The 110,650-nt window shown below is 73.2% G+C and carries 110 protein-coding genes, 1 pseudogene and 1 riboswitch (1 of these 112 running past the window's edge); of the genes and pseudogenes, 60 read left to right on the top strand and 51 right to left on the bottom strand.

What is annotated here, in order from left to right:
* Nucleotides 1-46 precede the first annotated feature (46 nt).
* Nucleotides 47-715 (top strand): annotated as a pseudogene (npdG, locus tag ACGF0J_RS25705) (NADPH-dependent F420 reductase); the annotation flags it as partial.
* A gap of 155 nt (nt 716-870) precedes the next feature.
* On the opposite strand, the gene ACGF0J_RS25700 reads toward npdG, so the two are convergent.
* The 6 genes from ACGF0J_RS25700 to ACGF0J_RS25675 all read right to left on the bottom strand — a co-directional run bounded on the left by ACGF0J_RS25700 (nt 871) and on the right by ACGF0J_RS25675 (nt 6,771).
* Complete coding sequence (locus ACGF0J_RS25700; protein ID WP_393149536.1) at nt 871-1,476, bottom strand: DNA-binding response regulator; 606 nt, start codon at nt 1,474-1,476, stop codon at nt 871-873.
* Nucleotides 1,473-2,753 (bottom strand): histidine kinase, encoded by a 1,281-nt coding sequence (locus ACGF0J_RS25695; RefSeq protein WP_393149535.1) that lies wholly within the window; start codon nt 2,751-2,753, stop codon nt 1,473-1,475. Before ACGF0J_RS25695 ends, ACGF0J_RS25700 begins: the two co-directional genes overlap by 4 nt.
* A 39-nt stretch (nt 2,754-2,792) precedes the next feature.
* On the bottom strand, nt 2,793-3,518 hold the full coding sequence (locus tag ACGF0J_RS25690) for an ABC transporter permease (protein WP_393149534.1): 726 nt from the start codon (nt 3,516-3,518) through the stop codon (nt 2,793-2,795).
* Entirely contained in the window at nt 3,515-4,402 is an 888-nt protein-coding gene (locus ACGF0J_RS25685; RefSeq protein ID WP_393149533.1) for an ABC transporter ATP-binding protein, read from the bottom strand. The genes ACGF0J_RS25690 and ACGF0J_RS25685 overlap by 4 nt, the downstream gene beginning before the upstream one ends.
* A gap of 45 nt (nt 4,403-4,447) precedes the next feature.
* Entirely contained in the window at nt 4,448-5,179 is a 732-nt protein-coding gene (locus ACGF0J_RS25680; RefSeq protein WP_393149531.1) for an alpha/beta hydrolase, read from the bottom strand.
* 143 nt (nt 5,180-5,322) lie between these two features.
* Nucleotides 5,323-6,771, bottom strand: a complete 1,449-nt coding sequence (locus tag ACGF0J_RS25675; protein WP_393149529.1) for a PLP-dependent aminotransferase family protein — start codon at nt 6,769-6,771, stop codon at nt 5,323-5,325.
* Between the two features lie 59 nt (nt 6,772-6,830).
* On the opposite strand from ACGF0J_RS25675, the gene ACGF0J_RS25670 reads away from it, so the two are divergent.
* Together ACGF0J_RS25670 and ACGF0J_RS25665 are read left to right on the top strand one after the other, a co-directional pair.
* Nucleotides 6,831-8,003, top strand: a complete 1,173-nt coding sequence (locus tag ACGF0J_RS25670; RefSeq protein WP_393149527.1) for a trans-sulfuration enzyme family protein — start codon at nt 6,831-6,833, stop codon at nt 8,001-8,003.
* Between the two features lie 67 nt (nt 8,004-8,070).
* Nucleotides 8,071-9,069, top strand: coding sequence for a threonine/serine dehydratase (locus tag ACGF0J_RS25665; RefSeq protein ID WP_393149525.1), 999 nt, complete (start codon nt 8,071-8,073; stop codon nt 9,067-9,069).
* An 84-nt stretch (nt 9,070-9,153) separates the two neighbouring features.
* Here ACGF0J_RS25665 and panB read toward each other — a convergent pair whose 3' ends face one another.
* Entirely contained in the window at nt 9,154-10,002 is an 849-nt protein-coding gene (gene panB, locus ACGF0J_RS25660; protein WP_393149523.1) for a 3-methyl-2-oxobutanoate hydroxymethyltransferase, read from the bottom strand.
* 135 nt (nt 10,003-10,137) lie between these two features.
* Here panB and ACGF0J_RS25655 point away from each other — a divergent pair, with 135 nt between their 5' ends.
* The 3 genes from ACGF0J_RS25655 to ACGF0J_RS25645 all read left to right on the top strand — a co-directional run bounded on the left by ACGF0J_RS25655 (nt 10,138) and on the right by ACGF0J_RS25645 (nt 13,640).
* Nucleotides 10,138-11,355, top strand: a complete 1,218-nt coding sequence (locus ACGF0J_RS25655) for an MFS transporter (RefSeq protein ID WP_393149521.1) — start codon at nt 10,138-10,140, stop codon at nt 11,353-11,355.
* A gap of 124 nt (nt 11,356-11,479) precedes the next feature.
* Nucleotides 11,480-13,030, top strand: a complete 1,551-nt coding sequence (locus ACGF0J_RS25650) for an MFS transporter (RefSeq protein WP_393149519.1) — start codon at nt 11,480-11,482, stop codon at nt 13,028-13,030.
* 7 nt (nt 13,031-13,037) lie between these two features.
* Nucleotides 13,038-13,640, top strand: a complete 603-nt coding sequence (locus tag ACGF0J_RS25645; protein WP_393149517.1) for a TetR/AcrR family transcriptional regulator — start codon at nt 13,038-13,040, stop codon at nt 13,638-13,640.
* Nucleotides 13,641-13,675: 35 nt separating this feature from the next.
* Here ACGF0J_RS25645 and ACGF0J_RS25640 read toward each other — a convergent pair whose 3' ends face one another.
* Genes ACGF0J_RS25640 through ACGF0J_RS25630 form a run of 3 tightly spaced genes read right to left on the bottom strand, consistent with a single transcriptional unit; the run spans nt 13,676 to nt 18,198 of the window.
* Nucleotides 13,676-15,445, bottom strand: coding sequence for an NAD+ synthase (locus ACGF0J_RS25640; protein ID WP_393149515.1), 1,770 nt, complete (start codon nt 15,443-15,445; stop codon nt 13,676-13,678).
* A gap of 56 nt (nt 15,446-15,501) precedes the next feature.
* A complete protein-coding gene (locus tag ACGF0J_RS25635; RefSeq protein ID WP_393149513.1) occupies nt 15,502-16,941 on the bottom strand; it encodes a BTAD domain-containing putative transcriptional regulator in 1,440 nt (479 codons plus the stop codon).
* A gap of 21 nt (nt 16,942-16,962) precedes the next feature.
* A complete protein-coding gene (locus tag ACGF0J_RS25630) occupies nt 16,963-18,198 on the bottom strand; it encodes an MDR family MFS transporter (RefSeq protein ID WP_393149512.1) in 1,236 nt (411 codons plus the stop codon).
* Between the two features lie 59 nt (nt 18,199-18,257).
* Between ACGF0J_RS25630 and ACGF0J_RS25625 the strand changes: the two genes are divergently transcribed.
* Nucleotides 18,258-19,226, top strand: coding sequence for a DUF5937 family protein (locus tag ACGF0J_RS25625; protein ID WP_393149511.1), 969 nt, complete (start codon nt 18,258-18,260; stop codon nt 19,224-19,226).
* Nucleotides 19,227-19,264: 38 nt separating this feature from the next.
* On the opposite strand, the gene ACGF0J_RS25620 is transcribed toward ACGF0J_RS25625, so the two are convergent.
* Nucleotides 19,265-20,269, bottom strand: coding sequence for a terpene synthase family protein (locus tag ACGF0J_RS25620; RefSeq protein ID WP_393149510.1), 1,005 nt, complete (start codon nt 20,267-20,269; stop codon nt 19,265-19,267).
* Between the two features lie 7 nt (nt 20,270-20,276).
* Nucleotides 20,277-20,822: an EF-hand domain-containing protein gene (locus tag ACGF0J_RS25615; RefSeq protein ID WP_393149509.1), complete on the bottom strand. Its 546-nt coding sequence runs from the start codon at nt 20,820-20,822 to the stop codon at nt 20,277-20,279.
* A gap of 153 nt (nt 20,823-20,975) precedes the next feature.
* Between ACGF0J_RS25615 and ACGF0J_RS25610 the strand changes: the two genes are divergently transcribed.
* The 3 genes from ACGF0J_RS25610 to ACGF0J_RS25600 all read left to right on the top strand — a co-directional run bounded on the left by ACGF0J_RS25610 (nt 20,976) and on the right by ACGF0J_RS25600 (nt 24,516).
* Nucleotides 20,976-22,337 (top strand): glutamine synthetase family protein, encoded by a 1,362-nt coding sequence (locus ACGF0J_RS25610; protein WP_393149507.1) that lies wholly within the window; start codon nt 20,976-20,978, stop codon nt 22,335-22,337.
* A gap of 675 nt (nt 22,338-23,012) precedes the next feature.
* Entirely contained in the window at nt 23,013-23,726 is a 714-nt protein-coding gene (locus ACGF0J_RS25605; protein WP_393149506.1) for a PaaI family thioesterase, read from the top strand.
* Nucleotides 23,727-23,838: 112 nt separating this feature from the next.
* Nucleotides 23,839-24,516, top strand: coding sequence for a type 1 glutamine amidotransferase (locus ACGF0J_RS25600; protein ID WP_393149505.1), 678 nt, complete (start codon nt 23,839-23,841; stop codon nt 24,514-24,516).
* A gap of 31 nt (nt 24,517-24,547) precedes the next feature.
* On the opposite strand, the gene ACGF0J_RS25595 is transcribed toward ACGF0J_RS25600, so the two are convergent.
* Nucleotides 24,548-25,084: an HXXEE domain-containing protein gene (locus tag ACGF0J_RS25595; protein WP_393149504.1), complete on the bottom strand. Its 537-nt coding sequence runs from the start codon at nt 25,082-25,084 to the stop codon at nt 24,548-24,550.
* A 78-nt stretch (nt 25,085-25,162) separates the two neighbouring features.
* Here ACGF0J_RS25595 and ACGF0J_RS25590 point away from each other — a divergent pair, with 78 nt between their 5' ends.
* The 3 genes from ACGF0J_RS25590 (at nt 25,163) to ACGF0J_RS25580 (ending at nt 30,018) form a co-directional block, all read left to right on the top strand.
* Nucleotides 25,163-28,135: a bifunctional [glutamine synthetase] adenylyltransferase/[glutamine synthetase]-adenylyl-L-tyrosine phosphorylase gene (locus tag ACGF0J_RS25590; protein WP_393149503.1), complete on the top strand. Its 2,973-nt coding sequence runs from the start codon at nt 25,163-25,165 to the stop codon at nt 28,133-28,135.
* Nucleotides 28,136-28,210: 75 nt separating this feature from the next.
* Nucleotides 28,211-29,236 carry a hypothetical protein gene (locus ACGF0J_RS25585; RefSeq protein WP_393149502.1) on the top strand — a complete coding sequence of 342 codons (1,026 nt, stop codon included), beginning with the start codon at nt 28,211-28,213 and terminating at the stop codon, nt 29,234-29,236.
* Nucleotides 29,237-29,241: 5 nt separating this feature from the next.
* Nucleotides 29,242-30,018 carry a phosphotransferase gene (locus ACGF0J_RS25580; RefSeq protein ID WP_393149501.1) on the top strand — a complete coding sequence of 259 codons (777 nt, stop codon included), beginning with the start codon at nt 29,242-29,244 and terminating at the stop codon, nt 30,016-30,018.
* Here the strand turns inward: ACGF0J_RS25580 and ACGF0J_RS25575 are convergent.
* Complete coding sequence (locus ACGF0J_RS25575) at nt 30,002-31,000, bottom strand: zinc-dependent alcohol dehydrogenase family protein (protein WP_393149500.1); 999 nt, start codon at nt 30,998-31,000, stop codon at nt 30,002-30,004. The two genes, ACGF0J_RS25580 and ACGF0J_RS25575, sit on opposite strands and share 17 nt — an antisense overlap.
* Nucleotides 31,001-31,093: 93 nt before the next feature.
* On the opposite strand from ACGF0J_RS25575, the gene ACGF0J_RS25570 reads away from it, so the two are divergent.
* On the top strand, nt 31,094-31,411 hold the full coding sequence (locus ACGF0J_RS25570) for an ArsR/SmtB family transcription factor (RefSeq protein WP_393149499.1): 318 nt from the start codon (nt 31,094-31,096) through the stop codon (nt 31,409-31,411).
* A 124-nt stretch (nt 31,412-31,535) separates the two neighbouring features.
* Here ACGF0J_RS25570 and ACGF0J_RS25565 read toward each other — a convergent pair whose 3' ends face one another.
* Nucleotides 31,536-32,906 carry a hypothetical protein gene (locus ACGF0J_RS25565; RefSeq protein ID WP_393149498.1) on the bottom strand — a complete coding sequence of 457 codons (1,371 nt, stop codon included), beginning with the start codon at nt 32,904-32,906 and terminating at the stop codon, nt 31,536-31,538.
* A 226-nt stretch (nt 32,907-33,132) separates the two neighbouring features.
* On the opposite strand from ACGF0J_RS25565, the gene ACGF0J_RS25560 reads away from it, so the two are divergent.
* Together ACGF0J_RS25560 and ACGF0J_RS25555 are read left to right on the top strand one after the other, a co-directional pair.
* Nucleotides 33,133-34,014, top strand: a complete 882-nt coding sequence (locus tag ACGF0J_RS25560) for a hypothetical protein (protein WP_393149497.1) — start codon at nt 33,133-33,135, stop codon at nt 34,012-34,014.
* A 244-nt stretch (nt 34,015-34,258) separates the two neighbouring features.
* A complete protein-coding gene (locus tag ACGF0J_RS25555; protein ID WP_393149495.1) occupies nt 34,259-35,197 on the top strand; it encodes a hypothetical protein in 939 nt (312 codons plus the stop codon).
* A gap of 29 nt (nt 35,198-35,226) precedes the next feature.
* On the opposite strand, the gene ACGF0J_RS25550 is transcribed toward ACGF0J_RS25555, so the two are convergent.
* The 3 genes from ACGF0J_RS25550 to ACGF0J_RS25540 form a co-directional block, all read right to left on the bottom strand.
* Nucleotides 35,227-35,532: a hypothetical protein gene (locus tag ACGF0J_RS25550; RefSeq protein WP_393149494.1), complete on the bottom strand. Its 306-nt coding sequence runs from the start codon at nt 35,530-35,532 to the stop codon at nt 35,227-35,229.
* 342 nt (nt 35,533-35,874) lie between these two features.
* Nucleotides 35,875-37,299 carry a type I glutamate--ammonia ligase gene (gene glnA / locus ACGF0J_RS25545; protein ID WP_393149493.1) on the bottom strand — a complete coding sequence of 475 codons (1,425 nt, stop codon included), beginning with the start codon at nt 37,297-37,299 and terminating at the stop codon, nt 35,875-35,877.
* A 162-nt stretch (nt 37,300-37,461) separates the two neighbouring features.
* Nucleotides 37,462-37,671 carry a hypothetical protein gene (locus ACGF0J_RS25540; RefSeq protein WP_393149492.1) on the bottom strand — a complete coding sequence of 70 codons (210 nt, stop codon included), beginning with the start codon at nt 37,669-37,671 and terminating at the stop codon, nt 37,462-37,464.
* A gap of 130 nt (nt 37,672-37,801) precedes the next feature.
* On the opposite strand from ACGF0J_RS25540, the gene ACGF0J_RS25535 reads away from it, so the two are divergent.
* Both ACGF0J_RS25535 and ACGF0J_RS25530 read left to right on the top strand, forming a co-directional pair.
* A complete protein-coding gene (locus tag ACGF0J_RS25535) occupies nt 37,802-38,263 on the top strand; it encodes an RDD family protein (RefSeq protein WP_393149491.1) in 462 nt (153 codons plus the stop codon).
* A gap of 123 nt (nt 38,264-38,386) precedes the next feature.
* Nucleotides 38,387-39,304 carry an NADP-dependent oxidoreductase gene (locus ACGF0J_RS25530; RefSeq protein WP_393149490.1) on the top strand — a complete coding sequence of 306 codons (918 nt, stop codon included), beginning with the start codon at nt 38,387-38,389 and terminating at the stop codon, nt 39,302-39,304.
* 39 nt (nt 39,305-39,343) lie between these two features.
* Here the strand turns inward: ACGF0J_RS25530 and ACGF0J_RS25525 are convergent, their stop codons facing one another.
* From ACGF0J_RS25525 to ACGF0J_RS25480, 10 genes are all read right to left on the bottom strand, one after another.
* A complete protein-coding gene (locus ACGF0J_RS25525) occupies nt 39,344-40,129 on the bottom strand; it encodes a class I SAM-dependent methyltransferase (RefSeq protein WP_393149489.1) in 786 nt (261 codons plus the stop codon).
* Complete coding sequence (locus tag ACGF0J_RS25520; protein ID WP_393149488.1) at nt 40,129-40,809, bottom strand: DUF4191 domain-containing protein; 681 nt, start codon at nt 40,807-40,809, stop codon at nt 40,129-40,131. Before ACGF0J_RS25520 ends, ACGF0J_RS25525 begins: the two co-directional genes overlap by 1 nt.
* A gap of 87 nt (nt 40,810-40,896) precedes the next feature.
* Nucleotides 40,897-41,826, bottom strand: a complete 930-nt coding sequence (gene lipA, locus ACGF0J_RS25515) for a lipoyl synthase (protein WP_393149487.1) — start codon at nt 41,824-41,826, stop codon at nt 40,897-40,899.
* Nucleotides 41,827-41,877: 51 nt separating this feature from the next.
* Nucleotides 41,878-42,858 (bottom strand): M48 family metallopeptidase, encoded by a 981-nt coding sequence (locus ACGF0J_RS25510; protein WP_393149486.1) that lies wholly within the window; start codon nt 42,856-42,858, stop codon nt 41,878-41,880.
* 78 nt (nt 42,859-42,936) lie between these two features.
* On the bottom strand, nt 42,937-43,632 hold the full coding sequence (gene lipB, locus ACGF0J_RS25505; RefSeq protein WP_393149485.1) for a lipoyl(octanoyl) transferase LipB: 696 nt from the start codon (nt 43,630-43,632) through the stop codon (nt 42,937-42,939).
* Between the two features lie 38 nt (nt 43,633-43,670).
* Nucleotides 43,671-44,408 carry a Type 1 glutamine amidotransferase-like domain-containing protein gene (locus ACGF0J_RS25500; RefSeq protein WP_393149484.1) on the bottom strand — a complete coding sequence of 246 codons (738 nt, stop codon included), beginning with the start codon at nt 44,406-44,408 and terminating at the stop codon, nt 43,671-43,673.
* 40 nt (nt 44,409-44,448) lie between these two features.
* Nucleotides 44,449-45,336, bottom strand: coding sequence for a TIGR01777 family oxidoreductase (locus ACGF0J_RS25495; RefSeq protein ID WP_393149483.1), 888 nt, complete (start codon nt 45,334-45,336; stop codon nt 44,449-44,451).
* Between the two features lie 176 nt (nt 45,337-45,512).
* Entirely contained in the window at nt 45,513-46,997 is a 1,485-nt protein-coding gene (gene sucB / locus ACGF0J_RS25490) for a 2-oxoglutarate dehydrogenase, E2 component, dihydrolipoamide succinyltransferase (protein ID WP_393149482.1), read from the bottom strand.
* Between the two features lie 35 nt (nt 46,998-47,032).
* Nucleotides 47,033-48,397: a dihydrolipoyl dehydrogenase gene (lpdA, locus tag ACGF0J_RS25485; protein WP_393149480.1), complete on the bottom strand. Its 1,365-nt coding sequence runs from the start codon at nt 48,395-48,397 to the stop codon at nt 47,033-47,035.
* Between the two features lie 51 nt (nt 48,398-48,448).
* The gene (locus tag ACGF0J_RS25480; RefSeq protein ID WP_393149479.1) at nt 48,449-49,930 is read right to left on the bottom strand and encodes a leucyl aminopeptidase; all 1,482 of its coding nucleotides are present in this window, start codon (nt 49,928-49,930) and stop codon (nt 48,449-48,451) included.
* Between the two features lie 95 nt (nt 49,931-50,025).
* Here ACGF0J_RS25480 and ACGF0J_RS25475 point away from each other — a divergent pair, with 95 nt between their 5' ends.
* Both ACGF0J_RS25475 and ACGF0J_RS25470 read left to right on the top strand, forming a co-directional pair.
* Entirely contained in the window at nt 50,026-50,373 is a 348-nt protein-coding gene (locus tag ACGF0J_RS25475; protein WP_393149478.1) for a GntR family transcriptional regulator, read from the top strand.
* Nucleotides 50,370-51,341 (top strand): hypothetical protein, encoded by a 972-nt coding sequence (locus ACGF0J_RS25470; RefSeq protein WP_393149476.1) that lies wholly within the window; start codon nt 50,370-50,372, stop codon nt 51,339-51,341. Before ACGF0J_RS25475 ends, ACGF0J_RS25470 begins: the two co-directional genes overlap by 4 nt.
* 40 nt (nt 51,342-51,381) lie before the next feature.
* On the opposite strand, the gene ACGF0J_RS25465 is transcribed toward ACGF0J_RS25470, so the two are convergent.
* Nucleotides 51,382-51,963 (bottom strand): TetR/AcrR family transcriptional regulator, encoded by a 582-nt coding sequence (locus ACGF0J_RS25465; protein ID WP_393149475.1) that lies wholly within the window; start codon nt 51,961-51,963, stop codon nt 51,382-51,384.
* An 82-nt stretch (nt 51,964-52,045) separates the two neighbouring features.
* Between ACGF0J_RS25465 and ACGF0J_RS25460 the strand changes: the two genes are divergently transcribed.
* Nucleotides 52,046-52,507: a DoxX family membrane protein gene (locus ACGF0J_RS25460; RefSeq protein WP_393149474.1), complete on the top strand. Its 462-nt coding sequence runs from the start codon at nt 52,046-52,048 to the stop codon at nt 52,505-52,507.
* A 38-nt stretch (nt 52,508-52,545) separates the two neighbouring features.
* On the opposite strand, the gene ACGF0J_RS25455 is transcribed toward ACGF0J_RS25460, so the two are convergent.
* Both ACGF0J_RS25455 and ACGF0J_RS25450 read right to left on the bottom strand, forming a co-directional pair.
* Nucleotides 52,546-53,370, bottom strand: a complete 825-nt coding sequence (locus ACGF0J_RS25455) for an adenosylcobinamide-GDP ribazoletransferase (RefSeq protein ID WP_393149547.1) — start codon at nt 53,368-53,370, stop codon at nt 52,546-52,548.
* Nucleotides 53,371-53,399: 29 nt separating this feature from the next.
* Nucleotides 53,400-54,143: an aminoglycoside 3'-phosphotransferase gene (locus tag ACGF0J_RS25450; protein ID WP_393149473.1), complete on the bottom strand. Its 744-nt coding sequence runs from the start codon at nt 54,141-54,143 to the stop codon at nt 53,400-53,402.
* Between the two features lie 33 nt (nt 54,144-54,176).
* Between ACGF0J_RS25450 and ACGF0J_RS25445 the strand changes: the two genes are divergently transcribed.
* A complete protein-coding gene (locus ACGF0J_RS25445; protein WP_393149472.1) occupies nt 54,177-54,977 on the top strand; it encodes an ABC transporter ATP-binding protein in 801 nt (266 codons plus the stop codon).
* A 12-nt stretch (nt 54,978-54,989) separates the two neighbouring features.
* Here ACGF0J_RS25445 and ACGF0J_RS25440 read toward each other — a convergent pair whose 3' ends face one another.
* The gene (locus ACGF0J_RS25440) at nt 54,990-56,000 is read right to left on the bottom strand and encodes a bifunctional adenosylcobinamide kinase/adenosylcobinamide-phosphate guanylyltransferase (protein WP_393149471.1); all 1,011 of its coding nucleotides are present in this window, start codon (nt 55,998-56,000) and stop codon (nt 54,990-54,992) included.
* Nucleotides 56,001-56,137: 137 nt separating this feature from the next.
* On the opposite strand from ACGF0J_RS25440, the gene ACGF0J_RS25435 reads away from it, so the two are divergent.
* Nucleotides 56,138-56,344, top strand: a complete 207-nt coding sequence (locus ACGF0J_RS25435; RefSeq protein WP_393149470.1) for a hypothetical protein — start codon at nt 56,138-56,140, stop codon at nt 56,342-56,344.
* Between the two features lie 54 nt (nt 56,345-56,398).
* Here the strand turns inward: ACGF0J_RS25435 and ACGF0J_RS25430 are convergent, their stop codons facing one another.
* Entirely contained in the window at nt 56,399-57,397 is a 999-nt protein-coding gene (locus ACGF0J_RS25430) for an aldo/keto reductase family protein (RefSeq protein ID WP_393149469.1), read from the bottom strand.
* 67 nt (nt 57,398-57,464) lie between these two features.
* On the opposite strand from ACGF0J_RS25430, the gene ACGF0J_RS25425 reads away from it, so the two are divergent.
* Nucleotides 57,465-58,559 carry an SMI1/KNR4 family protein gene (locus ACGF0J_RS25425; protein WP_393149468.1) on the top strand — a complete coding sequence of 365 codons (1,095 nt, stop codon included), beginning with the start codon at nt 57,465-57,467 and terminating at the stop codon, nt 58,557-58,559.
* A 55-nt stretch (nt 58,560-58,614) separates the two neighbouring features.
* Here ACGF0J_RS25425 and ACGF0J_RS25420 read toward each other — a convergent pair whose 3' ends face one another.
* Complete coding sequence (locus ACGF0J_RS25420; protein WP_393149467.1) at nt 58,615-59,199, bottom strand: DUF3043 domain-containing protein; 585 nt, start codon at nt 59,197-59,199, stop codon at nt 58,615-58,617.
* Nucleotides 59,200-59,351: 152 nt separating this feature from the next.
* Between ACGF0J_RS25420 and ACGF0J_RS25415 the strand changes: the two genes are divergently transcribed.
* The 6 genes from ACGF0J_RS25415 (at nt 59,352) to ACGF0J_RS25390 (ending at nt 64,604) form a co-directional block, all read left to right on the top strand.
* Nucleotides 59,352-60,176 (top strand): PspA/IM30 family protein, encoded by an 825-nt coding sequence (locus ACGF0J_RS25415; RefSeq protein WP_393149465.1) that lies wholly within the window; start codon nt 59,352-59,354, stop codon nt 60,174-60,176.
* Nucleotides 60,173-60,451: a hypothetical protein gene (locus ACGF0J_RS25410; protein ID WP_393149464.1), complete on the top strand. Its 279-nt coding sequence runs from the start codon at nt 60,173-60,175 to the stop codon at nt 60,449-60,451. The genes ACGF0J_RS25415 and ACGF0J_RS25410 overlap by 4 nt, the downstream gene beginning before the upstream one ends.
* Nucleotides 60,452-60,454: 3 nt before the next feature.
* Nucleotides 60,455-61,354: a zinc metalloprotease HtpX gene (htpX, locus tag ACGF0J_RS25405; protein WP_393149462.1), complete on the top strand. Its 900-nt coding sequence runs from the start codon at nt 60,455-60,457 to the stop codon at nt 61,352-61,354.
* A gap of 2 nt (nt 61,355-61,356) precedes the next feature.
* Nucleotides 61,357-61,917, top strand: coding sequence for a hypothetical protein (locus ACGF0J_RS25400; protein WP_393149461.1), 561 nt, complete (start codon nt 61,357-61,359; stop codon nt 61,915-61,917).
* 25 nt (nt 61,918-61,942) lie between these two features.
* Complete coding sequence (locus ACGF0J_RS25395; protein ID WP_393149460.1) at nt 61,943-63,715, top strand: alpha/beta fold hydrolase; 1,773 nt, start codon at nt 61,943-61,945, stop codon at nt 63,713-63,715.
* A gap of 271 nt (nt 63,716-63,986) precedes the next feature.
* Nucleotides 63,987-64,604 (top strand): SIMPL domain-containing protein, encoded by a 618-nt coding sequence (locus tag ACGF0J_RS25390; protein WP_393149459.1) that lies wholly within the window; start codon nt 63,987-63,989, stop codon nt 64,602-64,604.
* Between the two features lie 27 nt (nt 64,605-64,631).
* On the opposite strand, the gene nadA is transcribed toward ACGF0J_RS25390, so the two are convergent.
* Nucleotides 64,632-65,783, bottom strand: coding sequence for a quinolinate synthase NadA (gene nadA / locus ACGF0J_RS25385; RefSeq protein ID WP_393149458.1), 1,152 nt, complete (start codon nt 65,781-65,783; stop codon nt 64,632-64,634).
* 163 nt (nt 65,784-65,946) lie between these two features.
* Here nadA and erpA point away from each other — a divergent pair, with 163 nt between their 5' ends.
* Both erpA and ACGF0J_RS25375 read left to right on the top strand, forming a co-directional pair.
* Entirely contained in the window at nt 65,947-66,300 is a 354-nt protein-coding gene (erpA, locus tag ACGF0J_RS25380) for an iron-sulfur cluster insertion protein ErpA (protein WP_043638338.1), read from the top strand.
* Between the two features lie 122 nt (nt 66,301-66,422).
* Complete coding sequence (locus ACGF0J_RS25375) at nt 66,423-67,409, top strand: carbohydrate kinase family protein (RefSeq protein ID WP_393149457.1); 987 nt, start codon at nt 66,423-66,425, stop codon at nt 67,407-67,409.
* Nucleotides 67,410-67,517: 108 nt separating this feature from the next.
* Here ACGF0J_RS25375 and ACGF0J_RS25370 read toward each other — a convergent pair whose 3' ends face one another.
* From ACGF0J_RS25370 to ACGF0J_RS25360, 3 genes are all read right to left on the bottom strand, one after another.
* On the bottom strand, nt 67,518-67,952 hold the full coding sequence (locus ACGF0J_RS25370; protein WP_393149456.1) for a CBS domain-containing protein: 435 nt from the start codon (nt 67,950-67,952) through the stop codon (nt 67,518-67,520).
* A gap of 85 nt (nt 67,953-68,037) precedes the next feature.
* On the bottom strand, nt 68,038-68,283 hold the full coding sequence (locus tag ACGF0J_RS25365) for a sulfurtransferase TusA family protein (RefSeq protein WP_393149455.1): 246 nt from the start codon (nt 68,281-68,283) through the stop codon (nt 68,038-68,040).
* The gene (locus ACGF0J_RS25360; protein WP_393149454.1) at nt 68,280-69,422 is read right to left on the bottom strand and encodes a cysteine desulfurase family protein; all 1,143 of its coding nucleotides are present in this window, start codon (nt 69,420-69,422) and stop codon (nt 68,280-68,282) included. Before ACGF0J_RS25360 ends, ACGF0J_RS25365 begins: the two co-directional genes overlap by 4 nt.
* Before the next feature lie 201 nt (nt 69,423-69,623).
* Here ACGF0J_RS25360 and ACGF0J_RS25355 point away from each other — a divergent pair, with 201 nt between their 5' ends.
* From ACGF0J_RS25355 to ACGF0J_RS25340, 4 genes are all read left to right on the top strand, one after another.
* Nucleotides 69,624-70,418, top strand: a complete 795-nt coding sequence (locus ACGF0J_RS25355) for a cytochrome c oxidase subunit II (RefSeq protein WP_393149453.1) — start codon at nt 69,624-69,626, stop codon at nt 70,416-70,418.
* Nucleotides 70,415-72,079, top strand: a complete 1,665-nt coding sequence (ctaD, locus tag ACGF0J_RS25350; RefSeq protein WP_393149452.1) for a cytochrome c oxidase subunit I — start codon at nt 70,415-70,417, stop codon at nt 72,077-72,079. Before ACGF0J_RS25355 ends, ctaD begins: the two co-directional genes overlap by 4 nt.
* Nucleotides 72,076-72,489, top strand: a complete 414-nt coding sequence (locus tag ACGF0J_RS25345; protein WP_101783147.1) for a cytochrome c oxidase subunit 4 — start codon at nt 72,076-72,078, stop codon at nt 72,487-72,489. Before ctaD ends, ACGF0J_RS25345 begins: the two co-directional genes overlap by 4 nt.
* Before the next feature lie 137 nt (nt 72,490-72,626).
* On the top strand, nt 72,627-73,826 hold the full coding sequence (locus tag ACGF0J_RS25340) for an Ig-like domain-containing protein (RefSeq protein WP_393149451.1): 1,200 nt from the start codon (nt 72,627-72,629) through the stop codon (nt 73,824-73,826).
* A gap of 141 nt (nt 73,827-73,967) precedes the next feature.
* Here ACGF0J_RS25340 and trpD read toward each other — a convergent pair whose 3' ends face one another.
* Together trpD and ACGF0J_RS25330 are read right to left on the bottom strand one after the other, a co-directional pair.
* Nucleotides 73,968-75,008, bottom strand: coding sequence for an anthranilate phosphoribosyltransferase (gene trpD / locus ACGF0J_RS25335; protein ID WP_393149450.1), 1,041 nt, complete (start codon nt 75,006-75,008; stop codon nt 73,968-73,970).
* A gap of 9 nt (nt 75,009-75,017) precedes the next feature.
* Nucleotides 75,018-75,416, bottom strand: a complete 399-nt coding sequence (locus ACGF0J_RS25330) for a response regulator transcription factor (RefSeq protein ID WP_101783492.1) — start codon at nt 75,414-75,416, stop codon at nt 75,018-75,020.
* A gap of 196 nt (nt 75,417-75,612) precedes the next feature.
* On the opposite strand from ACGF0J_RS25330, the gene ACGF0J_RS25325 reads away from it, so the two are divergent.
* Genes ACGF0J_RS25325 through ACGF0J_RS25310 form a run of 4 tightly spaced genes read left to right on the top strand, consistent with a single transcriptional unit; the run spans nt 75,613 to nt 79,884 of the window.
* A complete protein-coding gene (locus ACGF0J_RS25325) occupies nt 75,613-76,266 on the top strand; it encodes a heme-copper oxidase subunit III (protein ID WP_393149449.1) in 654 nt (217 codons plus the stop codon).
* A gap of 14 nt (nt 76,267-76,280) precedes the next feature.
* On the top strand, nt 76,281-77,090 hold the full coding sequence (locus ACGF0J_RS25320) for a c-type cytochrome (protein WP_393149448.1): 810 nt from the start codon (nt 76,281-76,283) through the stop codon (nt 77,088-77,090).
* Complete coding sequence (locus tag ACGF0J_RS25315; RefSeq protein WP_393149447.1) at nt 77,087-78,211, top strand: Rieske 2Fe-2S domain-containing protein; 1,125 nt, start codon at nt 77,087-77,089, stop codon at nt 78,209-78,211. Before ACGF0J_RS25320 ends, ACGF0J_RS25315 begins: the two co-directional genes overlap by 4 nt.
* A complete protein-coding gene (locus tag ACGF0J_RS25310; RefSeq protein ID WP_393149446.1) occupies nt 78,208-79,884 on the top strand; it encodes a cytochrome bc complex cytochrome b subunit in 1,677 nt (558 codons plus the stop codon). The genes ACGF0J_RS25315 and ACGF0J_RS25310 overlap by 4 nt, the downstream gene beginning before the upstream one ends.
* Nucleotides 79,885-79,985: 101 nt before the next feature.
* On the opposite strand, the gene ACGF0J_RS25305 is transcribed toward ACGF0J_RS25310, so the two are convergent.
* Entirely contained in the window at nt 79,986-80,273 is a 288-nt protein-coding gene (locus tag ACGF0J_RS25305) for an Lrp/AsnC family transcriptional regulator (protein ID WP_393149445.1), read from the bottom strand.
* Nucleotides 80,274-80,359: 86 nt separating this feature from the next.
* On the bottom strand, nt 80,360-82,096 hold the full coding sequence (locus ACGF0J_RS25300; RefSeq protein ID WP_393149444.1) for a DEDD exonuclease domain-containing protein: 1,737 nt from the start codon (nt 82,094-82,096) through the stop codon (nt 80,360-80,362).
* 73 nt (nt 82,097-82,169) lie between these two features.
* Here ACGF0J_RS25300 and ACGF0J_RS25295 point away from each other — a divergent pair, with 73 nt between their 5' ends.
* The 3 genes from ACGF0J_RS25295 (at nt 82,170) to ACGF0J_RS25285 (ending at nt 87,108) form a co-directional block, all read left to right on the top strand.
* Nucleotides 82,170-83,684 carry a serine/threonine-protein kinase gene (locus ACGF0J_RS25295; protein WP_393149443.1) on the top strand — a complete coding sequence of 505 codons (1,515 nt, stop codon included), beginning with the start codon at nt 82,170-82,172 and terminating at the stop codon, nt 83,682-83,684.
* Complete coding sequence (locus ACGF0J_RS25290) at nt 83,674-85,104, top strand: serine/threonine-protein kinase (protein WP_393149442.1); 1,431 nt, start codon at nt 83,674-83,676, stop codon at nt 85,102-85,104. Before ACGF0J_RS25295 ends, ACGF0J_RS25290 begins: the two co-directional genes overlap by 11 nt.
* Nucleotides 85,105-85,602: 498 nt before the next feature.
* Entirely contained in the window at nt 85,603-87,108 is a 1,506-nt protein-coding gene (locus ACGF0J_RS25285; RefSeq protein WP_393149441.1) for a hypothetical protein, read from the top strand.
* A gap of 53 nt (nt 87,109-87,161) precedes the next feature.
* Here the strand turns inward: ACGF0J_RS25285 and ACGF0J_RS25280 are convergent, their stop codons facing one another.
* The gene (locus ACGF0J_RS25280) at nt 87,162-88,724 is read right to left on the bottom strand and encodes a PH domain-containing protein (RefSeq protein WP_393149440.1); all 1,563 of its coding nucleotides are present in this window, start codon (nt 88,722-88,724) and stop codon (nt 87,162-87,164) included.
* Nucleotides 88,721-89,251 (bottom strand): PH domain-containing protein, encoded by a 531-nt coding sequence (locus ACGF0J_RS25275; RefSeq protein WP_393149439.1) that lies wholly within the window; start codon nt 89,249-89,251, stop codon nt 88,721-88,723. Before ACGF0J_RS25275 ends, ACGF0J_RS25280 begins: the two co-directional genes overlap by 4 nt.
* A gap of 110 nt (nt 89,252-89,361) precedes the next feature.
* On the opposite strand from ACGF0J_RS25275, the gene ACGF0J_RS25270 reads away from it, so the two are divergent.
* The 8 genes from ACGF0J_RS25270 (at nt 89,362) to ACGF0J_RS25235 (ending at nt 98,275) form a co-directional block, all read left to right on the top strand.
* Entirely contained in the window at nt 89,362-90,594 is a 1,233-nt protein-coding gene (locus ACGF0J_RS25270; RefSeq protein ID WP_393149438.1) for a sensor histidine kinase, read from the top strand.
* Nucleotides 90,591-91,238, top strand: a complete 648-nt coding sequence (locus ACGF0J_RS25265; protein WP_393149437.1) for a response regulator — start codon at nt 90,591-90,593, stop codon at nt 91,236-91,238. The genes ACGF0J_RS25270 and ACGF0J_RS25265 overlap by 4 nt, the downstream gene beginning before the upstream one ends.
* A 141-nt stretch (nt 91,239-91,379) precedes the next feature.
* Nucleotides 91,380-92,702, top strand: a complete 1,323-nt coding sequence (locus tag ACGF0J_RS25260; RefSeq protein ID WP_393149436.1) for an NYN domain-containing protein — start codon at nt 91,380-91,382, stop codon at nt 92,700-92,702.
* Nucleotides 92,703-92,806: 104 nt separating this feature from the next.
* Nucleotides 92,807-93,763, top strand: coding sequence for an NlpC/P60 family protein (locus tag ACGF0J_RS25255; protein ID WP_393149435.1), 957 nt, complete (start codon nt 92,807-92,809; stop codon nt 93,761-93,763).
* 247 nt (nt 93,764-94,010) lie between these two features.
* Nucleotides 94,011-94,170, top strand: a riboswitch (cyclic di-AMP (ydaO/yuaA leader).
* A 73-nt stretch (nt 94,171-94,243) separates the two neighbouring features.
* Complete coding sequence (locus ACGF0J_RS25250; RefSeq protein ID WP_393149434.1) at nt 94,244-94,870, top strand: C40 family peptidase; 627 nt, start codon at nt 94,244-94,246, stop codon at nt 94,868-94,870.
* 85 nt (nt 94,871-94,955) lie between these two features.
* Nucleotides 94,956-95,765 carry a hypothetical protein gene (locus ACGF0J_RS25245; RefSeq protein ID WP_393149433.1) on the top strand — a complete coding sequence of 270 codons (810 nt, stop codon included), beginning with the start codon at nt 94,956-94,958 and terminating at the stop codon, nt 95,763-95,765.
* A 9-nt stretch (nt 95,766-95,774) separates the two neighbouring features.
* A complete protein-coding gene (locus ACGF0J_RS25240) occupies nt 95,775-97,148 on the top strand; it encodes a M48 family metallopeptidase (RefSeq protein ID WP_393149432.1) in 1,374 nt (457 codons plus the stop codon).
* A complete protein-coding gene (locus ACGF0J_RS25235; RefSeq protein ID WP_393149431.1) occupies nt 97,145-98,275 on the top strand; it encodes a glycosyltransferase family 4 protein in 1,131 nt (376 codons plus the stop codon). Before ACGF0J_RS25240 ends, ACGF0J_RS25235 begins: the two co-directional genes overlap by 4 nt.
* Before the next feature lie 21 nt (nt 98,276-98,296).
* Here the strand turns inward: ACGF0J_RS25235 and ACGF0J_RS25230 are convergent, their stop codons facing one another.
* Nucleotides 98,297-100,075 carry an AMP-dependent synthetase/ligase gene (locus ACGF0J_RS25230; RefSeq protein ID WP_393149430.1) on the bottom strand — a complete coding sequence of 593 codons (1,779 nt, stop codon included), beginning with the start codon at nt 100,073-100,075 and terminating at the stop codon, nt 98,297-98,299.
* A 137-nt stretch (nt 100,076-100,212) separates the two neighbouring features.
* On the opposite strand from ACGF0J_RS25230, the gene ACGF0J_RS25225 reads away from it, so the two are divergent.
* The 7 genes from ACGF0J_RS25225 to ACGF0J_RS25195 all read left to right on the top strand — a co-directional run bounded on the left by ACGF0J_RS25225 (nt 100,213) and on the right by ACGF0J_RS25195 (nt 106,283).
* Nucleotides 100,213-100,980: a metallophosphoesterase gene (locus ACGF0J_RS25225; RefSeq protein ID WP_393149429.1), complete on the top strand. Its 768-nt coding sequence runs from the start codon at nt 100,213-100,215 to the stop codon at nt 100,978-100,980.
* 132 nt (nt 100,981-101,112) lie between these two features.
* Nucleotides 101,113-101,550 (top strand): SRPBCC family protein, encoded by a 438-nt coding sequence (locus ACGF0J_RS25220; RefSeq protein ID WP_393149428.1) that lies wholly within the window; start codon nt 101,113-101,115, stop codon nt 101,548-101,550.
* 1 nt (nt 101,551) lies between these two features.
* A complete protein-coding gene (locus tag ACGF0J_RS25215) occupies nt 101,552-102,754 on the top strand; it encodes an ArsA family ATPase (RefSeq protein WP_393149427.1) in 1,203 nt (400 codons plus the stop codon).
* A 34-nt stretch (nt 102,755-102,788) separates the two neighbouring features.
* Nucleotides 102,789-103,394, top strand: a complete 606-nt coding sequence (locus ACGF0J_RS25210) for a hypothetical protein (protein WP_393149426.1) — start codon at nt 102,789-102,791, stop codon at nt 103,392-103,394.
* Between the two features lie 12 nt (nt 103,395-103,406).
* Nucleotides 103,407-104,339, top strand: coding sequence for an ROK family glucokinase (locus tag ACGF0J_RS25205; protein WP_393149425.1), 933 nt, complete (start codon nt 103,407-103,409; stop codon nt 104,337-104,339).
* A gap of 16 nt (nt 104,340-104,355) precedes the next feature.
* On the top strand, nt 104,356-105,108 hold the full coding sequence (locus ACGF0J_RS25200; RefSeq protein WP_393149424.1) for an endonuclease/exonuclease/phosphatase family protein: 753 nt from the start codon (nt 104,356-104,358) through the stop codon (nt 105,106-105,108).
* A gap of 38 nt (nt 105,109-105,146) precedes the next feature.
* Nucleotides 105,147-106,283, top strand: a complete 1,137-nt coding sequence (locus ACGF0J_RS25195; RefSeq protein WP_393149423.1) for a hypothetical protein — start codon at nt 105,147-105,149, stop codon at nt 106,281-106,283.
* Nucleotides 106,284-106,313: 30 nt separating this feature from the next.
* Here ACGF0J_RS25195 and ACGF0J_RS25190 read toward each other — a convergent pair whose 3' ends face one another.
* Together ACGF0J_RS25190 and ACGF0J_RS25185 are read right to left on the bottom strand one after the other, a co-directional pair.
* Complete coding sequence (locus ACGF0J_RS25190; protein ID WP_393149422.1) at nt 106,314-106,769, bottom strand: hypothetical protein; 456 nt, start codon at nt 106,767-106,769, stop codon at nt 106,314-106,316.
* 46 nt (nt 106,770-106,815) lie between these two features.
* On the bottom strand, nt 106,816-107,574 hold the full coding sequence (locus tag ACGF0J_RS25185; protein WP_393149421.1) for an alpha/beta hydrolase: 759 nt from the start codon (nt 107,572-107,574) through the stop codon (nt 106,816-106,818).
* Nucleotides 107,575-107,721: 147 nt separating this feature from the next.
* Here ACGF0J_RS25185 and ACGF0J_RS25180 point away from each other — a divergent pair, with 147 nt between their 5' ends.
* Nucleotides 107,722-108,423, top strand: coding sequence for a lysophospholipid acyltransferase family protein (locus ACGF0J_RS25180; RefSeq protein ID WP_393149420.1), 702 nt, complete (start codon nt 107,722-107,724; stop codon nt 108,421-108,423).
* Nucleotides 108,424-108,469: 46 nt separating this feature from the next.
* On the opposite strand, the gene ACGF0J_RS25175 is transcribed toward ACGF0J_RS25180, so the two are convergent.
* The gene (locus ACGF0J_RS25175) at nt 108,470-108,925 is read right to left on the bottom strand and encodes a MarR family winged helix-turn-helix transcriptional regulator (RefSeq protein WP_393149419.1); all 456 of its coding nucleotides are present in this window, start codon (nt 108,923-108,925) and stop codon (nt 108,470-108,472) included.
* A gap of 84 nt (nt 108,926-109,009) precedes the next feature.
* Between ACGF0J_RS25175 and ACGF0J_RS25170 the strand changes: the two genes are divergently transcribed.
* On the top strand, nt 109,010-109,438 hold the full coding sequence (locus ACGF0J_RS25170) for a DoxX family protein (protein WP_393149418.1): 429 nt from the start codon (nt 109,010-109,012) through the stop codon (nt 109,436-109,438).
* Nucleotides 109,439-109,475: 37 nt separating this feature from the next.
* Here the strand turns inward: ACGF0J_RS25170 and ACGF0J_RS25165 are convergent, their stop codons facing one another.
* From ACGF0J_RS25165 to mmuM, 3 genes are all read right to left on the bottom strand, one after another.
* The gene (locus tag ACGF0J_RS25165) at nt 109,476-109,868 is read right to left on the bottom strand and encodes a type II toxin-antitoxin system VapC family toxin (RefSeq protein WP_393149417.1); all 393 of its coding nucleotides are present in this window, start codon (nt 109,866-109,868) and stop codon (nt 109,476-109,478) included.
* On the bottom strand, nt 109,868-110,101 hold the full coding sequence (locus ACGF0J_RS25160; protein ID WP_393149416.1) for a hypothetical protein: 234 nt from the start codon (nt 110,099-110,101) through the stop codon (nt 109,868-109,870). The genes ACGF0J_RS25165 and ACGF0J_RS25160 overlap by 1 nt, the downstream gene beginning before the upstream one ends.
* Before the next feature lie 81 nt (nt 110,102-110,182).
* Nucleotides 110,183-110,650, bottom strand: partial view of a homocysteine S-methyltransferase gene (gene mmuM / locus ACGF0J_RS25155; RefSeq protein ID WP_393149415.1) — the 3' portion only. Its footprint extends 399 nt past the window's final position; 468 of the gene's 867 nt are visible here — the last part of the coding sequence; the start codon falls outside the window, past its right edge — the gene reads right to left on this strand; it ends in the stop codon at nt 110,183-110,185.

Here is a 110,650-nt window from a genome sequence, read left to right as displayed (position 1 = left end):
GCGGCGGCCGTCCCGCCGTCCCGCGGCGGGCGGCCGGGCCGGCGGCTGGCATCATCGGGGTATGACTGACGTTAACGGGCTTTCCATCGGCATCCTCGGCGGCACCGGGGACCAGGGCAAAGGGCTGGCGAGGAGGTTCGCGCTGGCCGGCCACACCGTCCTCATCGGGTCGCGCAACGCCCAGCGCGCCCAGGAAGCGGCCGACTCCGTCGGATCCGGCGCGCGGGGGGCGGCCAACGCCCAGGTCGCGGCCGAAGCCGACATCGTGATCGTCGCGGTGCCGTACGAGGGGCACAAGGCGCTGCTGGAGTCGCTGCGCGCCGAACTGGCCGGGAAGATCGTCGTCGATTGCGTGAACCCGCTCGGCTTCGACAAGCAGGGCGCCTACGCGCTGCCCGTCGAGGAGGGCAGCGCCGCGCAGCAGGCCGCCGCCGTGCTGCCCGACAGCCGGGTGGTGGCGGCGTTCCACCACGTGTCGGCCGTGCTGCTCATGGACCCGTCGGTGGACAAGGTGGACCTGGACGTGCTCGTCCTCGGTGACGACCGGGAGGCGACCGACCTGGTGCAGGCCCTGGCGTCGGTCATCCCGGGCGTCCGGGGCGTCTACGGCGGGCGGCTGCGCAACGCCTTCCAGGTGGAGGCGCTGACGGCCAACATCATCTCGATCAACCGCCGCCACAAGGCGCACGCCGGCATCCGCGTCACCGACGTCTGACCTCCATCGCCCCTGCCGGCCACCCTTCCCCCTGCCGGTCGTCCGGCGGCCGCCGGCGGCTTCACCGTCCTGCACCGGTGTCCACCGTCCGGCACCGGTGTCGTGTCCACCGTCCTGCGCCGGTCGCCCCGGTGCCGGGAGGCGGCGCGGGGTGGTCAGAGCCAGCCGGCGTCCTCGGCGATGCGGACGGCGTCGAGCTTGTTGCGGGCGCCGGTCTTGGTGATCGCGCCCGTCAGGTAGTTGCGCACCGTACCGGCCGACAGGTGCAGGCGGGCGGCGATCTCCTCGGCCGACGCGCCGCGCGCCGCCTCCCGCAGGACCGTCGTCTCGCGCGGGGTCAGCGGGCTCTCCCCGTACTCCAGGGCGGCGGACACCAGCTTGCCGTCCAGCACCCGCAGTCCGGCGGCGGTCCGCCTGACCGCGTCGGCCAGCCGCTCGCCCGGCGCGTCCTTCACCAGGAACGCCTCGATGCCCGCCGCCAGCGCCCGCCGCACCTGGCCGGGCCGTCCCAGGGCGGTCAGCACGAGGACCCGGCACGACGGCAGCCGGGCACGCAGCTCGGCTGCTGCGGTGATGCCGTCCACCACCGGCAGGTCGATGTCCAGGATCGCGACGTCGGGCCGTGCGGAGAGCGCCGCCGGGACGATCTCGTCGCCGCGCGTGACCTCCGCGACCATCTCGAAGTCCGGCTCCAGCCGCAGCAGGGCCGACAGCGCGGCTCTGATCATGTGCATGTCCTCGGCCAGCAGCACTCTGATCATGCCGGAACCTCCACCGCCAGCCGGAATCCGCCGGTGCCCGTGGGCGCCGCCTCCAGCAGGCCACCGGCCTGCGCGGCGCGCTCGGCCAGTCCGGTCAGCCCGCCTCCGCGCCGCACCGCCTCCGCGGTGTCCCGCCCCTCCGGCACAGCCCCGGTCCCGTCCGTCGCGGCGCCGGACGGGTGCCGCGCGGGGTCGTGCGTGTCCGTGGTGGCGGGGGAGGGGTGAGCTGCGGGGTCGTCCGCGTCCGTCGGGGGGCCGGAGGGGCGAGGTGCGGGGTCGTGTGTGTCCGGTGCGGGGCGGCCGGGTCGCGGAACGGTGGCGGGGACGCCGTCGTTGACCACCAGGAGCCGGACGGTTCCGTCGCGCACGGACGTGCTGATCGCGCAGGTGGTGGCGGTGCTGTGGCGCAGCACGTTCGTGACGGCCTCGCGCACGGCCCAGGCTAGGGCCTCCTCCGACCGCCTGGGCAGCGGAACGTCGGCCAGATGCGCCTGGCACGCCACGCCCGCCGACTCCAGCAGCGCCACGGCCCGGTCCGCCTCGCCCGCCAGTGACAGCTCCCGGTAGCCGCGGGCCACGCGCCGCACGTCCTGAACCGCCTCCCTGGCGACCTCCACCAGCTCGCCCACCTCCGCGCCCGCGGCCGTGGGGTCACGGTCCATGAGGCGGCGGGCCAGGTCTCCCTTGAGCGCGATGGCGGTGAGGCTGCGGCCGAGCCCGTCGTGCAGGTCACGGGAGATGCGCAACCGCTCCTTCAGCACCGCCGCCTCCGCCAGCTCGGCCCGGGCCTGCTCCAGCTCGTACGTCACGCGCGCCAGCCGGACCAGGGCGTAGATCATGGCGCCGGTGACGGGCACGGTGAGGCCGTAGAACAGCGCGACCACGGCGTTCCCCGAGACGGCCAGGACCCCGCTCGTGCTGTAGAGCGTCATGAACGCGACCAGCGGCCCGGCGAGCCGCAACGGCAGCGCCACCAGCACGGCCCCGGCCAGCATGGGCGCGGCGACGCCCGACCAGCCGCCCGGCAGCAGCAGGTCGGGCAGATAGGTGGCGACGGCCTGCAGCACGAGCGTCAGCGGGAACAGCGGCGGCCGCGCATCGCGCAGGCCGGCCCGCATGTTGAGCGCGTGGGTCGCCACCACGCCGAGGATCGCGCCGGTCGCCAGCAGGCCGTTGCGGGGGGACACCGCGAAGTACAGCAGCCCGATGAGGGTGTACGCGACCGAGACGGCGATGATCAGCATGCGGGCGAGCCGCCGCGCGGAGGAGGAGGCCATGGCCTGGTCATTATGGCGGATATGACCGAATTGCGCCGCTCATGACCTGCGGGGTTCCCAGCGGAACCACAGCCGCAGCGCGACCAGTGCGACGACCGTCCACCCGGCGAGGTTCGCGGCGGGACCGGCCACCGCCCCGTCGCGCATGGCGTCCACCACCCCCGCTGTGGGCAGCAGGCCGAACAGCGAGCCCACCCACGAGGGCAGCACCTCCAGGATCGGCCCCATCGCGCCCGCCCCGACGCCGCACAGCAGGAACACCGGCATGCAGGCGGCGGCCGACAGCTCGGCCCGCGGCACCGCGGCCGTGTAGGCGGCCCCGAGCGTCGCCATCACGGCGGAGCCCACCACGGCGGCCCCGGCGAACAGCAGCGGGTTCGCGGGGAACGGCACGTCGGCGACGAACCGCACCGTCACCGTGCACAGAGCGATCACCACGACGGTCTGGGTGACCGTGCTGGCGATCTGGCCCACCAGGATCTGCCCGTCGGTCAGCGTGGTCGTCCGCAGGCGCTTGAGCACGAGCTGGTCGCGTCGGGTGGCCAGGGCGACGTTGATGTTCATGAACGCGGTGATCGCCAGCATGATCGCGATGGTGCCGGGGAAGAGCTGGGCGGCGGCTGCCGCCCCGTCGGCTCGTACGTGTCGCATGAGCAGCGGCAGCCCGATCCCGATCCCCATCGGGGTCACCACGGAGGCGACCAGCATGGCGCGGTCGCGCCAGAACAGCCGGGTGCCGAGGCGGTAGGTGGCGGCGAGGGTCATCGGGCGCTCCTGGGCAGGTCGAGAAAGAGGTCCTCCAGCGTGGCCGTGCGGACCTCCAGGCCCGCCAGCCGCAGGCCGCGTTCGGCGGCCCAGCCGAGCAGCGTCTGCGCCGCCAGGTCGGGATCCTCGGCCCGGCACACGGCCTGCCCGCCCTCCAGGGACACGGGCAGGGGCAGGTCGGCGGGGTCGACGCCGGCGGGCAGCCGGAAGGCGACCCGGCCGCTGCGCGCGGCCAGGGTCTCGGCCATCCCGCCGGAGGCGACGATCTCGCCCGCGTCCATGATCGCCATGGCGGAGGCCAGCCGCTGTGCCTCGTCGAGGTAGTGGGTGGTCAACAGGACCGCCGTGCCGCGCCCCGCCAGGCCGCGCACCACCTCCCAGGTGTCGCGCCTGGCCTGCGGGTCCATCCCGGAGGTCGGCTCGTCCAGGAACAGCACGTCGGGCCTGCCCAGCAGGGCCAGCGCCAGGTCGAGCCGCCGCTTCTCGCCCCCCGAGAGCTGACGAACCCTGGTGCCGGCCTTCGCCGTGAGGCCGGCCAGTTCCAGGGCCTCCTCGCGGGGCCGGGCGGCCGCGGTGAAGTCACGCCAGGTGTCGACGGTCTGCGCGACCGTCAGGTCGGGGAAGAACCCGGCCTCCTGCAGCATGACGCCGAGCTGCCGCCGCACCGCCGCGCGGTCGGTCACCGGGTCCAGGCCGAGGACCCGGACGGTGCCCGCGTCGGGCCGCTGGAAGCCCGCCAGCACCTCGACCGTCGTGGTCTTGCCCGCGCCGTTGCGGCCCAGCAGGGCGAAGATCTCTCCGGCGGCCACCTCGAACGAGATGCCGCGCACCGCCTCGAACCCGCCATGGCTCTTCCTGAGCCCGTCCACCTGGATCGCTGTCATGCCCACGACTCTGCCGGGACGCGGCGCAGGCGGACAGTGAAGAATTCACGACCTGCGCGACAGCATGAGCAGCGCCTCGGCGACCGCCTCCGGATCGACGACCTGGTGCAGGTGGGCGCCGGGCACCCGCCTCACGGGCCAGCCGCGCCGCCCCGCCTCCCGCGCCACCTCCTCGTACGGCGGGCCGTACCACAGGAACGAGCACCGCACGTCGTCCCAGCCCGCCGGCACCGGAACCGGCTGCGTGTAGTAGGCGAGCGGCAGCCGCGGCTGCTCGGCCACCACCGCGGCCCGCACGGCCGGGTCGGGCAGCAACACCGCGACGTCCGCCTCGCTCCACCAGTCGGTCCACCGGGGCAGCACCTCGCCCTCGCCCGCCAGGTCGCGCAGGAAGGGCAGGAAACCCTCCTCGGCCGCCGGCACCAGACCGGCCCGGGGCGGCAGGCGGGCCTCGGCGAAGACGCACGCCACCACCCGGTCGCCGAGACCCTCCTTGACCACCGGGGCGAAAAGGCCCGCGTTGCTGTGGACGACCAGCACGACCGGCCGCGCGGGCCGTGTCCCGTGCTGCGTGTCGTGCTGCGTGTCGTGGGGCGACTCCGCCGCCGCTCGTACGGCCTCCACCACGCGCGGCCAGTAGGGCGGGCCGCCGGACGTCACCCGCGTCAGGTCGGGCACCACGGCCGCGTGCCCCCGGCGTTCCAGCGCAGCCGCGACCGGCGCCCAGGTCGCGGGCCCCACGGCCGGGCTGTGCACGAGCAGGAAGGTCGTCGTCATGCCTCAAGGCTGGCGCAACCCCGCGAGCACCGGCGGCCGTGTCAGCTCAGGGCGGACCGCCCGAGCCGTGCTGGAGCCCCGGCATCCGAGGCAAAGCGCCCAAACCTGGAGGCAGCGCCGGACGACGAGGGTGTCAGGAGATGTCAGACGATGAGGGCGTGCCGTGACGCCGCCCGCCGGGTGCCGTCGTAGGCCTGCCAGGCGGCTGCGAGGTCGCGCACCGCCGCCGACAGCTCCTCCCGGCCGAACAGGAAGTGCAGCCGCGTGTGCTCGGCGTGCCCGCCGAGCGGGTCGAACGCCCGGCCGGGCGGCACCGCCACCCCGTGCCGCAGCGCCACCTGCGAGAAGGAGTCCACGTCGCCGCGCGGCACCCGTACCCAGAGCGTCTGGCCGCCGAGCGCGGGCTGGAACGACCACGACGGCAGGTGCTCGCGCAGCAGCGCGCACAGGTGGTCGTGCCCCTCGCGCAGCGCCCGCACCCGCGCCGGCCGGATCTCCTCCAGCCGCCGCAGCAGCGCCGCGGCGGCGAGCTGGCCCAGCGTCTCGCCGCCCAGGTCGTGCACGGCGCGCAGCCGCGCCAGGCGGGAGATCAGCGGGGCCGAGGCGCGGATCCAGCCGATCCGCAGCCCGCCCCACACCAGCTTGCTCAGCGACCCGACCGTGATCACCTGCTCGCCCGCGGCATAGCTGGCCACGGGCGGCGGGGTCTCGCCGGAGAAACACAGTTCGGCGCACACCTCGTCGTCGATCAGCGGGACGTCGTGCTCGGCGGCCAGCCGCGCCAGCCGCCTGCGGTCGCCGGCCGCCATGACGGAGCCGGCCGGGTTGCTCGCGGTCGGCACCGCGTAGACCAGCGCGGCCCGTTCCCGTGCCAGGTCCGCTCCCGCGAGCGCCCCGCCGGGCCCGGCCAGGGAGAGCGGCCGCACCACCGCGGCCGCGTGCCGGAACACCTCCAGTGCCCCCGGGTACGTGGGCGACTCGGTGAGCACGGTGTCGCCGGGCGACACCAGCAGCCCCGTCAGCAGCGTCAGCGCCTGCTGCGCCCCCGTGGTGACGAGGATCTCCGACGCGGTCGTGGGCAGCCCCCGACCGCGGTAGTAGGCGGCCAGCTCCTCGCGCAGCTCCGCGAGGCCCGCCGGGTGGTAGCCCAGGTCGGACCTGGACGAGAGCCGCCCGGCGGCCTCCTGGTAGGCCTCCAGCAGCTCGGCCGGGGGGCCGTAGGGGGCGGCGCAGGTGAGCAGCCGCACGCCGTCCGGCGGGTGCAGGATGTGCTGCAACAGCGGGTTGGCGACCACGCCGTCGGCCGTCCTCGTCGCCGGCAGCTCCATCGGGGCGACCCTGGTGCCGCTGCCCTGGCGCCGGGTGACCCGGCCCTCCTGCTGCAGCAGTTCGTACGCCGCCACCACGGTCCCCCGGGCCACGGCCAGCCGCCGCGCCAGCGCCCGGTCGGGCGGCAGCGTGGTGTCCGGTGCGAGCACCCCGTCGTCGATCAGGGCTCGCAGCCGGGCCGCCAGCAGCAGGTACAGCGGCCCGCGGCCGGACGCCCACCGCCCCAGCAGATCGACCAGGTCATCCATATTGGCCCCATTCATGAACCAATTGTGCGTCATTGGCTCTGACATCCAGCACATTTTCTGGCCATCCTGGTGACATGACCCCACTCCGTCCCGAAACCCGGACCGTCCACCTGCCCCAGCCGCCCGTCGAGCAGAGCCGCCCGATCACCATGCCGCTCTACCAGACCTCGGGGTTCGTCTTCGACGACCCCGCCGTGATGGCGGACGCGATGGGCCGGCCCGACGGTCCGTTCGTGTACGGCCGGTACAGCAACCCCACCGTGCGCTCCCTGGAACAGGCGGTGTCGGACCTGGAAGGCGGCGCCGGCGCGGTCGCCACGGGATCGGGCATGGGCGCCATCAACACGGTGCTGCTCGGCCTGCTCCAGCCCGGCGACCACCTCATCGCCCAGAGGTCCCTGTACGGCGGCACGGCGGCGGCGCTCAACGACCTGGTCGCCAGGTTCGGCGTCACCGTCACCCACGTCCCCGAGCACGATCCCGACGCGCTGCGCGCCGCCGTCCGGCCCGAGACGAAACTCGTCTACCTGGAGACCATCTCCAACCCGATGACCCTGGTGGCCGACCTGCCCGCCATGTGCGCGGCGGCGCGGGAGCTGGGCCTGGTGTCGGTGGTGGACAACACCTTCGCCACGCCCCTGCTCTGCCGGCCCGTCGAACACGGCGCCGACATCGTCGTCCACTCGACGACCAAGTACCTGTCGGGCCACACCGACGTGGTCGGCGGGATCGCCGTGTTCGCCACCGGCGAGCTGTACCGGAAGGTGTGGCACTACGCGATCGAGCTGGGCGCCTCGGCCGACCCGTTCGCCGCCTGGCTCACGCTGCGCGGCATGCAGACGCTCGCCCTGCGGATGGAGCGTCACTGCTCCAACGCCCGCCTGCTCGCCACCCGGCTCGCCGAGCACCCGGCGGTCACCGCCGTGCACTGGCCCGGGCTGCCGTCGCACCCGTCGTACGAGATCGCCGGCAAGTTGCTGCCGGACTTCGGCGGCGTGTTCTCGTTCGACCTGGCGGGCGGGCGCGCCGCGGGGGAGAGGTTCATGAGCTCGGTACGGCTGGCGCTGCTGGCCCCCTCGCTCGGCGGCGTCGAGACGCTCACCCTGCACCCGGCGACCACCTCGCACCGCTCGCTCAGCGCCGACGAACTGGCCCGGCACGGCATCGGCGAGGGCACCGTCCGGATCGCCGTGGGCATCGAGCACCCCGAGGACCTGTGGGCCGACATCGAACAGGCACTGGCATAGCATGCGTGCCCTGAGCCGGACTCCGACGGATTCCGGCGGATTCCGGCGGAGGACGCGGGGGGCGTGCGTGGAGACCGTGACGTACGAGGACGTGGCCGGCGCGGCCCGGAGGATCGCCGACCACGTGTTGCGCACACCGGTGCTGGAGACCTCGCCCGGCCTGTTCCTGAAGCTGGAGCAGTTGCAGCACTCGGGGTCGTTCAAGGTGCGCGGGGCGTTCAACCGGATCCTGTCGGCAGGGCGGCTGCCGGACGCCGGGGTGATCGCCGCCAGCGGCGGCAACCACGGGATGGCCGTCGCCTACGCGGCCCGCGCCCTCGGCGTCCGGGCCGAGATCTTCGTGCCCGAGGTGACGAGCCCGGTGAAGGTCGCCGGCATCCGCGCCCTCGGCGCCGAGATCCGCCGGACGGGCGCCGTCTACGCGGAGGCGGCACAGGCCGCGGCCGAGCGCGCCGCCTCGACGGGGGCGCTGCAGGTGCACGCCTACGACCAGCCCGAGGTGATCGCCGGTCAGGGCACCGCCGGCCTGGAGATCGTCGCCCAGACCGGCGGCGTCGACACGGTCCTGGTGGCGGTGGGCGGCGGCGGCCTCGTTGCCGGCATCACCGTCGGCACCGGCGCCCTGCCCTCCGCCACCCCACCCGCCGGCCCGCAGCCCGTGCCCACCGATCCGCAGCCCGTGCCCACCGGCCCGCGGCCCGTGCCGCGGATCGTCGCCGTCGAGCCGGAGCGCATCCCCACGCTGCACGCGGCCCTGCGGGCGGGCGGGCCGGTGCAGGTGGAGGTCGCCGGGGTCGCGGCCGACGCGCTCGGCGCCAGCCGGCTCGGCCGGGCGGCCTACGACATCTGCGCCGAAGCCGGGGTGCGCGGCCTTCTCGTGACGGATGACGCCATCGTCGCCGCCCGCCGCGCCCTCTGGCAGCGACACCGCGTGGTGGCCGAGCACGCGGGCGCCACCGCGTACGCGGCACTGCTGTCGGGCGCGTACGTTCCCGCGCGGGGGGAGCGCGTCGTGGTCGTGATCTGCGGCTCCAACACCGACCCGGCCACGCTCACCACCGGCTGACCGCCACCGGCTGACCGCCACCGGCTGACCGTCACCGGGACGCGGGCCGCCCCGGGAGCGGCGCGTCCCGGCGTGACGCCCGGGTCAGGTGTAGGTGTGCTCCGGAGCCGGGAAGACGCCGGTGGCCACGTCGGCGGCGAAGGCGCGGGCGGCGCGGTCCAGGTCGCCGCCGAGGTCGGCGTAGCGCTTGACGAACCTGGCCGGCCGCGGCGTGAGACCCATGAAGTCCTGCCAGACCAGGACCTGCGCGTCGGTGCCCGGCCCGGCGCCGATGCCGATCGTCGGGACGGACAGCGACGTGGTGACCCGTTCGGCCAGGTCGGCGGGCACGCATTCGAGCACCACCGCGAAGGCCCCGGCCCGCTCCAGGTCCTTGGCGTCCTTCATGAGCTCCTCGCCGGACTCGCCGCGTCCCTGGACGCGGTAGCCGCCGAGCACGTTCACCGACTGCGGCGTGAGACCCAGGTGGCCCATGACGGGGATGCCCGCCGACACCAGGGTCTCCACCTGGGGCAGGACCCGCCGTCCGCCCTCCAGCTTGACCGCGTGCGCGCCGGCCTCCTTCAGGAAGCGGACGGACGACGCCAGCGCCTGCTCCGGCGACGCCTGGTAGGACCCGAACGGCAGGTCGGCCACGACGAGGGCCCGCGAGGAGCCCCGGACGACCGCGGCGGTCAGCGGCAGCAGGTCCTCGACGGTGACGGGCACCGTGGAGTCGTAGCCGTACACGACCATGGCAGCGGAGTCGCCGACGAGCAGGACGGGGATGCCCGCCTCGTCGAACACCCGGGCCGTCATCGCGTCGTAGGCGGTGAGCACGGGCCACTTCTCGTGGCGCTCCTTGGCGGCCGCGATGTCGCGGACGGTCACCCTGCGACCCGCGATGCCGCCGTAGAGCGCGCCGGTGTTCGGGGGGATGGTGGAAGAGGACATGATCGACCCTCCGGGAAAAGGTCTCGAGGCGCCCCAGTGGCGTCCCCGGACTCCTCCGATGATGCCACCCGCGAAACTCGGTGGCGAAACTGTCGGTCCTCCTTGCCAGAATAGGCGGGGAGGTAATTAATCAACATGTCCATCGAACCTTACCGGCGCCTGCTCAGGCTTCCCGGTCTGCGGATGCTGTTGCTCGTGGGGCTGCTGGCCCGCATCCCGTCCACCGCGATGGGCATGGCGCTCACGCTGCACGTCGTCCAGAGTCTGGAGCTGGGTTTCGGCAAGGCCGGGCTCGTCACCGCGGCGAGCACCGTCGGCATGGCGGTGGGCTCGCCGCTGTCGGGGAGGTTCGTCGATCGCCACGGTCTGCGGCCCGTGCTCACCGTGACGACCGTCGCCCAGGCGGTCTTCTGGTCGTGCGCCTGGGCGCTGCCCTATCCGGTGCTGGTCGGCGCGGCGGCGGTCGCCGGGCTGCTGGCGCTGCCGGTGTTCAGCGTGATCAGGCAGTGCCTGGCGGCCATGGTGCCGCCGGAGCAGCGCCGCATGGGCTTCTCCCTCGACTCGATGCTCGTGGAGCTGTCCTACATGACCGGCCCGGCACTGGCCGTGGCCGGGATGACGATCCTGGGCAGCGGCCCGACGCTGGGTGTCATCGCGGCCGGCACGACCCTGGCGGGGCTCGCGCTCATCGTGCTCGACCCGCCGGTCCGCTCCGCCGAGGAGCGCGCCGAGCCCGCGGCGCGGGTGCCGAGGCGTCAGTGGCTGAGGCCCGGCTTCGTGCTCGTCCTGGGCATGGCGGCCTCGGCCACGTTCGTGCTCACCGCGACCGAGCTGGCGCTGGTCGGCACCATGGAGCGGAGCGGGCAGACCGCGTGGGTGGGGCTCGCCGTGGGCATCTGGTGCGTCTACTCCCTGATCGGCGGGTTCGTGTACGGCGGGCTGAGCCGGGGCGCCTCGCCGCTCGTCCTCGTCGCGGCGATGGGACTGCTGACCGTGCCGGTGGGCCTGGCCGGCGGTGACTGGCGGTGGCTGGTGCTGGCGCTGCTGCCCGCCGGGGTGCTGTGCGCGCCGGCGCTGTCGTCCACGGTCGACACGGTGAGCCGCTGGGTGCCCGCCGCGGCGCGGGGGGAGGCGATGGGGTTCCACGGCACGGCCCTGCTCATCGGCGGGGCGGCGTCCGCCCCCCTGGCCGGGCTGATCATCGACTCCCACGGGCCGGCCTGGGCGTTCGCCGGCGCGGGGGCGGTCAGCGTGGCCATGGCGGCGGTGGCGCTGCCGTTCTGGCGCCGGCGTCCAGCCGCCGAGCCGGTCCGCGTGGCCGAGGAGCCGCCGGTGAAGGTCGCGGCGGGCTGACGCGCCCGTCGGCGGCCTGACGCCACCGGGTGCCGGGATTCCGAAACGGTGCTGTTGCGTATCGGAATAGTATGCGATACGGTCCTGTTGCGAAACTTTGGCGTATCGATATTGAAGGGTCCCCATGAACACGGACACAGGCCACCCGCGCCGGTGGACGATCCTCGGCGTGCTGGTGTTCAGCCTGCTGGCGGTCGTCCTCGACAACACCATCCTCAACGTGGCGATGAAGACCATCGCCGACCCCGTGCAGGGCCTCGGGGCGACCCAGAGCGAGCTGGAGTGGGCGATCAACTCCTACACGCTGGTGTTCGCCGGCCTGTTGTTCACCTTCGGGGTGATCGGCGACCGCACGGGCCGCAAGCGCATGCTCTTCATCGGCATGGCGCTGTTCGGGCTGTCGTCGTTGGCCAGCGCCTACGCCCAGGACCCGACCCAGTTGATCCTCGCCAGGGCGGCGATGGGCATCGGCGGCGCGGCCATCATGCCGGCCACGCTGGCGATCATCTCCAACATCTTCCCGCCCGCCGAACGCGGCAAGGCGATCGGCATCTGGGCGGGCGGCGTCGGCCTGGCCGTGGCGATCGGCCCGGTCACCGGCGGCCTGCTCATCGAGAACTTCTGGTGGGGCTCGGTCTTCCTGATCAACGTGCCCATCGTGCTGATCAGCATGGCGCTCATCGCCACGATCGTGCCCGAGTCGCGCGACCCGAAGCCGTCCCGGCTCGACCCCGTCGGCGTGCTGCTGTCCATCGTCGGTCTGGTGGCCGTGGTCTACGGCATCATCCGCGGCGGCGAACTGGCCACCGTGACCAGCCCCGAGGTGTACGTCCCGTCGCTGATCGGCGTGGCGGTGCTGGCCGTCTTCGTCTGGTGGGAGCGGCGCATCGACCACCCCATCTTCGACGTGCGCAGCTTCGCCAACGTCCGCTTCTCCTCGGCCATCGGCATGATGGGCATCGTCTTCTTCGCGATGATGGGCGGGATGTTCTTCCTCACCTTCTACCTGCAGATCGTGCTGGGGTTCAGCCCGATCCAGGCGGGGGCCCTGATGATCCCGTTCGCCGCGGCGCAGCTCATCTTCGCGCCGCTCAGCCAGCGGGTGAACCAGCGCTTCGGCGCCAAGCTGGCCTCCACGGTCAGCATGACGGTGATCGCCCTGGTGCTGGCGAGCTACGCGCTCTTCGACGCGAACACCCCCATCGTGCTCATCGAGGTCGTCTTCTTCGTCCAGGGCGCCGCGATGGCCAACATCATGCCGCCCGCCACGACCGCGATCATGGAGTCGCTGCCGAGGGAGAAGGCCGGCGTCGGCTCGGCCATGAGCAACACCGTCCGCCAGGTCGCCGGCGCCCTCGGCGTCGCCGTGCTCGGCTCGGTGCTGTCCTCCACCTACCGGGGCGAGGTCGCCCCGGCGCTGTCCGCGCTGCCGGCCGACGCCCGGCACGCCGCCGGAGAGTCGATCATGGCGACGGTCGGCGCGGCCGAGAGCCTCGGCGCGCAGGGCCAGGCCCTCCTCCGGCCGGCGTTCGCCGCCTTCATCGACGGCATGCACGTCACGGCCCTGGTCTCCGCGGTGATCGCGCTGGCCGGCGTCGCCGTGGTCGCCAAGTGGATGCCGGGCAAGCCCAAGCCCGTCCAGCACGCTGAAGCCAAGGAACCGGCGGTAGTGTGAGGCCGCGATGACGATCCAGGAACCGGTCACGGCCCGCCCAGCGGGCCGTCCCCGCAGCGAGAAGGCCGAGAAGGCGATCATCGAGGCGACCCTCGACCTGATCGGCGACGGCATGGGCGTCGCCGAGCTGTCCATCGAGGCGATCGCGTCGAGGGCGGGCGTCGGCAAGACCACCATCTACCGGCGCTGGTCCAACAAGGAGGAACTGGTCGCCGACGCGCTCGCCACGCTCAGGGCGCCGCTCCCGCGGCTCGCCGGAGTGTCCGTGCGCGACGACCTGACCACCTTGCTCAACGCGATGCGCGAGGACAAGGGCCGGTCCCGGACGCGCTGCGTCATGAACGTCATGATGAGCGACGCCGACCGCTACCCCGCGCTGATGGAGCGCTTCCGGAAGGTGGCCATCGAGCCGCGCAAGGAGGCCATGCGCGAGGTGCTGCGGCGCGGCATCGGCACCGGCGAGCTGCGGACCGACCTGGACGTCGAGACGGGGATGGCCCTCCTGTCGGGCGCCATGATCTGGTACTCCAAGTGGGCGCCCGCGGGCGAACTCCCCGAGGACCTGCCCGGGCGCATCGTCGACCACGTCCTCCGGGGCCTCACGGCCTGACCCGCGCCGCCGGCGGGGGCCCGGGCGAGGCCGTCTCAGGTGCTCTCGCGCCAGCGGTTGGTGATGGGCAGCCGCCGGTCGCGCCCGAAGTTCTTCGGCGTGATCTTCGGGCCCGGCGGGTACTGCCTGCGCTTGTACTCGGCCACGTCCACCAGCCGGATGATCCGCGTCACCAGCTCCGGGTCGTGCCCCGCGGCGATCAGCTCCCGCGAGCCCATGTCCTTCTCGACGTAGTCGTCAAGCAGCCGGTCGAGCACCTCGTACGGTGGCAGCGAGTCGGTGTCGCGCTGGTCGGGCCGCAGCTCGGCGCTCGGCTCCTTGGTGATGGAGTTGTCCGGGATCGGCCGCTCGGCGCGCAGCAGGAACGACGGGTCGGTGTGCGCGTTGCGCCACCGGGACAGCTCCCACACCATCGTCTTCGGCACGTCCTTGATCGGGGCGAAGCCGCCCGCCGAGTCGCCGTACAGCGTGGAGTAGCCGGTGGCCAGCTCGCTCTTGTTGCCCGTGGTCAGCACGAGGTGGCCGTGCTCGTTCGACAGGCCCATGAGGATCATGCCGCGGACGCGCGCCTGGAGGTTCTCGGCCGCGAGGCCCGACAGGTCGATCTCCTTCTCGAACGCGTCGACGATGTCGGCGATCGGCACGGTCCGCGCGTTGAGGCCCTGGCGGCGGACGAGCTCCTCGGCGTCGCGGACGGAGTGGTCGGAGGAGTAGCGCGACGGCATCAGCACGACGTGCACCCGGTCGGGGCCGATCGCGTCGGCGGCGATGGTGGCGGTCAGCGCCGAGTCGATCCCGCCGGACAGGCCGAGGATCACCGACTGGAAGCCGTTCTTGGCCACGTAGTCGCGTACGGCCAGCACCAGCGCCGAGTAGACCTCGGCGGCCAGGTCGAGCCGGTCGGCGACGGTGGCGGGCACCGCCGGGTAGGGGGCGACGGGGTCGGACGACAGCACGATCCGGTCCACGGTGATGGTCGAGCCGTCGCCCGCGTCGTGGGGGAACCGGCCCGGCTCGGCCGCGGACTCCGGCAGGTCGAGGTCGACGGTCAGCAGCTCCTCGCGGAACTGGCCGGCCCGCGCCACCAGCTCGCCGGAGGCGTCCACCACGATCGAGTCGCCGTCGAACACCAGCTCGTCCTGCCCGCCGACCTGGTTGACGTACACCAGCGCGCAGCCGGCCTCGCGCGCCCGGCGCGCACACAGCTCCAGGCGGACGTCGTCCTTCTCCTTCTCGTACGGCGAGGCGTTCGGCGCGACGAGCAGCCCCGCGCCCGCCTGCCCGACGACGGCCACGGGACCGCCGTCCTGCCACAGGTCCTCGCAGACGGCGACGGCCACGTCCACCCCGTGCAGCCGGAAGATCGGCAGCCGGTCGCCGCGGACGAAGTAGCGGTACTCGTCGAACACGCCGTAGTTGGGCAGGTGGTGCTTGGCCGTGCGGGCGACCACCTCCCCGCGCCACAGCACGGCGGCCGCGTCGAGCGGGGCGCCCTTCGGCTGGCCCACGCGCGGCGCCAGGCCGGCCCGGTCGACGTAGCCGACCACCACCGGCAGCTCGCCGAGCCCCTCCTCGCGCAGCCGGACCGCGGTCTCCTCAAGAATCCTGACGCTGGCGTCCACGAACGAGGTGCGCAGCACGAGGTCCTCGACCGGGTAGCCGGTGAGGAACATCTCGGTGAAGACCACCAGGTGCGCGCCGCGCTCGGCGGCCTCGCGCGTCCAGGCGAGGAGCTTGTCGGCGTTGCCGGCGAGGTCGCCCACGGTCGGGTTGGTCTGGGCCAGGGCAATGCGGAGGTGTGCCACGCGACCAGCCTAGTACGGGGTGATTTTCGTCGTTCGAGCGGCGATGAGCGGGTCCTTCACATCGCGGACCCCGGGGTCACCAGGCCCGACTCGTAGGCGGTCACGACGAGCTGCGCCCGGTCGAGGAGCCCGAGGTGCGCCAGCAGCGCCCCCACCTCGTCGGCGACCGCCGGCTCGGGCAGGCAGAGGGTGCGCGCGATCTGCTGGTTCGTCAGGCCGCGGGCGACCAGCTTCAGCACGTCGATCCGGTCGTCGGACAGCCCGGCCAGGCCCGGGGGACCGGCCGGGTCGGGCGTGCCCGCGAAGCCCGCGATCAGCCGGGTCGTCACGGCCGGGTCGATCAGCGCGTCGCCCGCCGCGGCGGCCCGGATGGCGGCCACGAGCTGCTCGGGCGGGGAGGTCTTCAGCACGAACCCGCTCACCCCGGCGCGCAGCGCCGCGTACAGGTTCTCGTCGCTGCCGAACGTGGTCATCACGATGACCTTGGGCGGGCGGTCCTCGGCGAGGATGCGCCGGGCCGCGGCCAGCCCGTCCAGGCGGGGCATCTGGATGTCGAGCAGCACGACGTCGGGGCGGCTCGCGCGCACGGCCGCGATGGCCTCCTCGCCGTCGGCGGCCTCCCCGGCCGGCTCCAGGCCGTCCTCGTCGCCGAGGACGGTCCGCAGCCCGGCCCGCACCAGCGCCTGGTCGTCGGCCACCAGCACCCGCAAGGGGGCCACGCCGCGGCTGCCGGGCGTGGGCGGCGCCGCCGGCTCCTCCAGCCGCTGGGCGAGCATGTCGCCCTCCAGCCGGCGGAGCCCGCTCGTCAGGTCCAGCCCCAGCTCGTCCCGCCACACCTTCCGCGCCCGGCGCAGCGCGCCCAGCGCGTCGCCCTGCCGCCCGGTCCGGTAGAGCGCCAGCGCCAGCAGCCGCCACGCCTCCTCACGCAGCGGGTACGCCGAGGCGTGCGCCTCCAGGTCCGGCACCAGCGCGGTCGCCCGGCCGAGCGCCAGCCCCGCGTCCGCCCGCCGTTCCACGGCCACCAGCCGCAGCTCCTCCAGCCGCCCCGCCTCCGTGACCGCCCACGTCAGGTCGGCGAACTCGGCCAGCGCCGGCCCCCGCCACAGCCCCAGCGCGGCGTCCATGGCCGCCCACACCGCGGCCGGGTCGCCGTCGGAGCGGACCAGGCCCTCGAACCGCCAGGCGTCCACCTGCTCCACCGTGGCGCGCAGCGCGTAGCCGGGCGCGGCCGAGACCAGGACGGCCGCCTCCTCGCGGGGCGCCCGCCCCGGTTCGAGGGCGCGCCGCAGCCGGGAGACATATCCCTGGACGGTGGACAGCGCCTGCGCGGGCGGCCGGCCCGGCCAGAGCTCGTCGATGAGGGTGGTCACGGGCACGGCCCGGCCGCCCGCCACGAGCAGGCGCGCGAGCACCGCCCGCTGGCGCTGGCCGCCGAGGTCGAGGGAGGCGCCGCCGGCCCAGGCCTGGAACGGGCCTAATGCGGTGAATGTCAGCATGGCAGGGGTAAGCGTAGAGCGTCAGGCGGTGCTCAGCGTCGCCGGTTCCGCCAGGCCGGTGGCGGCCCGGCGGCGGATCGCCGGGCCGAGCGCGAGCATCCCCGCCGCCGAGGCGACGCCCACCCCGCCGACGGTGAACCACAGCGCCTCCGGCCCCGCCGCGAGCAGCGCGCCACCGGTCAGCGGCGCGAGGACGCTGGCGGCCGACCAGGCGAAGCCGTACACGCCCGAGTAGCGGCCCCGCAGGTGGGCGGGGGCCAGCGAGGCGACGATCGTGCCCGCCAGGCCGGCGGTGACGATCTCCCCGGCGGTCCACACCACGATCGTGGCCGCCAGCCCGGCGGCGGAGGTGACGAACGCCGTCAGCGCGAAGCCCGCCCCCATGACGGCCAGGCCCAGCGCCAGGGCCCTGGACGCGTCGAAGCGGCCCAGCCGGCTCGACACCAGCGGCTGGACGAGCACGATCAGCACCCCGTTCAACGCCATGACGAGCCCGAACTGGCCGGTGGGCAGCCCCACCACCTTGGTCATCGCGACCGGCAGCATCGTGACCGTCTGCGCGTACATGAAGGTGTTGCCGAGCACGGTCAGCGTGAAGCCCATCATCACCCGGTCCCTGAGCACCGGCCCGAACCCGCCCCGGGCCTCGCGGCCGGCCGGCCGGGTCTCCGGCACCGCCCGCCAGACCAGGACCGCGAACGCCACGCAACTGACCGCGTCGATCCAGAACAGCCAGAGGAACCCGACCCCGGCCAGCCAGCCGCCCGCGGTCATGCCGACCGCGTACCCGAGGTTGATCGCCCAGAACAGCAGCCCGTAGGCGCGCGGCCGCTCCGCCGGCGACACCAGGTCGGCGACCAGCGCGTTCGAGGCGGGCCGGTAGGCGTCGATCACCAGCCCGAGCACGAACATGGCCGCCGTGACGGCGAACAGCGACGTGCTGTAGCCCAGCGCCAGCATCGTCGCCGCCGTGGCCACCATGCTGCCCGCCAGGGTGACCCGTCGGCCGATCCGGTCGGCCAGCACCCCCGCCAGGAGCTGCGAGAGCAGCGACCCCGCCCCGAACACCGCCATCACCAGCCCGGCCGCGGCCACCGACATGCCGCGCGCCTGGGTCAGGTAGACGCCGGTGAACGGCATGACCATGGTGCCCAGCCGGTTGACCAGGGTGCCGCTCCACAGGGCCCAGAACGGGCGGGGCAGCCCGCCGACCGCCGAACGCAGGAGACCGGGAGTGTCATCGAGTGGCTTGCTCACCCGGCCAGCGTGCCGATCCCGCGGGCGGCGGGCGATCCTTTTAGGGCACACTAAAAGGTATGGCCGTGACCTGGGTGATGAAGCCGGAGGACGTGGCGCGGATCAGGTTCGCGTTCTCGCCGCTGTGGGAGCTGGTGGCCAGCCTGCGCACGCTGCGCGACCCGGCCAGGCAGTCGGTCCACCTGCCCTGGATCAAGGCCGTCCGCCCCCGCCTGGCCGGCCTCGACCTCACCGAGCTGCTCGCGCTCGTCCCGCCGGCCGGCTACCTGCCCGACTTCCTCACCCCGCCGCCCGAGACGCCGCTGCCCGACTTCGCCGAGGAGCTGGACCGGGTCCGGCACGCGCCGCCCGCCCTGGCCGCCGACGAGGCCGGGCGCGTGGTCAGCGAGGACCCGGCGGCCGTCGAACGGTTCAGGAGCGACCCGGCGGCCGGCGTCGCCCGCGTGGCAGCGGCGCTGCGGACGTACTGGGAGGAGTGCTTCGCCGAGTTCTGGCCGCGCGTGTACGCGCTGCTCGAACGCGACGTGCTGCGCAGGTCGCGGCAGCTCGCGCGCGGCGGGGCGCGTGAGCTGTTCGCCGAGCTGGACCCGTCGGTCGCCTGGACGGGGGAGCGGCTCGTCATCGAACGGCCCTGGATCTGCTCGGTCGACGGCTTGCACGGCGACGGGCTGCTGCTGGTGCCGAGCGCCTTCTACTGGCCGTCCACGGCCGTCCTGTCGGCCCCCTACCAGTCGACGCTCATCTACCCGGTGCGCGGGATCGGCACGCTGTGGGAGGAGGGGCCACCGCCCGCGCCGGGCGCGCTGGCCGCCCTCATCGGCCGCAGCCGGGCGCAGATCCTGCTCGCGCTGGCCGAGCCGAGCACCACCTCCGCGCTGGCCCGCCGGATGGCGCTCACGCCGGGCGCGGTCAGCCAGCACCTCGGCGTGCTCAGGGGCAGCGGCCTGGCCGTCGGGATGCGCGTCGGCAAGGACGTCGTCTACCGCCGCACCCCCACGGGCGACGCGCTGGCCTGCCCCGCGAGCTGACGAGGTCACCGCCGCACCTCAAGGTGTCCTGTACACCGTCAGGCGTACCGGGCCGACTCCACCAGCCAGTCGATGTGGGCGCGCGGCGCCGCCAGGTAGGCGCACGCCACCTTGCTGACGTCCCTGGCCGCGCGCGGCCCCAGCTCGTCCAGCGGCAGCCGCCCGGCCGCCCGGCGCATGTCCTCGCAGCGCTCGGCGATCCGGTCGAGCACCCACCCCACGGCCTGCCGCTCGTCCAGGCGCAGCTCGTGCATGGCGACCACGACCAGGTTGTGGCCGTCGCCGCGCTCCTTCGGCCGCGAGGCCACGTCGTTGCACCAGGCCGTCACGTCGCTGCAGGCGTCCACCAGCTCCCGCCACGGCTCGCACCCGTGCAGCCACGCCGGGGCCTCCACCCGCAGGCACGGCTCCACCAGGTCGTACAGGTACGGGCCGACGGTGCCCCTGCGCAGCGCCGGGTACTGCTCCAGCGACGGGATGCGGCCGGCGGCCCGGTTGGCCGCCTCGACCCGGCAGGCGTCGAGCTGGCGGCGCAGGTTCACCGCGAACCTGGCCCGCCACTGGTCGCTCATCCGCGCGCTCGTCACCCGCCACAGGTCGGCGAAGGCCGCCTCCAGCGGATGGGACGCGCCGCCCGCCAGCATGCCGTGGAAGATCTCCAGCCGGGCCGGGCCCTCGTCCATCTCGTCGTCCAGATGGAACAACCACGTCAGCCACTGCGCGAACAGCGCCGCCGCGGCTGCGTCGAAATCGGCGAACGCCCGCCCGGCCACCCGGTGGAACCCCACCCCGGGATCGGCGCGCAGCCCAGTGCGCCGCGCCCAGTCGATCACGGCGGCCTCGATCGCGTACACCGCGGGATGCATGCGGCACGGCGCGGCCAGCGCCGGCACCCGCTCGGTCAGCCGCAGCAGCGCGTGCGCCGCCGGTGCGCCCCGGCGCGGCGCGGGCGGCCGCCACTGCAGCACCGACCGCAACGCGGTCCGCACGGTCGTCAGCACGCCCGCGGAGTCGTCCACGGAACCCTTGATGAAGGTGCTCACGGCCGGCTCACAGGGGCCCGAAGAGCCAGTTGCCCGCCGCGTCCGGGTCGGCGCCCGTGTAGTACTGCCGCGCCGCCGCCACCAGCTCGGCCACGGTCAGCACGCCCCTGCCCGTCCGGTCCAGCCGGTCGAACGCCGCGTCCACGTCGTCGTAGGCGGTGCCGTACGCGCTGAGCAGCGTCCGGAACTCCCGCACCCCGACGAGGCCGTCGCCGTCGCCGTCGCAGATCTCCGCCGCGGCCGCCACGGCCGGCCGGAACACCGGCTCGTACGCGTCGCCGGTGACGAACGCCTTCGTCATCGCCGTACGGAACTCCTCCCGCGTCAACCGGCAGTCGCCGTCACGGCCGAGCGAGTCGGACAGGCTCGCCCAGATCGCGCCGAAGCCGCCGATCAGGCCGCTGCCGGCGAGCGAGGTCGGCGACTCACCGAACCCGACCAGGATGCGGGCCCCGAGGCCGAGCAGGTCCTCGCGGTCCACGACCTCCCGGCCGGCCGCGTCGATGTGGTCGAACGCTCGATCGAGCTTGTGATTGAGCAGGTCGATGGCCACCCGTGCCTCCCCCGAGACTGACTGCGAAGATCACAGTAGGTGGGGGCGGACTGTTTGTCAGCGAGGCTCGCACCGGCGGGTGCCGTAACCTGTGCGAAACAACGACACGGCATTCTGGTAGCAACGCCGTACCGCACTTCGCTAGGGGACGCCTTGGACCGCCAGCAGGAGTTCGTGCTCCGCACGCTCGAGGAACGCGACATCCGGTTCATCAGGCTGTGGTTCACCGACGTGCTGGGCTTCCTCAAGTCGGTGGCCATCGCACCCGCCGAGCTTGAGGGCGCCTTCGCCGAGGGGATCGGGTTCGACGGGTCGGCCATCGAGGGCTTCGCCCGCGTCTACGAGTCCGACATGCTGGCCAAGCCCGACCCGGCGACGTTCCAGATCCTGCCGTGGCGCAGCGAGACGCCGGGCGCCGGGCGCATCTTCTGCGACATCCTCATGCCCGACGGCTCCCCGTCGCACGCCGACCCGCGCTGGGTGCTCAAGCGCACGCTCGCCAAGTGCGCCGACATGGGGTTCACCTTCTACACCCACCCGGAGATCGAGTTCTTCCTGCTGAAGCAGCGGCCCGAGCCGGGGCAGCGGCCCGAGCCGATCGACTCCGGCGGCTACTTCGACCACACCCCGCACAGCTCCGGCCACGACTTCCGGCGCCAGGCGATCATGATGCTGGAGTCGATGGGCATCTCGGTGGAGTTCAGCCACCACGAGGGCGCCCCCGGCCAGCAGGAGATCGACCTGCGCTACGCCGACGCGCTCACCACGGCCGACAACATCATGACCTTCCGGCTGGTCATGAAGGAGGTCGCGCTGGAGCAGGGCATCTGGGCCTCGTTCATGCCCAAGCCGTTCACCGAGCACCCCGGCTCCGGCATGCACACCCACATGTCGCTGTTCGAGGGCGACCGCAACGCCTTCTACGAGGCCGGCGCCGACTACCAGCTCTCCAAGATCGGCCGGTCGTTCATCGCCGGGCTGCTCAAGCACGCCGCCGAGATCACCGCGATCACCAACCAGTGGGTCAACTCCTACAAGCGCCTGTGGGGCGGGGCCGAGGCCATCGCCGGCCAGGGCGGCGAGGCGCCCTCCTACATCTGCTGGGGCCACAACAACCGCTCGGCCCTGGTCCGGGTCCCCATGTACAAGCCGCACAAGGGCGGCTCGACCCGCATCGAGTTCCGCTCGCTCGACTCGGCCTGCAACCCCTACCTCGCCTTCGCGCTGGTCCTCGCCGCCGGGCTGCGCGGCATCGAGCAGGGCTACGAGCTCCCGCCCGCCGCCGAGGACAACGTCTGGACCCTCACCAGCGCCGAGCGCCGCGCCCTCGGCATCCGGCCGCTGCCGCAGTCCCTCGACGAGGCCATCGCCGTCATGGAGCAGAGTGAGCTGGTCGCCGAGACGCTGGGGGAGCACGTCTTCGACTTCTTCCTGCGCAACAAGCGGTCGGAGTGGCGCGAATACCGCCGTCACGTGACGGAGTTCGAGCTGGGCCGCTACCTGCCGGTGCTGTGACCGCGGGTCATGCCTGACCGCGCCCCCTGACGGCCGCTCGGCGCCTTGCGCCCCGCCGGCGAAGTGTCGTGCCGCGTGCCCAGGCCGACGCCCGCGAGCGAGGAAAACGGCGATATACGTACGTTTTGCCCGGTTTTCTGGTTAACGATGGTGGCTCCTCGCGATAGGGGGCAGGCCGAACCTGGGGAGGGAGACTCGCGAGGGGCACGTTGGGGGCACAGCGAGCGAGTTCCCTCCAGGAGCCGAAACCGCCGTGCCCGGTGTCCGGACGACACCGGGCACGGGGACCTGAGGCTCCGCCCGCCGATCGCGGCACCAGCACCGCGCCGGGGTCCGCCCTACTCGCCGCCAGGGCGCCCCGGCGCGGCCCCCTCGGGAGACGAGGGTGAGCAACATCACTTCTCGCCCCCGGGTCACCTGCGCGTCATGAACGGCCCGTATCGTACGGGTGCGGAACGCGGTTCCCGCCGGATTCGCGGCTGCCGAACGCGGGACGGCCGGTGTTTCAGGCCCGCCTCGATGGGAAGTTTTGGACGGCTCTGCGGTGTTATGGCCGGTGTAGGTAGATCGGGCCGGAGCACTTCGGGCTTCGGCTGACCGGATCTTCGGTAATATCGGCCTGCTTAATCTGGATTTTTGAAGTTTCGTCCACTGGGCGATATGGGAGGGTGAGGCATGACGACGGCTGCCCTGCAGACCGTGTTGACCGTTCCCGAGCGTTTCCGCGGGCCGGCGGGAGTCGCCAACGGCGGCTGGATAGCCGGCACCATGGCCGAGGCGCTCAGCGACAACCGATCAGCCGTCGAGGTCACCCTCCACGCTCCCACGCCGCTCGACACCGAGCTGCGCCTGGAGCACGTCGCCAACACCGCCACCCTCTCCCACGACGACCGGCTGCTGGTCGAGGCCATCCCCGTCGCCGAGGACCTGAACGCTCCGGAGTTCGTCCCGTTCACCGAGGCGGCGCGGGCCGAGGCCGGCTTCGCGGGCCGGCACGGGCACGCCTTCCCCGAGTGCTTCGCCTGTGGGCTGCGCGAGCCGGGTGACGGCCTGCGCGTCTTCCCCGGCCCGGTCGAGGGCACCGACCTGGTGGCCGCCGGCTGGCGGGTGCCGTTCACGGTGGCCGACGAGGACGGGGTGCCCCGCTCCGTCATGGGCGCCGTGCTCGACTGCGTCACCGGCTGGGCTCACTTCCAGCCCGGCGAGTCGGCGCTGCTCGGCCGGCTCGCCGTCCAGGTGCACCGGCGCGTCTACCCGGGCGGGGCCTACTCGGTCGTGGCGCGCGCCACCGGGCGTGAGGGCCGCAAGCTGTTCGGCGAAAGCGCCATCTATGAGGTGGACGGCACGCTGGTGGCCGCGGCCAGGGCGACCTGGATCGCTCCGCGCTGACCTGTCCCAGCCGCGACCGGCGTGATCGGCGAGCTCGCCGAGTCGCCAAGATCGGCACGACCCCCAGGACGACGTGTGCTTTTGGGTGATAGCTGCGGATAAATTACTGAATATGCAGATCACCGTTATCGAGCACGAGGCGGACGCCGGACCCGGTTTCCTGGACGGCTGGCTCGGCGTCCCGTGCGAGGTCGTCCGGCCGTACCGTGGCGAGCCGGTGCCGGACCGGGCCGCCGACGGGCTGATCGTGCTCGGCGGCGCGCCGGCCGCGTGGGACGACGACAGGTGCCCCTGGCTGCCCGCCACCCGCGATCTGCTGGCGCGCGCCGTGTCCGACGGCACGCCCACGCTGGGCATCTGCCTCGGCGCCCAGCTCATGACGCTGGCCTGCGGCGGTGCCGTGGAGCGTGGCGCCGACGGGATGGAGGTGGGGCTGTGCGAGGTGACGGCCCTGCCCGAGCCCGCCTGCGACCCGCTCCTGTCGGGAGTCGGCGCGGCGGTGGCCATCCAGTATCACCAGGACGTGATGTCACGGCTGCCCGACGGGGCGGTACCGCTCATGACCGGCCCCCTCTACCCGCACCAGGCGTACCGGCTGGGCGCCAGGGCGTGGGCCGTCCAGTTCCACCCGGAGGCGACGCCGGACATCTTCGCCGCCTGGGCGACGGACTCGGGGCTCCCGTCCGGCGAGGAGCACGTCGCCCGGGTCCGGGCCGCCGAGGACAAGCTGGTCGCCGTCTGGCGGCCCGTCGCCGAGGCGTTCGCCGCCGTCGTCCGCGCCACCGCCTGACGCGCCCCAGCCGAGGGCGTGGTGAGGCGCGTCAGGGCCGGGGAGCGGCGTCGCGGGGCGGGCGCGGGCGGGTGAGGGTGTGGGCCAGCGCGTGGACGCCGCCCAGGACGAGGGGCAGCGCCGCCAGGCCGGCCCAGGTGGCCGCCCCGCCGCGCACCGGCACCCCGGCGGCGCGCAGCCGTCGCCACGCCCACGCCGTGAACGGCAGCACGACCAGGGGCGCCGTCACCGCGCCCGGCGTGTAGCCACGCACGGCCGCGGCCTGCGCCAGGTGCACGACCCCGTGTGCCCCGAACCCCGCCAGCGCCGTCTGGAACGTCCGGCTCCGCCCGCCGGTGCGCGCGCCGAGCGCGGCGGCGCCCGCCACGACCCCGCCCATGAGCCCGATGGCCACGCTCGCGTGCCGCTGCGAGACCTCCAGCCGCTCCCACGGCACCTGCGGGTAGCGCTCCGCCAGCCAGGGGCGGGCCTCACGCGTCCATCTCGCCATCGTCGCCAACTCCTCGGCGTCGTGCACGGCCCACGCCGCGAGCAGCCCCCACGTCACCGCCGCCGGAACCTTCCCCATGCCGCCTCCTCCAAAAACACAACGCAACGTTGCGTTCTATTCAAGCCATGTCGCCCGGCGGGCTGTCAAGATGGAGGGGTGCCCAGGATCGAGTCCACCGCCGCGAGGCTCGCCAAGCTCGGCTTCGCCGACGGAGCCACCGCCGCCCGGCTGGTCCGGCAGGGCGGCGCCGCGTTCGACGACCTGCTCGACGGGCTGGTCGACGTGGCCGACCCCGACCTCGCGCTCGCCTCGCTGGCCCGCCTCGCCGAGCAGGCGCCCGCCGTCCTCGGCGCGCTGCGCGCCGACGACCGGCTCCGCGCCCGCGCCCTGGCCGTCCTCGGCGTGAGCGCCGCCCTCGGCGACCACCTGGCCCGCCACCCGGAGCAGCTCGCGCTGCTCGGCGAGCCCGGCCCAGGCGAGGCCCGTGACGAGCTGCTGCGGGCCGTCGGCGCCGACCCCGGCGACCCGAGCCCGCGCGCCGCGGACCCGAGCCCGCGCGCCGCGGACCCCGGCGCGCTGGCCGCGCTGCGCGTCGCCTACCGGGGCCGGCTGGCGCGGGTCGCCTCCCTCGACCTCACCGGCGAGGCCACGCTGGGCGAGGTCACCGCGGAGCTGTCCGACCTGGCCGGCGCCGCCCTGGAGGCCGCCCTCGCCATCGCCCGCGCCGAGCTGCCCGCCGAGGCCGGCGTCGACGACGTGCGCCTGGCGGTGATCGGCATGGGCAAGGCAGGCGCCCGCGAGCTCAACTACATCAGCGACGTCGACGTGATCTTCGTGGCCGAGCCGCGCGATGGCGCCGACGAGACCAAGGCGCTGCGGGCCGCGACCCGGCTCGCCCAGGCGATGATGCGCGCCTGCTCGGCCGTCACGCCCGAGGGCGCCCTGTGGGAGGTCGACGCCGGGCTGCGTCCCGAAGGCCGGTCGGGGCCGCTGGTGCGCACCCTGGCCAGCCACCTCGCCTACTACCGCCGCTGGGCCAAGACGTGGGAGTTCCAGGCGCTGCTGAAGGCCCGGCCGCTGGCGGGTGACCTGGAGCTCGGCGCCGCCTACGTCGAGGCGGTCAACGAGCTGGTGTGGTCGGCCGCCACCCGCGACAACTTCGTCGAGGACGTCCAGGCCATGCGCCGCAGGGTCGAGGCCCACGTGCGCGCTGAGGGCGACCGGCAGCTCAAGCTCGGGCCCGGCGGGCTGCGCGACATCGAGTTCGCCGTTCAGCTCCTGCAGCTCGTGCACGGGCGGCTCGACCCGCTGCTGCGCCGCCGTGCCACGCTGCCGGCGCTGGCCGCCCTGTCCCGCGGCGGCTACGTCGGCCGCGACGACTCCCGCGGCCTGGCCGAGGCGTACACGTTCCTGCGCCAGGTCGAGCACCTGCTCCAGCTGCACCGGCTGCGCCGTACCCACGTCCTGCCCGAGGACCCCGGCGACCTGCGCCGGCTGGGCCGCGCGCTCGGCATGCAGGCCGACCCGGTGGGGGAGTTCACCGCCCGCTGGCGGCGGCACGCCAGGGAGGCGCGGCGGCTGCACGAGAAGCTGTTCTACCGGCCGCTGCTGCAGGCCGTGGCCCGGCTGCCCGAGAGCGGGGCGCGGCTGTCGCCCGCGGCGGCGTCCGCGCGGCTGCGCGCCCTCGGCTACGTCGATCCCGACGGGGCGCTGCGCCACATCGCGGCGCTCACGGCGGGCGTGTCGCGGCGCGCCGCCATCCAGCGGACGCTGCTGCCGGTCATGCTCGGCTGGTTCGCCGACACCCCCGACCCCGACGCCGGGTTGCTCGGCTTCCGCCAGGTGAGCGACAAGCTCGGCGCCACGCCGTGGTATCTGCGGCTGCTGCGCGACGAGACCGCCGTCGCCGCACGCATGGCACACGTCCTCGGCACCAGCCGCTACGCCACCGGCCTGCTCATGCACGCGCCCGACGCCGTGGCGCTGCTCGGCTCCGACGACGACCTCGCCGTACGCCCGCCCGAGGCGCTGCGCGCCGAGGCCGCCGCGGCCGTCTCCCGCCACGCGGGCAACGCCGAGAGCGCGGTGACCGCCGTGCGGGCGCTGCGGCGCAGGGAGCTGTTCCGCACCGCGGTCGCCGACATCTTCCGGCTCGTCGACATCGAGCGGGTCGGCGTGGCGCTGTCGGCGCTGAACGACGTGACGATCCAGGCCGCCCTCGACGCCGCCACCGGCAAGGTGCGCGCCGACCGGGGGGCCGAGCCGCCCACCAGGTTCGCCGTCATCGCGATGGGCCGGCTCGGCGGTATGGAGTCCTCCTACGCCAGCGACGCGGACGTCATGTTCGTGCACTCTCCCGAGCCCGGCGCGGCCGACCGGGAGGCCACCGACGCGGCGTTCGCGATCGCCAACGAGCTGCGCCGCCTGCTCGGCCTGCCCGCCCCGGACCCGCCCCTGCTGATCGACACCGACCTGCGGCCCGAGGGCAGGCAGGGCCCCCTGGCGCGCACCCTCGCCTCCTACTCCGCCTACTACGCCCGCTGGTCGTCGCCCTGGGAGGCGCAGGCCCTGCTGCGAGCCCGCTTCTGCGCCGGCGACGACGCGCTCGGCGAGGCGTTCACCGCCATGATCGACCGGCTGCGCTACCCGCCGGACGGCCTGCCGGAGGACGCCGTCCGTGAGATCCGGCGGCTCAAGGCCCGCATGGAGGCCGAGCGGCTGCCCCGCGGCGCCGACCCCGCCCTGCACACCAAGCTGGGGCCCGGCGGGCTGTCCGACGTGGAGTGGGTGGCCCAGCTCCTTCAGCTCCGCCACGCCGGCGCCGTCCCCGTCCTGCGCACCACCCGCACCCTGCCGACGCTGCGCGCGGCGGTGGAGGCCGGGCTGCTCGCACCGGGCGACGAGGAGGTGCTGGAGGAGGCGTGGCGGTTCGCCTCGCGCATCCGCGACGCCGTCATGCTGGTACGTGGCCGGCCGGGCGACAGCGTCCCCGCCGACACGCGCGAACGCCTGCTGGTGGCCCGCGCACTCGGCTACCCGCCGGACGGCTCGGAGGACTTCCTCGACGACTACCGCCGCGTCACCCGCCGCGCCCGCCAGGTCGTGGAGCGCGTCTTCTACGGCTCCTGACGCCCGAAATCGCGTTGCGGGCGGGCGGCCACGGGTGTATCAAGGCGCGGGGTGATCTTTTTGCTGTCGGTTTACGTGGATCTCGCGCTAGGCATGGTGCTGGCGTTCTTGCTGCTGTCGCTACTGGTCAGCGGCGTGAACGAGGCGTTCGTGCGGCTGCTGGCCATTCGCAGCAAGTTCCTGTGGGCCTACCTGCGCGACACCCTCGACGGCAGCGACGCCGCGGGCCGCTCGTGGCTGCCCGCGGGGCTGCGTGACGTGTTCGCCGCGTTGCCGTTCTCCCGCGATGCGCGCCCCGTCCACAACGACCAGCCGGCCCCCGCCGAGGCGGCCCAGGTGCCCGCCCGGGAGTCCAAGGCGCAGGACGCCCTGACGAACCTGCTCTACCAGCGGGTCCGCGAGATCGACCATCCGACGCGGGGCCGCACCAGCATCGCGAACCTGCCCCCGGGCCGCTTCGCCGTGGCCGTGATGGAGATGGCCGCGGCCGAGGAGGGTGGAGTCGAAGGGCTGCTGGCCAAGCTCAAGGCGATGGGCAGCCCCCTGCACGGCCACCTCAGAGGCGTCTGGGAGACCGCGCAGCGCGACCTCGACCGGTTCCGGCAGGGCGTGGAGACGTGGTTCGACGGTGAGATGCGCCGCCTGTCGATGCTGTACAAGCGGTACGTCACGTGGGTGCTGGCCGTCCTCGGCCTGGCGGTGACGCTGCTGTTCACCATGGACGGGCTGGAGTACGGCAAGACGCTGCTGCGCGACAACGCCTTCCGGGTCTCCGTGACCGCCGTCGCCGAGGCCGGGCCCGACGCCTACGCCGAGCTGCGGGCCCGCTGCGAGCGGGCCGACCCGGTGCCGTGCGTCACCGAGACGCTCAGCCAGCCCGCCCTGGTCAAGGTGTTCGACCACGCGATCGTCAGCGTGTCCGTCCCGGCCGAGGGCGACCCGGCCGTGCACTGGAACGGCGGCGCCTGGTGGGACCGGCTCACCACCCCCAGCCACTGGCCCGGCTACCTGCTGACGTACGTGGCGCTGATGTTCGGCGCGCCGTTCTGGTGGGACGTGCTGCGCCGCATCACCGGCATCCGCTCCCGGCTGCACGGGTGAGGCCGGTGTCCCCGCTCGACAGCTACGCGCGGCTGATGGCGCGTCCGGCCGCCGCGCTGCGGCTGGTGAGCGGCGAGTCCGCCGACGTGGTGCTCGACGCCGCCGCCGGGCTGGCGTGGCGCTTCCCGCACAGGCCCGCCGACCAGGCCGCCCTCGCCCGGCGGATCACCCTCGTACGGGCGCACGGGCTGCCCGCCCCCGAGGTCGTCCGCGTCCGCGACGACTGCCTGGTCACCCGCCTCGTCACCGGCCGGCCGCTGTCGCCCGAGGTCGAGGCCGACCCGGCGGCGCTGGCCGGCCTGCTCGCGCGCGCGGCCACCGTCCCGGTCGAGCCCGAGGCGGGCGACTGGCGGGCGGAGTGGCGCGAACTGCTCGACGACGTGCGGCGGCGCGTCGCACCGCTGCTCGCCCCCGAGCAGGCGCGGCGCGCGGTGGCCGACGCGCAGCGGGCGCTGGCCGCGGCAGAGTCGGCGCCCACCGGGTTCGTCCACGGCGACCTCGGCGGCGCGAACGTGCTCATGGCCGGGGGAGCGGTGGCCGCCGTCCTCGACTGGGAGGCGTCCGGCCCCGGCGACCCGGCGGTCGACCTGGCCGCCCTGTCGGTGTCGGTCGCGCCGCCCGTCCGCGACCGGCTGGCGGCCGGTTTCCCCGCCCTCACCGCGCGTGCCGCCGCCTACGCGGCCACGTTCGCGCTGCAGGAGGCCGTCCACGGCCTGCGCCACGACGACCCGGACGCGGTGGCGGCCGGCCTGGCCCCCTACCGCCTCAGTGGTCCACGGTGACCACGATCTTGCCGACGTGGGTGTTGGACTCCATGTGCCGGTGCGCCGCCACGATCTCCTCCAGCGGGAACACCCGGTCCACGACCGGGCGGAACGCCCCGGTGCGCAGCCCCGCGGCGACGAACGCCGCCCCCCGGCGCAGCCGCTCGGGGTCCCTGGTGATCTCGTGCACCGTGTACGTGCGCATGTTGAGCGCGGGCATGCCCAGGTCGAACCCCGGATAGGGCGTCGGCTGCCCGCTCAGCATGCCCCACAGGAACAGCGTCCCGCCGGGGGCCACGGCCCGGGCCAGCTCGGTCACGCCCGGCCCGGCGACGGCGTCGAAGACGTGCTCGGCGCCTCGCCCGCCGGTCAGCGCCAGCACGCGGCCCGCCACGTCCTCCTCCTGCGACGCGATCACCTCGGCCGCGCCCTCCTCGATCAGCCGCTGTCGCTTGCCGCCGGTGCGGGTGACGGCGATCGGCAGGGCGCCCAGCCGGTTGGCCGTGTGGATCGCGGCCAGGCCGACGCTGCTGGAGGCCGCGTTCACCACCGCCACGTCGCCGGCCCGCAGGCGGCCCACCTCCACCATCGCCCCGTAGGCCGTGAGGTACGGCATCCACACCGCGGCGCCGGACACGGCGTCCACCCCGTCGGGACGGGGCAGCAGCACGCTCGCCGGGACGATTGCCCGCTCGGCGTACACGCCGTAGTCGTTCTGCGAGAAGGCGGGTACGACGCTGACCGCCTGCCCCACCGCGAGCTCCGTCACCCCCGGGCCGACCGCCTCGATCACCCCGGCCGCCTCGGTGCCGAGCCGCGCGGGGAACGCCTTGACCGGCTCGATGTACACGCCCATCCGGAACAGCGCCTCGGCCCGGTTGACGCCGATCGCGTCGACCCGGATCCTGGCCTCGCCCGGGCCCGGCTCGCCCGGCTCAAGGTCTTCGAGCCGCATGACCTCGGGTCCGCCGATCTCATGGAAGCGCACAGTCCTGGCCACGCCGCACTCCTTCGCTCGTCTGTGAACGCGGCCCACTGTGCCGCACAGGTACGATCGCTGTCAAACTTTGACCTGTGTCGTACTATGGGGCTCATGGAACGCACGCCGCCGTACCCCGAGGTGTCCCAGTTCGACCTGCAACAGGTGCTGGAAGCCCTCGTCGACCCGGTGCGCCGCAGCATCGTCACGCAGCTCGACGCCGCCGGCCAGGACCTCGCCTGCGGCACGTTCGACATGCCGGTCAGCAAGTCGACCGCCACCCACCACTTCAAGGTGCTGCGCGAGGCGGGCCTGATCCGCCAGTACTACGTGGGGACCTCCCGGATGAACGCGCTGCGCCGCGCCGACATGGACGAGGCGTTCCCCGGCCTCCTCGACGCCCTCACCACCCAGCGGGCCGCCGCCCGCTGACGCCTGAGTCCCGGCGGCCGGGCTGTGCGCCGCGGCAGGCGTCACCTCCCCGGCTCCGACCCCCTGATCGCCCTCGCCCGGCAGCAGGCGCACCATGACGGTCGCGGCGCACCACCGGATCCTTTCAGTGGGTGCCGAAGCCTCCCGTGTAGCTGGTCGGCCAGCCGCCGATGGGGCCCGTACGGCGGGCAGGCGCGGACGTGGTGGGGGACGGGGGCAGGGGAGTGCGCCGGCCGGACCGGGCCGCGGCCGTCATGGCGGCGTACTTGAGCGCCCACCACCACCACTCCCCTCCCTGAGGCGGCCGACGGGACGGGCCGTGCGCGAAGTAGTCGGCCACCAGACGGCCTCGGGGGTCGGCCGCGTCATAGCGCTCCCACTGCTCCGTCGCGAAGAGGAACGCCGCGCGGCCCTCCTCGTCGAGCACGGACGGCAGATACCCGGCCTCGGCGACGGCGGCGCGCATCTCCGGACTGCCGTCGTTCAGGGCGCGCCGGCACACCTCGTCGCGGGCCGCAGGGTCGTCCAGCCGCCGCAGGATCCGTCGGCACTCCCGAAGCAGCTCGGGCGGACCCGGCTGCAGGAGGCCCAGGTCCAGCGACTCCACGAGACGCGTCGGGTCCGTGGCGCGCACGATCGGGTCGATCTGGTCGGGCCGGCCAGTCACCAGGGCGAGCAGCACCGCGTGCGCCCCGCCGAACTGGGGTGGGCCGTCCTGCCCCGCTGGGGGCGGCAGAAGGGGGAGGTGCGGATTGGCCCGCAGCATCCGGGCGAGCAGCGTCGGCGCCCCTTCCCGCTCCTGCCACAGCCGGAACGGCCTGGACCCACCACGCGACGCACCCGAAATGTCCGGGTGCGTCGCGTGGTGGGCGCCGTCGCGTACCCCGGAGACGAACGCCGACCTGAGGGCGACCAGCAGGTGAGGCTGGTCGGTGCCGGCGAGCAGGCCCGACAGCGGGCCGAAGGAGGCCGCCGGAGGGCTCTCGGCATGCGCGGCGTGCACCAGCCACTGGGCCAGGTCGCCGCGGGACCCGTACACCGGCCCCGGGAGGGGCAGCTCGGGGGCGTCCAGGTAGGCGACCGCCCGGACACCTGGCCGGTGAACGGCTCCGTCCACGGGTTCGAGCAGGAAGGCAGTGACGTGGGACGGGACGCGGCGGGGCCGGAGCCGGGCCAGCTGGTCCCCCCGGTGCGCGCCGCCGACGTACTGCGCGCGGAAGACGGCCAGCAGCTCCCGCAGCGCGAACGGGTTCGCGGCGGCTTCGGCGGCGGCCCGCGCGGCGACACCGGCCTCCCGGCTGCCCTCAGGCGCTGCCCACATGATGCGGGCGATCCTCTGGAAGGGCTCCGGCTCGCGGGACCGGGCGGTGCGCGGGCCGAAACCGCGGGCGAGCCGGCGCCTCACCCGCACGGCATGCGCCCACGCCACCACCTGGCGGGCGGCCTCACGCGCCCGCCCCGCCCCCTGCTTGCCCGCTCCGCCGTCGTCGCCCATGACTCCGGTGTTCCCCGGAAACCGGAGGAGTCGCCACCCTGAGCCGCACCGGCCGCGGAGCATCACACGGCGACGTGGACCGGCTGCCGGCTGATGGCGACCTTCCGCCGGTCCTGGCTCGCGCCGGAACGCCCGCACGCCGGTCGCATACCGTTTCGCCACACCTTGCGAGCCGACACGTAACGGGCACGGCACGGACAGCGATCCTCCGACCGAGGAGGGGGACATGGCGAACCGGCGGTGGGCGATCGCGGTCCTGGTCATGGCCGTCAGCGGCTGCTCCGGGGGGTCCGCCGGCACGGGCGCCGGACCGACGTTCTCCGCCCGGTCTCTCGACGATCCGCCCTCGGCGACCGGGGAGCGGCGGCAGGAGCAGCCCGTCTCCACCACGCCGCCCGCCCGGACCCGCACCCCCTCCGTCGAGACAACCCCGACCAAGCCCGGCGAACCGGCCACCGGCAAGCCGCCGACCAGGAAGCCGCCGACCAGGAGGCCCCCGACGGAGGAGTCGCCCCCGGGACGCCCCTCGCCGGAGCCTGTCACCCCCACCCCGGCGCCGTGGCGCACCCCCACGGTGCGCAACGACCACGCGTCGGTACGCCTCGACCACCGCTACCCCACGAACACCTGCCTCATCTACTCCGCGCCGCAGCCCGGCACGACCGTCCGGATCGAGGACGTCTCCGCGGCCCCCGGCCCCTACACCCCGGCAGACGACCCGACCGACGCTGGCGCCGTCCCCGCCGACACCGAACGGGCCACCATGGGCGTCACCGGCAGACCGTGCGTGCCCGGCGCCGAGGCCGGGGACGAGGTGCCCGGTGACGTGGGGTGCGCCGCCGGCGCTGAGCTCACCGACCGCAGCGGGTGCGGGCTCCACCCCGACTACCGGACGCCCACGCCGCTCGGCACCTATGAGGTGCGGCTCACCTGGCGGCTGTCCACGCTGTGCGCGGACACCGCGTTCGCGCCCTGCCGAGGGGTGCGTCCGGAGCCCGGGCGGGAGCGGCCGGTCCGGGTGACGTGGTCGGCGTCGACGAACTACTGCGTCAAGGTGCAGGGCGGGGAGCCCGGCCTCTACCAGGTGGTCGGCTGCGCCGTTGAGTGAGCCGGACCCGCCACCCCGCCCCGCCGCCGGTGAGCCGCCCCCGCGGCCCACCGGTGCCGAGCGCCCGGCCGCACCTCCGGCACCCGCCGCACCGGCGGCACCGGCGGCACCTCCGGCACCCGCCGTACCTCGGGCGCCCGCCGAACCTTCGGCCGCTCCCGGCGTCCGGACGGGGCGGCCACGGCGCTCCCCGTCCTCCCGGCGCCGCTCCCTGCCGGCACGGGTGCGCACGGCCGCGCGGAGGATGGCACGGCGCCGCTCCCCGCGGCGCATCCCCGCCACTCCCCGGCGGCGCGCCCAGGAGGCGGGGGAGGAGCGGCAGCAGTCCGCCCTGCACCACCACCTCGACCTGATCGGCAAGATTGGCCCGCCCGCCACCCTGCTCACCGCCGTGTTCGTCTGGGCGGGTTACGTGGCGACCCTCCAGCGCTTCCGCTACTTCGGCGTCTACCTGGAGCTGGCCGACCTGCCCATCCAGGAACTGGTGCTCTACGGGGTGGAGGTGGCCTACCCGATCGTGCTGGCGCTGCTGCTGGCCGCCCTCGGCGTGCTGCTCCTCCACGCGGCGCTCGCCCGGGCGGCGGCCTGGCGTCCCGCCCGGTCACGACCCGCGCTGGCCGGTGCGACGGCCGCCGCCGGCACCGCGATGCTGGCCCGTGGCCTGGCCGGGGTGCTCCGGCCCGCGCTGGCACAAGCGGAGACGCCCGGCGTCACCCCCCTCTGCCTCGGGCTGGGGGTGCCCGCTCTCGTGTACGCGTACTGGCTGCTGGACCGGTCGACCGGCGACAGGTTCGGGCAGGCCCGGCTGATCGCCGCCGCGATCGGCATCGTGGGCCTGTTCTGGGCGGTGAGCAGCTTCGCGGGGGAGAGCGGCGTCGCACGCGGCCTGGAGGACGCGCGCCGGCTGCACGAGCGGCCCGAGGTGGTGGTCTACGCCAAACAGCCGATACCGGATCTGGACCGGATCACCGACTACGGCGACTTCGGGGAGCGGGCCGGTTTCCGGCACCGCTACCGGGGCCTGCGCCTGCTGCTGGAGTCCGGCGGCCGGTTGTTCCTGGTGCCGCTCACCTGGAAGCCCGGCGACGACAGGGCCGGCATCTCGACGTTCGTCATTCCGTACGACAAGAACATCCGGTTGCAACTGCTGCCCATGCCAGGTCCCGGCGGTGTATCGCGCTGACTTCGGTGCGGCCGGCTGACAGCAAGTCCTCAAACTCGCGGAGCGACGATCGGCACGAGCACATATGCCTGGACCGGGGCGCTTTCCTGATGGCCGTTCGAGGCCATCGGGTAAGAGGGATGGTGGACCTCGTACTCGTGAGCGTGGTGCAGGTAGTCGTGGTCGCGATTATGGTCGGCCGCCTCCTGCGCCGCCTCCCTGCGCCGAAGCCAGATGGAGCCGATGAATCCCCCGCACTCCTGGCACCAGATGGCCCAGAATTGGGCGGCATTGTCATCTATACGACCGATGGGCTCCTTAAACCTTTCCGTTTCGCCCTTCTGATTCTCTCTCATGCGATGCTCTTTTCGAATGGCGGAAGGCTCGTTGCGGCTGCAAGCGGGGCCCGACGCTGACAGCCTCCCCGTGGTCCAGACGGAGGTATCTCCCGACGGAGTAATCCTTCTGCAATCGCGTGCGCGGTCGTATCGCGGCTGAAGTCCTTTCATGCTGAGCAACACGCGCCGGCCAGAAGCGCTGCTGCCCGGCATCGCCATGCGATGCCGGGCAGTTTCGTTCCGCTCCTGTTCGGCCAGAGGAGGAGAGAGGACGGGGACGACGACGAGCGCGGACGACAAGGTTTCCCCCGGCTCAGCGCCCGCATCCGGGAAGACCGCCGAGGACGGGGAACCCCGCCGTCACACGTCGTAGTACAGCTCGAACTCGTGCGGGTGCGGGCGCAGCCGGATCGGGTCGACCTCGTTCTCGCGCTTGTAGGAGACCCACGTCTCGATCAGGTCGGGCGTGAAGACGCCGCCTTCCAGGAGGTAGTCGTGGTCGGCCTCCAGGGCGCTCAGGACCTCCGGCAGCGAGCCGGGGACCTGCGGCACCTGGCGGGCCTCCTCCGGCGGGAGCTCGTAGAGGTCCTTGTCGACCGGCTCCGGCGGCTCGATCTTGTTGCGGATGCCGTCGATGCCGGCCATGAGCATGGCGGAGAAGGCGAAGTACGGGTTGCACGACGGATCGGGCACCCGGAACTCGATGCGCTTGGCCTTGGGGTTGGAGCCCGTGATCGGGATGCGCACGCAGGCCGACCGGTTGCGCTGGCTGTAGACCAGGTTGACCGGGGCCTCGTAGCCGGGCACCAGGCGGTGGTAGGAGTTGACCGTCGGGTTGGTGAAGGCCAGCAGCGACGGGGCGTGCTTGAGCAGGCCGCCGATGTAGTAGCGGGCCGTGTCGGACAGGCCCGCGTAGCCGACCTCGTCGTAGAACAGCGGCGAACCGTCCTTCCACAGCGACTGGTGGCAGTGCATGCCGGAGCCGTTGTCACCGAAGATCGGCTTGGGCATGAAGGTGACCGTGTGGCCGTACTCCATGGCGGTGCTCTTGATGATGTACTTGTAGAGCATCAGGTTGTCGGCCGTCTTGAGCAGCGTGCCGAACTTGAAGTCGATCTCCGCCTGGCCTGCCGTGCCGACCTCGTGGTGCTGCATCTCCACGTCGATGCCGCACTCGATGAGGTTGCGCACCATCTCCGAGCGCAGGTCGGTGAAGTGGTCCATCGGCGGCACCGGGAAGTAGCCGCCCTTGTAGCGCGGCTTGTAGCCGAGGTTGCCGCCCTCGGTGGCCTTGCCGGTGTTCCAGGCGCCTTCGATGGAGTCGATGTAGTAGTAGCCGGCGTTCTGCTTCGTCTCGAAGCGGACGTCGTCGAAGATGTAGAACTCCGCCTCCGGGCCGAAGTAGGCCGTGTCGGCGATGCCGGTGCCCTTGAGGTACTCCTCGGCCTTGCGCGCGACGTTGCGCGGGTCGCGGCTGTAGGCCTCGCCCGTCAGCGGGTCGTGCACGAAGAAGTTGATGTTGAGCGTCTTGTGCTGGCGGAACGGGTCGAGCACCGCGCTCGACGGGTCGGGCAGCAACAGCATGTCGGACTCGTGGATCGCCTGGAATCCGCGGATGGACGAGCCGTCGAACATGAGACCGTCGGTGAAGACGTTGCCGCTGAAGTTCTCGACCGGGAAGGTGAAGTGGTGAGTCGTGCCCGGCAGGTCGGTGAACCTGACATCGACGAACTGCACCCCTTCGTCGCTGATGTACTTCAGGACGTCGTCGGCGGAGTTGAACACTCTCGAACCTCCCTGGGGACTGACTCTCCACGCTGAATCTAGGTCGAGGCCGTTTCCACTCGGTGTCCCGACTGTTTCGCACATGTTAAGCAGGGCCACTCAAACAGGGCCGCGCCGGACGGCCGCGGCCGACGTGAAGGGGACCGCCCGGGCAGACGGGCGTCAGGGCATCAGCCCGGGCTGGGAGGCCAGTACGGCGACGGCCGCGGCGACCACCGCGACCAGCGCCGCGACGGCCAGCAGCAACCGTCGCGGCCGCGCCGACGGCCGCGCGCGCCGACCGGCCGCGGCCCGCATCCGCCGCAGCTCCTTCTCGTCGATCTGGGCGACCAGCGCCTCGAAACGCGCGTCCAGCTCGTCCCCGTGTGGCATGACGTCCATGATGACGCCGTCATGACGCGGCCAGGTCACGAAAGCGCCGGGCGCCGGATCGGCCCGTGACGGCGCGACGCCCGCCGGGGCACCGGACCGACCGCCCGCACCGCCGGATACCGTGGGATGCATGAGCAGCAAGGAGCCGCGCTGGACGCAGACCTGGATGGGCGGCGTGCGAGCGGCCGGGGTCGACCTCGGCTACCCGGGACAGCGCCTCGGCCTGCCGGAGGAGGGCAGCGGCGCCATCGCCGGCTGGGGCAGGCGCATCGCGGCCCTGGTGATCGACTGGATGATCTGCACCTGGGCGATCACCCGGCTGCTGCTCGGCATCGACCCGGCGACCTCGCCGTGGGTGCCGGCCCTGGTGTTCGCCGTGCAGTACCTTGTGCTCGTGGCCTTCATGGGGCAGACGTTCGGCCACCGGCTGGCCGGCATCAGGGTGGCCGCGATGGACGGCGGCGACCCGCGGCTGCTGCCCGTGCTCGTGCGGTCGGCGCTGCTCATCCTGGCCATCCCCCCGCTGATCTTCGACCGCGACCACCGCGGCGTGCACGACCGGGTGTCCAACACCATGGTCGTCCGCATGTGACCACCCGAGGCGCCCGCCACACGTCACGCAGGCGCGCGGGTGGCCGGACTGTCACATTTCCCGGCGGTGCGTCGTCCTTCTTCCGACGGAAGACGACAAGCGACACCGTACGGAGAAGAACGCATGAAGGCTGTCCGCATCCACCGGCAGGGCGACCATGACGACCTGGTGTACGAGGACGCCCCGCGCTCGGCCGCCGCGACCGGCGACGTGCTGGTCGAGGTGCACGCCGCCAGTTTCGTCCCCGACGAGCTGACCTGGCCCGGCACCTGGGTCGACCGGGCGGGACGGGATCGCGCCCCGTCCATCCCCGGCCACGAGGTGGCCGGCGTCGTCGCCGAGGTCAGATACGGGACCACCGGCCTGAACCCGGGCGACCGGGTGTTCGGGCTGACCGACTGGCACCGTGACGGGGCGGCCGCCGAGTACGTGGCCGTCGAGGCTCGCAACCTCGCGGTCATACCTGACGGGCTCGGCTTCGAGGAGGCGGCCGCCCTGCCTCTGGCGGGGCTGACCGCCTGGCAGGGCCTGTTCGTCCATGGCGGCCTGCGGGCCGGGCAGCGCGTCGTCGTGCACGGCGCGGCGGGCGGGACGGGCACCCTGGCCGTCCAGCTCGCCCGGCACGCCGGCGCGCACGTCATCGCCACGGGTCGCGGCCGCGCCGCCGCCCTGGCCGCCGAGCTGGGCGCGCACGCCTTCGTCGACCTCGAACAGCAGCCGCTGCGGCCGGCCGTGGGACAGGTGGATCTCGTCTTCGACACCATCGGGGGCGACCTGCTGGCCCGGTCGGCGGACCTGGTCGGGCCGGGCGGCGCGCTCGTGTCGATCACGGCCCCGCCGCCGGTGGCGCCCGCCGGCGGCCGTGCCGCCTTCTTCATCGTCGAACCCGACCACGTCCAGTTGGCCGAACTCGCCCGCCTGGCGGGCAGCGGCGCGGTACGGGCCCATGTCGGCGCGGTCCATCCGCTGGCCGAGGCGGCGAAGGCGTTCGCCGCCAAGCAGCGCGGCATCCCGGGCAAGGTCGTGCTCAGCGTCAGATGACCGTACCGGGTTCGTCGCGGTGACCAGGTCGGCGAGCCGTCAGGGGCGCGCGCAACTGAAGATCGCGGTGCCCGGGAGGTGCCTGCCGCGCAGCGCGCTCCACCCGCCCCACACCCGCTCGTGCCCCGGCGGCCACTCCGGCTCCAGCAGGCCGGTCAGGGTCAGCCCTGCGGCCGCCACCAGGCCCACCCAGTCGCCCATCGTGCGATGGTGCTCGACGTAGGTGACCGTGCCGTCCTCGCCCCGCTCCACATACGCCGACCGGTCGAAGTAGGACCGGTCGGACGTCAGCCCGCGCGGCCCCGGATCGTCGGGGAACGCCCACCGGATCGGATGGCTGACCGAGAAGACGAACCGGCCACCCGGCCGCAGCACCCTGTGCACCTCGCGGAACACCGCCAGCGGGTCGGCCACGAACGGCAGCGCCCCGAACGCCGAACAGGCCAGGTCGAAGCCGCCGCTCACGAACGGCAGCGCCTCGGCGTCGGCCTGCACCACGGGCACCCGCAGCCCGGTCGCCTCGTCGATGCGCCGCGCGTGGCGGAGCTGGCGGTGTGACAGGTCGAACGCGGCCACCTCGGCCCCCTGCGCCACCAGCCACCGGCCGCACTGAGCCGCGCCGCAGCCGATCTCCAGCACCCGCCGTCCGCGCACCTCGCCGAGCAGCCGCGCCTCGGCCTCGTCGACGCCCTCCGGGCACCACACGAAACCGTCGTCGCGCAGGAACTCGCCGTGCTCGACCTGGTAGTCGTCGGCGTTGCCGTCCCACCAGCCGCGGCTGGCCCGGGACGAGACCGCCGACCCCGGCGCGTCGTCGTGACGCACTAGCGCATCTTGGGGCCGCGAGGCATCCGCGCGCCCTTGGGCATCGGGCCCTTCGGCATCGGGACGTTCTTCGGCAGCGACCGCAGGCGGTCCTTCACCTCGTTGACCGAGGGCTTCTTCAGGTTGCGCGGCAGCTTCATGATGTGGCGCTGCAGCTTGCCCAGCGGCACCTGGCCCTCGCCGTCACCGCACTGGATGTCGTAGATCTCGACACCCAGCACCACCCGCGCGACCCGCTTCTTCTCGGCCGCCAGCATCCTGGCGACCCGGTTGCCCGGCCCTTCCGAAACGAGGATCACCCCGGGATGGCCGACCACCATGTGGATGAGGTCCTGGTCGCGGTTGACCGCGATCGCCGGGGTCACCTGCCAGTTGCCGCGCATCCCCTGCAGCACGGCCGCGGCGGCGCCGGTCTGGCCGTCCAGGATCGAATACTGGGCGCGCTGTGCGAGCTGGCCGAACACCACCAGGCCCACGGTCACCGCGGCGAGGATGCCGAGGAACACCGAATACCACAGGTAGTCCGTGACCAGGCCGATCACGACGATCACAGCCAGCGTGCCGACCGCCGACAGGAAGACGATCGGCATCCCCTTGGGGTTTGCCTGCTTGATGATCTGCGCGATCATGCGGAGCTGCTTGATGCGCCCCGGCTTCTCTGGGTCCACGGACTTCGCCATGCTGGCAAGGATACAAACCAAGTGGTGGCGAAAGGAAAACGTGACCTGCGGCCCGGTCGCCGGGCCGCAGGGGGCCGCGCCCCGGCCTCAGGTGGTCTGGCGCGCGGCGATGGCCTGCTGGTAGAGCCGGCCGGCCCGGTAGGACGAACGGACCAGCGGCCCGGACAGCACCCCGGCGAAGCCGATCGCCTCCGCCTCGGCCTGGAGCTCCACGAACTCCTCCGGCTTGACCCACCGCTCCACCGGGTGGTGGCGGGGCGTCGGCCGGAGATACTGGGTGATGGTGAGCAGGTCGGTGCCGGCGGCGTGCAGGTCGCGCATCGCCTCGACGACCTCCTCGCGGGTCTCGCCCATGCCGAGGATCAGGTTGGACTTGGTGACCAGCCCCGCCTCGCGGGCCATCGTGATCACGCCGAGGGAGCGCTCGTAGCGGAACGCCGGCCGGATGCGCTTGAAGATGCGCGGCACCGTCTCGACGTTGTGCGCGAACACCTCCGGCTTGGCGGAGAAGACCTCCTCCAACTGCTCGCGGTTGCCGTTGAAGTCGGGCACGAGCAGCTCGACGCCGCAGCCGGGCAGCAGGGCGTGGATCTGCCGCGCCGTCTCGGCGTAGAGCCAGGCGCCGCCGTCGGGCAGGTCGTCACGGGCGACGCCGGTCACCGTCGCGTAGCGCAGGCCCATCTGCTGGACCGACTCGGCGACCCGGCGGGGCTCGTCCTTGTCGTACTCCTTGGGCTTGCCCGTGTCGATCTGGCAGAAGTCGCAGCGTCGCGTGCACTGGTCGCCGCCGATGAGGAACGTCGCCTCGCGGTCCTCCCAGCACTCGTAGATGTTGGGGCAGCCCGCCTCTTCACAGACCGTGTGCAGGCCCTCCCGGCGCACGAGCGATTTGAGCTCGGTGTATTCGGGGCCCGTCTTCAGCTTGGTCTTGATCCACGGGGGCTTGCGCTCGATGGGAGTCTCGGCGTTGCGCACCTCCAGGCGGAGGAGCTTACGGCCTTCAGGAGCAACGGTCACGAACCCAGCTTACGTCTCCCGCCCGGGCGCCCCGGTCGAGGGGCGGCCGTGTCAGCTGATCAACCCGAAGCCGCACACCGCCCGGTCGTAGTGCCGCTGCAGTTCCCCGTCGATCCGGTCGGACTCGGCCGCGCCGAGCAACTGCGTGCCGGGGGCAGAGGTGCGCACCCCGTCGCCCGGCAGGGCGCGGTCCAGCGCCCCCGCCCTGATCGACGCCACGCTCTCCCCGCGCAGCGCCGCCGCCTGCATCGGGGCCAGGTAGCGCCCGCTCGCCGCCAGCGCCTCCAGCTCGGCCAGGTCCGCCGCCGGCACCGCGCGCAGCGCCCGCGCCTCGCGCCGTCGCCTCCTGCGGCCCTCGTCCGAACGGGCCAGCCGGGTCAGGACGTACTCCACCAGCAGCACCGGCCCGCCCAGCACCCTGCCGATGGCCCGGCCGAGCAGCCCCGCCACCTCGTAGCCGGTGCCCGGGTGCTCGGCGGTCAGGGAGGCGGCGGTGACCTTCGTCTGCGCCTCCTCCCGGACCCGCAGCGGCGCCGCGCCGAGCAGCGCCTCGCGCCACTGCGCCAGCGTCGACAGCGCGCCGTCGACCACGACCTGCTCGGCGGACGGGGTCTCGGCGCAGGCCGCGGCCAGCATCGTCACCCGCTGCCGCGGCGACAGCGCCAGCCACAGCGGCAGCCCGACGGTCAGCGTGGGCGTGCGCCGCGGGCCGGTGCGCAGGTAGCGCGTCTTCGGGTCGAGGTCCCTGACCGCGACGCGGTGCGGCCTCGGCACCCCGACCCGGTCGGCCACCCGCTCCGCCAGTGCGTACAGCTCCGGGGCGGCGGACCGGTCGAGCACCTCGGCGTCGGCGGGCAGCCCGGTGCTCAGGCGGGGCCGCAGCAGCCACCCGATGGCGACGAGCAGCCCGCCGAACAGCCAGCCGATGAGCATCCCGGAGTCGACGTACGCGGTCCAGAGGCCGACGGCGACGAAGGCCGAGGTCAGGGCGTGGACCAGGAACGCGAGCGCCAGGGCGAGGAGGCGGTTCACGAGGTGATCGTAGGACACGCCGCGCCTGCCGCCCAGACCCCGGCGAGCGGCCCGGCAGGGCCGCCTGGCAGGCCGGGATCAGCGGCCGCGCAGCAGATCTTCCTCGTGCAGGTCGAACGCCCGCAGGCCGAGCGCCTCCGCCAGCCGCTTCTCGGCGATCGGCAGGACCTCCTCGACCACGATCCGCCGGCCCGTCTCCGCCGACAACGTGGAGACGCCCACGTCAGGCAGGCCGCACGGCACGATCCGGTTGAACCAGCGCGGGTCGTTGGCGCAGTTGAGGGCGAACCCGTGCATGGTCACCCCGCGCGTGACCCGGATGCCCACCGCGCCCAGCAGCCGGTCGGGCAGCCCCAGGGCGGCGTCGCCCACGGCCCACACCCCGGCCCGCCCCGCCACACGCCGCGCCGAGACGCCGAAGTCGGCGCAGATCTGGATCATCGCCTCCTCCAGCCGGCACACGTAGGCGGTGACGTCGCCGACAGCCACGATCGGGTAGGCGACGAGCTGCCCAGGACCGTGCCAGGTGACGCGGCCGCCCCGGTCGACGTCGATCACCGGGGTGCCGTCGGTGGGACGTTCGTGGGACGCGGTGCGCCTGCCCGCGGTGTAGACGGGAGCATGCTCCAGCATGAGGACGGTGTCGGTCAGCTCACCGGCGACGCGTCTGCCGTGCACCTGGCGCTGCAGCGCCCAAGCCTGCTCGTAGGGGACGTCGACACCGAGGCGGACGATGGCGAGTGCGTGGGGATCGACCCCGTGCTTGGGGCGCATGGGACCATTGTGCCGTTCCGTCACCCCTGAAGGGTAATTCAGGAGGTCAGCAACCGAGGTTCGATCCTGAACTCCTTGACGCCGCCGGTCCCGTCGTGCTCCAGTCGGTAGGCGGCCGAGCCGGGCGTGATCGTCACCGCCTGGATGAACTCGGTGCCCACGTAGTGCAGGGCCACGCCCTCGTCGGCGGCGTAGCCCCCGGGCAGCTCTCCGCCGGCCACCGACTGCTGCAGCAGCGGCCGGCGCTGCGGGTCGGAGTCGTAGTGCACCCCGCACGAGTAGGGCAGCAGACCCATCCCGTCGGCCCACACCCGCAGCTCGGGACCGAAGGAGTCGGTGTTGCCGCCGACGTGCCAGCACAGCGCCCCGGCGCTCTGCCCCGACAGCACCACCCCGGACCGCCACGCCTCCTCCAGTGCCTCGTCCAGGCCGTGCAGCCGCCACAGCGCCATGAGGTTGGCCACGCTGCCGCCGGTGACGTAGATCACGTCCTGCTCCAGCACCCAGGCCCGCGGGTCGGCGACGTTGGGCATCGGGAAGACGGTCAGGTGGCTCACCTCGACGTCCCACCCGGCGAACGCCCCGTACATCTTGAGCAGCCAGTCGGAGTCGTCACCCACGGCCGTGGCCAGCAGGCCCAGCTTGGGCCGGTCCTGGCCGGTCAGGTCGAAGGCGTAACGCAGCAGCGGGCTCGCCTCGTAGAACCCGTAGCGCTCGGTCTGGCGGAACGAACCGCCGCCGATGGCAAGGATGTGCGACTGCCCGGACCTCGTCATGCCGTTGTCTCCCCGCGTCTCCTCCGTGACGGACAGCACCCTAGAGTACGGCCCGCAGCGCCGCGTCGAGACCGGTATGGGCGAAGCCGTACCCGCTGTCCTGCAGCTTGCGCGGCAGCAGGCGGTGGCTGGACAGCAGTTCGCCGGCGAACTCGCCGAGCCCGGCCCGCAGCGCGAACCCCGGCACCGGCATCGGCATCGTGCCCTTGCCCAGCGCCTTGCCGAGCGTCCTGGTGAACTCGGCGTTGGTGACAGGGGAGGGGGAGACGAGGTTGACCGGCCCTGACACCTCGGGACGCTCCAGTACGTGCAGCGTCGCGCCGACCCAGTCGTCCTCGGAGATCCACGACCAGTACTGCCTGCCGGTCCCCAGCGGCGCGCCCAGCCCCATCCGGAACAGCGGCAGCATCCGCCCGAGCGCCCCTCCCCGCCCGCTCAGCACGATGCCGGTGCGCAACTGCGCGGTGCGCATGCCCAGCGTCTCCGCCTCGCGGGCCGCGGCCTCCCAGCGTTCGCACAGGCCGGCCAGGAACCCCCGGCCCCGGCCGGCGTCCTCGTCGACCAGCCGGTCGCCGGTGTCGCCGTAGAAGTCCACGCCGGAGGCCGACAGCAGCACCTCGGGCCGTCTCGGCAGCTCCCGCAGCGCGTCGACCAGTGTCCGGGTGCCGTCCACCCGGCTGGCGACGAGCTCCCGTTTGTACGCCTCGCTCCAGCGCCGCTCGGCGATGGGCGCCCCGGCCAGGTGCACCACGCTTCGGGCGCCGTCGAGCGCCTGCGGGTCCAGCACACCCTCCGCGGGCTGCCAGAACCGCTCGTCCGGGCCCTGCGGTGCCCGCCTCACCAGCGTCACCACCCGCTCGCCCCGGTCCCGCAGCCTGCGCACCAGCGCCCCGCCCAGCAGGCCGGACGCCCCCGTCACGACGATCATCCCCCTAGCCCAGCACCTTCCGGTCCGTTTGTCACCCAGCCCACGCCCGGCGCCGAAGCCTTCCGGGACAGTGGAGAGCCCACGACAGGCCACGGGCGATCGGTGACCGGACGAACGGTGGGCCGGGACGCGCGCGGCGCCCGGGAGAGACCCCCGGGCGCCGCGACTCGCTACGGTCAGGCGAGACCGAGTTGCGCCTCGAACCGGCCTTCCTCCAGGCGACGCTTGATCGTCGTCAGGAAGCGGGCCGCGTCGGCGCCGTCCACCAGGCGGTGGTCGTAGGTCAGCGCCAGGTAGACCATCGAGCGGACCGCGATGACCTCGCCGTCGGGCGTGTCGACCACCACGGGACGCTTGACGACGGCGCCGGTGCCGAGCATGCCGACCTGCGGCTGGTTGAGGATCGGCGTGTCGAACAGGGCGCCGCGGCTGCCGGTGTTGGTCAGCGTGAACGTGCCGCCGGTGATCTCGTCGGGCGTCACCTTGTTGGCGCGGGTGCGCTCGGCCAGGTCGGCGGTCTTGCGGGCGAGCCCGGCCAGGTTGAGGTCACCGGCGTTCTTGAGGACCGGGACGATCAGGCCGCGCTCGGTGTCCACGGCGATGCCGAGGTGCTCGACGTCGAAGTAGGTGACCTCCATGGTCTCGTTGTTGATCGTGGCGTTGAGCTTGGGGTGCTGCTTGAGCGCCTCGATCGTCGCCATCTCGAAGAACGGCATGAACGACAGCTTGACGCCCTCGCGGCGCAGGAACTCGCCCTTGGCCCTGTCGCGCAGCCGCGCCACCTTGGTGACGTCGACCTCGACGACCGTGGTGAGCTGCGCCGCCGTCTGCAGCGACTCCACCATCCGCTTGGAGACCGTCTGCCGCAGCCGCGACATCTTCTCGGTGCGGCCGCGCAGGGTGGTGTCGACCTCGACCGGCTCGGGCGCGGCGGCGACCTGCGCCGGCGCGGCGGGCGCGGCCTGGGCGGCGGCCGGAGCGGCGGCGGCGGCGGGCTGTGCGGCCGGCGCCGGGGCGGCGGCCTGGTCGCGCTGGGCCTTGGCGGCCTCCAGCACGTCCTGCTTGCGGATGCGGCCGCCGACACCGGTGCCGTTGATCGACTCCAGGTCGACGCCGTGCTCGTTGGCGAGCTTGCGCACCAGCGGCGTCACGTAGGGGCTCTCACCCGACGGCGCGGCCGCGGGCTCGGCGGCCGCGGGCGCCTGCGCGGCCGGGGCGGGCGCCTGGGCCTGCGGAGCGGGAGCGGCCTGCGGGGCCGGCGCCGGGGCCGGGGCGGCCTGCGGGGCCGGGGCCGGCTGCGGCGGGGCCTGCTGGGCGGCGGGCGCGGGCTGCGGGATCGAGGAGGCCGGGGCGGGCTCCGGCTCGGGTTGCGCGGCGGGGGCGGGAGCCTCCTCCTGCGCGGGAGCGGCGGCGCCCTCCTGGCCGTTCTCGTCGATGACCGCCAGCTCGGCGCCGACCTCGACCGTCTCGTCCTCAGCGACGACGATCTTGGTGATGACGCCCGCCGACGGCGACGGGATCTCGGTGTCGACCTTGTCGGTCGAGACTTCGAGGAGCGGCTCGTCGGCCTCGACGCGCTCGCCCTCCTTCTTCAGCCAACGGGTTACCGTGCCCTCGGTGACGCTCTCGCCGAGCTGGGGCATCTGTACGGAGACCGGCATCGTTATCTTCTCTCGCGTTCCTGTCGAGGGCTGGACTAGTTGTGTACGTGCAGCGGCTTGCCGGCCAGCGCCAGCATGGCCTCACCGACGGCCTCGGACTGGGTCGGGTGTGCGTGGATGAGCTGGGCGACCTCAGCGGGCAGGGCCTCCCAGTTGTAGATGAGCTGCCCCTCGGTCACCAGCTCACCGATGCGGCGGCCCACCATGTGGACGCCGACGACCGGGCCGTCCTTCTGGGCGATGACCTTGACGGCGCCCGCGGTGCCGAGAATCTGGCTCTTGGGGTTGCCGGCGAGGTCGTAGACCTGCTCGACGATCTCGATGCCGCGCTCGGCGGCCTGCGCGGAGGTCAGGCCGACCGAGGCGACCTCGGGGTCGGAGTAGGTGATGCGCGGCACGCCCGCGTAGTCGATGGGCGGCGGGTTGAGCCCGGCGATGTGCTCGGCCACCATGATGCCCTCGGCGAAGCCGGCGTGGGCGAGCTGCAGCGTGGGAATGAGGTCGCCGATGGCGTAGACGCCGGGCACCGAGGTCTGGCAGTGCTCGTCGACGACGACGGCGCCCCGCTCGATCCTGATGCCGGCCTCCTCGAAGCCCATGCCCGCGGAGACGGGGCCGCGGCCGACCGCGACCAGCAACTGCTCGGCGTCGAGCGTCTTGCCGTTGGCCAGGGTGACCACCACGCCCGTGTCGGTGGTCTTGACGCCCTCGAAGAACACGCCCAGCTCGTACTTGATCCCGCGGCGGCGGAAGGCGCGCTCCAGCAGCTTGGAGCTCGACTCCTCCTCCAGCGGCAGCAGGTGCGGCAGCGCCTCGACGATCGTCACCTCGGCGCCGAAGGAGCGGTAGACGCTGGCCAGCTCGACGCCGATCACGCCGCCGCCCAGCACGATCACGGAGGCCGGCACGCGGTCCATGGTCAGCGTCTGCTCGCTGGTGATGACGCGCTCGCCGTCGATCTCCAGGCCGGGCAGCGATCTGGGCGCCGAGCCGGTGGCGAGCACGACGGCGGCGCCCTCGTAGACCTCGGAGCCGACCTGGATCGCGCGCTGCCCGACGAGACGGCCCTCGCCCTCGACGATCGTCACGCCCGCGGCCTTCAGCAGGCCCTGCACGCCCTTCCAGGCGCGGTTGACGATCTTGTCCTTGAACGCGTGGACGCCGGGGACGTCGATGCCGTCGAAGCGCGCCTTGACGCCGTAGGCCTCGCTCTCGCGGGTCTCGTCGGCGATCTCGGCGGAGTGCAGCAGAGCCTTGGTGGGGATGCATCCCCGGTGGAGGCAGGTGCCGCCGATCTTGTCCTTTTCGATCAGGGCGACGGACTTGCCGAGCTCGGCCGCCCTCAGCGCGCAGGCATAGCCGCCGCTGCCGCCACCTAGGACGACGATGTCGTAGGCCACAGGAAGGCTCCTTGTCGGGGTGTTCGTGATGCCGTCATCTTTTCATTTGTTTCAGATGCTCGCGTGCCGCTCGGCCAGTCCGATGAGGGTACGGGTAATGGCGCCCGTGCCGCCCTTGGGGGTGTAGCCGTGCGGCTCGCCCTTGTTGAAGGCGGGTCCGGCCATGTCGATGTGCGCCCAGCGCACCCCGTCGGGCACGAACTCCTTGAGGAAGATGCCGGCGGCCAGCATGCTGCCCCAGCGTTCGGGCTGGAGGTTGGCGATGTCGGCGATCGGCGAGTCGAGACCCTTGCGCAGCTCCTCGGGCAGCGGCATGCCCCACGCACCCTCGCCGGCCTCCGCCGCCGCCTCGACCACGAGCTCGCGGACGGCGTCGTCGTTGGCCATGACGCCGGAGGTGCGCCAGCCGAGGGCGACGATCTGCGCGCCGGTCAGGGTGGCCACGTCGACGATGAGGTCGGGGCCGTCCTCGGCGGCGCGGGCGATGCCGTCCATGAGCACCAGGCGGCCCTCGGCGTCGGTGTCGAGCACCTCGACGGTCTTGCCGCTGTAGCTGCGGATGACGTCGGAGGGCCGCTGCGCGGTGCCGCTCGGCAGGTTCTCCGCCAGGCAGAGGTAGCCGACGACGTTGACCGGCAGGCCGAGCCGGGCGATGCCGACCAGGGCGCCGAAGACCGCGCCGGCGCCGCCCATGTCGGACTTCATCCAGTCCATCGAGGCGGACGGCTTGAGCGACAGGCCGCCGGAGTCGAAGGTGATGCCCTTGCCGACGAACGCCAGCGTCTTGCCGGCGTCGGGGTGGGTGTAGGACAGGCGGACCAGGCGCGGCGGGTTGGCCGAGCCCTGGCCGACGCCGACGAGGCCGCCGTAGCCGCCGTCCTTGAGCTGCTTGTCGTCGAGCACCTCGACCGACAGCCCGGCCTTGCCGCCGGTCTGCTCGGCGATCTCGGCGAACTTGGCCGGCCACAGGTCGGACGGCGGGGTGTTGACCAGGTCGCGGACCAGCGCCACCGACTCGCTCAGCACGGTGGCCCGGTCGGCCACCGTGCCGGCGTCGCCGGAGGGGAGGGAGGAGAGCACGGTGAGTTCGGCGACGGGCTCCTTGACGTCGCCGCCGGTGCGGTAGCGGGAGAAGGAGTAGGCGCCGAGCAGCGCGCCGAGCGCGACGGCCTCGGCGTCGGCGGCGGAGTCGGCGGGCAGTGCCAGCGCGGCGCGGGCGGTGCCGTCGAGCGAGCGCACGGCGGCGCCCGCCGCGCGGCGCAGGCCCTCGGCGTCGGCCGTGTCGCCCAGGCCGACCGCGACCAGCAGCGGAGCGGTGATCGCGCCGAAGGCGGGAACCTTGGCGACCTCACCGGGCTTGGCGGTGAATCCCATGGCGGCGAGGGAGGCGGCGAGCTTGCCACCGAAGGCGGAGTCGAGCGTGTCGGCGCCGGTGGCGGGCTGGGGCCCCTCGGGGCCGGACCGGAACCCGACGATCAATGCGTCGGCGTCGAAGGAGACGGGATCTGCTGAGTTCAGCCGCACAGTGGTCACGTAAACCGATGCTATCGAGGGTTACGAGGTACTCACAAACAGGGGTTCATCCCACGATTCGCCAGTAACGGCATAGTGCTACACTCATTAGCACCATGTTGCTCGCACTCGACCTCAACGACGCCCGCCCCCTGCACGAGCAGGTCGCCTCCTCGATCCGCAGGGCCATCGCCGAGGGCTCCTACACCCCCGGCGACCGGCTGCCGCCTGCGCGTGACCTCGCGCAGGCGCTCGGCATCAACGCCAACACCGTGCTGCGCGCGCTGCGCGATCTGCGCGACGAGGGGTTGCTGGAGTTCAGGCGGGGCCGCGGCGTGAGCGTCGCCGGCCGTGCCGACGGCCGCGCGCTGCTCCTGGCGCGGGCGCGTGAGCTGCTGGAGGAGTCCAGGAAGCACGGCTACGGCCGGGACGACCTCATCGCCATGCTGAAGGAGTTGCCATGACCCCCAGACACGCCGCCCCGATCGTGGGCCTGGCCGTCACCGCCGTCCTCGTGGCGCTGCCGCTGACCCTGCGCGACCGGCTGCCCGACCCGATGGCCACGCACTGGGGCGCCGGGAGCGTGCCCGACGGGTCGATGGCGTTCCCCGTGGCAGTGGCGATGCAGGTGGCGGTGTGGGCCGTGATCTGGCTCGGGCTCGTCGCCGTCGCGCTGCGCGGGCTGCGGAGCAGGGTGTCCCGCGTGACCTGGTGGGGTCTGCTCACCGGCATGAGCGTGCTCCTCGTCGGCATGGGGGTCACGACCCTGCTGGCCAACCTCGACGCGCCGACGTGGCGCGAGGCCGCGCTCGGCGGCTGGGGCGTGGCGGCCATGATCGTCGCGGGCGTGGCGGCGGGGCTGGCCGGCGGCTACCTCGGCCGGGGCGCCCCCGACCTGCCGGCGCCTCCGGACGCCGAGCCGCCGCACCTGCGCCTGCGCACCGGTGAGCGGGTCGTGTGGGTGAGCCGTGTCAGCAACCCGTGGCTGGTGACGCTCGCCGTGGGGTCGGCCGCCCTCCTGGCCGTCCTGCTGGTCCTGCAGACGTCCGGCCTCGTCGGCGGTGTCGCGGCCGGGGGCGCGTTTCCGATCGTCGTGGTCGTCCTGGTGCTCGGGCTGCTCACCTCGTCGGTGACGGCCAGGGTCACCGCCGACGGGCTCGTGCTCGGGTTCGGGCCCTTCGGGTGGCCGCTGCGTCGGATCCCCCTGTCGCGCATCGACCGCGCCTGGGCGCAGCCGCGCCGGCCCGGCGACGTGGGCGGCTGGGGGGTGCGCGGCGTGCCCGGAAGTGCCACGATCATGCTGCGCGGCGGCGACTGCCTCGTCGTCGGCTACCGCAAGGGCGGCACCCTGGCCGTCAGCATCGACGACGCCGAGCGCGGCGCGGCACTGATCAACGCCCTCATCGCCGAACGCGCCGGCACCCGACCGTGACCCCCTGACCGCCCGGCGCGCCGCCCGCCCGTCGGTCGCCTCAGGCGGTGCCGGGCTCGCGCCACCCGGCGAAGAGCCTGATCATGGAGCGGGCGATGGCCTCCGGGTCGCCGTCGGCGGCTTCGGGCAGGGCGCCGCTCAGCCAGAGGCCGGCGAAGCCGTGGGCCAGCGACCACGCGGTGATGGTGGTGAGGCGGTCCACGGAGGGGTCCCGGGACAGTGTGCCGCTGCTGGTGACGAGGACGCGGGCCGCACGCTCCCGGGGGCTCCGCAGGCCGGGGTCGTCCGCGCGGTACAGCTCCGGCCGGAACATCACCTCGAAGTAGGGGCGGTGGTCGATGGCGAAGCGGACATAGGCGACCCCGACCTCCAGCACGTCTCCGGCCGCCCGCTCCAGGGCGTCGGCGAACATCTCGAACCCTTCGACGGCCACGGCCGTCAGCAGCCCCGCCTTGTCGCCGAAGTGGTGGGCGGGGGCCGCGTGCGAGACGCCCGCGCGGCGGGCCAGCTCGCGCAGGCTCCATCCGGCCGGACCGGACGCGGTGATGGCGTCGAGGGCGGCGTCCATGACGGCGCGCCGCAGGTTGCCGTGGTGGTAGGCGGGTTGCTTGATCTGTCTCATCCTCCCTGCTCCGAGGTGCTCCGGTGCCGACCTCACCTTATCTTTGCGTTGACAAGATGGCGACCGTCCCACAATCTGTCCATTGACAAGATTGGAGGACGGGATGGTTCCGTTCATCGCCCTGACCGGCGGCTTCGTCGTCGCGCGGCTGCTCGGCCTGGCCGGCGTCGACGTGCTCGACGGCTGGCAGCCCGCACTGCGGGCGGCTCTCGCGCTGATGTTCGTCGTCACCGGCGTGCCGCACTTCCTGCCCGCCTGGCGCCGCGACCTCGTCGCGATGATCCCCGCGGCGTTCCCGCGGCCGGCCCTGCTGGTCACCGTCACCGGCGTGCTGGAGCTGGCCGGCGCGGCAGGGCTGCTCTTCCCGCCCGCGGCGCCGTTCGCGGCCGTCGGGCTCGCGCTGCTGATGGTCGCCATGTTCCCGGCCAACGTCTCGGCGGCCCGGCGCGGCCTCACCCTGGCGGGCAAGCCGGTGACCCCGCTGCCCGCCCGCACCGCCCTGCAGGTGCTCTTCATCGCCGCGGCCCTCGCCGCGGCCGCGTAGCCCACGACCGAAAGGCGACGACCGCGGCGTACGGGGGGTCAGGCCAGGAGCGCGCAGGTCACCAGGGCGGCGGCCGTGGCGGTCTCGACCAGGGCGCCCAGCACGTCGCCCGTGATCCCGCCGAGCCGCCGCCGGGCCCGCGCCAGCAGCAGCAGCGCCGCCCCCAGCCCGACCAGGAGGCTCAGCGGCAGTACCAGCGCGGGCACCAGGGAGGCGGGCGCGAGCGGGAAGCGCGTGGCGGTCAGACCCGCGAGGGACGTCGCCGCGAGCGCCGCCAACGTCGCCAGCCAGGCGGCGGCCGGCCGGACCGTGCCCGCGACCATGGCGCCGAGCCCCTCGGGCCGGGCCGCGGGGACCCCCGCCCGGCAGGCCCACGTCAGTGCCAGACGGCCCGCCACACAGGCCGTGACCAGCGCGTACGCCGCTGACATCGGCCAGGAGGGCACCGGCGGCGGGCCGCCCTCGGCCGCCGGGGAGGCCGCCGACGACAGGGCCGACAGGGCGGACACCTGGACGAGGAGCGTCAGCACCAAGGCCATCACCCCGAACGGCCCGATGTCCGACTTCCTCATGACGTCGAGCGCCCGCTCCGCGGGCTTGCCGCTGCCGAGCCCGTCGGCGAGGTCGGCCAGCCCGTCCAGGTGCAGGCCGCGCGTCAGCACCGCCAGCACGCCCACCGCCAGCACCGCCGCCAGCAGCGGCGGCATCCCCGGCACCACCAGCGGCAGGCTCGCGGGCACGCCCACCAGCACTCCCACGGCCGGGGCCAGCAGCATGGCCCGCCCGGCGACCCGGCGGTCGACGCGGTCCACCCGGACGCGGTAGACGGTCAGCGTGCCGACCGCCAGCCGGGCGCCGTGCATCACCACAGCTCCCGGCCGGGCGGCGGGCATCAGAACAGCTCGTCCAGCAGCCGGTAGTACGCGAGCCTCGCCTCATCGGGCTCCGGCAGCCCGTACGCCGCCAGGAAACCGGCCACCTCGGGCCCCTCCAGCTCGCGCAGGGCGATGGCCAGGTCCACGTACCGGTCGGCCACGCCCAGCGCGCCCACGTCCACCAGCACCGGCTCGACGGCCGCGCCGCCCTCGCCGCGCCGCCCGGCCGGCGGGGCGAGCACGTTGGACGGCGTGAAGTCGCCGTGCGCGACCACTAGGTCCTCGTTCGCGGGCCTGGTGGCCACCAGCCGCTCGTACACCTGCTCCGGGGTCAGCCCCGCGTGGTCGTCGTCGAAGTCGTCCGGATCGACCAGGCCGGCCGCCACCCGCTCACGCGCCCTCGCGAGCCGGACGTCGAGCCGTTCGTCGAAGGGGCACTCGCCCACCGGGATGTCGTGCAGCGCGCGCAGCACCCGGCCCATGACCGCGCCGGCGTTCGCGGGGGCGCGTTCGAGGCTGTGCCAGCCCGCGTCGGCCAGCACCAGCGCGTCACCCTCGAACGCCACCACGTCGGGCACGCTCGCCCAGCGCTTGAGCCAGAGCAGCCGCTCGTGCTCGCGCCGCGCCACCGGACCCGCCTTGACGTAGAAGACGCCGGCGGGCGCGGTGACCCGCAGGGTCTCGCCGCTCATGCCCTCGTGGTCGTCGGACCACACCGGATCGTCGCCGAACAGGTCCAAGATCCGTCCTGGAAGCCGCATAAAGGCCGATCCTAGGCCCACTAAGTGGTTCGGATGCACGTGGTTGAACTCGAAGGCGTGGCGGTCCGGGTCGTCGGCAAGACGCTGCTGAGCGAAGTCGACTGGCGCGTGGAGTACGGGGAGCACTGGGCGGTCCTCGGCCCCAACGGCGCCGGCAAGACGACGCTGCTGTCGCTGGCCGCGGCCGTCCGGCACCCCAGCGAGGGCGCGGTCAGCGTGCTCGGCCACCGGCTCGGCCGGGTCGATCTGCGGGCGTTGCGCCGCCACATCGGCCTGGTCGCGGCGAGCGGGCGGCTGGTCGACGAGGACCTGATGGAGCAGGAGGGCGCGACCGCGCGGACCGTGGTGCTCACCGGGCACACCGGGACAAGCGCCCCGCTGTGGGACCGGTACGGCGAGGCGGAGCGCGACCGGGCGCTGCGGCTGCTCGCCGACCTCGGCTGCAAGGACCTGGCCGACCGGCCGTTCCGGGTGTGCTCGCAAGGGGAGCGGGCCAGGATCCGGGTGGCGCGGTCCCTCATGGCCGACCCGGCGGTGCTGCTGCTGGACGAGCCGTTCGCGGGGCTCGACCTGCCCGCCCGCGAGGACCTCGTGGCGGCGGTGGAGGGGCTGGCGGCGACCAGGCCGGTGCTGACGACGATCACGGTGACGCACCACCTGGAGGAGTTGCCGTCCACCACCACGCACGCCTTGCTGATGCGTGACGCCCGCGTGCTGACGGCCGGGCCGGTGGCGGACGTGCTCACCCCCGGCAACCTGTCGGAGTGCTTCGGCCGTCCCCTGCACGTCGACCGCCTCGACGGCCGCTGGTACGCGCGCGCGGCCCGCCCCTGACGACAGGCCGCCTCACAGCCGGAACGGCCGCCCCGCCACGACGAGCGTCACGTCCTCCGACTCGGCGGCCAGCCGCTCGTTGAGCCGCCCGAGCGCGTCGCGGAAGGCCCGCCCGCTGGAGGTGGCGGGCACCACCCCCATGCCCACCTCGTCCGACACGGCGACGATCCGCCAGGCCGTCTCCCGCCACGCGGCCACCAGTTCGTCACAGCGCCGCCACACCGGAGCCCGGTCGCCCTCCCAGGCGCCGTGCTCGTCGAAGACCGCCGCCAGCCACGTGCCGAGCCCGTCCACCAGCAGCGGCGACGTGGCGCGGCCGATGGCGCCGGCGAGGTCCGTGGTCTCCACGGTCGCCCAGTGCGCCGGCCTGCGCTCTCGGTGGGCGCGCACCCGGGCGGCCCACTCGCCGTCACCGTCCCCCCGCGGACCCGTCGCGAGATAGGTGACGAACGGCTCGCCGGCCAGCCGCAGCTCGGCCTCGGCCGACTTGCCCGAGCGCGACCCGCCGAGCAGCAGCGCCCTGCGCCCGGCGGGCACGGGCGGCGTGACGACGGGAACGAGGGTGTCGAGCGTGGTCCCGTCGGGCACGGCCCGCGCCCCCCACAGCGCCAGCCGCCGCGCCAGCTCCTCCTCGGACCTGACCCGGTGGTCCAGCCCCACGGCCACCACCTCGGTGCCGCGGTCCACCACCCCGTCGCGCCGCAGCGCACCGAGCCGTTCCGGCTCGTCGAGCAGATCGACGAGCACCAGGTCGCACCGGACGGGCCCGCCGGCGGTCACGTCGGGAAGGGGACCGCCGGGCACGCACAGCAGGCGCGAGCCGTCCGGCCCGGCCAGGCCGTGCCCGTCCGCGAACGGCCGGTAGCCGCCGGGCGGCGCGTCGAAGGGGAACCGGACCGCCCCGTCCACGACGGGCTCGAACGGCCGGCGGTGACCGGCGGGCAGGACGGAACAGGAGGCGCACCGGCAGCCCGGCTCCGGCCAGCCCCCGCCGCCCGCCGTGCCTCTGAGAAGGACCTTCACCGCGACGAGGGTACAGACGCCCGCGACACGGGCGGCGCACCGCCCGGGCCGGCCCTCGATCAACGTCCGCGCCCCGCAGTAGGGTTCCAGTGCCGCCGGACGTGCGCCGGCGAACCCGCGGAGAAGGAGCGTGTGGCATGACATGGCGGTGGCGCTACGAGAACGCGAACGGCGGCGAGGTGACCGACCGCCCGTTGCCGCGAGAGGTCTTCCCGAGCCAGGCCGACGCCGAGTCATGGCTCGGCGAGAACTGGCGTGACCTGCTCGGGTCCGGTGTCGAGCAGGTGGCCCTGCTGGAGGAGGACCGGGTCGAGTACGCGGGACTGTCGCTGCGCGAGGAGTGACCGGGCCGGGCCGCGGGCTCCCGCCACGGGGAGCCCGCGGAACGCCGGAGCGCGCTACGGGCGCGGGTTGGGGCTCGACGTCCTGGCCGGGTCACGCTCCACGATGGAGCCCAGCACGTCGTCGATCCGCTTCAGCACGTCGGAGTCGAGCTTGACACCGGCCGCCTTGACGTTGTCGCGCACCTGCTCGGGACGGGAGGCGCCGATGATCGCGCTGGAGACGTTCGGGTTCTGCAGCACCCACGCCACCGCGAGCTGGGCCATGCTGAGCCCCAGGTCGTCGGCGATCGGCTTGAGCTCCTGCACCCGGCTGAGCACGTCGTCCTTCATGAACCGCGCGATCATGCCGCTGCCGCTCGCGTCGGTGGCCCGCGAGCCCTCGGGGGGCTGCCGGCCGGGAAGGTACTTGCCGGTGAGCACGCCCTGGGCGATCGGCGACCAGACGATCTGGCCGACGCCCTCCCGCTCGCACAGCGGCACGATCTCCGACTCGATGACGCGCCAGAGCATCGAGTACTGAGGCTGGTTGGACACGATCCGGTCGAAGCCCATCTCGTCGGCGATCTTCAGCGCCTGGGCGATCTGGTCGGCCGTCCACTCGCTGACGCCGACGTAGAGCACCTTGCCCTGCCGGACGAGGTCGTCGAACGTCTTGAGTGTCTCCTCCAGCGGCGTCTCGTGGTCGAACCGGTGTGCCTGGTAGAGGTCGACGTAGTCGGTCTGCAGGCGCCGCAGGGAGCCGTGGATCGACTCGGTGATGTGCTTGCGTGACAGGCCGCTGTCGTTGCGTCCCGGCCCGGTGGGCCAGTAGACCTTGGTGAAGATCTCCAGCGACTCCCGGCGCACGCCCTTCAGCGCCCGGCCGAGCACTTCCTCGGCCTTGGTGCCGGCGTAGACGTCGGCGGTGTCGAAGGTGGTGATGCCCTCGTCGAGCGCCGCCTGCACGCAGAGCTTGGCGGCGTCCTCCTCGACCTGGGAACCGTGGGTGAGCCAGTTGCCGTAGCTGATCTCGCTGATCTTGAGACCGCTGCGGCCGAGGTGCCTGAATTCCATAGGACCGACCTTAGGCGGTGTCCCGCCATGATCTGATCCGGGTCGGATTCGGGATAGGGTGCGCGACGTGCTGAAGCTCGTACGCGCGGCGCTGACCGCGGCCGTCCTCGCCGCGCTGGCGGTGCGGGTGCGCCGCCGTGCGCGTCTGCCCGGCCCCGAGCCGGCGGGTGACGATCCCGTCGCGGCCGCGGCCGCGGCCGGTTCCGCCGCGCCCCGGCCCGCCCGGTTCGGGGCGCGGCGGCCGCGGCGGATCGTCCCCATGGTGTTCGGCGCCGGCGCGGTGATGGTGGCGGCCCTCACTCTGGCCGCGTACACGGTGATGCCCGACAGGTTCGGCCGCGTACGGCAGGCCGAGGTCGCCGGGCCGGCCGCGACCCGGGCCACCGCTCAGGCGGAGCGCACTCCCGAGACGGGCCCGGGCACGCCGGCGGCGGCGCCGGGCTGCCACCCGCAGGCCCGGCCGGTGGTGGTGCGCCCGCTGGACCCGAGGGTCGGCCGGGCGGTGAACCGGCAGTGGCGGCGCATCGAGCGGTGGCTGAAGACCCGCGCGCCGCGAACGTACGCCGTGCTGGAGGGCCCCGGCCGGGCCGGGACGATCGCGGTCGCGGAGTCGCAGATGGGTGTCGCGTTCCCCGACGACCTGCGAGCCTCGCTGCTGCGGCACGACGGGTCGGCCGCGTTCGGGTTCGGGCATCCGGCGCACCTGGGCGTACGGGAGATCCGCGACGCCTGGCGGGCCCTGTGCCGCGAGGAGGGCCTGCGCCGGGCGAGCGTCGCCGACGGGCGGTGGCACGGCGGCCTCATCCCCGTGCAGCGGCGCGCGGGCGGCGGATGGAGCGTGCTGCGGGCACGCACGGGCGCCGCCCACCGGACGGTCACGTCCGAAGCCCGGCCCACGTCTGCCCGGCCCACCCCTGCGGCCTCGGCCACGACTGGAACCCCGGCCACGTCGGGAACCCAGGCCACGCCTGAAGCTCACGGCACGCCGGCGGCCCGGAGCGGGGGGCGGAGCGCCTACGCGTACTACGCGCTGGTGCGGGCCACCGCCGACGCCCTGGAGCGGGGCGGGCTGGTGCAGGGGCGGGAGCCGCGGGTGGTCCGCGGCTCCCTGCGCTGGACGCCACCGGCCCGGTCGCCGGGGACCCGTTCGCCGCGGGACTGATCAGCGGTCGCACCGCCGGCCCGATCGGGCGCCGGCGGGACCGCGGGCAGGGCCGCTACTTCTTCGGCGGGACGGGCTTGCCGCCCGGCAGCACGGTGGGTGGCGGGAAACGCAGCTTGCGGATCTGCAGCGCGCGCATCGCCGCGTAGAAGCCGACGCCGCGCAGGCTCTCGTCGGGGTGCTTCTCCGCCACCAGCTTCTTGACCTTCCAGGACACGAAGATGGAGGTGAACAGCACGCCGAACATCATCAGCGGCCAGCCGATCGTGATCACATAGCCGATCACCATCGGCTGGATGGCGGGCGGCCACGGAATCCACGTCACCAGCAGGATGAACAGCGAGAACGGCAGGAAGTACTGGCTCGGCAGCCGCCGGGAGTCGACCCAGTCACGCGCGAACTTGCGCGCCGGCCCCTTGTCCCGGGCGGGGTAGTAGCGCTCGTCGCCCGCCAGCATGCCCTTGCGGGCCCGCTCGCGCTCGGCCGCCTGCTTGGCCCGCATCTGCCGATAGGCCTCCTTGCGGTCCTTCGGCGCGCTCACGGGCTGGCGCCGCCGGCCTTCGGCGTCTCGGCGCTTGGGTGTGGGACGACCCTTACCCTGGGGCTTAGGATCGTCAACGGGGACGGGGGTGTCGTCCACGGAAGATGGGGAACGGCGTCGCAACACGCGTCAACCCTACCTGGACTGCAACTTAGTGACGCCCCCGTGCGTTATGCGTAGGGTAATCCCAAGGCGGCTGCGCTGCACTGGGTTCACACCAGCACGACCTAAGAAGGGGACGGCCGACGCGCATGAGCGTGATGAAGAGACTTTCGATGATCTTCAAGTCCAAGGCCAACAAGGCCCTGGACAAGATGGAGGATCCACGCGAGACCCTCGACTATTCCTACCAGCGGCAGTTGGAGCTGCTGCAGAAGGTGCGCAGGGGCGTGGCCGACGTCGCCACCTCCCGCAAGCGGGTCGAGCTGCAGATCAACGGCCTGGAGCAGCAGGCCAAGCGTTATGAGGAGCAGGGCCGCAAGGCGTTGTCGGTGGGCCGCGAGGACCTGGCCCGCGAGGCGTTGCAGCGCCGCTCCAACTTGCAGACCCAGATGGCCGACCTCAAGGTGCAGCACGACAACCTGCAGGCCGAGGAGGAGAAGCTCACCACGGCCTCCCAGCGGCTGCAGGCCAAGGTCGACGCCTTCCGCACCAAGAAGGAGACCATCAAGGCCACCTACACCGCCGCCGAGGCGCAGACGCGCATCAACGAGGCGTTCTCCGGCATCTCCGAGGAGATGGGCGACGTCGGCCTGGCCGTCCAGCGCGCCGAGGACAAGACCGCGCAGATGCAGGCGCGCGCCGGGGCCATCGACGAGCTGCTCGCCAGCGGCGCGCTCGACGACTACAGCGGCACCCGCGGCGACGACATCCAGGCCGAGCTCGACCGCATGGGCGGCGGCATGGACGTCGAGCTGGAGCTGGCCCGCATGAAGGCCGAGCTCGGCCAGGGCCCGGCCCCGCAGAGCGCCATCGAGCAGGGCCAGCAGCAGGCGCAGCCCCAGCAGCAGGCCCAGCCGCAGCCCCAGCAGCAGCCGCAGACGCAGCAGTTCCGCCAGCCCGGGGAGAGCGCATGATCATCCGCATCATGGGCGAGGGCCAGGTGCAGATCTCGCCCGACGACATCGCCCTGCTCAACGAGCTGGACGGCGAGCTGGAGTCGGCCATCGAGGCCGACGACGAGGCGGAGTTCCGGGTCAAGCTGCACGCGCTGCTCGACAAGGTGCGCCACGTGGGCAAGTCGCTTCCCGACGACAGCCTTGAGCCGTCAGAGCTGATCCTTCCCCCCGCGGACGCCTCGATCGAGGAGGTCCGGGAGATGCTGGGCGACCAGGGCCTCATCCCGGGCTGACCCGTGGCCACGCGGTTCGCGGCCGACCGCGGCCTGACCCGTCGCATGGTCGTGACGATGTTCCTGCTCGGGCTGCTGTACGTGGTGTTCGTCGGCGTCCTCGTCGCCCTCGGGGTGCGGGCGCTGACCGTGCTGCTGATCGCCGGGGGCCTGCTGGCGGCCCAGTACTTCCTGTCCGACCGCATCGCCCTGTACGGGATGGGCGGCCGGGAGGTGACGCCCGAGGAGGCGCCCGAGCTGCACGGGGTCGTCGACCGCCTGTGTGCACTGGCCGACATGCCCAAGCCGCGGGTGGCGATCGCCGTCTCCGACGTCCCCAACGCGTTCGCCACCGGCCGCGACCGGAGGCACGCCGTGGTGTGCGTGACCACCGGCCTCCTGCGCCGCCTCGACCGGCGAGAGCTCGAAGGAGTGCTGGCCCACGAGCTCTCGCACATCGCCCACCGCGACGTGGCCGTCATGACGATCGCCTCCTTCCTCGGCCTCGTCGCCGGGCTGATGACGAGAGTCGCCCTCTACTCGGGGTTCGGCGCGCGCCGCTCCAACGGCCAGGGCGGACTGCCGATCGGGCTGATCATCATGCTGGTGTCCGTCCTCGTGTACGCCGTCAGCTTCCTGCTGACCCGCGCCCTGTCGCGCTACCGCGAGCTGGCCGCCGACCGGGCGGGCGCCCTGCTCACCCAGCAGCCGTCGGCGCTGGCAGCCGCGCTGACGAAGATCAGCGGTGAGATGGCCCGCATCCCGACGCGCGACCTGCGCGAGGCCGAGCCGTTCAACGCCTTCTACTTCGCCCCGGCGCTCGCCTCGGGCGCCGGGCTGGCCGCTCTCTTCGCCACCCATCCGCCGCTGGAGCGTCGCCTGCAGCAGCTCGCCGCGATCTCCGCCCAGCTCGGGAGGGGCTGACCGTGGGCTGGCTGGACGCCATCCTCGGCCGGTCGAAGCCGGCCCCGCCCGACCTCGACGCGCTGTTCGCGCTCCCGTCGGCCGCGGTGACGCTGCGCGCGGCCACCGGCCTGGAGCCGACCGGGCTGGGCTCCGTCGCGTTCCGCGCGGCGGAGGGGGCCGCGTTCGCCGCCGCCGAGCGCGACGCCAGAGCCCTGCTCGGTGACCGGGTGGAGGAGTCGGCCGACGGCTACGGCTACACGTGGCTGCTGGTGCGCCGCCCGCCCGAGGCGTCCGCCGACCTGGTGACCGAGCTGCACGCCGTCAATTCCACCCTGGAAGGCGCCGGGTTCGGCCCGTCGCTGCTGTGCTCCCTGGTGTCCTTCGCCGATCCGGCCCGGGACCGGCGGCTGGCCGTCGTCTACCTCTACAAGCGGGGCAGCTTCTACCCGTTCGCCCCGCTCGGCGATGAGCGGCGGGACAACGCCCTCGAACTCCAGGTGCGCGGCGTCCTGGCGGGAGAACTCCCCATCGAGCCGGATCTCGGCAGATGGTTCCCGGTCTGGGGTGCCCCAGGGCTCTAGTCACGTTAAGTGGTCTAATGACCACGTGGAGCGAAGACTCGTGGTGCTCGCCGCCTCCGCGTTCATCGTGGCGGCCGTGCTGTCCTGCGCGTGGGTGACCGGTCAGTTCACCACGCCGGCCGTCGACAGGACCGACGGCTACGTCGGCGAACTGGCCGCCCTCGACCAGCCGTGGAGCCGGCTGTTCCGGACGACCGACGCGCTGGCGGGGCTCGCCTGCCTGGCCGGGGTGGCGGTGCTGCCGAGAGCCCGGCGGCAGTGGGCCGGCTGGCTGGCGATGGCGGCCTTCGGTGCGTTCGCCGTCCTCGGGAGCGCGTTCCCGTACGACTGCGCGGTGCTCAGCGACCCCGGCTGCGGGCGCGGGCCGCTGTCGTCGTCGCACCACGCGCACGTGGCCGCCGCGGCGCTGTCGTCGGCCGCCGTGCTGGCCGCGATGGGGGCGCTGACCCGCCGCTGGCGCGCGTGGGGCGCCACGCTGATCACAGGCGTCACCTTCGTCGTCACCGCGCTGACGCTCGCCGCCGCCCTCGCCGGCCGGCTGGCCGGCGCCGCCCAGCGGGTCCAGGTGCTGCTGGTCGCCACCTGGCTGGTGTACGTGGCCCTGCGGCTGCTCATTGCCGAACCGCCCGCGCGCCGGCCGCGGCGCCAGCACGTGCTCGCCGAGGGTGCGGGACCGGCCGTGCTCGTCACCGCGGGGCCGGGCGGCGCCTGGTTCCACTGGGACCTGGTGGCCCGCGAACTCGCCCGCGGGCACCGGGTCACCCGTTTCGACCGGCCCGGCCTCGGTCTCAGCCCCGCCTCGTCCGTGCCGCCCACCCTGTACGGCGAGGCCGCCCGGCTGGCGGCCCTGGCTCCGCCGCATCCCCAGCGGGTGACGGTCGTGGCCGGTTCGGTGGCCGCCTGGCACGCGGAGGCGTTCGCCCGGCTGCACCCGTTGCGCGTGTCGGGGCTCGTCCTGGTCGATCCCGCCTGCGAGCGGGGCCTGCGACGGCGCGCGCACACGCTGTGCCGTCCCGGGCCGGGGGAGCTCGCGTCGAACAGCCCCGCGCCCGCCGGGACCGTCTCCGGCGGTCCCGGACCGGACGGGGTCCCCTCCCGGGAGAACCCGCCCGGGGGGATCGCGTCTCAGGAGGTGCCGTCCGGGGGGGTCCTGCCCGGCCGTTCTGAGTCGGGAGGCGTGTCGGGCGGGCGCGCGGCGGGGGAGCACGCGGGCGGTGGGCGGGTGTCAGGTGGCCGGGCGTCCGGAGAGTGGATGCCAGGTGGCCGGGCGGCGGGCGGGTGGGTGTCAGGTGGGCGGGCGCCGGGTTGGCGGGTGTCAGGTGGGCGGGTGTCAGGTGGGCGGGCGTCGGCCCGGCCGGGGTCGGGAGGTTCCGGGGCCGGTCGGCGGGTGGCCGGCGCAGGCCGGGCCGGCGGGCCGGCGATGGGGCGGGTGCTCGGGGACTGGATGCCGGCGCTCGGGGCCACCTGGGGGGCCACCGCGCTGGCGCGGCTGACCGGGCCGGCCGCGCACCGGCTGCTCACCGGGCTGTCCGACGTGTACGGCGTCTACCGTCGCGGCCGGGTGCCGGCCGCCGTGGCGGGGGAGTGGCTGGCCCGCCCCGACATGGCTGCCGACCTGCGGCGCATCAGGGCCGCGCACCCGCTGCCCGACGTCCCGGTGACGGTGATCAGCTCAGGGACCGGGAGCCGCTGCGGGCGGCGGGTGGCGGGACTGCTGGACGCCAAACTGGTCCGGTTGCCCGGCTGCGGCCGGCACGTCCATCTCCACGACCCGCGAGCCATCGCCGACGCCGTCTGACGGCTCGGCCGCGAGGTGGCGCGAGGTGCCGCGAGGTGGCGCGAGATGACGTGAGGTGACGCCAGGTGACTGGGCGACGGGCGGAACGGGCGGGAACGGGTGGGAACGGGCGGGAACGGGCGGGTGAGGTGCTGACGCGTCACCCACGAACCGCCACAATGGCGGCGAAGGCGCCGAAAGTGGGGGCGGGAATGCTGAGACGGGTCTCCGCTTCAGTCGCGGCACGCCGTTGCAGGCGCGGCGGCCGACCTACGATCCCGGAGGGGTGCACGTGAGCATCGAACACGAGCAGATCGTCGTCGCCGGTGAGGGCTCGGTGGACGCGGTCCCCGACGTCATGCGGCTGAGCGCGGGCGTCGAGGTGCGCAGAGCTTCGGCGGCCGAGGCGTTCGCCGAGGTCAGGGCCGCGGCCTCCCGCCTGGCGGGCGCGCTGCGGCAGGCGGGCGTCGCCGAGGAGGACGTGCGCACCACGGAGCTGTCCCTGGGGCCGGAGTACGACGCCTACCCCAAGGTGGCGGCCTACCGGGCGGCCCAGGGCGTCGAGGCCGTGGTCCGCGACCTGGGCCGGGCGGACGGGGTCATCGACGCGGTGGCCGGGGTGGGGGAGGAGGCGCGGCTCGGCGGGGTGGCGTTCGAGCTGTCGGACCCCGCCGAGGCGCTCGCCGCCGCCCGCGCCCGGGCGTTCGCCGACGCCGCCGCGAAGGCCGGCCAGTACGCCCGGCTGGCCGGGCGGCCCCTCGGCCCGGTCGTCTCCGTCTCCGAGGAGCCCTGGGACGGCCCGCGGCCGCTGGGGTTCGCCACCATGGCCGCCGAGGACGCCGGGTCGGTCAGCCCCGGACGCCAGGCCCTCACGGTCGGCGTCCGGGTCGTCTACGCCTTCGGCGGCTGAACCCGCCGAGGCGGCGTGGCGGTGTGGCTACGGCAGCGCCAGCATGCGGTCGAGGGCCACCCGGGCCCAGTGGGCCGTGTCGTCGTCCACCGTGATCTGGTTGACCACGTCGCCCAGCGCCAGCGACTCCAGCGCCCACACCAGGTGCGGCAGGTCGATCCGGTTCATGGTGGAGCAGTAGCAGACCGTGCGGTCGAGGAACGACACGTTCTTGTCGGGGAACATCTGCCCCAGCCGCTTGACCAGGTTGAGCTCGGTGCCGATGGCCCAGCTCGACCCGGCGGGCGCGGCCTCCAGCGCCTTGATGATGTACTCGGTGGAGCCGACCTGGTCGGCTTTCAGCACCACCTCGTGCCGGCACTCGGGGTGGACGAGCACGTTCACGCCGGGGATGCGCCGCCGCACGTCGTCGACCGACTCGGCCGTGAACCGGCCGTGCACCGAGCAGTGCCCCTTCCACAGGATCATCCTGGCCCGCTCCAACTGCTCACGGGTCAGGCCGCCGTTCGGGCGGTGCGGGTTCCACACGACGCAGTCGTCGAGCGACATGCCCATCTCCAGGACCGCCGTGTTGCGGCCCAGGTGCTGGTCGGGCAGGAACAGCACCTTGCCGGCCCGGTCGAACGCCCACTCCAGGGCCCGCCGGGCGTTGGAGGAGGTGCACACCGCGCCGCCGTTGCGGCCGCAGAAGGCCTTGATGTCGGCGCTGGAGTTCATGTACGTGACCGGGATCACCTCGCCGGCCAGGCCGGCGTCCTCCAGCGCCTCCCAGCACTCCTCGACCTGGTCGAACGTGGCCATGTCGGCCATCGAGCAGCCGGCCGCCAGGTCCGGGAGCACCACCTTCTGCGAGTCGCCGGTCAGGATGTCGGCCGACTCGGCCATGAAGTGCACGCCGCAGAAGACGATGTACTCGGCCTCCGGCCGCGCCGCGGCCAGCCGTGCCAGCTTGAACGAGTCGCCGGTCACGTCGGCGAACTGGATCACCTCGTCACGCTGGTAGTGGTGGCCCAGCACGAACAGGCGGTCGCCGAGCGCCTCCTTGGCCCGGCGGGCCCGTTCCACCAGGTCGGGGTCGGAGGCGGGCGGCAGCTCGCCCGGACAGTCAACGCCCCGCTCGGCGTGCGGATCGGCTCCCTGGCCGAGGACGAAGAGCGGCAGTCCAGTCTGGGTGGCCATGGCCACACCCCCTTATCGTCTAAGTGACGATACTCATCATGGCACATGGTCCGGGGTGTTCCGTTCCGGGGTGAGGCGGCCCGGGAATGTCGGGCACCCGATGGGAGTTGGTAGCGTCTAGGTAGGACGTCAGAAACAGACAGCCGGGTTAGGGAGTCAGCAGATGACGGTTGAGAGCAGCGAGACCACAGCGCAGGGCCTGATCCTGACTGACGCGGCCGCCGCCAAGGTCAAGAGCCTGCTCGAGCAGCAGGGCGAGGAAGGCCTGCAGCTGCGCGTGGCCGTGCAGCCGGGCGGCTGCTCCGGGCTGCGCTACCAGCTCTTCTTCGACGACCGTTCGATGGACGGCGACGTGGTGTCGGACTTCGGTGGCGTGAGCGTGGTCACCGACAGGATGAGCGCCCCCTACCTCATGGGTGCGTCCATCGACTTCGTCGACACGATCGAGAAGCAGGGGTTCACCATCGACAACCCCAACGCCACCGGTTCGTGCGCCTGCGGCGACTCCTTCAACTAGGCGTCTGACAGGCCGTCACCTTCGCGGTGCCGCACGGTCCCGCCCGCCTTTGTGCGCGCGGGACCTTCGCGTATTCTCGGGGGGCCCATTTTGGCCTGCTGACAACGAGGAAGAAGAATCCCGTGCGCATCGCCGTGACCGGCTCCATCGCGACAGACCAACTGATGACCTTCCCAGGCAGCTTCGGCGATCAGCTCATCGCCGAGCAGCTCGACCGGGTGTCGCTCTCCTTCCTGGTCGACGATCTGCAGATCCGTCGCGGGGGGTGTGCGGCCAACATCTCGTTCGGGATGGGGTGTCTCGGCCTGGCGCCGATCCTCGTCGGCGCGGTGGGCGGCGACTTCGCCGACTACCGCTCCTGGCTGGAGCGCCACGGCGTCGACTGCGGGTCCGTGCACGTCTCGGAGCACCACCACACGGCCCGCTTCCTGTGCACCACCGACGAGCACCACAACCAGATCGCCTCCTTCTACACCGGGGCGATGGCCGAGGCGCGGCTCATCGAGCTGCAGCCGGTCGCCGACCGCGTGGGCGGTCTCGACCTGGTGCTGATCAGCCCCAACGACCCCGACGCGATGCTGCGCCACACCGACGAGTGCCGCCAGCGCGGCATCCCGTTCGCCGCCGACCCGTCCCAGCAGCTCGCCCGCATGGCCGACGAGCAGATCCGCGAGCTGGTCGACGGCGCCGCCTACCTGTTCTCCAACGACTACGAGAAGGGGCTCATCGAGCAGAAGACCGGCTGGTCCGACGAGCAGATCCTCGACCGGGTCGGCGTCCGCGTCACCACGCTCGGCCCCAAGGGCGCCGTCATCGACCGCAAGGGTGAGCCGGCCATCCACGTGGCCCCCGCCCCCGAGCTGGGCAAGGCCGACCCCACCGGCGTCGGTGACGCCTTCCGCGCCGGGTTCCTCGCCGGGCTCGCGTGGGGCCTGTCGCTGGAGCGGTGCGGCCAGATCGGCAACCTCACCGCCACCCACGTGCTGGAGCGCGTCGGCGGCCAGGAGTACGAGCTGGGGCAGAAGGTCTTCCTGGAGCGGTTCGCCGCCGCGTACGGGGCCGGCCCGGCCTCCGAGGTCGGCGCGCACGTCCGCTGCCACCACCCCTGACCGGCGGTCCCGGCGGTCCCGACCCCCTGGACGTGAGCGTCCCCGCCGTGCGCCGGTGCGCGGCGGGGACGGTGAGCCGGCGGGGCTCGGCCCGGTCGACCTGAGCGGTCAGCCCCTCGCGTAGACGCGGTGGACGAAGTCGGCGAGCTGGTCGTCAGGCAGGTGTCTGGCCAGGTCCGCCTCGCTGATCATGCCCACGACGTGGTCGGACTCGACGACGGGCAGCCGCTTGATCTGGTGCCGCTCCATCTGGTCGAGGGCCTCCTGGATCGGGGTGTCGGGAGTCACCGACACCAGCCCGGTCACGAGGTCGGCCGCGCGGATCGAGGCGGGGTCGTGCCCCTGGGCCACGCACCTGGTCACGATGTCGCGGTCGGTGATGATGCCCATGATGCGGTCGTCCCCGCCGCACACGGGCAGCGCGCCGACGCCGTGGTCGCGCATCATCTGGGCGGCCCGGTCGAGGGTCTCGTGCTCCGGCAGGCACGTGGCGCCCGGATGCATGACGTCACGGGCGGTCTCGTGCGGATGTCCTGCGGTCATGGCTGTCCTCCCGGAAGGTCGGCGATGGTCCGCAGGACCCCTTACCCAGATCGGACACAATGCCACATGTCCGACATATCGCCCGTCAGTAGTTCCGTCGTACGTGGATCGCCCACCCGCCCTCGGGCAGCTCGTACGAGCCCACGTGGCGGTGCGACTTCAGCCGGCACCAGGCCGGCACGTCGGTGTAGGCCGCCGGGTCGTCGGCCAGCACGGCCACCACGGCGTTGAGGGGCACGTAGTTGATCTGCTCGGCGAGCATGATGATCGGGATCGGGCACTTCTTGCCGAGCGCGTCGATCGTCAGTGCGGGCTGAGTAACGTCGGTCATGCGACTCCTGCGTCCTGGCGGATCCGGCGCACCACGTCGGGCAGCACGGCGAGAAACCTGTCGACCTCCGCCGCCGAGGCGCCCCTGGGCAGCGAGACCCGGACATTCCCATGCGTCAGCACGCCCATCGCCTCCAGGACGTGCGATGGACGAAGCGTACTAGCGGTGCACGAACTTCCGGACGACACGGCGAAGCCGGCCCTGTCGAGTTCGGTGAGCAGCGCCTCGCCGTCGACGTACAGGCAGGAGAACGTCACGATGTGCGGGGCCCGCTCGACCGGCTCGCCGATCACCTCCACGTCCGGCACGACCTTCGGGACCGTCTCCCTGATCCGGTCGACCAGCGCCGACAGGCGCGCCCGCTCGGTCTCGGCCTCGGCCGTCACGGCGCGCAGCGCGGCGGCGGCCGCCACGATCGCGGGCACGTTCTCGAAACCGGGGACGCGCCGGCGCTCCCGCTCGTCCTCCGGCAGGAACGACCGGAACCGGGTGCCCTTGCGCACCGCCAGCACCCCCACCCCGGCCGGCCCGCCCCACTTGTGGGCGCTGGCCGCCAGCACCGACCAGCCCGCCGGGACCGGCAGCCGGCCCGCCGTCTGCGCCGCGTCCACGAACAGGGGGACGCCGTGCCGCCGGCACGCCTCGGCCGCCTCCTCCACCGGCTGCAGCGTGCCCACCTCGTGGTTGGCGGTCTGCAGGCACGCCAGCGCCACGCCCTCCCGCGCCACGGCCGCCGCGAAGGCGTCGGGGTCGACCCGTCCGGTCAGGCTCACGCCCACCGTCTCGACGGTGCCGCCGCCGCGCTCGTGCGCCTGCGCGGCGTGCAGCACGCTGGAATGCTCGACCGCGCCCGTGACGAGATGGCGCCCGGCCCTCCGCCTGCCGTGTAGGGTGCCGAGCATGCCGAGATGCACGGCCTGCGTCCCCGAGGAGGCGAACGAGACCTCGTCGGGCCGCGCGCCGAGCGCCTCGGCCACCTCCGCGCGGGCCTGCTCCAGGAGCAGGTGGGCGCGGCGGGCCTGGTTGTAGAGCCTCGCGGGGTCGGCCCAGCCGGCGTCGATCGCCGTCAGGAGCGCCTCGCGCGCCTGGGGGTGCAGCGGCTCGGTGGAGGCCGCGTCGAAGTACGCCACGAGACCCATCGTCCCACCCGGGGCACGGCGCTCGCGGCGCGGCACCGGGCGGCGCACCGAGGGGGCGCGCGGGAGGGCGAGGCCCCTGCACGCTAATGTGTCTGCAATCAGCTGTGCATATGGAAATACGAGCGCCCAAGAGTGGCTCTTGGGCTCTATCTGTGGGGTAGGCGATCCGTGAGTCCGACTCGCCGTTCGACACGGCGTTCGTTGGCCCGGCGCGGGGTGCCGCGCGCCGCCGTTTTGGCGTTGCTGCTGGCCTCCGCTACGGCGTGTGCTAATGACGTTCCCAAGGCCGACTGGTCTCGTGGCCTCCTGCCGGAGGGCATCACCTCCCAGAGCGACACGATCGCGAGCCTCTGGAACGGGGCCTGGATCGCTGCGCTCGCCACGGGCGCCGTCGTCATCTTCCTGATCGTGTGGGCGTGCCTGTTCCACCGCAAGAGCCGGGCCAAGGCCGAGCTCCCGCCCCAGGTGCGCTACAACCTGCCGATCGAGATCCTCTACACCGTCATCCCGCTCGTCATGGTGTCGGTGTTCTTCTTCTTCACCGCGCGTGACAGCCGGACCCTGGAGGCGCTGCCCGCCAACCCGGACGTGAAGGTCAGGGTCGAGGCGTTCCAGTGGAGCTGGCGCTTCACCTCGACGGTCGACGGCAAGACGCTCCCCCAGGTCGTCGGCAAGCCGGTCAGCGACTACCGCGAGGGGCCGCAGCTCGTCCTGCCGGTCAAGAAGCGGGTGGAGTTCGACCTGGAGTCGCCGGACGTCATCCACTCCTTCTGGGTGCCGGCCTTCAACTTCAAGCGCGACGTCATCCCCGGCATCCCCGAGGGCAACAAGGGGCGCAAGTTCCAGATCACCACGCTGGACAAGCCCGGCGTCTACGCCGGCCGCTGCGCCGAGCTGTGCGGCGTCGACCACAGCCGCATGCTCTTCAGCGTGAAGCTCGTCACGCAGGCTGAGTACGACCAGTACATCGCGACCCAGGCTGGGAGTGCCCAGTGACCGCCATCCAAGAACCCCTCGTGACCCCCGTCCGGCCCACTCCCAAGGGCCGGGTGATCGCCAAGTGGCTGTCCTCCACCGATCACAAGATCATCGGACACCTCTACCTGATCACGTCGTTCGCTTTCTTCCTCATCGGCGGCGTCATGGCGCTGGTGATGCGGGCCGAGCTGATGCAGCCCGAACTGCAGTTCACCACCAACGAGCAGTTCAACCAGCTGTTCACCATGCACGGCACGATCATGCTGCTGATGTTCGCGACGCCGCTGTTCGCCGGCTTCGCCAACGAGCTGATGCCGCTGCAGATCGGCGCCCCCGACGTGGCCTTCCCCCGCCTCAACATGGTGAGCTACTGGCTCTACCTGTTCGGCAGCACCATCGCCGTGGCGGGCTTCTTCACCCCCGGCGGAGCGGCCTCCTTCGGCTGGTTCGCCTACACGCCGCTGTCCAACGCGATCTACTCGCCGGGCATCGGCCCCGACCTGTGGATCATGGGTCTGGCGCTGTCGGGCCTGGGCACGATCCTCGGCTCGGTCAACTTCATCACCACGATCATCTGCATGCGCGCGCCGGGCATGACCATGTTCCGGATGCCGATCTTCACCTGGAACATCCTGCTCACCAGCATGCTCGTGCTGATGGCCTTCCCGGTGCTGGCCGCCGCGCTGCTCGCCCTGGAGTCGGACCGCAAGCTCGGCACCCAGATCTTCGCCATGGACAACGGCGGGCCGATGCTGTGGCAGCACCTGTTCTGGTTCTTCGGCCACCCCGAGGTGTACATCATCGCGCTGCCGTTCTTCGGCATCGTCACCGAGATCCTGCCGGTCTTCAGCCGTAAGCCGATCTTCGGTTACATCAGCCTCGTCGCCGCGACCATCTCCATCGCCGGTCTGTCGATCACGGTGTGGGCGCACCACATGTTCCCCACCGGGCAGGTCCTGCTGCCGTTCTTCTCGTTCATGACGTTCCTCATCGCGGTGCCGACGGGCGTGAAGTTCTTCAACTGGATCGGCACCATGTGGCGGGGCCACCTGAGCTTCGAGTCGCCGATGCTCTACTCGATCGGCTTCCTGATCACCTTCCTCCTCGGTGGTCTCACCGGTGTCATCCTGGCCTCGCCGCCGCTCGACTTCCACATCAGCGACACCTACTTCGTCGTCGCCCACTTCCACTACGTGGTCTTCGGCACCGTGGTGTTCGCGATGTTCGCGGGCTTCTACTTCTGGTGGCCCAAGTTCACCGGCAAGATGCTCGACGACCGGCTCGGCAAGATCCAGTTCTGGCTGCTGTTCATCGGCTTCCACACCACGTTCCTGGTCCAGCACTGGCTGGGCGTGCTGGGCTTCCCGCGCCGCTACGCCGACTACAGCGAGATCGACGGGTTCACCGACCTCAACATGATCTCCTCGGTGGGCGCGTTCGTGCTCGGCGCCTCGACGCTGCCGTTCTTCTACAACGTCTGGAAGACCTGGCGCACCGCGCCCAAGGTCACCGTCGACGACCCGTGGGGCTTCGGCGGCTCGCTCGAGTGGGCGACGTCCTGCCCGCCGCCGCGCCACAACTTCACCTCGCTGCCGCGCATCCGGTCCGAGCGCCCCGCGTTCGACATGCGCTACCCGCACGTGTCCGCCAAGTCCGCCCAGGAGGTCGAGGCCCGATGAAGGTCCAGGGTTGGCTGTTCCTGCTGTGCGGCCTGTTCTTCGCCGCCGTCGACATCGCCTACTGGTTCTGGACCAAGGCGGAGACCGGTGTCGGTGAGCCCGTCGGCACCACGGCCATGGCCATCTCGGTCGGCTTCGCCTTCATGGTGGGCTACTACCTGATGTTCACGGCCCGGCGCATCGGCAATCAGCCGGAGGACGACAAGCAGGCCGAGATCAGCGACGGCGCCGGCGAGCTGGGCTTCTTCAGCCCGAGCAGCTGGTGGCCGCTGTTCCTCTGCCTGGCGGCGGCGTTCGCCTTCGCCGGGTTCGTGATCGGCCTCTGGATGTTCCTGATCGGCGTGTTCATGGTGATCATGGCCATGATCGGGTTCGTGTTCCAGTACTACCGGGGCAACTTCTCCCACTGATCCACGGCTGCCGAGCGGGCGTCCTCCCTCGGGGAGGGCGCCCGCTTTTTGCCGCCCTTTACGCGCCGCCGCTGTGACGAATGCATCACGCTGGGTAATAGGCAGGCGAAGGGACCGAACGGGACGGGGGAGTACTCGTGGGGCGCCTTGCTGTTGGTTGTGCCGGCCTGCTGGCCCTGTCTCTGCTGGTGGCGTGCGCCGAGGACGGGTCGCGGGAGCGGGCCGCCGCACCGCAGGCGGCGCCCGACGTCACGGTGAGCGTCACCCCCCTCGACAGGTCCGGGAACGTCCCCACGGACGAGACGGTGGTCGTCGCGGCGCAGGGCGGCACGCTCAGGAGCGTCCGCGTCACCGGCAAGCAGGGCGAGCTGCCGGGCCGGATCAGCGCCGACGGCACCCGCTGGCGCAGCAACCGCACCGCCAGGCCCGGCGCCGCCTACACGGTCACCTCGGTCGCCGTGAACCCCGACGGCAGGGAGAAGCGGACCACCAGCACCTTCTCGACCGTGAAGGCGACCAAGACCTTCGACATCGAGCAGCTCACCCCCAGCAAGGACTACACCGGCCTGACCGTCGGCGTCGGCATGCCCATCATGATCGCCTTCGACCAGCCCGTCACCGACCGCGTCTCCGTCGAGCGCAACCTCATCGTCCGCACCTCCAAGCCGGTGAACGGAGCCTGGCACTGGTTCGACGACCAGCACGTCGACTTCCGGCCCGAGAAGTACTGGCCCGCCCGCACCAGCGTCCGCCTGGAGGCCCGCCTGGCCGGCGTGCGCGGCGGCGAGGGCATGTACGGCAAGCGTGACGTGACGCTCGACTTCAGGATCGGCCGTTCGCAGATCACCAAGGGCAGCACCCAGGAGCACGTGCTGCACGTCGTCCGGGACGGCAAGAAGGTCCGCTCCATGCCGATGAGCGCCGGCAAGGGCGGCGTCTGGAAGTACTACACGACCTCCGGCGTGCACCTGGCCATGTCCCGCGAGCCCGTCACCATCATGACCTCGCCCGGCATCGGCCCCGGCCAGGCCGGCTACTACCGGCTGACGGTGTACAACACGGTGCGGATCTCCAACAGCGGCGAGTACGTGCACAGCGCGCCCTGGTCGGTGGGGTCGCAGGGCAACTCCAACGTCAGCCACGGCTGCGTGAACGTCAGCCCGACCAACGCGAAGTGGTTCATCGACAACACGCTCATCGGTGACCCGATCATCATCACCGGCACGCCCCGGGAACTGGAGCCCACCAACGGGTGGGGGCACTGGCAGGAGAACTGGAAGCAGTGGCTCCGGTGGAGCTCCACCAAGGACGGCCCGACCCTCCCGATGGACATCTGACCGCCCCTCGACGGGCGGCCGGGCCCCGGGACGCCTCCAGCGCGCCTCCTCACGGCCCCGGCCGTGCCGCCCGCCCCCGCGTCGCGGGGACGGCGGCCCGGCCGTCCCCGACGCTCCTGGAGCGACGCCGGCGGGACCCGGTCAGGAGACGGCGCTGCTGACCTCGACCCAGCGGTCCAGGGTGGCGGCGGCGCGGCCCGAGTCGACGGCCTGGACCGCCCGCGCGTACGCGTCGATCATGGCGGAGTCGAGGTCGTCGGCCGGGCCGTCGAGGGCGACCAGGGCGGCGGCGGTGTTGAGCAGGACCGCGTCGCGCACCGGCCCCGGCCGGCCGGCCACCAGGTCACGCACCGCCTGGGCGTTGAAGGCGACGTCGCCGCCGCGCAGCGCCCCGGCGTCGGCGCGCGGGATGCCGAGCACCGCCGGGTCGAAGACGGTCTGCGTGGCGGCGCCGTCCCGGACCGTCCACACCGTGGAGGTGGTCGCGATGGTGAGCTCGTCGAGGCCGTCGTCGCCGCGGAAGACCAGCGCCGACACGCCGCGCTCGGCGAAGACGCCCGCGAGCACCGGCAGCATGGCGGCGTCGTAGACGCCGATGGCCTGCGCGGCGGGACGGGCCGGGTTGGTGAGCGGGCCGAGGAAGTTGAAGACGGTCGGGACGCCGATCTCCTTGCGCGGCGGGCCGGCGAAGCGCAGCGCGGGATGGTAGACGGGGGCGAAGCAGAACGCGATGCCCGCCTCCCGCGCCACCCGCGCGGTCTGCTCGGGTGTCAGGTCGAGCCGGATGCCCAGGTGCTCCAGGACGTCGGCGGCGCCGCACGAGGAGGAGGCCGCCCGGTTGCCGTGCTTGACCACCCGCGCGCCCGCCGCCGCGGCGACGATGGCGGCCATGGTGGAGACGTTGACCGTGTGCGCCCGGTCGCCGCCGGTGCCGACCACGTCGACGACCGGGCCCGGCACGCTCAGCGGTGTGGCCAGCTCCAGCATGGTGCGGGCCAGGCCCACCACCTCGGCCACGGTCTCGCCCTTGGCGCGCAGCGCGACGGCGAAGCCGGCGATCTGCGCGGGGGTCGCGGAGCCGGACATGATCTCCCGCATCGCCCAGGCGGTCTCGTCGGCGGTGAGATGCTCGCCGGCGAGGAGTGCCGACAGCAGGGCAGGCCAGGTCGTCCGGGCATCCACGGAGGGCACCTACTTCGCGTTGAGTCGGGTCGAGGAGCGGCGGCGCATGAGGTCGGCGACGGTGTCGGCCAGCACCATCGGCTCCAGCGGCTGCGGAACGACGGCGTCGGCCCTGGACCACTCGGCCAGCCACCGGTCGTCGCGACGGGCGACGATCAGGCAGATCGGCGGGCAGTCGTAGACCTCGTCCTTGGCCTGCCGGCACACGCCCATGCCGCCGGCGGGCTGGGTCTCGCCGTCGAGCACGGCCACGTCGATCTCGCCGGAGCCGAGCCACTGGTGCGCCTTGGGCTCGGTGGCGCATTCGACGATCTCCACGAGCGGGACGTCGGCCGCCGGGCGCCGGCCGAGGGCCAGCCGTACCTCCTCGCGGGTGGCGGCGTCGTCGCTGTAGACGAGGACCCTCATCGTGTCGTCGGTGCTCACGGTCGCGCTCGCTATCGGTCGAAGCGGTATGGTCAACTGGGATCGTACCGGTGCGGTGGCGCGGAGTCCCAGGCCACCGTCCCCAGCAGGGCTTTCATCCTGATTATCGCAGGTCGCCGCCCTGCCGCCGCCCGCTAACGGGGGGTCGTGCGCCGGACCGACCACTGGAGCCGCAATAATGCTGCTCGTGGCGACAGCATCCGCAATAACTTCGACGACGACAGCACACTCGTCCCGCAGACCCAACCTGGTCAGCGTCGGGACGATCGTGTGGCTGTCCTCTGAGCTCATGTTCTTCGCGGCGCTGTTCGCGATGTACTTCACCATCCGGTCGGTGAGCCTCGGCAACGGCTTCGAGTGGGGCCCCGCAATGCTGCGTGAGGGGGCCTCAGCCGAGGGTGCCGCTCACCTGAACATCCCGTTCGCGACGGTCAACACGATCATCCTGGTGCTGTCGAGTGTGACGTGCCAGCTCGGCGTGTGGGCCGCGGAGAAGGGGCAGGTCGGCAAGCTGCGCTTCTGGTACATCGTCAGCTTCCTGATGGGCGCCGTCTTCGTCGCCGGTCAGCTGTACGAGTACATGGAGCTGGCGAGCGAGGGCGCGACCCTGTCCGCTAACGCCTACACCTCGGTGTTCTACCTGACGACGGGCTTCCACGGCCTGCACGTGACCGGTGGCCTGATCGCGTTCCTGTTCATGCTGGGACGCACGTACGCCGCGAAGCGCTTCACGCATGAGCAGGCCACCAGCGCGATCGTCGTGTCCTACTACTGGCACTTCGTCGACGTCGTCTGGATCGGTCTTTTCGCGACCATCTACATCATTCGTTAAGGAACGGGATCTCTGTGATTAGGACCACCGCGTGGCGGCGGCATCCCCTCGCGAGATACGCCGTCCTGATTTTGGCGTTGGCGCTGGTCGGGATGGTATACGCCGCCTTCGTGCAGGCGAGCAAGCCCGCCGACGCGGCCCTCGCGTCCGGCAAGGTCGACGACGTCGCGGCCGGTAAGAGCCTGTTCCAGGTTCACTGCGCCAGCTGCCACGGCCTGAACGCGGAGGGCACCTCGACCGGTCCCACGCTGATCGGCGTGGGCGCGGCCGCGGTCGACTTCCAGGTGAGCACGGGCCGCATGCCCGCCGCCAACCCGGGCGCCCAGATGCCGCGCAAGCCGATGGCCGCCTGGGTCACCCCGGAGAAGATCAAGCAGCTCTCGGCCTACGTGCAGTCGCTCGGCGGTGGCCCGACGGTGCCCACCAAGGACCAGGTCGACCCCGCCAAGGGTGACGCCGGCAAGGGTGGCCAGCTGTTCCGCGCCAACTGCATCCAGTGCCACAACTGGGCGGGCGCCGGTGGCGCGCTCACGCGGGGCAAGTACGCCCCCAACCTCAACGACGCCACGCCCGAGCAGATCTACGAGGCGATGGTGACCGGCCCGCAGGCCATGCCGGTCTTCAACGACACGACGATCACCCCCGAAGAGAAGCGCGACATGATCGCCTACATCACCGAGGTCCGCGCGCAGAAGGACCCGGGAGGCTTCGGGCTGGGCCGCATCGGCCCCGTGACCGAGGGTCTCGTAGCGTTCGTCGTGGGCATCGCCGCGCTTGCACTGGCCGCCATCTGGATCACCGCGAAGAAGCGACAGAAGTCATGACAGACAACGAGCACGAGAACGAGCAGGTCGACGAGCGCGTTCCCAAGCGCGTCATCGGCACCCCAGCGGCGGGCACCTCGCTGCTCGGCCACGGGGAGTCAGCGGAGCCGCGCGAGGCCGAGACCTCCGAGATCTCCGGCGTGACGTTCCAGGACGAGCAGAAGGCGCGCAAGGCCGAGAGGATCGTGGCGCTCTGCTTCACGGTGACGTTCCTCGCGGCCATCGCCTTCATCATCTCCTACGTGGTGTTCCAGGTCGGCAGCCTCGACGCGACCGGGACCTCCAACTTCGCGCTCGGCGGGACGCTCACCCTCGCGCTGCTGGGGCTGGCGATCGGCATCGTGGTCTGGGTCCGCCAGATCATGCCGAAGTACTCGCTCATCCAGGAGCGCCACACGATGGCCTCCGACGACGACACCCGTGAGGTCGTCGCCGACACCTTCGTCGAGGGCGCCAACGAGAGCGGGTTCGTCAAGCGGCCGCTGCTGCGCCGCACGATGCTGCTGGCCGCGGCGCCGCTCGGGCTGCTGCCGCTCGTGCTGCTGCGCGACCTCGACAACTCCAAGATGCCGGCGTCCAAGTTCAACGAGACGCTGCGCCACACCGTCTGGGGCGAGAAGAACAAGGAGGGCAAGCCGCTGCGCCTCGTCGTCGAGGGCACCGGCCAGCCGATCCGCGCCGCCGACTTCAACTCGCCGGGCGGCATCCTGTCGGTCGTGCCCGAGGGCTACGAGCACGACCTCAACGCCCTCGCCAAGGCCACGCTGATCCTGATCAAGTTCCGTCCCGAAGAGATCAAGTCGGGCACGAACAAGAACTGGACGCACGACGGCATCGTGGCCTACTCCAAGATCTGCACGCACGTGGGCTGCCCGGCCGCCCTGTACGAGCAGACCACCCACCACATCCTCTGCCCCTGCCACCAGTCGACGTTCGACGCGGCCGACGGTGCCAAGGTCATCTTCGGCCCGGCCGCCCGGCCGCTGCCGCAGTTGCCGATCACGGTCGACGACCAGGGCTACCTGATCGCGCAGGGCGACTTCGACGTGCCCGTCGGTCCCAGCTACTGGGAGCGCGGCGACGCCGAGGCCGAGGCCAGGTCCAAGGGAGGCCAGGCATGAGCGAGCTGACAACCGTTCCCAAGGCCATCGCAGGTCCGTCGTCCTACCTCGACGACCGCATCGGCGCGGGCAACTTCCTCAAGCGCAACCTGCGCAAGGTCTTCCCCGACCACTGGTCGTTCCTGCTCGGTGAGATCGCCCTCTACTCGTTCGTCATCCTGCTGCTGACGGGCACGTTCCTGACGCTGTGGTACAAGCCCAGCATGCTGGAAGTGCCCTACGACGGCCCGTACGCGCCGCTCAAGGGCGTCATGATGTCCGAGGCGTACGCCTCGTCGCTGGAGATCAGCTTCGAGGTGCGCGGCGGCCTGCTCATGCGGCAGATGCACCACTGGGCGGCCCTGCTGTTCGTGGCCGGCATGGTCGTGCACATGCTGCGGGTGTTCTTCACCGGCGCCTACCGCAAGCCGCGCGAGCTCAACTGGATCATCGGTGTGCTGCTGCTGACGCTGGCGCTCGCCGAGGGCCTGACCGGCTACTCGCTGCCCGACGACCTGCTGTCCGGCGCCGGCCTGCGGATCACCGAGGGCGTGGCGATCTCGCTGCCGCTGGTCGGCACGTACATCACGTTCTTCCTGTTCGGCGGGGAGTTCCCGGGGCACGATGTCATGTCGCGGTTCTACGCGCTGCACATCCTGCTCATCCCGGGCATCCTGCTGGCGCTGATCTCGGCCCACATGGTGCTCATGTGGGTGCAGAAGCACACCCAGATGCCCGGCAAGGGACGCAACGACAAGAACGTGGTGGGCGCGCCGTTCTACCCGGCCTTCATGGCCAAGGCGGGCGCGTACTTCCTGTTCACGTTCGCGGTCGTCGCGGGCCTGGCGACCTTCACCCAGATCAACCCGATCTGGATCTTCGGCCCCTACACGCCCGCCGACGTGTCGGCCGGATCGCAGCCCGACTGGTACATGGGCTTCCTCGAAGGCTCGCTGCGGCTCATGCCGGCCTGGGAGATCAACATGTTCGGCACGGCCCACGCGGGCACGCTGCCGCTGAGCGTGATCATCCCGGCGCTGGTGCCGATGGGCATCATCATGACGGGCCTGGCGCTCTACCCGTTCCTCGAACAGTGGGTGACGGGCGACCGTCGCGAGCACCACGTCGTGGACCGTCCGCGCAACAACCCGCACCGCACCTCGATCGGCATGGCGGCCATCACGTTCTACGGCGTGCTGTGGCTGCTCGGCGCCAACGACGAGCTGTCGGCGTTCTTCCAGATCAACCTCAACTGGACGACCTACGCCGGCCGGGTCCTCGTCTTCGCCGGCCCGGCGATCGCCTACATGATCACCTACCGCATCTGCCTCGGCCTGCAGCGTTCCGACGCGGCGGTCATCTCGCACGGTGTCGAGTCGGGTGTCATCAAGCGGCTGCCGCACGGTGAGTTCATCGAGGTCCACACCGCTCCGGCGGACGACATCGAGGCGCACGTGCGCGGCAAGAAGGCGGTGCCCATGCTGCCGGTCGAGGAGGACCGCTCCGGCATCCCGCCGAAGGGCATGCGCGGTCCGATCGGCAAGCTGCGCGCCCGCATGTCAAAGGCGTACGGCGGCGAGAAGATTCCGCTTGAGGAGGCGCACGGCGACGGCCACGGCCACGAGGAGCACGCCGCCGTCGGCTCGGGCTCGGGCTCAGGTTCGGACGACGACGGCCGGTCGTTGACGCACTGACGCCACCAGGCCGAAGCCGTGGCCCGGACGGAACTCTCCGTCCGGGCCACGGCCTTCCTCGCGGGAGGCCCGGAGCCGTGCCCCAGGCGGGCGCGGGGGCTTCAGTCGGACTCGGTGAAGCCGATCGAGAACGCCGCGTCGAGGTCGTGGCGGGAGTAGGCGCGGAAGGCGATGTGGGTCTCGGTGTGCAGCACGCCGGCGACCTTGTTGATGCGGCCGGGGACGACCTCGGCGATCTCCTCGTAGGCGGCGACCCGGACCATGGCCAGCAGGTCGTACTCGCCGGTGATGGAGTAGACCTCGCTGACCCCGTCGATCTCGGCGATCGTCTGGGCGACCTCCGGAATCCGGTCCACCTCGGCGTTGATGTGAACGATAGCCGTGACCATGGCCCAACTCTAGCGGGTGACGTCCCCGGCCCGCCGCCCGCCGGACGCCGCGACGCGGCCCGGGAATGTCCGGGAGAGCGGGGAGATCAGGTCAGGGGGCGGCCTTCGCGGCGGTTGGGCGGGGTGAGCGGGCGGTAGGCCAGGTCGATGCGGGCCTTGTGCCGGGCCGCACCGTGGGCGGGCAGGCTCCACTCGCCGTCGACCTCCACCAGCCGCACCCCGGGCGACTCCAGCCACCGCAGGATGCACTCGGTCTCCGCGGCGCTGGCCGCGTGGACGGGCCCCGGGCCGGGGATGACCGCCTCCGCCGTGGCGACCAGCGACTCGACGAACGGCGTGGGATGGGCGCCGCGCGGCATGACCCCCGCCGCGGCCAGCCGGCCGTACCGGACGACGTGGATGTCCCAGCCGCCGTCGAACGCCGGGCTGGCCGCGACGAGCTGGGGGATGCGGGTGATGGCGGACAGGCGCTGCATGCGGGCGGCCGCGCGGACGAACGCGGCCAGCCGATCACGGTCGACGCTCGCCTCCTCGTAGCGCTGCTCCAGGGACAGCCGCTCCATGCGGGCCGTCACCGCGGCGAACACCAGGGAGGCGTCGTCGGTCATGGCGCGGCGGGCGTTGGCGGCGTGCAGGGCGTAGTCGGCGGGGCTCTCCCTGCCCTCGCAGGGGGCGCCGCAGCGGCCCATCTCGTGCAGCACGCAGGCCGAGCGGCGGGTGCGCAGGCTGATCGGCTGGGTGCACTGGCGCAGCGGCACCGCCTCGTGCAGCGCGGTGCGGGCCTCCTCGGCGGCGCGGCTGCTGCCGAACGGGCCGAGGTAGGCGGCGCCGTCGTCCTTCAGCTCGCGCACGATGGACAGGCGGGGGAACGGCTCCTGGGTGAGCTTGAGCCAGACGACCTTCTCGGGGAAGCGGGAGCGGCGGTTGTAGCGGGGTTTGGCGCCGCCGATGAGGCGCAGCTCGCGTACCTCGGCCTCCAGGGCGGTCGCGCAGACGATGTGGCGGACCCGCTCGGCGATGCCGATCATCTCGCGGATGCGCGGCCGGGTCTCGCCGGCGGTGAAGTAGGAGCGGACGCGGTTGCGCAGGTTGGTGGACTTGCCGATGTAGAGGACCTCGCCCCGCTCGTCCTCGAAGAGGTAGACGCCGGGGGCGTGCGGCACCGACTCGGCCAGGTGGCGCTTGCGCTGCTGCTCGGGCGTGGGGGCGCGGACGAACGACTTGAGCTCCTCCAGCGTGTGCACCTGGAACGAACCGGCCCGCTCGATCAGCCCGTGGAGCACGTGGACGGTCGCCCTGGCGTCCTGCAGGGCGCGGTGGCACGGCTCGGCCGGGCTGCGGAAGAACCTCGCCAGCGTGCCCAGCTTGGCGTTGGGGATCTCGTCGCGGGTCAGCACCCGGCGGGCCAGGTCGACGGTGTCGACGACCGGGTTGGCCGGCGGCGGATAGCCGTGGGCGGCGCAGGCCGCCTTGACGAACCGGGTGTCGAACCCCGCGTTGTGCGCCACCAGCGCGGTGCCGTGGATGAACTCCAGGAAGCTCGGCAGCACCGTCTCGATGCGCGGCGCGGCCACCACCATCGCGTCGGTGATGCCGGTCAGCACGGAGATGAACGGCGGGATCGGCCCGCCGGGATCGACCAGCGTGGAGAACTCGCCCAGCACCTCGCCGGCCCGCACCTTGACCGCGCCGATCTCGGTGATCGCGTGCTCGGCCGGTGAGCCGCCGGTCGTCTCGAGGTCGAACACGACGAACGTGACGTCACTCAGCGGGGTGCCGAGCTCGTCGAGAGTGCCTTGAACCGCGTCCACGACCAAGACCATAGAGAGGCCGACCGACAGTCGGGCGTCGCGGACCGATATCCGTCGCCTTGGATACTTCGTTACTCTTCCGGTTATGTCCGGGGGAGGAAGACTCGCCGACCGCTATGTCCTGGTGCGGCCGCTCGGCAGCGGCGGCATGGGGCGGGTGTGGCTGGCCAGGGACGAGATGCTCGACCGCGAGGTGGCGGTCAAGGAGCTCACCCTGCCCGAGGGCCTGCCGCCCGCGGAGCGGGCCGAGCTCGTCACCCGCGCCGTGCGCGAGGCGCAGGCCACCGCGCGGCTGCGCCACCCCGGCATCGTGGCGCTGCACGACGTGATCGTCGAGCACGACCGGCCCTGGCTCGTCATGGAGCTGCTGCGCGGCAGCACGCTGGGCGAGGTCGTCCAGCGGCACGGGCCGATGCCGCAGGAGCACGCCGCGCGCATCGGCGCCGACGTGCTGGAGGCGCTGTCCGCCGCCCACGCGCAGGGGCTGCAGCACCGCGACGTCAAGCCGGGCAACGTGTTCCTCACCGACGGCGGCCGCGTGGTGCTCACCGACTTCGGCATCGCCCGCCAGGAGGGCCAGGCCGCGCTCACCGAGCAGGGCGTCATGATCGGCTCGCCGGGATTCATCGCGCCGGAGCGGCTGGAGGGCGACCCCGGCGGGCCGGCCAGCGACGTGTGGTCGCTCGGGGCGACGCTGTACGTCGCGGTCGAGGGCCGGCCGATGTACGACGGGGCGCCGGGCGAGCGGATCACCGCCACGCTCACCGTGCCGCCGCCGCGCGCCTCCGGGCCGGTCGGCGAGGTCGTGGCCGCCATGACGGCGCGCCACCCGGTCGCCCGGCCCGACGCCTGGAGCGCCCGCAACGCGCTCAGGCAGGTCGCCGCGGGCCAGGCGCCCCAGCTTCCGCACCACGACGCCACGGCGCCGCGCCGGGTCAGGAGACGCGGGCGGGCCGCCTGGCTGTGGGCGGCGGCCGCGGTGACGCTCGCCGCCGTCGCGGTGGCGGTCACGTTCGTCGTGGTACGCGGTCAGGACGACGGGGTGCCCGAGGCGTTCGTCGTGCCGATGGACGTGTGCTCCTTGCTGACGCAGGAGGAGGTCGGCCGCATCCTGCGCATGCAGAGTCCGCCCAAGGGGCGGCCGGGCTCCAACGACGAGGGACCCAGCTGCGAATGGCCGGCCAAGGAGCAGCAGCAGGGGCTGGGCCTCCAGGTGCAACGTGACTCCGACACCCCCGACCCGTGGTCGATGACGCCGGCCACGGCGCGCACGCTGTTCGGGAACCAGCGTCGCGCGTGGGCCAAGTACGGCGGCGGGCAGATCGACTGGACCTGGCCGGAGATCGGGGCCGACCGCCGCCTCAAGGCGACGATCACGCCGGTCCGCCCCCTCGGCGGCCTGGGCGAGGAGGCGTTCGTCCACGAGCTGAAGGGGCCGACGCAGCGGACGCACTCCGCCTACGTGTACTACCGGCTCGCCAACCTCGTCGTCCGGGCGCACTACACGACGCTGGGGAACCGGCTGGGCGACGAGGACATCCAGCGGAACGCGCTCACGGCGGCGCGGGCGGTCGAGGGGACGCTGCGCCGTGCGGGCTGAGCCGTACCTGCTCGCCGGCCGCTACCTGCTCGTCGAGCGGCTCGGCGAAGGCGGCGCAGGCACCGTGTGGCGGGCCGTCGACCAGGTGCTCGACCGGCAGGTGGCGGTCAAGCAGGTGCGCGTGCCGGCCGGCCTCACCCCGCAGGAGAGGTCGGCGTTCACCGGCCGGGCCATCCACGAGGCCCGCTCGGCCGGGCGGCTGCGCGACCCCGCGATCGTCCTGGTGCACGACGTGGTGCTCGACGGCGACCAGCCGTGGATCATCATGGACCTGGTCACCGGCCGCTCGCTGGACAAGGTCATCAAGGAGGGCGGGCCGCTGCCGCCGCACGAGGTGGCCCGCATCGGGCTGCGGGTGCTGTCGGCGCTGGAGACGGCGCACCTGCACGGCATGCTGCACCACGACGTCAAACCGGCCAACATCCTGCTCGACGCCGACGGCTCGGCCATGCTCACCGACTTCGGGATCGCGGTGCCCCTGCACGGTCAGGACGGAGGCGGGCCGGGCGGGGGCTCGCTCGGCTACATGGCTCCCGAACGCCTCAACCAGCAGGCCGCCGGCCCGGCCTCCGACCTGTGGTCGCTGGGCGCCGCTCTGTACGCGGCGGCCGAGGGGCGGGCGCCGTTCGAGCGGCCCGTGCCCGCCGCCGTGGCGGCCGCCGTGCTGCTGCACACCCCGCCGTACCCCGGCAGGGCCGGCCGGGTGCTCGGTGACCTGATCATGGCGATGCTCGCCAAGGACCCGGCCGTGCGGCCCCCGGCCGCCCACGTGCGCGAGCGGCTGGCCGCGGTCGCCGAGCCGGGCCGCGGTCGCCGCCGCTGGTGGCTCGCCCCCGTGGCGGCCGTCGCCGCCGTGCTGGTGGGTGTCGGCGGCTGGTACGGCGTCGCCGCGCTGCGGGGCGGGCCCGACACGGGCAGGTTCGCCACGGCGCCCGACCCGTGCCGGCTGCTCGGCGACGCGCAGGCGGCCGAACTGCTTGAGGGGCAGGTCCGCCGGGCGGTGCCCATGCCGGGCGCGTGCGAGTGGAAGGTGGAGCAGGGCTCCCACCGCAGCCGTCGGATCGTGGTGCGGGTCTGGGCCGAGCGGCCGAACGGCGACCTCGGCGGGGCGGCCATGGCCGAGCTGAGGTTCGCCGGTGAGCGCGTCGCCAGGGCGGGGGCGCGGGGCACGGTGTTCGGCAAGGTCACCGGCCCGGTGTCCGACGTGACCGGCGTCGGCGAGAAGGCGTTCGCGCAGGTCGTCTTCCAGTTCAGCTCCGGCGACGTCGGGCGCTCGGACAGCGTGGTGCTCTTCCGCCGGAGCAACCTCATGGGAGAGGTGCTGGTCCGCCGCGCGGACGTGCCGGTGGACGATCCCGGCGCGGGCCGGGCCACGGCCGTCGCCGCCGCCCGGCTCGTGTCAGCGGCGCTCGGGCAGTGAGGGGCCGTCCTGCCTCCGCTGGAACGCCGATCGGTAAGTGGCCTTCAAGTGCGTTTACTAGCATATGGACTCGCACGTCATGGCGAACATCAGGAGTCCCCCGTGAATCCCGGTAGCGAGTACGAGCCGCCGAACCCGCCCGGGCCGGAGCCCGGCAGGCAGTACCCGCCCGCGCCCGCCTGGCCGGCCACGCCTCCACCGGCGCCCGGCCCCCACCAGCCTCCCGGCCCCGACCCTCGGCATCCGCCGAGCGGCCCTCACCAGCATCCGGGCCCCGGCCCGCATCCCCACCCGCACCAGCCTTCCGCGCCCGGCCCGCACCACCCGCATGGCTCCGGTCCGCAGCAGCCCTCGTCGCCCTGGCCGTCGCATCCCCCGGGCCCCGCTCCGCAGTACCCGCCGGGCCCCCACCACCCGGGCCCCCACCACCCGGGCCCCCACCACCCGGGCCCCCACCACCCGGGCCCCTACGCCCGGCAGCCCCCCGCGCCTCCCGGCGTGCCCCCGCAGGGCCCGCCGCCCACCCCACTGCCCACACCGCCGTCCCTCCTGCCGCCCACCCTGCCGTCGGCGCTCCCTGGCACACCGTCCGGCCCGCGCAAGCGGCGTGGCTGGGTGCTGCCCGTGGCGGCGGCGGCCGTCGTCCTCGCGATCGCGGGCGCCGCCGGCGCCTACCTCGTGTCCGGCAGGACCCCCGCGGGGACGGGCACCGTGGCGAAGCCGCCCGCCTCCGTGCCCGCGACCCCGGTCCAGGGGCCCGACGTCTGCGCGATGCTCTCCGACGCGACGACGGACCGGCTGGTGCCCGGCGCGACGGTGTCCGGCACGTCCCGCGACACCGAGTACACCGTCAACTTCGACTGCAACTGGACGAACCGCCGGATCTCGTTCGGGGACTACTGGCGCAGCCGCGAGGTGGACGTGAAGGTGCGCCAGCACAAGGGTCAGGGCGCGAAGACCGGCCGGTCCATGGCGCAGAACTCCTACGAGGTCGGCTACAGCGGCGCCAAGTTCCGTGCCACGGCCAAGCCCAGCGCCAAGTCCAGCGCCGAACCCGGCGACAAGGACTACACCTCGCCCGTCACGGACATCCCGGGGGTCGGCGACGGCGCCTTCGCCCAGTACGTCTGGCGGCGCTCCGGCACCGTCCTGTGGTACTCCTACGGCGAGGCGCACGCCCGGGTCGGCGACATGACGATCGAGGTCAAGTACCAGGCGTCGCAGCAGCGCAAGGACGCGGCCGTCCTGACGAACAAGACCACCCAGTCCGTCAGCGAGGAGAACGCCGTCCGCGAGGTGACCGCCCTGGTCGGGGAGGCCGCCAAGGGCGTCACCGCCTGGAAGGCCCGGCACCCGGGCGTGCTCGCCGTGCCCCGTGGGCAGGTCTCCAGCTCGCCCACCGCCCAGCCGACGTCCTCACCCCGGGTCGTCGCCTTCCCGCCCGCGTGCAAGGCCGTCGAGCCGGTGGCGAGCCGCCTGGTGCCGAACCCCACGCCGCGGGCGCGTGCCGGCGGGGCGGGCGGCGACGCGCAGACGGAGTGCCGGTGGCTCAACCTGGACGCCCCCGCCGGTGACGACGTCACGCGGATCCGCAGCGTGTTGATCACCACGCACCGGTTCACCAACCGGGCAGGAGCGCCCGACGTGGGCGCCGCCCGGGGGTACTTCGCCAAGGAGCGGGGGGGCGACACGGGGATGGAGGGCGGCGCGCTCGGCGGCATCACCTGGGGCAAGGTGATCGACCTGAAGGATCTGGGCGAGGCCGCGTACGGCCACTACATCAAGTACCGGCGCATGGACGTGCACAGCGGCAGCGCCTCCGTGGTCATGCGGCGGGGCGCCGTGGTGGTCAGCGTCGACTACTCGGGCGCCGAACGGCCGAAGGGCGAGCCGGCCAACTCGCCCAAGGTGCGGCTCATGCCCGAGAAGGAGGCGCGCGCCGGCGCGCTCACCGTGGCCCGCGCGTACCTCGCCGAGCTGGCCAAGGAGCCCACCGGCGGCTGAGCGTCCCGCCGGGGGCTGAGCGTCCCGCCGGCGGGCAGCGTCCCGCCGGCGGATCAGCGGGCGGCGTCCACGAGCGGCCGGTCGCCGCCGACCACGGGGACGAGGAACGGGTCGAGCAGCCCCGGCACGGCATGGGCCGCGAGACGCAGCCCGTCGTCGTGGCCCACGTCCAGCACGTCGTAGTGCCCGGCGCCCGCGGCCGTCGTCGCGGAGACGGTCAGCAGCCCGGAGCGGCGCTGCCCGTACGACTGCCTGATCGTCCAGCCGACGATGCCGGCCCGGTCGAGTGCGACCGTGCGGCGCGCCACCGAGCCGTGCCTGCTGACCAGGTGGCGGGCGCCCAGCGCGTGCCCGAGGCTCCGGTAGGAGTCCACGGCCAGCCAGAGGGCGGCGGGCAGCGCGAGCGCCGGGACGAGCCAGACCCAGCCGCCCGCCCACGCCTCCCACCCCTGGCGTTCCGCCCACGACACCCATGCCAGGCAGGCCGCGGTGAGCACCGCCACCCCGGCCAGCGCCCGGACCAGCCGCCTGCGCCGCGCCGCCCGAGGGTGGCCGACCGGCTCGGGCACCTCACGCGCGGCGGCCCCGGCGCGGCCGGTGGGGGCCAGGGCGGCGACGCGGGCGGCGAGCCGGGCCGCCTCAGCGCGGGGGAGCGCCGGGGTGAGGGCCGCGACGTCCTCGGTCTCACCCTCCTCGGCCTTGCCGAGCCCGGTCGCCACCGCGGTGACCCGCGCGCCGCCGCCGAGCCGCAGCAGCAGCGGTTCGCGGAGCTCCACGCCGCGCAGCCGGCGTACTTCCAGCGTCAGCGAGCGACTGGTCAGCAGCCCCCTGCTCAGCCGCAGCCGGCCGGGCTCGCGCTCCAGCCGGTAGCGGGCCCACGACTCGGCGAACAGCAGCCCGGAGCCGAGCACGCCGAGCGCCACGTTGCCCGCCACGAGGAGCGGCACCGTCACCCACGGCCGCCCGCTCACCCACTGCCACGCCGCGCGCAGCGTCTCCTCGGAGAACGCCTCCACCCCGAGCGCGTCCAGCGGCTTGTACAGGGCGCCGAGCACCAGGGCGCCGCCGGTGAACGCCCACACCGACAGCGGCGCGTACCTGATCCACGACCAGCGCAGCTCGGCCAGCACGCCGTCGCCGTGCTCCGCCCCGGCGGCGCTCGCGTCCGGCGGCAGCAGGGCGCGGCGCAGCGCCTCGCCGTCGCGCCGGGTGAGCGGGTCGAGGGTCAGCTCGGCCTGCTCGCCCGCGTGCTCGCCGGTGCCGACCTTGACGACGGTCAGACCCAGCACCCGCCGGAGGGGATCGGCGCGCAGGTCCACACTGCGCACCCGGTCGCGCGGCACCGAACGGTGCTGCCGTACGGCGATGCCGCTGCGCAGTTCGAGCCGGTCCCCGGTGAGCCGCCAGCGGGTGGCGCGCAGGCGCAGCGCGTCGTAGACCAGGACGGCGGCCACCGTGAGCAGCGCGACGCCCGCGCCAGTCCACACGATCGCCGCCGTCGCCCAGCCGAGCCCGGACAGCACGCGCGCGACGACGACCACGACGGGCACCACGACGGCCAGCGACTGGACCGACGACGCCCACAGGCTCCGCGCCGACAACGATCGCCAGGTCATGTGGCGTCACCGGGCGTGGCCTGGGTGAGCGTGGTCAGCCGGGCGGCCAGTTCGGCGGCCAGCTCGTGGTCCAGCCCTTCGATCGTGACGGCGCCCGAGGCGGAGGCCGTGGTGACGGTCACGTCGGCCAGGCCGAACATCCGCTGCACGGGCCCGCGTGCCGTGTCCACGGTCTGGATGCGCGACATCGGCGCCACCCGCCAGGTGTGGGTCAGCCAGCCCGTGCGCGTGTAGACGGCCTCGTCGGTGACCTCCCAGCGCTCCACCCGGTAGGCGGCGTGCGGGCCGGCCAGCGCCAACAGCAGCAGGCCCGCCCCGAGCACGGCCACCAGCACGCCGAGCCAGCCGGGCCGGTCGGTGAACGTCCAGTACGCCGCCGCCGCGGCCCCCGTGAGCGGCACGGCGAGGAGCAGTCCCTGGACGGTCCACCAGGCCACGGCCCGCCGGTCGGCCTGGTGGCGCGGCGGGCGCAGCGCGATCGTGCCCTGCCGGTGCGCCCGGCCGGATGTGCGTCTATCCCCTTGCATACCTGCAGCCTCGCGCCCGCGCCGGTCCGCGCGCCTCGGCCGTCGGTCTCGCGGCGCATCGACTTTGGTCTGCTGTCCGCGGGTTCCGGGACGCCGTACGCTCGTGCTCTGTGAGCGAGCGGCGCGAGCACGTCCCCGAGTACCGCTGGGCCCTGCCCTCGGTGCTCCTGGGCGACGGCGACGGCGGGCGGCCGGTGCGGCGCTCGACCCGCGACTGGATCGTCGACATCCTCATGTTCCTCACGGCATGCCTGCTGGCCCTGCTCACCGCGACCGAGCTGTACGACGAGCCGCGCGGGCTGGTGCTGACCGAGCAGGTCACCGGGGTGGTGTCGTGCGCGGCGGTGTGGCTGCGCCGCCGGTGGCCGGTGGCGCTGGCGCTCGTCAGCACGGTGCTGGCGTCCTACCTGGAGATGGCGGGCGGGACGTCGGTCGTGGGCCTGTTCACGGTGGCGGTCCACCGGCCGTTCAAGATCTCCGGGCCGGTCGCGGCGGTCAATCTCGTCACCCTCGTGCCGTACGGCATGCTCAGGCCGGATCCGAGCCTCGGCGCCGGCGGCATGTTCGTGCTGGGGACGGCGATCGTGGCGACGGTGTTCGCCTGGGGCGTCGTGGTGCGGGCCAGGCGGCAGCTCGTCTGGTCGCTCAGGCAGCGCGCGGTCATCGCCGCCGAGGACGCCAAACGGCTCGAACGGGAGCGGATCGCCCGTGAGATGCACGACGTGCTGGCCCATCGCATCTCCATGCTGAGCCTGCACGCGGGCGCGCTGGAGTTCCGGCCGGACGCCCCCGCCGAGGACATCGCCAGGGCCGCGAGCGCCATCCGCGACAACGCCCACCTGGCGCTCCAGGACCTGCGCGAGGTGATCGGGGTGCTGCGCCACGCGTCCTCCGCCGGCGACGACGGGCCGGTGCCCGACCCGCCCCAGCCGACGCTGGCCGACCTGCGCCCGCTGGTCGAGGAGTGCCGTCAGGCCGGCATGAAGGTGTCGTACACGACCAAGCTCGCCGGCCCGCCCGGCTCGGCCGGGCCGCGAGAGGACGACGTGCCGCGGGGGCTCGGCCGGACCGTCTACCGCGTCGTGCAGGAGGCGCTCACCAACGCGCGCAAGCACGCGCCGGAGGCGCCCGTCACGGTGACGGTGTGGGGCGGGCCGGGCGAGGGGCTGACGGCCGAGGTGCGCAACCCGCGCTGGGCACACCACGGCCGGCGCATCCCCGGAGCCGGCGCCGGGCTGATCGGGCTGACCGAGCGGGTGGAGCTGGCGGGCGGCACGCTGGAGCACGGGCCCCGGCCCGATGGCGACTTCCGGTTACGGGCCTGGCTACCGTGGTCGCCATGACGATCAGGGTACTCATCGTGGACGACGACGCGCTCGTCCGGGCCGGGCTGTCGATGATCCTCGGCGGGACGGGCGACATCGAGATCGTCGGGGAGGCGGGTGACGGGTCGCAGGTCCCGGGCATGGTCGCCGGGCACCGGCCCGACGTGGTGCTGATGGACATCCGCATGCCCGACGTCGACGGCCTGACCGCCACCGAGGCGCTGCGCGCCGGCAAGGAGCCGCCCGAGGTCGTCGTGCTGACCACGTTCCACGCCGACGCGCAGGTGCTGCGGGCGCTGCGGGCCGGCGCGGCGGGCTTCCTGCTGAAGGACATCCCGCCGCGCGAGCTGGTTGAGGCGATCAGGAAGGTGGCGGCCGGCGAGCCGATCCTGTCGCCCGCCGTGACGCGGCAGCTCATCTCGCACGTCTCCGGCGCCGTCCGCGACCGCGCCGACCGGGCCCGCGAGCTGCTCGGCGGGCTCAGCGAACGCGAGCGGGAGGTGGCCCTCGCCATCGGCCAGGGCCGCAGCAACGCCGAGATCGGCCGCGAGCTGTACATGAGCGTGGCCACGGTCAAGGCGCACGTCTCGCGTATCCTCACCAAGCTGGCGCTCAACAACCGGGTGCAGATCGCGCTGCTGGTCCACGACGCCGCCGGGTGATCCGGACGGCCGGGGCCTCCGCGTCCGCGCGGAGCCGCCGCTCTTTCGAACTGACGCTTGTTCATGAGATCGTCCGGTTACGGTCAGGTACGCGGCAGCCGTACCCTTGTCTGAAAGGGCATGTCACGAAGGGACAGTGGGATGAGCTCAGCGGGTGAAGGCCTGTCTCGCCCGCTTCCCGAGCAGGTGCGGCTCAACGTGGTCGACCTGGCGGCCCAGGTTCTCGGTTCGATGCCCGCTGTCGCGGTGCCCCCGCCGCTGCGCGGCATCGCCAAGTTCGACCCGCGCAAACGCGCCAAGCTGGGCGGGACGCCCATCGCCGCGCAGCTCGAGAACGACAAGAAGTTCCGCGAGGTGGTCGCCGAGTCGGTCGCCGACGGCTGGCCGGAGCTGGTCGCCTCGCTCGCCGACGGTCACGTGCCGCCCGCGGCCGACCCGGTGCTGGTGGCGGCCGCCGCCTACCTCATCCGTCCGCCCGGCTGGGCCGAGATGGTCGAGACCGCCCGCGCCGACCTCCAGCAGTCCGCCGCCGCGGCGGAGGGGTCGGAGCGCGAGGAGGTCGTCTCCCGGCTGCGCGAGCAGCTCGCCGCGCAGAAGAGCGCGGCCAAGGAGGAGGCCGACCGGCTGCGCGAGCAGCTCAAGGCCGCCCGCGCCGAGAACTCCGACCTGCGCCGCAGGCTGCACGAGGCCCGCGAGCGGGCCAAGGCGGCCGTGCGGCGGGCCGAGGAGATGGAGACGGCGGCCGAGGAGGCCCGCACGGCCGCCTCGGCCGCGGGCAGCGCGGGCGAGGCGGAGCTGCGCCGCCTGCGCGAGCGCCTGGCCGACGTCGAGAAGCAACTGGAGGCCTCGCGCCGGGCCGCCCGCGAGGGCCGCAGCATCGAGGACGCCCGCGTCAGGGTGCTGCTCGACGCCCTCCAGGACGCCTCCGCCGGCCTGCGCAGGGAGCTGGCCCTGCCCACCATGATCAGCAGGCCGGCCGACTCCGTCGCGGCCGTCACCGGCGAACGGCCGGGGGTGCGCGGCATGCCCGCCCGCGCGCTGGCCGACGACGACCCCCAGCTCCTCGACCAGCTCCTCGCGCTGCCGCAGGTGCACCTCATCATCGACGGCTACAACGTCACCAAGTCGGGCTACGGCACGCTCACCCTGGCCGACCAGCGCAACCGCCTGATGACCGGCCTCGGCGGGCTGGTGGCGCAGACCCGGGTCGAGGTGACCGTGGTCTTCGACGGCGCGGAGCTCAACGCGCCCGTCCAGGTGGTGGCGCCGCGCGGCGTGCGGGTGCTGTTCAGCGCGCCCGGCGAGATCGCCGACGACCTGATCCGCCAGCTCGTCCGCGCCGAGCCGCCGGGCCGGGCCATCGCCGTGGTCTCCTCCGACCGGGAGGTGGCCGAGTCGGTGCGCCGGATGGGAGCCAGACCCGTTCCGTCTGGACTGCTGCTGCGCCGGCTCGGCCGCGCATAGATTACGAATCTGACGTTTAGGTGAGATCTCACCTGTCACTTCAGTACTATTCGCCCCAGAACTGATCCCTGGGAGGCGACACTGTGAGGTTAGGCCGGGTACCGGTGGCCGCGGGAATCACCGTCGGACTGCTGCTGACCCCGACGGGCGGGGCCCAAGCCGAGCCGAAACCCACGATCCCCCAGGCGAAGGCCAGACTGGCCAAGCTCAACGACAAGGCCGACAAGGTCGTCGACCGCTACAACACGGCGACGGAGAAGCTCAAGCAGGCCCAGTCCGCCTACACCAAGCTCGACGGGACCTACAAGCGCAAGCTGGCCACCGTGGCCGAGCTGCGCGAGGACCTGGTGAACATGGCGGTCGACACCTACCAGGCGGGCGCCGACGTCACCTCCCTGCCGGTGCTGATGAGCAACGGCGACCCGACCAACCTGCTCGGCAACATCGCCATGGCCGGGCAGCTCGCGCAGGAGCGCACCGCGAAGCTGGCCGCCTTCGACCGCGAGAACCGCGGCCTGAAGGACCAGCGCGAGAAGGCCGAGAAGGCCCTGGAGGCGGCCGACGAGGAGCGCGACGCCGTCCAGAGGGAACGCGCCGAGGTGCTCAAGCTCGTCGCCCAGCAGAAGAAGCTGCTGGACCGGCTGGGCGCCTACCGGGTCGGCAACCCCAACAGCACGGGCGTCAGGTACACGGGCGCCGCCTCCGGCAACGCCGCCTCGGTGCTCAGGTTCGCCTTCGCGCAGATCGGCAAGCCGTACGTGTTCGGCGGGACCGGGCCGGGCGGCTGGGACTGCTCGGGCCTCACCCAGGCCGCCTGGCGGGCGGCCGGCGTGTCGTTGCCGCGCACCACCTGGCAGCAGTGGGCCTGGGGCTCGGGCCGCAAGGTGAACTACCCGCGGGACCTGCAGCCGGGCGACCTCATCTTCAGCGAGGGCCTGGGGCACGTGAGCATCTACGCGGGCAACGGGCAGATCGTGCACGCGCCGCAGACGGGCGACGTGGTCAAGGTCGTGAAGCTCTCCTCGTACGGCCGCAGCATCGTGGGCGCCATCCGCCCGTGAGAGCGGCGTTCGGGCCCTGACAGACCGGGGTTCGGTCAATTGTGACCACTGTCACATTTCGGTAACGGATCATCGTGTCGAGCAGCGACGGACGACCTTACTGACGGCCTTATCCCGGCTTTACAACTTGACCGGGCCTTTGCCGGATCGTGACCCAGCGCGTAACTTCTGGCGACGCGACGCCACGCCATGGCGGCGCAGCAGAGAGACATCCAGCGGTCACCGCCGCCCGATCAACCCCTTTCCCGGCGGTGGCCTGCCGAATCCGTGCAGCCAGGAGGCACGGAACCGGGGACCCAGCGATCCCTTCCCCAAGGGATCAGGGGTGAATCGGCGCACCAGCGCCGTAGGGCTACTTCCAGGCCCGAACCCGTCAGCTAACCCGGTAGGCGTTCGTGGAAGAGCCAAGGAGAAATCCTGTCTACCTCCTCGCACAACCCCCGTCTGTCCCGCATCGCGCTGAGTGGCGCCGCGCTCACCATGACCGTGACGGCCGGAGGTCTGGCCGTCCACGCCCCGGCGGCGCAGGCGGCGACGACAAGCACCACCACGGCCCGCACGGCCGCCGGCACAGCGGCCGGTACAGCGGCCGGCACGACCGCCGGCACAGCGGCCGGTACAGCGGCCGGCACGACCGCCGGTACAGCGGCCGGCACAGCCGCCACGGCTTCGACGGCGACCGCGGTCAGGTCCGCCACGTCGGCGAAGAAGACCACCGCCAAGCAGTCCCGAGCCGCCCGCCAGGCGGCCAAGGCCCGCACGGCCGTCGACGTGGCCAAGGACCAGGTCGGTGACCCCTACCGCTTCGGCGGCACCGGCCCCGGTGCGTTCGACTGCTCCGGCCTCGTCCAGTACGCCTGGAAGAAGGCCGGGGTGCGCATCCCCCGGGTGACGAACGCGCAGTACGCCGGCATCAGGAAGAAGGTCTCGTTCAACCACCTCAAGCCCGGTGACCTGCTGTTCTTCCGCGGATTCGGGCACGTCGGCATGTACGTCGGCAAGGGCAGGATGATCCACTCGCCGCGCACCGGGCTGACCGTGCGCGTCGAGAAGCTCAGCGGATGGCGCAAGGCGTCGTTCGTGGGCGCGGTGCGTCCCGGCGCGTGAGCCGGCACGAAGACCCCGTTCGCGCCTCCACCCGGAGGCTGGGACGGGGTCTTCGTGCGTCCGGCGGCGGCTACGATCGGAAAACGTGTCCGTGCCGGTGAACCGTCGCACCGCGCTGGCGTGCCTGCTGCCGCTCGCGCTGGCCCGCGGCGACGCTCCGCCCGGCGCCGCGGAGCCGTGGCCCGGCCGGACCCGCCTCGTGCGCGGCGCCCGCTCGCTCATTTTCGCCCACGGGGCGCCCGGCACCGGCCCGGCGGCGCTGCGGGAGCCGGCCCTGCGGGAGCTGGCGCTGCGGGCTGACGTCGCCGCCGCGCGGGTCGGCGCGGTCCTCGGCCGTACGGTGCGCCCCGTGGTCCTTGTGCCCGCCTCCGCGGCCGAGGCGGCCCGGCTGGCCGGGACGGGCCCGCTCGACGGCCTGGCGGCCGTGGCCGACGGCGGGCGGGTGATCGTGGTGCCCGGCGGGTTCGACCGGCTCACCCCCACCGGGCGCGACGTGGTGCTCGCCCACGAGCTCACCCATGTCGCCGCCGGCACCGGCGGGCTGCCGGTCTGGCTGTCCGAGGGTTTCGCCGACTACGTCGCCTACCGTGACGCCGGCCTGGCCGTCCCTGCGGCCGCCGCCGAGCTGGCCGCGGAGGTGCGGTCCGGCCGGGCGCCCCGCGAGCTGCCCGGCCCCGCCGCGTTCGCGCCGGGCGCCGACCGGCTCGCCGCCGCCTACCAGGAGGCGTGGCTCGCGTGTCGGTTCATCGCCGCGCGAACGGGAGAGGCGAGGCTGGTGAGGCTCTACCGTGAGGCTCGCGCCGTGGGCGCCGACCGGGCGCTGACCGCGCTGGGACTCCCGGTCGCGACGTTGACGGCACTGTGGCGCACGTACGTGCGCGACGAGCTGGGGTAGGGGAACACGATGGACGACCGCCGGCAGGCGGGCCCGGGCGGCCCGCGGGAGCGGGCCGAGCCGAGCCCTGACGTCGGCGCCCCGGCGTCGGCCGGGGCGCGGGAGCGGGCCGAGACGAGCCCTGACGTCGGCCCCCCGGCGCCGGCCGGAGGACGGGAGCGGCGGGCGGCCGGGGTGGCGCTGGCCGTGCTCGGCGCGGCGGTCCTCGCCGTGGTCGCGTTCACCACCCCCTGGCGGCAGCCGCCCTCGGCCGCCGACCCGGCGCGGGACTTCACCGCCGCCCAGCTCGCCAGGGCCGCCGCGTTCGACGCCGCGATCGACCCGCCCGGCTACCTGTCCTACGCGCTGGGCCTGCTGTTCGCCGGGCTGCTCGTGCTCACCCCGCTCGGCGCCCGGCTGCTCGGCCGGCTCCGCGGCCCGTGGTGGCTGCGGGTCGTGGCGGGCGTGCTGTTGCTGACCGCGATCCTGCAGGCCCTGCGCTGGCCGCTCGGCGTCTGGTACGAGATCCGGCTGCGCGAGTGGGGCCTGTCCACCCAGGACTGGGCGGCGTGGACGGGCGACCGGCTCAAGAGCATCGGCGTGGGAGTCGTCCTGACGTCCATCATGGTGCTCGCGGTCGTGGCGCTGGCCCGCAAGGTCCGGCGGTGGTGGATCCCGGCCGCCGCCGGGGCGTTCGCGCTGACCGTGGCCGCCTCGTTCGTCTACCCGGTGCTGTTCGAGCCGCTGTTCAACGACTTCCGGCCGATGCCGGACGGCCCGCTGCGGTCCAGCCTGCTGGCGATGGCCGACCGCGACGGGGTGCCGGTCGAGGACGTGCTGGTCGCCGACGCCTCCCGCCGCACCACCGCGCTCAACGCCTACGTCTCCGGCTTCGGCGCGACCCGCCGGATCGTCGTCTACGACACCCTGCTCGCGGCGCCGCGGCCGGAGGTGGAGCTGGTCGTGGCCCACGAGCTCGGGCATGCCGCCCACGACGACGTCCTCAGCGGCACGCTCGTCGGCGCGCTGGGCGCGGCGGCCGGCGCCGTCCTGCTGTTCGCGCTGTCCGGCCTCGCGCGCCGGCGCGCCGGAGTCGCCTCCCTGGCCGACCCGAGGGCGGCAGGGGTGCTCCTGGGCCTCGTCAGCCTGGCGGGCGTGCTGTCCGGACCGGCCCAGAACCTCGTCAGCCGCCACGTCGAGGCCCGCGCCGACGTGCACGCCCTCGACCTCACCCGGGCGCCCGCCACGTTCGTCGCCATGCAGAAACGCCTGGCCACCGCCAACCTCTCCGACCTGTCGCCGGACGTCGTGGAGTATGTCCTGTATGCGTCCCACCCGACCGCGCCCGAACGTATCGCCCTGGCCCGCGCCTGGGCGCGCCTGAACGGCGTGCCGGAGCCGTGACCCCACCGGCAACGGGTCCCGCGGGCGAGATCCGGACGCTCGTCGTGACCAACGACTTCCCGCCCCGGCCGGGCGGCATCCAGTCGTTCGTGCACGGCCTGGCGCTGCGCACGCCCGGCGTGGCCGTCTACGCGCCGGCCTGGAAGGGGTGCGCCGAGTTCGACCGCCGGCAGCCGTACCCGGTCGTGCGTCACCCCACCTCGCTCATGCTGCCCACGCCCGCGGTCGCCCGGGCGGCGGCCGGACTGGTGGCCGCGCACGGCGCGCGGACCGTCGTGTTCGGCGCGGCGGCCCCGCTCGGGCTGCTCGCCCCCGCGGTGCGCGCGGCCGGCGCCCGGCGCGTCGTCATGCTCACCCACGGCCACGAGGCGGCCTGGGCGGGCACACCCGGGTTCCGCCGGGTGCTGCGCCGCATCGGCGAGCACGCCGACGTGGTCACCTACCTCGGCGAGTACACGCGGGCCCGGCTGGCCGCCGTCGTCGATCCGGGCAAGCTGGTGCGGCTCGCCCCGGGTGTCGACACGGGGCTGTTCCACCCGCCGGCCGACCCCGACGCCGCCAAGGCCCGGCTCGGCCTGGCGGGCCGGCCCGTGGTGGTGTGCGTGTCGAGGCTCGTGCCGCGCAAGGGGCAGGACCAGCTCATCAGGGCCTGGCCCGAGGTGCTGCGCACGGTGCCCGACGCGGTGCTGCTGCTGGTCGGCGGCGGCCCGTACCGCCGCGCCCTGCGGCGGCTCGCGCGCGGCCGGGAGCCGGTCCGCTTCACCGGCACCGTCCCCGCGGCCGACCTGCCCGGCTACTACGCGGCCGGCGACGTGTTCGCCATGCCGTGCCGCACCCGGCTGCGCGGGATCGACGTCGAAGGGCTCGGCATCGTCTTCCTGGAGGCCTCGGCCACCGGCCTGCCCGTGGTCGCCGGGGCTTCCGGCGGGGCGCCCGACGCCGTACGGCAGGGCGAGACCGGCCTCGTCGTCGACGGGACCGACCCGGCGGAGGTGGCCGCCGCACTGGTGGAGCTGCTCGCGAACCCCGACCGCGCGCGCAAGCTCGGCGCGGGCGGCCGAGACTGGATCACCCGCGAGTGGACCTGGGACCAGGTCGCCGCCCGCTTCCACACCCTGCTCGCCTGACGGCCTCCCGGCCGGCCCGGGTCAGGAGTACAGCGCCTCGACGTCGGCGGCGAAGTCGCGCATCACGACATTGCGCTTGATCTTCAGCGTGGGGGTCAGGTGGCCGCTGTCCTCGGTGATGTCGGCGTCCAGGATCGCGAACTTCTTGATCTGCTCGGCCTGCGACACCAGGCCGTTCGCGCGGTCCACCGCCGCCTGCACCTCGGCCAGGACGCGCGGGTCGGCGCGCAGCTCCGCCGCGCCCGCCCCCGGCCGGCCGGCCGCCGCCGCCCACGGCTCCAGCGCCTCCGGGTCCAGGGTGACCAGCGCGCCGACGAACGGCTTGCCGTCGCCCACCACCACCGCCTGGGAGACCAGCGGATGGGCGCGCAGGGAGTCCTCCAGCGGCCCCGGCGCGACGTTCTTGCCGGCCGCCGTGACCAGGATCTCCTTCTTGCGTCCGGTGATGCTCAGGTAGCCGTCGGCGTCGAGCGTCCCGATGTCGCCCGTGTGGTACCAGCCGTCGGCGTCGATCGCCTCGGCCGTGGCCTCGTCGTTGTTCCAGTAGCCGGCGAACACGTGGCGGCCCTTGACCAGGATCTCCCCGTCGTCGGCGATGGCCAGCGTCGCGCCGGGCAGCGGCTTGCCGACCGTGCCGATCTTGTTGGCGCCGGGCATGTTGACCGCGGACGGGGCCGAGGTCTCGGTCAGGCCGTACCCCTCGAACACCTCGATCCCGACGCCCCGGAAGAAGTGGCCGAGCCGCTCGCCCAGCGCGGAGCCGCCGCAGACGGCCGCCGACAGGCGGCCGCCGGTGGCCGCTCGCAGCTTGCCGTACACCAGCCGGTCGAACAGCGCCCGGCGCAGCCGCAGCCCCAGGCCGGCGCCGCCCGAGCTCTCGGCCCGGCTCCACGCCACCGCCACCTCGACCGCGCGGGCGAAGATCGCGCCCTTGCCGCCGGCGATCGCCTTCTGCTCGGCGCCGTTGTAGACCTTCTCGAAGACCCGCGGCACCCCCAGCAGGAACGTCGGCCGGAACTCGACCAGGTCGGGGGCCACGTTCTTCATGTTCGGCGTGTGGGCCAGCACGGCGCCCGCCTCGACGAGCACCACCTGGATCATGCGGGCGAGGATGTGCGCCAGCGGCAGGAACAGCAGCGCCGCCGGGTCCTTCGTGGTGAACAGCGGCTCCAGCGGCCCCGCCAGCACGTTGCGGGCGGTGTAGAGCAGGTTGTCGTGGGTGATGCGGCAGCCCTTGGGCCGGCCGGTGGTGCCCGAGGTGTAGACGATCGTCGCCAGGTCGGCCCCGACCACCCCGTCCCGGCGCTCGCGCAGCGCCTCGTCCGGCACCCCGGAGCCGTCGATCGTCCCGTCGAGCGCCGCCTCGACCCGCCACACGTCCTTCAGGTCCGGCACGGCCTCGCGCACCGTCTCCTCGTGCCGGTCCAGCTCGACGAAGGCCGCCTTGGCGCCGCTGTCGGTCAGGATCCAGCGCACCTGCTCGGCGGAGGACGTCTCGTAGATCGGCACGGTCACCGCGCCCACCGACCAGACGGCGTAGTCGATCAGCGTCCACTCGTAGCGGGTGCGTGACATGAGCGCCACCCGGTCGCCGTGCTCCACCCCCGCCGCGATCAGCCCCCGGGCCAGCGCGGCCACCTGGTCGCGCAGCTCGGCGGCGGTCACGGCGGCCCAGGCGGCGCCGTCCTTGCGGCGCATGACCACGGTGCCCGGCTCCCGCTCGCCCCGCGCGAAGATCGTGTCGGGCAGGCTCGCGGTGGCAGGCACATCCACCAGCACGGGAACGCTGTACTCGCGCACGGACCAACTCCTCCGGGTGCACGCTTCGGGGACGGCCTGGACGTTACCGCGATAAGTTACGCACCGGTAGCCCCGACATCCAGGCGTTATCAAGGGCATTCCTCACGCTAGCAGCCGCCGTGCGTAGGATTCCCCGCATGAGGCTTCACGTCGTCAGCGATGTGCACGGCCGGGCCGACGCGCTGGCACGGGCGGCTGACGGGGCCGACGCGCTCGTGTGCCTGGGCGATCTGATCCTGTTCGTCGACTACCACGACCACGCTCAGGGGATCTTCGCCGACCTGTTCGGCGCGGAGCGGGCGGCGGAGTTCGTCGCGTTGCGCACCGCCAAGCGGTTCGACGAGGCCCGAGCCATGTCGGCCCGCCTGTGGGCCACCCTCGACGGTGACCCGCGCGAGCACATCGAACGCAGCGTGCGGACCCAGTACGACCAACTGTTCACGGCGATGCCCGAACCCGCCTACCTCACCTACGGCAACGTGGACATCCCGCGCCTGTGGCCCGACTACCTGCGTCCCGGGCACCAGGTGCTCGACGGGGAGGTCGTCGAGATCGGCGGCTGGCGCTTCGGGTTCGTCGGCGGTGGGCTGCGGACCGACTACCGCACGCCGTACGAGATCGACGACGAGGAGTACGCCGCCAAGGTGGAGGCGCTGGGCGAGGTGGACGTGCTGTGCACGCACATCCCGCCCGCGGTGCCGGAGCTGCTCTACGACGTGGTCGCCCGGCGTCTGGAGCGGGGGAGCGAGGCGACGCTGGCGGCGATCAGGCGGACCCAGCCGCGCTACGCCCTGTTCGGCCACGTGCACCAGCCCCTGTGCCGGCGCACCCGCATCGGCCGCACCGAGTGCGTCAACGTCGGCCACTTCCGCGGCCGGGGCGTCCCCCACGTCCTCGAATGGTGAGCCGTCCCGCCGGGGGTCGTGCACCACGGCGGGCCGCGTTCAGCGGTCCGCCGCACGTAGCGGTTTGTGCACTACGGCGGGCCGCGTTCAGCGGTCCGCCGCAGGTAGCGGTTTGTGCACTACGGTGGTCGCATGGCTGATCGCACCAGTTCGAGCATCACCATCGACGCCGATCGTGCGCGCGTGATGACGGTCATCGCGGACTTCCCCGCCTACCCCGAGTGGGCCGGCCAGGTCAGGAGCGCCGAGGTCCTCGGCACGGGCGCCGACGGCCGGCCCGAGACGGTGCGGTTCGTCCTCGACGCGGGCGTGATCAACGACACCTACACCCTCGGCTACACCTGGCACGGCGACGAGAGCGTCACCTGGCACGTGGTCGAGCAGGGCAAGATGGTCGCCGAACTCGACGGCAGCTACCGGCTCGCCGAGGCGGGCGGCGGCACCGAGGTGACCTACGAGCTGGCGGTCGACGTCAAGGTGCCGATGATCGGCATGCTCAGGCGCAAGGCCGAGAAGGTCATCGTGGACACCGCGCTCAAGGGTCTCAAGAAGCGCGTCGAAGGCCGCTGAGGTGAGCCCGCGGGTCCTGCTCTTCACCGGCAAGGGCGGCGTCGGCAAGACGACCGCCGCGGCGGCGACCGCGACCCTCGCCGCGCGCCGGGGCCTGAAGACGCTGGTCGTCTCCACCGACACCGCCCACTCGCTGGCCGACGCGCTGGCCGCCGAGCCGGGGGAGATCGCCCCCGGCCTGCACCTGCACCAGGTCGACACGCAGCGGTCGATGGAGCGCCACTGGGGCGAGCTGCGCGACTACGCCCGCGGCCTGCTCGCCGAGCTGGGCCTGGACGAGGTCACCTCCGAGGAGATCACCGTCCTGCCCGGCGCCGAGGAGATCATCGCCCTGCTGGAGCTGCGTGAGCACGCCCGCGCCGGCACGTGGGACGTCATCGTGGTCGACTGCGCGCCCACGGCCGAGACGCTCCGGCTGCTGGCGCTGCCCGAGGCGCTCGACTGGCACATGAGCAGGCTCATGCCGGTCGGCCGCAGGATCATGCGGCTCGCGTCGCCGTTCGTGCGGAGCGTCGCCCGGGTGAGCGCGCCCGGCGAGGAGGTCATGAGCGCCGGCGAGCGGCTGCACCGCGGCCTGATGGAGGTGCGCGCGCTGCTCACCGGTGACCGGGCGTCCGTGCGGCTCGTGCTCACGCCCGAGTCCGTGGTGCTCGCCGAGGCCAGGCGTACGCTCACCTCGCTCAACCTGTACGGCTACCGGGTCGACGCGGTCGTCGCCAACCGGGTCTTCCCGCCCGGCGGCGCCGACGAGTGGCGCGCCCAGTGGGTGGCCGCCCAGTCCCGGCTGCTGACGGAGGCCGAGGAGTCGTTCGCGCCGCTGCCCGTGCACGTCGTCCCCTACCTGCCCGCCGAACCGGTCGGCGAGGCCGCGCTGGTCGCGGTCGGCGAGGAGCTGTACCGCGCGGCCGACCCGTTCGCGCCGCCGACGGTACGGCCGCCGCTGCGGCTGTCGGCCGACGAACTGGCCCTCGATCTGCCCGGCGCCGACCGGGCCGACGTCGATCTGGCCCGCAAGGGCGACGAGCTGATCGTCACCGCGGGGCCGTACCGCCGGATCCTGGCGCTGCCGGTGGCGCTGGCCCGCCGGCGGATCGGCGGGGCCGTGCTCCGTGACGGCGTGCTCCGGGTACGGTTCACCTCGGGGGACGAACCCGGCACGACGCCCAACCCGGACGACCGAGGCACGAGGTCGGCGGCGACGTGACCACAGCGGGCGTCCCAGAGGCAGGGAGGGCCACATGAGCGAGACCAACGACCGAGGACCCGCCGACCCGATCGGCACCGTCGCCGACGAGGCGCGCAAACTGTTCGACGCCATCCAGGGGCGTGCCACGCGCCACGTCGGCCGCACCGTGCTCAACTCCTTCACCGGCGGCGGTGGCGGCGGGCGCCGCGAGCGCGACGTGTGGGGCGAGGCGGTCGCCGAGCCCGAGGAGGAGTACATCTGCCGTGCCTGCCCGGTGTGCCGTGCCATCGCGGCGCAGCGCGAGCCGGGCAACGACGTGACCTCCCATCTGGTCGCGGCGGGCGGCGAGCTGTTCGCCGCGTTCCGCCAGACCCTCGACGTGCTGAGCAGGCCCGCGCCCCACGGGCCGCGCACCGCCGGCGGGCAGGGCGCCCGTGAGCAGGACGGTCGTGAGCAGGGCTCCCGTGAGCAGGGCGTCCGTGAGCAGGGCGCCCGTGAGCAGGACGGTCGTGAGCAGGGCTCCCGTGAGCAGGGCGTCCGTGAGCAGGGCGTTCGTGAGCAGGGCAGCGGGCACGGCGCCCCCCGCCGTGATGACGGCCCCGCGACCGGGCATGATCAGCACGGGCGCGACAGCGTGCAACACATCGACCTGGGATAGGGGACAAGGGCAATGCTCACGATCGGCGTGGACATCGGCGGCACCAAAGTCGGCGCGGGCGTGGTGGACGACGACGGCACCGTCGTCGCCCACCTGCTGAGGCCCACCCCGGCCGACCGGCCCGACCTGGTCGCCGAGACGGTCGCGGACGTGGTCCGCGAGCTCGCCGAGGGCAGGGAGATCGAGGCCGTCGGCGTCGGCGCGGCCGGGTTCGTCGACGAGACCCGTTCGATCGTGCGGTTCGCACCCAACCTCGCCTGGCGCGAGGAGCCCCTGCAGAAGAAGATCAGCGATCTGGTCGGCCTGCCCGTCGTCGTCGAGAACGACGCCAACGCCATGGCCTGGGGCGAGACCAGGTTCGGCGCCGGCCGTGGGCAGTCCCACGTCGTGTGCATCACGATCGGCACCGGCATCGGCGGCGGGCTCGTCTTCGACGGCCGGCTGTTCCGCGGCCACTGGGGGATGGGCGCCGAGCTCGGCCACATGCAGGTCGTGCCCGGCGGCCGGCTGTGCGGGTGCGGCCAGCACGGCTGCTGGGAGCAGTACGCCAGCGGCAACGCGCTCGTCCTCGAAGCCCGGGAGATCGCCGCGGCCCACCCCGAACGTGCCGAGATCCTGCTCGGCCTGGCCGGCGGCACCATCGAGGGCGAGGAGGTCACCGAGGCGGCGCGGCGCGGCGACCAGGCCGCCCTGCAGGCGTTCGACACCCTCGCCGACTGGCTCGGCCAGGGCCTGGCCGACCTGGCCGCGATCCTCGACCCGGGGTGCTTCATCCTCGGCGGCGGCGTGTCCCGGGCCGCCGACCTCTTCGTCGACCGGGTCCGTGAGACGTTCGAGCAGCGGCTGACCGGCCGGGGGCACCGGCCCGTGGCCGAGATCCGGCTGGCCGAGCTGGGCGCCTCCGCCGGCGTCGTGGGCGCCGCCGACCTCGCCAGGCACCGCTGACGGGGACGGTCCGTCCGTGACGGTGCGGGTCGCCACCTACAACGTGCGGGGCATGAGGGACAGCGTGCCGGCGCTGGTGCGCGTCATCGCCGCGCTGCGCGCCGACGTGCTCTGCCTGCAGGAGGCGCCCGGCCCGCTCCACCCGCGGGGCGGGCGCACGGCGCTGGCCCGGGCGTGCGGGATGCGGGTCGCCGCCGCCTCGCCGCTGGCGGGGGTGGCCGTCCTCGCCGGGCCGCGCTGCCGGGTGCTGCACGCCGAGGGCCGCGTGCTGCGGTTCTTCGCCGGCCTGCAGGTGCGGGCCCTGGCGGTCGCCGTCGTGGAGGTGGACGGGACGCGGCTCGCCGTCGGGTCCGTCCACCTCGACCTGCACGGGGGTGCCCGGTTGCGGCACGCGGCCGAGATCATGTCCGTGATGCGGCGGGTGTCGGCTGACCACGGCGCGGCGGTGGTGCTCGGCGGCGACATCAACGAGCAGGCGCACCAGCCTGCCTGGCGCTACCTCGCCGCGCAGCTCGTCGACTGCCACCCCGCATCCGGGGCCGGCGACGGCTTCACGTTCAGCGCCCGACGGCCCCGGATGCGGATCGACGCGTTGTTCGTCGCGTCCGGCACGCGCGTTCTGTCGTGCGCCGGCGCGGGTGCCGGTGAGGGTGCCGGTGAGGGTGCCCGTGAGGGTGACGCGGCAGGTCGCGGCGGCGGGTCCGGCGCCGACCCGGCCGCCGCTTCCGACCACCTGCCGGTGGTCGCCGAGCTGGAGACCGGGGGCTGAGGTCGGGGAGACCGGACGTGACGCCGTAGCATTTGCTCATGACCCGTCGCTTTCAGCGGCGTGCGCTCTCCTTGATCCTGGCGACGTCCGTGGCCTGGTCGCAGGTCACGCCCGCCGCGCATGCCGAACCGCGCCCCGCCTCCGTGGAGGCGTGGGAGAAGTCGACGAGCGCGCGGCTCGTCGCCGACGGCTCGCTCTCCGACGTGCTCGCGCTCTCCGCGACCGACGTGTGGGCGGTGGGCCAGCAGCAGATCTGGGACGTGTGGAAGAACCGCGGCACGATCCGCCACTGGGACGGCACGCGCTGGGCCGAGGTCGCCATCCGCGACGCCACCGGCGCGGTCAACCTGCGTGGCGTGGCCGCCGCCTCCGCCTCCGAGGTGTGGGCCATCGGCGACGGCGTGGACGGCCTGCCCTACCTGGCCCGCGGCGACACCGGCGGGTTCTCCCGGGTGCGGGTGGACGGCCTGTGGGCGGGCGACTGGCTCGGCGGCGTCGACGCCCGTTCCGGCAGAGTGGTGGCCGTCGGCAGCGGCAAGAGCCGCGACCAGCGCAGCACCGAGATGGCCGGCCTCATCGTCACCGGCGAGGACGGCCGGTGGACGGTCCGCGAGACCGACTCGGCGGGCGCCCTCTACGCCGTGGACGGCGGGTTCGCCGTCGGCGACACCGGCACCCAGCCGCTGATCGTGCACGAGTCGGGCGGCACCTGGAAGGCCATGCCGGTGCCCGACATCCCCGGCGGCTATCTGCGTGACGTGCAGGCCGACAGCTCCAAGCGGGCCATGGCCGTCGGCGGCGTCTACCACGGGCCGGGCAACGTGGAGCCGCTCGTGCTGACCTGGAACGGCAAGCGCTGGAAGCGGGAGACGCTGCCCGCCACCGGCTCCCGCCTGTACGGGGTGACCGGCGACGGCAAGGGCCGCTACTGGGCCGCCGGCTACGACCCGGCGCAGCCCACGGAGCCGTTCATGCTGCGCCAGGAGAAGGGCGACTGGGAGATCATCCGGGGCGGCACGGTCCGTGGCCGCGACAGCGTGCGATTGCAGGCCGTCACCTACGTGACGGGCAAGGGCGCGGTGTGGGCCGTCGGGCACGCCGTCGACACCGCCGACCGCTACACCGACGTGGTCGAGTCCTTCGGGACGGGCAGCCCGCCGCCGAAGGACTCCTAGCGGCTCGGAGCGCGGCGCTGTCGTCGCGGCTCAGAGCACGGCGCCGTCGTCCCAGCCCGAGTCGCTCGGCGGGCCGTCGCCCATGCGCACCACCAGCGCCACGAAGCCGCCGATGAACGCCGCCACCGCGGTGAACAGCGCCCAGCCCTCCATCTGCCAGTCGGCCATCGCCGCCAGGAGAAGGTAGGCGGGGCCGCCGAACAGCGCCACCCACGCGACCTTGGTCACCAGGTCGAGCTTGGGCAGCGGGGGCGGGGGCGGGGGCTCGAAGTGGCCCTCGTCCTCGTCCTCGTCGTCGAGCTCCGCCTCGGACCGCTCGTCGTCGTCACGCTCCGCGTCGGCCGGCCTGACCACCCGCCGAGCCTGCTCGGCCGGTACGTTCTCGCTGTCCGGCCACGGCTGATCGGCCGAGTCGCGCTCGGCCGTGTCGTTGAAGGACGCGACGATCTGCCGCCAGACCTCGTCCTCGTCACTCTGGGGCGTCACCTAGATCGGCCTCTCCGCAGCGATCGCGACTTCCCCCTGGGTGCGATCAGTCCCTCTGCAAGGGTACCGAGGCATGTGTCCGGATGAAGTCGAGGCTTCCGGCAAAGATCCTGTCGGCATCGTTGTCCAGCGTCGCAACATGGTAGCTATCGGTAAGCTCCTCGATCGTGGCCTGCGGCACCCTCTGGCGAATGATCGCCACGCTTGTCGGTTTCACGACATGGTCGTCGGCGCTGTGGAAGACCAGCACCGGCTGCACCACCTTTGCCAAGTCGGCCTGCACCAGCGACCACAGCCCCGGCAGCGTGGCAGCGGCCTTCACCGGGGTGCGCCGGTAGGCCAGCTCGGCCACCCCGGGCTTCTTCACGTCGTTCGCCACCCCTGGCACCGACGGCACGAACCACTTGATCAGCGGCGCGAGCTTCAGCAGCGGCACGTCGTTCGCGATCGACGGGTTGACCAGCACCAGGCCCCTGATCGCGGCCCCGTGCACCTCGGCCAGCCGCAGCGCCAGGCAGCCGCCGAGCGACAGCCCCGCCACGAACACCTCGGCGCACCGGCCGCGGAGATCCTCGAACGCCTTCTCCAGCTCGGCGTACCAGTCCTCCCAGCGGGTGCGGTTCATCTCCTGCCACGTGGTGCCGTGACCCGGCTGCCGGGGCAGCGAGACGCTCAGCCCGTGGGCGGCGAGATGCTCGCCCCACGGGCGCAGCGACTGGGGCGTGCCGGTGAACCCGTGACACAGCAGCACGCCGATCTGGCCTGCTTCGTGGTGGTAGGGCTCCGCGCCTGGCATGAGCGGCATAACAGCGCCTCCTAGGAATTTCATCCCGGAATTGCCCGATCGTCGCACGATCAAAGGGCTTTGTGCGAGAGCTGGTGTAGGAGCATCGGGTCTGAGATGCGAAGATGACGTACGCTTGCCGACATAGGTCTGAGAAGAGGTGGCCGGGTGTTCTACTGGGTCGTCAAGGCCATCTTGGGGCCGTTCCTCCACATCATCTTCCGGCCGTGGGCCGAAGGCGTGGACAACGTGCCCAAGCAGGGTCCCGCGATCCTCGCCGGCAACCACCTGTCCTTCGCCGACCACTTCTTCGGGCCGCTGCACCTGCGCCGCAAGGTCATCTCCCTCGGCAAGTCCGACTACTTCACCGGCCGCGGGATCAAGGGCTTCTTCACGCGGCTGTTCTTCAGCGGCGTCGGCACCGTGCCGATCGACCGCTCCGGCGGCAAGGCCAGCGAGGCGGCCCTGCGCACCGGCCTGCGGATCCTGCGCGAGGGCCACGTGCTCGGCATCTACCCGGAGGGCACCCGCTCGCCCGACGGCCGCCTCTACAAGGGCAAGACCGGCGTCGCCCGGCTGGCGCTGGAGTCGCGCGTGCCCGTCATCCCGTGGGCGATGATCAACACGTTCGAGATGATGCCGCCCGGCCGTCCCGTGCCCAAGGTCGGGATCAGGCCGGGCATCCGGTTCGGCAAGCCGCTCGACTTCTCGCGCTACTACGGCATGGAGGACGACCGGCTCGTGCTGCGCGCCGTCACGGACGAGATCATGTACGCGCTGATGGAGCTGTCGGAGCAGGAGTACGTCGACAAGTACGCCACCAGCGCCAAGGTCGAGATGGAGCGCGCGGCCCGCGCCGCCAGGGGTTGACGCTGTGGCGGCCGGCGCCGCCAAGGGTTGACGCTGTGGCGGCCCGTCAGGCGCGCAGCGCCTCCTCGGTCCTGCGCATGGCGGCTGTCACGACCTCCAGCTCGTCCCGGGTCAGCCGGTCGATCAGGTAGCGGCGCACGACCTCCAGATGGCCCGGCGCGATCCGTTCCAGGCAGCGCATCCCTCCCTCGGTGAGGACCGCCAGTACGCCCCTGTCGTCCGACGGGCAGGTGGTGCGCTCCACCAGGCCGGCCTTCTCCAACTGGGTGATCTGGTACGTCAGTGCGCTCTTGGACGCCACCACGCCCCTGGCCAGCTCCGTCATGCGCATCTGCCGGCCGGGGGCGCCGGACAGCCGCACGAGGATCTCGTACTGCGCGTGGGTCAGGCCGGCGGCCGCCTTGAGCTGCTCCTCGATGCGTCGTTCGAGGAGGTGGGAGGTGGACAGGAAGGCGCGCCAGGCCGCCATCTCCGTCTTGTCGAGCCACCGCGTGTCCGTCACGGGGCTCAGTGTACTTGTTGTTCAGATTTGAACGGCCAGCTACAGTGAGGATCGTTAAAAACTGAACGACCCGCAGGAGGCTCCATGATCGTCCAGGCTCGCCCCGTCGCGCTGCTGATCGCCCGCGTGGCCATCGGCGTGATCTTCCTCGTGCACGGCTACCAGAAGTTCGCCACCATGGGCATCTCGGGCACGACCAAGTTCTTCGAGTCGGTCGGCATCCCCCTCGCCGGCGTGGCCGCCCCGGCCGTCGCGCTGCTCGAAGTCGTCGGCGGGCTGGCGCTGATCGTGGGCGCCGCGCTGCCGATCGTCGGCACGCTCCTGGCGCTCAACATGGTGGGCGCGATCGTCTTCGTGCACCTGGCCAACGGGTTCGCCGTGGACAAGGGCGGCTACGAGTTCGTGCTGGCGCTCGCCGCCGGCGCCCTGGCCGTGGGCTTCACCGGTGGCGGCGCCCTGTCCGTCGACGGCGCCTTGCAGCGCCGCAGGACCCCGACCAACGCGTCCGCCTGACGCCGCGTCCCGCCCGAGACGGCGGGACGACCAAGTCTCAGGCAGGCATGTCGATGGTCAGTCCGGCTGTCTGGGCGGCATCGGCCAGTCGTTTGTCGTACGTGACGAATGAAGTGAGCCGGGAACGGATGCGGAGGGCGGTTGCGAGGTGGATGGCGTCCAGGCTCCGTACGGTCACCGGTGTCACGGTCTGGGCCAGGATGCGAATGCCGGCGTCCAGTTCCACCAGCTCGATCAGGTCGAGGACCAGGTGCAGTCGGGCGACGGCTTCTGGGGCGTAGCGTGTGAGGACCCGTGCTGACTCGATCTCCAGCAGAACCGAACTCGTCCATCCGGTCTCCGCCCTTTCATCGAGCCAGCCGCGCAATGCCTGCGACTCGGCCTCGGCGTGGACGAGTTTCACAACGGCGGCCGAGTCGAGATAGATCATCAGCGCTCGTCCTCGCGGCTGCGGGCGATCTCCGCGGCGATGTCGATGCCGTCCGGTTCGCCGAGCGGCATGCGCAGGACAGCGCGCCGCATGGCGGCAGCGCGCTCCTTACGGAGGGCGGCTTCCAACACGGCTTGGCGGATGGCCGCCGAGCGTGAGCTGCCGTCCTGGGTGAGGACATCCAGTGCGTGCTCGGTCTCCGCGTCGCTGCGGATGGTGATGGTGTCAGCCATGCGGCCAATGTAAGACGTTTCGTCTTACATCGGCAAGCCGAGCCCGCCCTCACCCGGCCACCGGCGCGGCCGGGGACGGTGTCAGGCCAGGTGGGCGCGGATCTGCTTGATGTGCTCGGGAGTGGTGCGGCAGCAGCCGCCGATCAGGGAGGCGCCCGCCCGCTCCCACTCCTTGGCCGCCTGCCCGTACTCGGCCGGATCGGCCAGCCCCAGCCACCGGCGCCGCTCGGCGTCCCACGTCTCGCCCGAGTTGGGGTAGACGACCACGGGCAGCCCGCCCGACAGGACGCCGATCAGGGACGGGAGGTGGCGGGGCGCGGTGCAGTTGACCCCCACCGCCACCACCTGCGCGTCGCTGGCGAACAACGCGGCGGCCTCGCGGATCGGGGTGCCGTCGTTGAGCTGCTCCCCGTCGCGGCAGGAGAAGCTCACCCACGCCTTGACCGAAGGCGTCTCGCGCAGCAGCCGGGCCAGCGCCCGCGCCTCGGCATGGGAGGGGATGGTCTCGCAGGCCAGCAGGTCGGGCCCGGCGGAGGCGAGGATCTCCCA

Origin of the sequence: Nonomuraea sp. NPDC047897, assembly GCF_043204415.1 — a bacterium.
Lineage (GTDB): Bacteria > Actinomycetota > Actinomycetes > Streptosporangiales > Streptosporangiaceae > Nonomuraea.
This window is presented reverse-complemented; position numbering and strand designations above follow the sequence as displayed.

Excerpts from the sequence above, each read along its gene's own strand:
- ACGF0J_RS25635 (WP_393149513.1), bottom strand. The coding sequence starts at position 16,941 with ATGCTGACATTCACCGCATTAGGCCCGTTCCAGGCCTGGGCCGGCGGC.
- ACGF0J_RS25540 (WP_393149492.1), bottom strand. The coding sequence starts at position 37,671 with ATGCCACACGGGGACGAGCTGGACGCGCGTTTCGAGGCGCTGGTCGCC.
- ACGF0J_RS25700 (WP_393149536.1), bottom strand. The coding sequence starts at position 1,476 with ATGATCAGAGTGCTGCTGGCCGAGGACATGCACATGATCAGAGCCGCG.
- ACGF0J_RS25445 (WP_393149472.1), top strand. The coding sequence starts at position 54,177 with ATGCACGTGGTTGAACTCGAAGGCGTGGCGGTCCGGGTCGTCGGCAAG.
- ACGF0J_RS25670 (WP_393149527.1), top strand. The coding sequence starts at position 6,831 with ATGACCCCACTCCGTCCCGAAACCCGGACCGTCCACCTGCCCCAGCCG.
- ACGF0J_RS25600 (WP_393149505.1), top strand. The coding sequence starts at position 23,839 with ATGCAGATCACCGTTATCGAGCACGAGGCGGACGCCGGACCCGGTTTC.
- ACGF0J_RS25185 (WP_393149421.1), bottom strand. The coding sequence starts at position 107,574 with ATGCCGCTCATGCCAGGCGCGGAGCCCTACCACCACGAAGCAGGCCAG.
- ACGF0J_RS25365 (WP_393149455.1), bottom strand. The coding sequence starts at position 68,283 with ATGACCGACGTTACTCAGCCCGCACTGACGATCGACGCGCTCGGCAAG.
- ACGF0J_RS25495 (WP_393149483.1), bottom strand. The coding sequence starts at position 45,336 with ATGATCGTCGTGACGGGGGCGTCCGGCCTGCTGGGCGGGGCGCTGGTG.
- ACGF0J_RS25315 (WP_393149447.1), top strand. The coding sequence starts at position 77,087 with ATGACAGACAACGAGCACGAGAACGAGCAGGTCGACGAGCGCGTTCCC.
- ACGF0J_RS25330 (WP_101783492.1), bottom strand. The coding sequence starts at position 75,416 with ATGAGGGTCCTCGTCTACAGCGACGACGCCGCCACCCGCGAGGAGGTA.
- ACGF0J_RS25565 (WP_393149498.1), bottom strand. The coding sequence starts at position 32,906 with ATGGGCGACGACGGCGGAGCGGGCAAGCAGGGGGCGGGGCGGGCGCGT.
- ACGF0J_RS25275 (WP_393149439.1), bottom strand. The coding sequence starts at position 89,251 with ATGCAAGGGGATAGACGCACATCCGGCCGGGCGCACCGGCAGGGCACG.
- ACGF0J_RS25370 (WP_393149456.1), bottom strand. The coding sequence starts at position 67,952 with ATGACCGCAGGACATCCGCACGAGACCGCCCGTGACGTCATGCATCCG.
- ACGF0J_RS25170 (WP_393149418.1), top strand. The coding sequence starts at position 109,010 with ATGATCGTCCAGGCTCGCCCCGTCGCGCTGCTGATCGCCCGCGTGGCC.
- ACGF0J_RS25260 (WP_393149436.1), top strand. The coding sequence starts at position 91,380 with ATGAGCTCAGCGGGTGAAGGCCTGTCTCGCCCGCTTCCCGAGCAGGTG.
- ACGF0J_RS25430 (WP_393149469.1), bottom strand. The coding sequence starts at position 57,397 with ATGGAATTCAGGCACCTCGGCCGCAGCGGTCTCAAGATCAGCGAGATC.
- ACGF0J_RS25555 (WP_393149495.1), top strand. The coding sequence starts at position 34,259 with ATGGCACGGCGCCGCTCCCCGCGGCGCATCCCCGCCACTCCCCGGCGG.
- ACGF0J_RS25655 (WP_393149521.1), top strand. The coding sequence starts at position 10,138 with ATGTCCATCGAACCTTACCGGCGCCTGCTCAGGCTTCCCGGTCTGCGG.
- ACGF0J_RS25325 (WP_393149449.1), top strand. The coding sequence starts at position 75,613 with ATGCTGCTCGTGGCGACAGCATCCGCAATAACTTCGACGACGACAGCA.
- ACGF0J_RS25685 (WP_393149533.1), bottom strand. The coding sequence starts at position 4,402 with ATGACAGCGATCCAGGTGGACGGGCTCAGGAAGAGCCATGGCGGGTTC.
- sucB (WP_393149482.1), bottom strand. The coding sequence starts at position 46,997 with ATGCCGGTCTCCGTACAGATGCCCCAGCTCGGCGAGAGCGTCACCGAG.
- ACGF0J_RS25435 (WP_393149470.1), top strand. The coding sequence starts at position 56,138 with ATGACATGGCGGTGGCGCTACGAGAACGCGAACGGCGGCGAGGTGACC.
- lipB (WP_393149485.1), bottom strand. The coding sequence starts at position 43,632 with ATGCGCCCCAAGCACGGGGTCGATCCCCACGCACTCGCCATCGTCCGC.
- ACGF0J_RS25560 (WP_393149497.1), top strand. The coding sequence starts at position 33,133 with ATGGCGAACCGGCGGTGGGCGATCGCGGTCCTGGTCATGGCCGTCAGC.
- panB (WP_393149523.1), bottom strand. The coding sequence starts at position 10,002 with ATGTCCTCTTCCACCATCCCCCCGAACACCGGCGCGCTCTACGGCGGC.
- ACGF0J_RS25535 (WP_393149491.1), top strand. The coding sequence starts at position 37,802 with ATGAGCAGCAAGGAGCCGCGCTGGACGCAGACCTGGATGGGCGGCGTG.
- ACGF0J_RS25195 (WP_393149423.1), top strand. The coding sequence starts at position 105,147 with ATGACCCGTCGCTTTCAGCGGCGTGCGCTCTCCTTGATCCTGGCGACG.
- ACGF0J_RS25650 (WP_393149519.1), top strand. The coding sequence starts at position 11,480 with ATGAACACGGACACAGGCCACCCGCGCCGGTGGACGATCCTCGGCGTG.
- ACGF0J_RS25680 (WP_393149531.1), bottom strand. The coding sequence starts at position 5,179 with ATGACGACGACCTTCCTGCTCGTGCACAGCCCGGCCGTGGGGCCCGCG.
- nadA (WP_393149458.1), bottom strand. The coding sequence starts at position 65,783 with ATGGCCACCCAGACTGGACTGCCGCTCTTCGTCCTCGGCCAGGGAGCC.
- ACGF0J_RS25520 (WP_393149488.1), bottom strand. The coding sequence starts at position 40,809 with ATGGCGAAGTCCGTGGACCCAGAGAAGCCGGGGCGCATCAAGCAGCTC.
- ACGF0J_RS25305 (WP_393149445.1), bottom strand. The coding sequence starts at position 80,273 with ATGGTCACGGCTATCGTTCACATCAACGCCGAGGTGGACCGGATTCCG.
- ACGF0J_RS25205 (WP_393149425.1), top strand. The coding sequence starts at position 103,407 with ATGCTCACGATCGGCGTGGACATCGGCGGCACCAAAGTCGGCGCGGGC.
- ACGF0J_RS25470 (WP_393149476.1), top strand. The coding sequence starts at position 50,370 with ATGACCCCCAGACACGCCGCCCCGATCGTGGGCCTGGCCGTCACCGCC.
- ACGF0J_RS25625 (WP_393149511.1), top strand. The coding sequence starts at position 18,258 with ATGGCCGTGACCTGGGTGATGAAGCCGGAGGACGTGGCGCGGATCAGG.
- ACGF0J_RS25165 (WP_393149417.1), bottom strand. The coding sequence starts at position 109,868 with ATGATCTATCTCGACTCGGCCGCCGTTGTGAAACTCGTCCACGCCGAG.
- ACGF0J_RS25280 (WP_393149440.1), bottom strand. The coding sequence starts at position 88,724 with ATGACCTGGCGATCGTTGTCGGCGCGGAGCCTGTGGGCGTCGTCGGTC.
- ACGF0J_RS25415 (WP_393149465.1), top strand. The coding sequence starts at position 59,352 with ATGAGCGTGATGAAGAGACTTTCGATGATCTTCAAGTCCAAGGCCAAC.
- ACGF0J_RS25550 (WP_393149494.1), bottom strand. The coding sequence starts at position 35,532 with ATGAGAGAGAATCAGAAGGGCGAAACGGAAAGGTTTAAGGAGCCCATC.
- ACGF0J_RS25240 (WP_393149432.1), top strand. The coding sequence starts at position 95,775 with ATGGACGACCGCCGGCAGGCGGGCCCGGGCGGCCCGCGGGAGCGGGCC.
- ACGF0J_RS25605 (WP_393149506.1), top strand. The coding sequence starts at position 23,013 with ATGACGACGGCTGCCCTGCAGACCGTGTTGACCGTTCCCGAGCGTTTC.
- ACGF0J_RS25210 (WP_393149426.1), top strand. The coding sequence starts at position 102,789 with ATGAGCGAGACCAACGACCGAGGACCCGCCGACCCGATCGGCACCGTC.
- ACGF0J_RS25450 (WP_393149473.1), bottom strand. The coding sequence starts at position 54,143 with ATGCGGCTTCCAGGACGGATCTTGGACCTGTTCGGCGACGATCCGGTG.
- ACGF0J_RS25160 (WP_393149416.1), bottom strand. The coding sequence starts at position 110,101 with ATGGCTGACACCATCACCATCCGCAGCGACGCGGAGACCGAGCACGCA.
- ACGF0J_RS25570 (WP_393149499.1), top strand. The coding sequence starts at position 31,094 with ATGGAACGCACGCCGCCGTACCCCGAGGTGTCCCAGTTCGACCTGCAA.
- ACGF0J_RS25220 (WP_393149428.1), top strand. The coding sequence starts at position 101,113 with ATGGCTGATCGCACCAGTTCGAGCATCACCATCGACGCCGATCGTGCG.
- ACGF0J_RS25645 (WP_393149517.1), top strand. The coding sequence starts at position 13,038 with ATGACGATCCAGGAACCGGTCACGGCCCGCCCAGCGGGCCGTCCCCGC.
- ACGF0J_RS25465 (WP_393149475.1), bottom strand. The coding sequence starts at position 51,963 with ATGAGACAGATCAAGCAACCCGCCTACCACCACGGCAACCTGCGGCGC.
- ACGF0J_RS25300 (WP_393149444.1), bottom strand. The coding sequence starts at position 82,096 with ATGGTCTTGGTCGTGGACGCGGTTCAAGGCACTCTCGACGAGCTCGGC.
- ACGF0J_RS25675 (WP_393149529.1), bottom strand. The coding sequence starts at position 6,771 with ATGAATGGGGCCAATATGGATGACCTGGTCGATCTGCTGGGGCGGTGG.
- ACGF0J_RS25360 (WP_393149454.1), bottom strand. The coding sequence starts at position 69,422 with ATGGGTCTCGTGGCGTACTTCGACGCGGCCTCCACCGAGCCGCTGCAC.
- ACGF0J_RS25690 (WP_393149534.1), bottom strand. The coding sequence starts at position 3,518 with ATGACCCTCGCCGCCACCTACCGCCTCGGCACCCGGCTGTTCTGGCGC.
- ACGF0J_RS25345 (WP_101783147.1), top strand. The coding sequence starts at position 72,076 with ATGAAGGTCCAGGGTTGGCTGTTCCTGCTGTGCGGCCTGTTCTTCGCC.
- ACGF0J_RS25265 (WP_393149437.1), top strand. The coding sequence starts at position 90,591 with ATGACGATCAGGGTACTCATCGTGGACGACGACGCGCTCGTCCGGGCC.
- ACGF0J_RS25410 (WP_393149464.1), top strand. The coding sequence starts at position 60,173 with ATGATCATCCGCATCATGGGCGAGGGCCAGGTGCAGATCTCGCCCGAC.
- ACGF0J_RS25500 (WP_393149484.1), bottom strand. The coding sequence starts at position 44,408 with ATGACGAGGTCCGGGCAGTCGCACATCCTTGCCATCGGCGGCGGTTCG.
- erpA (WP_043638338.1), top strand. The coding sequence starts at position 65,947 with ATGACGGTTGAGAGCAGCGAGACCACAGCGCAGGGCCTGATCCTGACT.
- ACGF0J_RS25310 (WP_393149446.1), top strand. The coding sequence starts at position 78,208 with ATGAGCGAGCTGACAACCGTTCCCAAGGCCATCGCAGGTCCGTCGTCC.
- ACGF0J_RS25475 (WP_393149478.1), top strand. The coding sequence starts at position 50,026 with ATGTTGCTCGCACTCGACCTCAACGACGCCCGCCCCCTGCACGAGCAG.
- ACGF0J_RS25455 (WP_393149547.1), bottom strand. The coding sequence starts at position 53,370 with ATGCACGGCGCCCGGCTGGCGGTCGGCACGCTGACCGTCTACCGCGTC.
- ACGF0J_RS25530 (WP_393149490.1), top strand. The coding sequence starts at position 38,387 with ATGAAGGCTGTCCGCATCCACCGGCAGGGCGACCATGACGACCTGGTG.
- ACGF0J_RS25250 (WP_393149434.1), top strand. The coding sequence starts at position 94,244 with ATGACCGTGACGGCCGGAGGTCTGGCCGTCCACGCCCCGGCGGCGCAG.
- ACGF0J_RS25295 (WP_393149443.1), top strand. The coding sequence starts at position 82,170 with ATGTCCGGGGGAGGAAGACTCGCCGACCGCTATGTCCTGGTGCGGCCG.
- ACGF0J_RS25695 (WP_393149535.1), bottom strand. The coding sequence starts at position 2,753 with ATGGCCTCCTCCTCCGCGCGGCGGCTCGCCCGCATGCTGATCATCGCC.
- ACGF0J_RS25595 (WP_393149504.1), bottom strand. The coding sequence starts at position 25,084 with ATGGGGAAGGTTCCGGCGGCGGTGACGTGGGGGCTGCTCGCGGCGTGG.
- ACGF0J_RS25225 (WP_393149429.1), top strand. The coding sequence starts at position 100,213 with ATGAGGCTTCACGTCGTCAGCGATGTGCACGGCCGGGCCGACGCGCTG.